General features: G+C 41.2%; 106 protein-coding genes, 1 pseudogene and 1 riboswitch (2 of these 108 running past the window's edge). Of the genes and pseudogenes, 90 read left to right on the top strand and 17 right to left on the bottom strand.

Annotated elements, in window-relative coordinates:
• The 15 genes from FR7_RS05125 to FR7_RS05195 all read left to right on the top strand — a co-directional run.
• A protein-coding gene (locus FR7_RS05125) for a tagaturonate reductase (protein ID WP_007931702.1) crosses the window boundary here: on the top strand, window positions 1-1049 show its 3' portion. It extends 478 nt beyond the left edge of the window; 1049 of the gene's 1527 nt are visible here — the last part of the coding sequence; the start codon falls outside the window, past its left edge; the stop codon is at window positions 1047-1049.
• A gap of 5 nt (window positions 1050-1054) precedes the next feature.
• Window positions 1055-2536 (top strand): UxaA family hydrolase, encoded by a 1482-nt coding sequence (locus tag FR7_RS05130; protein ID WP_007931701.1) that lies wholly within the window; start codon window positions 1055-1057, stop codon window positions 2534-2536.
• Between the two features lie 35 nt (window positions 2537-2571).
• Window positions 2572-3594, top strand: a complete 1023-nt coding sequence (locus FR7_RS05135; RefSeq protein WP_007931698.1) for a zinc-binding alcohol dehydrogenase family protein — start codon at window positions 2572-2574, stop codon at window positions 3592-3594.
• Window positions 3595-3739: 145 nt separating this feature from the next.
• Complete coding sequence (locus FR7_RS05140; protein WP_007931695.1) at window positions 3740-5059, top strand: MFS transporter; 1320 nt, start codon at window positions 3740-3742, stop codon at window positions 5057-5059.
• A 108-nt stretch (window positions 5060-5167) separates the two neighbouring features.
• On the top strand, window positions 5168-6445 hold the full coding sequence (locus tag FR7_RS05145) for a nickel pincer cofactor-dependent isomerase, group 22 (protein WP_007931693.1): 1278 nt from the start codon (window positions 5168-5170) through the stop codon (window positions 6443-6445).
• Window positions 6446-6511: 66 nt separating this feature from the next.
• Window positions 6512-7465, top strand: coding sequence for a sugar kinase (locus tag FR7_RS05150; protein ID WP_007931691.1), 954 nt, complete (start codon window positions 6512-6514; stop codon window positions 7463-7465).
• Window positions 7466-7478: 13 nt separating this feature from the next.
• Window positions 7479-8120, top strand: coding sequence for a bifunctional 4-hydroxy-2-oxoglutarate aldolase/2-dehydro-3-deoxy-phosphogluconate aldolase (locus tag FR7_RS05155; RefSeq protein ID WP_007931689.1), 642 nt, complete (start codon window positions 7479-7481; stop codon window positions 8118-8120).
• A gap of 234 nt (window positions 8121-8354) precedes the next feature.
• Window positions 8355-8864 (top strand): DUF6803 family protein, encoded by a 510-nt coding sequence (locus FR7_RS05160; protein ID WP_007931688.1) that lies wholly within the window; start codon window positions 8355-8357, stop codon window positions 8862-8864.
• A gap of 11 nt (window positions 8865-8875) precedes the next feature.
• On the top strand, window positions 8876-9073 hold the full coding sequence (locus FR7_RS24125; protein WP_139181560.1) for a hypothetical protein: 198 nt from the start codon (window positions 8876-8878) through the stop codon (window positions 9071-9073).
• A 229-nt stretch (window positions 9074-9302) separates the two neighbouring features.
• Window positions 9303-9491 (top strand): hypothetical protein, encoded by a 189-nt coding sequence (locus FR7_RS05170; RefSeq protein ID WP_007931687.1) that lies wholly within the window; start codon window positions 9303-9305, stop codon window positions 9489-9491.
• Between the two features lie 333 nt (window positions 9492-9824).
• A complete protein-coding gene (locus tag FR7_RS05175) occupies window positions 9825-11123 on the top strand; it encodes a TolC family protein (RefSeq protein WP_007931685.1) in 1299 nt (432 codons plus the stop codon).
• A 25-nt stretch (window positions 11124-11148) separates the two neighbouring features.
• Window positions 11149-12423 (top strand): efflux RND transporter periplasmic adaptor subunit, encoded by a 1275-nt coding sequence (locus FR7_RS05180; RefSeq protein WP_007931684.1) that lies wholly within the window; start codon window positions 11149-11151, stop codon window positions 12421-12423.
• Between the two features lie 11 nt (window positions 12424-12434).
• Complete coding sequence (locus FR7_RS05185) at window positions 12435-15617, top strand: efflux RND transporter permease subunit (RefSeq protein WP_007931683.1); 3183 nt, start codon at window positions 12435-12437, stop codon at window positions 15615-15617.
• Window positions 15618-15715: 98 nt separating this feature from the next.
• Window positions 15716-16174, top strand: a complete 459-nt coding sequence (locus tag FR7_RS05190) for a hypothetical protein (protein WP_007931682.1) — start codon at window positions 15716-15718, stop codon at window positions 16172-16174.
• A gap of 29 nt (window positions 16175-16203) precedes the next feature.
• Complete coding sequence (locus FR7_RS05195) at window positions 16204-16767, top strand: C40 family peptidase (RefSeq protein ID WP_007931681.1); 564 nt, start codon at window positions 16204-16206, stop codon at window positions 16765-16767.
• Between the two features lie 65 nt (window positions 16768-16832).
• Here FR7_RS05195 and FR7_RS05200 read toward each other — a convergent pair whose 3' ends face one another.
• Window positions 16833-17459 carry a hypothetical protein gene (locus tag FR7_RS05200; RefSeq protein ID WP_007931680.1) on the bottom strand — a complete coding sequence of 209 codons (627 nt, stop codon included), beginning with the start codon at window positions 17457-17459 and terminating at the stop codon, window positions 16833-16835.
• Window positions 17460-17699: 240 nt separating this feature from the next.
• Here FR7_RS05200 and FR7_RS05205 point away from each other — a divergent pair, with 240 nt between their 5' ends.
• Window positions 17700-17978, top strand: a complete 279-nt coding sequence (locus tag FR7_RS05205) for a hypothetical protein (protein ID WP_007931679.1) — start codon at window positions 17700-17702, stop codon at window positions 17976-17978.
• Between the two features lie 84 nt (window positions 17979-18062).
• On the opposite strand, the gene rnk is transcribed toward FR7_RS05205, so the two are convergent.
• Window positions 18063-18515 (bottom strand): nucleoside diphosphate kinase regulator, encoded by a 453-nt coding sequence (gene rnk / locus FR7_RS05210; protein ID WP_338061467.1) that lies wholly within the window; start codon window positions 18513-18515, stop codon window positions 18063-18065.
• Window positions 18516-18845: 330 nt separating this feature from the next.
• Between rnk and FR7_RS05215 the strand changes: the two genes are divergently transcribed.
• The 5 genes from FR7_RS05215 to FR7_RS05235 all read left to right on the top strand — a co-directional run bounded on the left by FR7_RS05215 (window position 18846) and on the right by FR7_RS05235 (window position 24309).
• On the top strand, window positions 18846-19184 hold the full coding sequence (locus FR7_RS05215; RefSeq protein WP_007931675.1) for a DUF5665 domain-containing protein: 339 nt from the start codon (window positions 18846-18848) through the stop codon (window positions 19182-19184).
• Between the two features lie 70 nt (window positions 19185-19254).
• Entirely contained in the window at window positions 19255-20247 is a 993-nt protein-coding gene (locus FR7_RS05220) for a type II asparaginase (RefSeq protein ID WP_007931673.1), read from the top strand.
• Between the two features lie 561 nt (window positions 20248-20808).
• Window positions 20809-21855: a GGDEF domain-containing protein gene (locus tag FR7_RS05225; protein ID WP_007931671.1), complete on the top strand. Its 1047-nt coding sequence runs from the start codon at window positions 20809-20811 to the stop codon at window positions 21853-21855.
• 287 nt (window positions 21856-22142) lie between these two features.
• On the top strand, window positions 22143-22661 hold the full coding sequence (locus FR7_RS05230) for a V4R domain-containing protein (RefSeq protein WP_007931670.1): 519 nt from the start codon (window positions 22143-22145) through the stop codon (window positions 22659-22661).
• A 46-nt stretch (window positions 22662-22707) separates the two neighbouring features.
• The gene (locus FR7_RS05235) at window positions 22708-24309 is read left to right on the top strand and encodes a PAS domain S-box protein (protein WP_007931668.1); all 1602 of its coding nucleotides are present in this window, start codon (window positions 22708-22710) and stop codon (window positions 24307-24309) included.
• Between the two features lie 41 nt (window positions 24310-24350).
• Here FR7_RS05235 and FR7_RS05240 read toward each other — a convergent pair whose 3' ends face one another.
• A complete protein-coding gene (locus FR7_RS05240; protein ID WP_007931666.1) occupies window positions 24351-25106 on the bottom strand; it encodes a DeoR/GlpR family DNA-binding transcription regulator in 756 nt (251 codons plus the stop codon).
• Between the two features lie 455 nt (window positions 25107-25561).
• Between FR7_RS05240 and rhaB the strand changes: the two genes are divergently transcribed.
• The 15 genes from rhaB (at window position 25562) to FR7_RS05315 (ending at window position 42954) form a co-directional block, all read left to right on the top strand.
• Complete coding sequence (gene rhaB, locus FR7_RS05245; protein WP_007931664.1) at window positions 25562-27025, top strand: rhamnulokinase; 1464 nt, start codon at window positions 25562-25564, stop codon at window positions 27023-27025.
• Window positions 27026-27077: 52 nt separating this feature from the next.
• On the top strand, window positions 27078-28331 hold the full coding sequence (gene rhaA / locus FR7_RS05250) for an L-rhamnose isomerase (RefSeq protein ID WP_007931661.1): 1254 nt from the start codon (window positions 27078-27080) through the stop codon (window positions 28329-28331).
• Between the two features lie 175 nt (window positions 28332-28506).
• Complete coding sequence (rhaD, locus tag FR7_RS05255) at window positions 28507-29337, top strand: rhamnulose-1-phosphate aldolase (RefSeq protein WP_007931659.1); 831 nt, start codon at window positions 28507-28509, stop codon at window positions 29335-29337.
• A 35-nt stretch (window positions 29338-29372) separates the two neighbouring features.
• Window positions 29373-30866, top strand: a complete 1494-nt coding sequence (locus FR7_RS05260; RefSeq protein ID WP_007931658.1) for a sugar ABC transporter ATP-binding protein — start codon at window positions 29373-29375, stop codon at window positions 30864-30866.
• Between the two features lie 35 nt (window positions 30867-30901).
• Window positions 30902-31894: an ABC transporter permease gene (locus FR7_RS05265; protein ID WP_007931656.1), complete on the top strand. Its 993-nt coding sequence runs from the start codon at window positions 30902-30904 to the stop codon at window positions 31892-31894.
• The gene (locus FR7_RS05270) at window positions 31891-32847 is read left to right on the top strand and encodes an ABC transporter permease (protein WP_007931654.1); all 957 of its coding nucleotides are present in this window, start codon (window positions 31891-31893) and stop codon (window positions 32845-32847) included. The genes FR7_RS05265 and FR7_RS05270 overlap by 4 nt, the downstream gene beginning before the upstream one ends.
• A gap of 148 nt (window positions 32848-32995) precedes the next feature.
• On the top strand, window positions 32996-34021 hold the full coding sequence (locus tag FR7_RS05275) for an autoinducer 2 ABC transporter substrate-binding protein (RefSeq protein ID WP_007931652.1): 1026 nt from the start codon (window positions 32996-32998) through the stop codon (window positions 34019-34021).
• Between the two features lie 16 nt (window positions 34022-34037).
• A complete protein-coding gene (rhaM, locus tag FR7_RS05280; RefSeq protein WP_007931650.1) occupies window positions 34038-34352 on the top strand; it encodes an L-rhamnose mutarotase in 315 nt (104 codons plus the stop codon).
• Between the two features lie 625 nt (window positions 34353-34977).
• Window positions 34978-35796 (top strand): IclR family transcriptional regulator, encoded by an 819-nt coding sequence (locus FR7_RS05285; RefSeq protein WP_007931648.1) that lies wholly within the window; start codon window positions 34978-34980, stop codon window positions 35794-35796.
• Between the two features lie 235 nt (window positions 35797-36031).
• Window positions 36032-37693, top strand: a complete 1662-nt coding sequence (gene ilvD, locus FR7_RS05290) for a dihydroxy-acid dehydratase (protein WP_007931645.1) — start codon at window positions 36032-36034, stop codon at window positions 37691-37693.
• A 55-nt stretch (window positions 37694-37748) separates the two neighbouring features.
• Window positions 37749-38666, top strand: coding sequence for a dihydrodipicolinate synthase family protein (locus FR7_RS05295; protein ID WP_026084537.1), 918 nt, complete (start codon window positions 37749-37751; stop codon window positions 38664-38666).
• Between the two features lie 388 nt (window positions 38667-39054).
• Entirely contained in the window at window positions 39055-40410 is a 1356-nt protein-coding gene (locus FR7_RS05300; protein WP_007931641.1) for an MFS transporter, read from the top strand.
• Window positions 40411-40472: 62 nt separating this feature from the next.
• A complete protein-coding gene (fucO, locus tag FR7_RS05305) occupies window positions 40473-41633 on the top strand; it encodes a lactaldehyde reductase (RefSeq protein WP_007931639.1) in 1161 nt (386 codons plus the stop codon).
• 175 nt (window positions 41634-41808) lie between these two features.
• On the top strand, window positions 41809-42258 hold the full coding sequence (locus FR7_RS05310; protein ID WP_007931637.1) for an Lrp/AsnC family transcriptional regulator: 450 nt from the start codon (window positions 41809-41811) through the stop codon (window positions 42256-42258).
• A 60-nt stretch (window positions 42259-42318) separates the two neighbouring features.
• The gene (locus tag FR7_RS05315; RefSeq protein ID WP_007931635.1) at window positions 42319-42954 is read left to right on the top strand and encodes a LysE family translocator; all 636 of its coding nucleotides are present in this window, start codon (window positions 42319-42321) and stop codon (window positions 42952-42954) included.
• A 125-nt stretch (window positions 42955-43079) separates the two neighbouring features.
• On the opposite strand, the gene FR7_RS05320 is transcribed toward FR7_RS05315, so the two are convergent.
• Window positions 43080-43958: a LysR family transcriptional regulator gene (locus tag FR7_RS05320; protein WP_007931634.1), complete on the bottom strand. Its 879-nt coding sequence runs from the start codon at window positions 43956-43958 to the stop codon at window positions 43080-43082.
• A gap of 211 nt (window positions 43959-44169) precedes the next feature.
• Here FR7_RS05320 and FR7_RS05325 point away from each other — a divergent pair, with 211 nt between their 5' ends.
• From FR7_RS05325 to murI, 11 genes are all read left to right on the top strand, one after another.
• A complete protein-coding gene (locus tag FR7_RS05325; protein ID WP_007931633.1) occupies window positions 44170-45054 on the top strand; it encodes a fumarylacetoacetate hydrolase family protein in 885 nt (294 codons plus the stop codon).
• 383 nt (window positions 45055-45437) lie between these two features.
• Window positions 45438-45569, top strand: coding sequence for a hypothetical protein (locus FR7_RS24405; protein WP_255348803.1), 132 nt, complete (start codon window positions 45438-45440; stop codon window positions 45567-45569).
• 121 nt (window positions 45570-45690) lie between these two features.
• The gene (locus tag FR7_RS05330) at window positions 45691-46851 is read left to right on the top strand and encodes an ABC transporter substrate-binding protein (RefSeq protein WP_007931632.1); all 1161 of its coding nucleotides are present in this window, start codon (window positions 45691-45693) and stop codon (window positions 46849-46851) included.
• 33 nt (window positions 46852-46884) lie between these two features.
• Window positions 46885-47766: a branched-chain amino acid ABC transporter permease gene (locus FR7_RS05335; RefSeq protein ID WP_007931631.1), complete on the top strand. Its 882-nt coding sequence runs from the start codon at window positions 46885-46887 to the stop codon at window positions 47764-47766.
• 2 nt (window positions 47767-47768) lie between these two features.
• Window positions 47769-48749 carry a branched-chain amino acid ABC transporter permease gene (locus FR7_RS05340; protein ID WP_007931629.1) on the top strand — a complete coding sequence of 327 codons (981 nt, stop codon included), beginning with the start codon at window positions 47769-47771 and terminating at the stop codon, window positions 48747-48749.
• Entirely contained in the window at window positions 48746-49507 is a 762-nt protein-coding gene (locus tag FR7_RS05345) for an ABC transporter ATP-binding protein (protein ID WP_007931624.1), read from the top strand. The genes FR7_RS05340 and FR7_RS05345 overlap by 4 nt, the downstream gene beginning before the upstream one ends.
• Before the next feature lies 1 nt (window position 49508).
• Window positions 49509-50216, top strand: coding sequence for an ABC transporter ATP-binding protein (locus tag FR7_RS05350; protein ID WP_007931622.1), 708 nt, complete (start codon window positions 49509-49511; stop codon window positions 50214-50216).
• A gap of 168 nt (window positions 50217-50384) precedes the next feature.
• Complete coding sequence (locus FR7_RS05355) at window positions 50385-51299, top strand: branched-chain amino acid transaminase (protein WP_007931620.1); 915 nt, start codon at window positions 50385-50387, stop codon at window positions 51297-51299.
• Window positions 51300-51527: 228 nt separating this feature from the next.
• Window positions 51528-51610: riboswitch (cyclic di-GMP riboswitch) on the top strand.
• A gap of 167 nt (window positions 51611-51777) precedes the next feature.
• Window positions 51778-53517, top strand: coding sequence for an EAL domain-containing protein (locus FR7_RS05360; RefSeq protein WP_237769504.1), 1740 nt, complete (start codon window positions 51778-51780; stop codon window positions 53515-53517).
• Window positions 53518-53947: 430 nt separating this feature from the next.
• Window positions 53948-54289, top strand: a complete 342-nt coding sequence (locus FR7_RS05365; protein WP_007931615.1) for a DUF3870 domain-containing protein — start codon at window positions 53948-53950, stop codon at window positions 54287-54289.
• A gap of 122 nt (window positions 54290-54411) precedes the next feature.
• Window positions 54412-55224 carry a glutamate racemase gene (murI, locus tag FR7_RS05370; RefSeq protein ID WP_007931613.1) on the top strand — a complete coding sequence of 271 codons (813 nt, stop codon included), beginning with the start codon at window positions 54412-54414 and terminating at the stop codon, window positions 55222-55224.
• 59 nt (window positions 55225-55283) lie between these two features.
• Here murI and FR7_RS05375 read toward each other — a convergent pair whose 3' ends face one another.
• Window positions 55284-55703: a Fur family transcriptional regulator gene (locus FR7_RS05375; protein WP_007931611.1), complete on the bottom strand. Its 420-nt coding sequence runs from the start codon at window positions 55701-55703 to the stop codon at window positions 55284-55286.
• Window positions 55704-55957: 254 nt separating this feature from the next.
• Between FR7_RS05375 and FR7_RS05380 the strand changes: the two genes are divergently transcribed.
• The 8 genes from FR7_RS05380 to lpdA (FR7_RS05415) all read left to right on the top strand — a co-directional run bounded on the left by FR7_RS05380 (window position 55958) and on the right by lpdA (FR7_RS05415) (window position 65181).
• On the top strand, window positions 55958-57958 hold the full coding sequence (locus FR7_RS05380) for a sigma-54-dependent Fis family transcriptional regulator (protein ID WP_007931609.1): 2001 nt from the start codon (window positions 55958-55960) through the stop codon (window positions 57956-57958).
• Between the two features lie 422 nt (window positions 57959-58380).
• Entirely contained in the window at window positions 58381-59346 is a 966-nt protein-coding gene (locus FR7_RS05385) for a thiamine pyrophosphate-dependent dehydrogenase E1 component subunit alpha (RefSeq protein WP_007931607.1), read from the top strand.
• Window positions 59347-59459: 113 nt separating this feature from the next.
• The gene (locus FR7_RS05390; protein ID WP_007931606.1) at window positions 59460-60428 is read left to right on the top strand and encodes an alpha-ketoacid dehydrogenase subunit beta; all 969 of its coding nucleotides are present in this window, start codon (window positions 59460-59462) and stop codon (window positions 60426-60428) included.
• 192 nt (window positions 60429-60620) lie between these two features.
• Window positions 60621-61844, top strand: a complete 1224-nt coding sequence (locus FR7_RS05395) for a dihydrolipoamide acetyltransferase family protein (protein WP_007931604.1) — start codon at window positions 60621-60623, stop codon at window positions 61842-61844.
• A gap of 28 nt (window positions 61845-61872) precedes the next feature.
• A complete protein-coding gene (gene lipB / locus FR7_RS05400; protein ID WP_007931602.1) occupies window positions 61873-62601 on the top strand; it encodes a lipoyl(octanoyl) transferase LipB in 729 nt (242 codons plus the stop codon).
• Entirely contained in the window at window positions 62555-63412 is an 858-nt protein-coding gene (gene lipA / locus FR7_RS05405) for a lipoyl synthase (RefSeq protein WP_007931600.1), read from the top strand. Before lipB ends, lipA (FR7_RS05405) begins: the two co-directional genes overlap by 47 nt.
• Window positions 63413-63438: 26 nt before the next feature.
• Window positions 63439-63744 (top strand): DUF6506 family protein, encoded by a 306-nt coding sequence (locus FR7_RS05410; protein ID WP_007931598.1) that lies wholly within the window; start codon window positions 63439-63441, stop codon window positions 63742-63744.
• A gap of 36 nt (window positions 63745-63780) precedes the next feature.
• Entirely contained in the window at window positions 63781-65181 is a 1401-nt protein-coding gene (gene lpdA / locus FR7_RS05415; protein WP_007931596.1) for a dihydrolipoyl dehydrogenase, read from the top strand.
• A gap of 152 nt (window positions 65182-65333) precedes the next feature.
• Here the strand turns inward: lpdA (FR7_RS05415) and FR7_RS05420 are convergent, their stop codons facing one another.
• From FR7_RS05420 to FR7_RS05440, 5 genes are all read right to left on the bottom strand, one after another.
• Window positions 65334-67022 carry a methyl-accepting chemotaxis protein gene (locus FR7_RS05420; protein WP_007931595.1) on the bottom strand — a complete coding sequence of 563 codons (1689 nt, stop codon included), beginning with the start codon at window positions 67020-67022 and terminating at the stop codon, window positions 65334-65336.
• 298 nt (window positions 67023-67320) lie between these two features.
• Window positions 67321-68211: a LysR family transcriptional regulator gene (locus tag FR7_RS05425; protein WP_007931594.1), complete on the bottom strand. Its 891-nt coding sequence runs from the start codon at window positions 68209-68211 to the stop codon at window positions 67321-67323.
• Window positions 68212-68446: 235 nt separating this feature from the next.
• A complete protein-coding gene (locus FR7_RS05430) occupies window positions 68447-68923 on the bottom strand; it encodes a hypothetical protein (protein ID WP_007931593.1) in 477 nt (158 codons plus the stop codon).
• A 73-nt stretch (window positions 68924-68996) separates the two neighbouring features.
• The gene (locus tag FR7_RS05435) at window positions 68997-70541 is read right to left on the bottom strand and encodes a sensor histidine kinase (RefSeq protein ID WP_007931592.1); all 1545 of its coding nucleotides are present in this window, start codon (window positions 70539-70541) and stop codon (window positions 68997-68999) included.
• The gene (locus FR7_RS05440) at window positions 70538-71203 is read right to left on the bottom strand and encodes a response regulator transcription factor (RefSeq protein WP_007931591.1); all 666 of its coding nucleotides are present in this window, start codon (window positions 71201-71203) and stop codon (window positions 70538-70540) included. The genes FR7_RS05435 and FR7_RS05440 overlap by 4 nt, the downstream gene beginning before the upstream one ends.
• Before the next feature lie 197 nt (window positions 71204-71400).
• On the opposite strand from FR7_RS05440, the gene FR7_RS05445 reads away from it, so the two are divergent.
• The 3 genes from FR7_RS05445 to FR7_RS05455 all read left to right on the top strand — a co-directional run bounded on the left by FR7_RS05445 (window position 71401) and on the right by FR7_RS05455 (window position 74484).
• Window positions 71401-72477 carry an efflux RND transporter periplasmic adaptor subunit gene (locus FR7_RS05445; RefSeq protein ID WP_007931590.1) on the top strand — a complete coding sequence of 359 codons (1077 nt, stop codon included), beginning with the start codon at window positions 71401-71403 and terminating at the stop codon, window positions 72475-72477.
• Between the two features lie 100 nt (window positions 72478-72577).
• The gene (locus tag FR7_RS05450; RefSeq protein WP_007931589.1) at window positions 72578-73288 is read left to right on the top strand and encodes an ABC transporter ATP-binding protein; all 711 of its coding nucleotides are present in this window, start codon (window positions 72578-72580) and stop codon (window positions 73286-73288) included.
• Entirely contained in the window at window positions 73267-74484 is a 1218-nt protein-coding gene (locus FR7_RS05455; protein WP_007931588.1) for an ABC transporter permease, read from the top strand. Before FR7_RS05450 ends, FR7_RS05455 begins: the two co-directional genes overlap by 22 nt.
• A gap of 297 nt (window positions 74485-74781) precedes the next feature.
• Here the strand turns inward: FR7_RS05455 and FR7_RS05460 are convergent, their stop codons facing one another.
• Together FR7_RS05460 and FR7_RS05465 are read right to left on the bottom strand one after the other, a co-directional pair.
• Window positions 74782-75228 carry a hypothetical protein gene (locus FR7_RS05460; protein ID WP_007931587.1) on the bottom strand — a complete coding sequence of 149 codons (447 nt, stop codon included), beginning with the start codon at window positions 75226-75228 and terminating at the stop codon, window positions 74782-74784.
• Between the two features lie 177 nt (window positions 75229-75405).
• Complete coding sequence (locus FR7_RS05465) at window positions 75406-76353, bottom strand: sugar-binding transcriptional regulator (protein WP_007931586.1); 948 nt, start codon at window positions 76351-76353, stop codon at window positions 75406-75408.
• A 513-nt stretch (window positions 76354-76866) separates the two neighbouring features.
• Here FR7_RS05465 and FR7_RS05470 point away from each other — a divergent pair.
• The 13 genes from FR7_RS05470 (at window position 76867) to FR7_RS05530 (ending at window position 92440) form a co-directional block, all read left to right on the top strand.
• Entirely contained in the window at window positions 76867-77826 is a 960-nt protein-coding gene (locus FR7_RS05470) for a thiamine pyrophosphate-dependent dehydrogenase E1 component subunit alpha (protein WP_007931584.1), read from the top strand.
• Window positions 77827-77845: 19 nt separating this feature from the next.
• Complete coding sequence (locus FR7_RS05475; RefSeq protein ID WP_007931582.1) at window positions 77846-78826, top strand: alpha-ketoacid dehydrogenase subunit beta; 981 nt, start codon at window positions 77846-77848, stop codon at window positions 78824-78826.
• 16 nt (window positions 78827-78842) lie between these two features.
• Entirely contained in the window at window positions 78843-80132 is a 1290-nt protein-coding gene (locus FR7_RS05480) for a dihydrolipoamide acetyltransferase family protein (protein WP_007931581.1), read from the top strand.
• Window positions 80133-80166: 34 nt separating this feature from the next.
• The gene (lpdA, locus tag FR7_RS05485) at window positions 80167-81549 is read left to right on the top strand and encodes a dihydrolipoyl dehydrogenase (protein WP_007931579.1); all 1383 of its coding nucleotides are present in this window, start codon (window positions 80167-80169) and stop codon (window positions 81547-81549) included.
• Window positions 81550-81667: 118 nt separating this feature from the next.
• A complete protein-coding gene (gene lipA / locus FR7_RS05490; RefSeq protein WP_007931578.1) occupies window positions 81668-83197 on the top strand; it encodes a lipoyl synthase in 1530 nt (509 codons plus the stop codon).
• Between the two features lie 430 nt (window positions 83198-83627).
• Window positions 83628-84101, top strand: coding sequence for a PTS sugar transporter subunit IIA (locus FR7_RS05495; RefSeq protein WP_007931577.1), 474 nt, complete (start codon window positions 83628-83630; stop codon window positions 84099-84101).
• 241 nt (window positions 84102-84342) lie between these two features.
• Window positions 84343-84636, top strand: coding sequence for a PTS sugar transporter subunit IIB (locus FR7_RS05500; RefSeq protein ID WP_007931576.1), 294 nt, complete (start codon window positions 84343-84345; stop codon window positions 84634-84636).
• A 17-nt stretch (window positions 84637-84653) separates the two neighbouring features.
• Window positions 84654-86003 (top strand): PTS galactitol transporter subunit IIC, encoded by a 1350-nt coding sequence (locus FR7_RS05505; RefSeq protein WP_007931575.1) that lies wholly within the window; start codon window positions 84654-84656, stop codon window positions 86001-86003.
• 84 nt (window positions 86004-86087) lie between these two features.
• Complete coding sequence (locus tag FR7_RS05510) at window positions 86088-86735, top strand: class II aldolase/adducin family protein (RefSeq protein WP_007931574.1); 648 nt, start codon at window positions 86088-86090, stop codon at window positions 86733-86735.
• A gap of 95 nt (window positions 86736-86830) precedes the next feature.
• Window positions 86831-89767 (top strand): sigma 54-interacting transcriptional regulator, encoded by a 2937-nt coding sequence (locus FR7_RS05515; RefSeq protein ID WP_007931573.1) that lies wholly within the window; start codon window positions 86831-86833, stop codon window positions 89765-89767.
• Window positions 89768-90621: 854 nt separating this feature from the next.
• Window positions 90622-91056, top strand: a complete 435-nt coding sequence (locus FR7_RS05520) for a DUF488 domain-containing protein (protein WP_007931568.1) — start codon at window positions 90622-90624, stop codon at window positions 91054-91056.
• A gap of 68 nt (window positions 91057-91124) precedes the next feature.
• The gene (locus tag FR7_RS05525; RefSeq protein WP_007931566.1) at window positions 91125-91760 is read left to right on the top strand and encodes a DUF488 domain-containing protein; all 636 of its coding nucleotides are present in this window, start codon (window positions 91125-91127) and stop codon (window positions 91758-91760) included.
• Window positions 91761-91774: 14 nt separating this feature from the next.
• On the top strand, window positions 91775-92440 hold the full coding sequence (locus tag FR7_RS05530) for a dual OB domain-containing protein (RefSeq protein WP_007931565.1): 666 nt from the start codon (window positions 91775-91777) through the stop codon (window positions 92438-92440).
• A gap of 74 nt (window positions 92441-92514) precedes the next feature.
• Here the strand turns inward: FR7_RS05530 and FR7_RS05535 are convergent.
• Window positions 92515-92985 (bottom strand): annotated as a pseudogene (locus FR7_RS05535) (IS1634 family transposase); the annotation flags it as partial.
• Window positions 92986-93247: 262 nt separating this feature from the next.
• Complete coding sequence (locus FR7_RS05540; protein ID WP_007931562.1) at window positions 93248-93628, bottom strand: helix-turn-helix domain-containing protein; 381 nt, start codon at window positions 93626-93628, stop codon at window positions 93248-93250.
• A 149-nt stretch (window positions 93629-93777) separates the two neighbouring features.
• Here FR7_RS05540 and FR7_RS05545 point away from each other — a divergent pair, with 149 nt between their 5' ends.
• The 4 genes from FR7_RS05545 to FR7_RS05560 all read left to right on the top strand — a co-directional run bounded on the left by FR7_RS05545 (window position 93778) and on the right by FR7_RS05560 (window position 97677).
• Window positions 93778-93993 (top strand): helix-turn-helix transcriptional regulator, encoded by a 216-nt coding sequence (locus FR7_RS05545; RefSeq protein WP_007931561.1) that lies wholly within the window; start codon window positions 93778-93780, stop codon window positions 93991-93993.
• 257 nt (window positions 93994-94250) lie between these two features.
• Window positions 94251-95267 carry an alcohol dehydrogenase catalytic domain-containing protein gene (locus tag FR7_RS05550; RefSeq protein ID WP_007931559.1) on the top strand — a complete coding sequence of 339 codons (1017 nt, stop codon included), beginning with the start codon at window positions 94251-94253 and terminating at the stop codon, window positions 95265-95267.
• Window positions 95268-95311: 44 nt separating this feature from the next.
• Window positions 95312-96367 (top strand): 5-dehydro-2-deoxygluconokinase, encoded by a 1056-nt coding sequence (gene iolC, locus FR7_RS05555; RefSeq protein WP_007931557.1) that lies wholly within the window; start codon window positions 95312-95314, stop codon window positions 96365-96367.
• Window positions 96358-97677, top strand: a complete 1320-nt coding sequence (locus tag FR7_RS05560; RefSeq protein ID WP_007931554.1) for a gluconate:H+ symporter — start codon at window positions 96358-96360, stop codon at window positions 97675-97677. The genes iolC and FR7_RS05560 overlap by 10 nt, the downstream gene beginning before the upstream one ends.
• A 229-nt stretch (window positions 97678-97906) precedes the next feature.
• Here the strand turns inward: FR7_RS05560 and FR7_RS05565 are convergent, their stop codons facing one another.
• On the bottom strand, window positions 97907-98968 hold the full coding sequence (locus FR7_RS05565; protein WP_007931551.1) for an NAD(P)H-dependent glycerol-3-phosphate dehydrogenase: 1062 nt from the start codon (window positions 98966-98968) through the stop codon (window positions 97907-97909).
• 313 nt (window positions 98969-99281) lie between these two features.
• Here FR7_RS05565 and FR7_RS05570 point away from each other — a divergent pair, with 313 nt between their 5' ends.
• The 14 genes from FR7_RS05570 (at window position 99282) to FR7_RS05635 (ending at window position 113324) form a co-directional block, all read left to right on the top strand.
• Complete coding sequence (locus tag FR7_RS05570; RefSeq protein WP_007931550.1) at window positions 99282-102242, top strand: sigma 54-interacting transcriptional regulator; 2961 nt, start codon at window positions 99282-99284, stop codon at window positions 102240-102242.
• Window positions 102226-102693, top strand: coding sequence for a PTS sugar transporter subunit IIA (locus FR7_RS05575; RefSeq protein WP_007931548.1), 468 nt, complete (start codon window positions 102226-102228; stop codon window positions 102691-102693). The genes FR7_RS05570 and FR7_RS05575 overlap by 17 nt, the downstream gene beginning before the upstream one ends.
• A 33-nt stretch (window positions 102694-102726) precedes the next feature.
• Complete coding sequence (locus tag FR7_RS05580) at window positions 102727-103029, top strand: PTS sugar transporter subunit IIB (RefSeq protein WP_007931546.1); 303 nt, start codon at window positions 102727-102729, stop codon at window positions 103027-103029.
• Window positions 103030-103114: 85 nt separating this feature from the next.
• The gene (locus tag FR7_RS05585; RefSeq protein WP_007931545.1) at window positions 103115-104365 is read left to right on the top strand and encodes a PTS galactitol transporter subunit IIC; all 1251 of its coding nucleotides are present in this window, start codon (window positions 103115-103117) and stop codon (window positions 104363-104365) included.
• A gap of 121 nt (window positions 104366-104486) precedes the next feature.
• Window positions 104487-104681, top strand: coding sequence for a hypothetical protein (locus FR7_RS05590; protein ID WP_007931544.1), 195 nt, complete (start codon window positions 104487-104489; stop codon window positions 104679-104681).
• Between the two features lie 266 nt (window positions 104682-104947).
• Window positions 104948-106240, top strand: coding sequence for an NAD(P)H-dependent oxidoreductase (locus FR7_RS05595; protein ID WP_007931543.1), 1293 nt, complete (start codon window positions 104948-104950; stop codon window positions 106238-106240).
• Between the two features lie 193 nt (window positions 106241-106433).
• The gene (locus FR7_RS05600) at window positions 106434-107396 is read left to right on the top strand and encodes a sugar-binding transcriptional regulator (protein ID WP_007931542.1); all 963 of its coding nucleotides are present in this window, start codon (window positions 106434-106436) and stop codon (window positions 107394-107396) included.
• 184 nt (window positions 107397-107580) lie between these two features.
• On the top strand, window positions 107581-107955 hold the full coding sequence (locus FR7_RS05605; RefSeq protein WP_007931541.1) for a transcriptional regulator GutM: 375 nt from the start codon (window positions 107581-107583) through the stop codon (window positions 107953-107955).
• Window positions 107956-108056: 101 nt separating this feature from the next.
• Window positions 108057-108593, top strand: coding sequence for a PTS glucitol/sorbitol transporter subunit IIC (gene srlA / locus FR7_RS05610; RefSeq protein WP_007931540.1), 537 nt, complete (start codon window positions 108057-108059; stop codon window positions 108591-108593).
• A 37-nt stretch (window positions 108594-108630) separates the two neighbouring features.
• Complete coding sequence (gene srlE / locus FR7_RS05615) at window positions 108631-109602, top strand: PTS glucitol/sorbitol transporter subunit IIB (RefSeq protein WP_007931538.1); 972 nt, start codon at window positions 108631-108633, stop codon at window positions 109600-109602.
• Window positions 109603-109672: 70 nt separating this feature from the next.
• Entirely contained in the window at window positions 109673-110038 is a 366-nt protein-coding gene (locus FR7_RS05620; protein ID WP_007931535.1) for a PTS glucitol/sorbitol transporter subunit IIA, read from the top strand.
• Between the two features lie 181 nt (window positions 110039-110219).
• Window positions 110220-111584, top strand: a complete 1365-nt coding sequence (locus tag FR7_RS05625) for a sn-glycerol-1-phosphate dehydrogenase (RefSeq protein ID WP_007931533.1) — start codon at window positions 110220-110222, stop codon at window positions 111582-111584.
• Between the two features lie 19 nt (window positions 111585-111603).
• Window positions 111604-112431, top strand: a complete 828-nt coding sequence (locus FR7_RS05630) for an HAD-IIA family hydrolase (protein WP_007931531.1) — start codon at window positions 111604-111606, stop codon at window positions 112429-112431.
• A 212-nt stretch (window positions 112432-112643) separates the two neighbouring features.
• Complete coding sequence (locus FR7_RS05635; RefSeq protein WP_007931528.1) at window positions 112644-113324, top strand: HAD family hydrolase; 681 nt, start codon at window positions 112644-112646, stop codon at window positions 113322-113324.
• A gap of 129 nt (window positions 113325-113453) precedes the next feature.
• On the opposite strand, the gene FR7_RS05640 is transcribed toward FR7_RS05635, so the two are convergent.
• The gene (locus FR7_RS05640; RefSeq protein ID WP_007931526.1) at window positions 113454-114125 is read right to left on the bottom strand and encodes a transaldolase family protein; all 672 of its coding nucleotides are present in this window, start codon (window positions 114123-114125) and stop codon (window positions 113454-113456) included.
• An 86-nt stretch (window positions 114126-114211) separates the two neighbouring features.
• A complete protein-coding gene (locus FR7_RS05645; RefSeq protein WP_007931524.1) occupies window positions 114212-114664 on the bottom strand; it encodes an RpiB/LacA/LacB family sugar-phosphate isomerase in 453 nt (150 codons plus the stop codon).
• A 482-nt stretch (window positions 114665-115146) separates the two neighbouring features.
• On the opposite strand from FR7_RS05645, the gene FR7_RS05650 reads away from it, so the two are divergent.
• On the top strand, window positions 115147-115343 hold the beginning of the coding sequence (locus FR7_RS05650; RefSeq protein ID WP_007931523.1) for a zinc-dependent dehydrogenase. Its footprint extends 844 nt past the window's final position; only the first 197 of its 1041 coding nucleotides appear in the window; its start codon is at window positions 115147-115149; its stop codon lies off the right edge, out of view.

Genomic DNA, 115343 nt, shown 5'->3' on the forward strand with positions numbered 1-115343 from the left:
CTGCCTATTTGTATCACCGCTTTCAGTATTTTCAGGGGAACCCGGATAAAGGCATGGTCATCATTCCTTGCGAACTGATTGATCGTAATGGTGATAATCTAAAAGAAGTTATCCTTACACTTTGTGATGCCTGGAGCTTGCCGAAAGAATTTAAATCATGGGTCTGCAATCATAATTATTTCCTTAATTCGTTAGTGGATCGAGTGGTAACAGGTTATCCAAAAGATGAAATAACAACTCTTGAAACGAAACTGGGTTATAGTGATCAATTAATTAACACAGGTGAGCTCTTTCACCTTTGGGTAATCGAAGGACCACAGGAATTGGCAAAGCGGCTGCCCTTTGCAGAAGTTGGTCTTAATGTCATTTGGACTGAGGATATGACGCCCTATCGTACACGAAAAGTACGCATTTTAAATGGAGCTCATACCGCTTCTGTTCCGGCAGCATTTTTATATGGGCTGGAAGAAGTCGGAGAAATGATGGATCATGAAGTGTTAGGGAAATATGTGAGACAGATTGTTTCTGATGAGATTATTCCCTCCATTCATTTGGATAAAAAAATGCTGACTGAATTTGCAGATTCCGTAATCGAACGTTTTCAGAACCCATACATCAGACATTATCTGATCAGCATTTTACTCAATTCTTCATCGAAATTTAAGGCCAGAGTTTTGCCCTCCATTATAGAATATCAGCATCTCCATGGTGTATTGCCTGAAAAACTGACCTTTTCATTAGCGGCGCTGATTGCTGTGTACAAGGATGGGAAAGTGGCAGACAATGGTATGCAGGCAAAACGGGAAAAAGGCGAATTTGTGATGAAAGACGATGTGCCGGTATTGGAATTCTTTGGGGAGACCTGGAAAGCATTTGATGGCAGCCAGGAAAGTATCATCGCTGTAGTAAAAACTGTTTTAGAAAATGCTGCTATTTGGGGGCAGGATCTGAATCAAGTTAATAATTTGACGGAAAAAACGGCTGACTATCTATATCAAATTGTTAACGATGGTATGCAAGTTACTGTTGCACGGCTGATTAGGAGGTAACGGAGATGTCATTGTTAAAAATCCATGAGGCTGATAATGTAGCTGTTACTCTCGATGATGTAAAAAAAGGAGAGCAGCTTACAGTAGGATCTACTGCAATTACTGCTCTCGATGACATTGATAAAGGGCATAAAATGGCCTTGCGTGACTTAAAAGAAAGCGAGCATATCATAAAATATGGCTTTCCCATTGGACACGTAGTGAGAGATGTTGAGGCTGGCAGCTGGGTGCATGCTCATAATATTAAGACTAACCTTGGAGATATGCTGGAATACACCTATGAGCCGGATCTGCCTCAAGAACAGTTTGTTACTTGTAATCAAACCTTTAAGGGATACAGACGGGAAGACGGACGGGTTGGAGTCCGGAATGAGATCTGGATTATCCCTACGGTAAGCTGTGTGAATCGGGCGGCTCAATTGCTGGCTGAGCAGGGCAATGAAATTGCTGCTGCAAACATTGACGGTGTCTTTGAATTTACTCATCCTTATGGCTGTTCCCAGCTTGGTGAGGATCATCTGACAACCCAGCGTATATTGGCAGCTTTGGTCAATCACCCCAATGCTGGCGGTGTGCTGGTACTTGGACTCGGCTGTGAAAATAATAATATTCCAGAATTTAAAAAGATACTGGGAGATTATGATCCTGGGCGGGTTAAGTTTTTAGCAGCCCAAGAGGTGGAAGACGAACTTGCAGCTGGCAGAGAACTCATAGAAGAGTTAATTGCATATGCCAGCCAATACAAAAGAGAAGAGTGCCCTGTTTCTGAGCTGGTTGTAGGTTTAAAATGCGGCGGTTCTGATGGCTTTTCAGGTATTACCGGCAATCCATTGGTTGGAGCTTTTTCCGATAAGCTGATTGCCTGCGGCGGCAGCACCGTTTTGACGGAAGTGCCGGAGATGTTTGGTGCTGAAACGATTTTGATGAAACGAGCTAAAGATCAAGCAGTATTTGATAAAACGGTGAAGCTGATCAATGATTTTAAGGACTACTTTATGTCATATAATCAGCCCATTTATGAAAATCCATCCCCCGGTAATAAAAAAGGCGGCATTTCCACCCTGGAAGAAAAATCACTAGGCTGCACGCAAAAAGGCGGCCGCAGCATTGTTGTGGATGTACTGGACTATGGTGAATCCGTAACACGCAAGGGACTGAACCTTTTAAATGGACCAGGCAATGATGCTGTAGCGGCAACGGCCCTGGCAGCTGCCGGCTGTCATATCGTTTTGTTTACTACTGGACGTGGTACACCTCTGGGTACGGCAGTACCGACCATAAAAGTAGCTACGAATAGTGAGCTGTTTAGACGCAAAGCCAATTGGATGGATTTTAATGCCGGAAAATTGCTGGAAGGTCAATCGATGCAGGTTGTGACAGATGCGTTTTTCTCCTATATCGTAGAAGTTTCTTCAGGGCGGCTGTCTAAATCAGAAAGTATGGGTTTTAGGGAGATTGCCATCTTTAAAAATGGCGTGACCTTATAACAAGAACCCAAATAAAATCAATGGAAAGAGAGTGTATGAAAAGGATGAAAGCTATTTATTTGCAATCCCCCGGGGATATTAAAGTGGAAGAAGTCGCTTATCCACAGCGTGGAGAAAATGATGTTTTAATTAAGACACGGAGTTTGGGAATATGCGGTTCCGATATCGGTGCCTATATGGGGACCAATCCTCTTGTATCCTATCCTCGGATTATTGGACATGAGGCAGCTGGTGAAGTGGCAGCAGTGCCAGAAGGGGAAACGGAACTGGCGGTTGGTGATCATGTGGTCATTGAACCTTATGTATACTGTGGCAAGTGTTACCCTTGTCAAAACAATCGTACGAATTGCTGCGAAAATTTGACTGTTCGAGGGGTACACATTGACGGAGCCATGTCAGAGTATTTTGTTCATCCCAGGAATTTAGTGCATAAAGTACCCAAAGAAATTCCTTGGAATTTGCTGGCTATGGTTGAACCGTTAACCATTTCCATGCATGCTGTGAAACGTTCCCGGGTAAAAGCAGGAGAACATGTGGCGATTACTGGATCTGGTCCTATCGGCCTGTTAGCTGCGCAGTATGCATTAACCTTGAATGCAATACCGATTGTAGTAGACCCTGTAGAAGAACGATTGGAATTTGCCAAGCAGCTAGGCGTAACATATACTGTTAATCCAGTGAAAGCTGACGCTGTTAATGAAATCAAAGCAATTACAAATGGCAGAATGGCAGAGGTCATTATCGAAGCATCAGGCAATGCTGCAGCTGTTCGCAGCACTATTGATTATGTATCTTATGCTGGAAGAATTTCTCTTGTAGGCTGGCCGAAAAGTGAGATTGCTTTGCCTACCGCTTTATTCACCAAAAAAGAACTGGACATTGTTGGTTCAAGAAACAGCTTCCACGCTTTCCCTGAAAGTGTCAAACTGGTAGGCGGGCACAAAGTGGATGTTGCCGCTGTAATCACAAAAACCATCTCTTTTGAAGAGGTTCCTGCATTAGTCAGCGATATTGCAGCCCATCCTGGAAACTATCTCAAAGTAGTGGCTTTGCTATAGTTTTGAGAAAAAAATGCAGTCTCAATGATTCCTTTCAAGGTTTCGTTGAGATGGAAAATTTCAGAAAACAGTGAATTGCGGTAAATTGATAGAGGTTTCGAATAAGGAGCTGCGAATATAAAAAAAATAGGAGAGTGTTATTAGTATGGCAGGAATCACTAGAACCGAACTTACCAATCACGCAATGGACAAAGCCAAGAACAAACTTGTACCCTTTATCCTGGTCATGTACATTTTTGCTTTTTTGGATCGCGCGAACATTGGTTTTGCAAAGCAGGCTTTTCAGTTGGATACCGGCATCAGCGATGCGGCTTTTGCTCTTGGTGCGGGCATCTTTTTCATCGGCTATGCGGTATTTGAAGTGCCAAGTAATATTATCATGCATCATGTGGGAGCAAGAGCCTGGCTGGCTCGTATTATGGTTACCTGGGGTCTGGTATCTGCCGGATTTGCTTGGGTTTCAACAGAAAATCAATTTTTAGGCTTGCGGGTTTTACTGGGAATTGCAGAAGCGGGCTTTATGCCGGCGATTGTATATTATTTTACTACCTGGTTTACAGAACGTCGTCGTAGTTCGGTAATGGGGCTTTTCTGGCTTGGACCGCCATTGGCATTCATTTTTGGTTCGCCTTTATCCGGAATACTGTTGGATATGAATGGGGTGCTTGGTTTTAAAGGCTGGCAGTGGATGTTCCTGGTAGAAGGAGTCTTGGCTGCTGCTATGGGTGTATGGGCATACTGGTATCTTGTTGATAAGCCTCAAGATGCAAAATGGCTTTCTGATGATGAGAAAAAAGCTTTGCTGAGTGAATTAGAAGAAGAAAATGCGGCAAAACCACAAGTAAAAGTAGGTCCGCTGAAAGTATTGGGTAATCCTAAGGTCTTATTCTTAGCTGCTATTTGCTTTATGATTCAAGTTAGTAATTATGGTTTGAATTTTTATTTGCCTACCCACGTTGCTGGATTATTAGGGAAAAAAGTAGGTCTGGAAGTTGGGCTGATCAGTGCGATTCCTTGGATTTGTGCATTAGCCGCTACCGTTCTTCTTCCTCGTTATTCTGATAAAACAGGCAGTCGTGGTGTTTTAGCTGCTATTATTATTGGTGCAGCAGGTGCAGGGTTCATTGTTTCCGCTACAGGAAGTCCGCTGCTTGGAATTTTATCCCTATGCGTAGTTGCCTGCGGAAACTTGGCTTGTCAGCCTATTTTCTGGACGTTGCCCAGCAGATTTTTAAGTGGTGTAGCTGCAGCAAGCGGGATTGCCTTTATCAATTCCATTGGCAACTTAGGCGGATTCCTTGCTCCCAACCTGCGTGTATGGGCTGAGCAGGCTTTTCACAATCCTTATGCAGGACTATATGCAATTGCAGTATCTGGTTTTATTGGGGCAATTCTGCTCTTGATCTCCGTTCCCCTTGGTATCGGACAGAATATCAAAGAGATATCAAAATCGGCTAATTCATAATCAATTGGAGCCGGATTGCTTTTCTTTATTGCAGTTTATAAAGCAAGAGTGGCTGTAATAAGTCACTCTTGCAATAGTTTAAATAAATGAATGTGGAGATGAATCACGATGCAATCACTCGATTTAAATAAGTTTCCAGAGGTTGAGCTGCCGCGGTTTATAAAAATCAAGCAGCATTTTAACCGACAAAAAGTGGAAGATATTCCTGGTGAGGTTCGTAAGAAAATGGAGCCTTATTTAGAGAATTTAAATGGTAAGCGGATTGCCGTAGGAGTCGGCAGCCGGGGGGTTGCCAATATTGCCTTGGTTACAAAAACGGTAGTGGATACGTTAAAAGAAGCAGGAGCCAAACCCTTCATTATTCCTGTGATGGGGAGCCATGGCGGAGCCACGCCGGAAGGGCAGGCTGATTTATTAGCTTCTTTTGGGATTAGTGAAAGTGCAATGGGAGTTCCGGTTGATGCTTCCATCGATGTGGAAACCATTGGTGAATTTGAACCTGGATCTCCGATTTATGTATGTAAAAGTGCCCTCGAGGCGGATGGGATCGTTATCATTCCAAGAATAAAGCCTCATACTTGTTTTCGAGGCCCCATTGAAAGCGGCATTTGTAAAATGCTTGTGATTGGACTTGGCAAAAGGCTGGGAGCAGATTCAGTTCATAGCCGGGGCTTCGATCGTTTTGCAGAGCTGATTCCGAAAATTGGATGCATAATCGCACAGAAAACCAAAGTACTGTTTGCTGTTGCTCTAGTGGAAAATGCCTATGAAGACACTTATAAAATTGAAGTCGTTCCCAAAGATGATATTTTGTTATTAGAGCGGGAAGCAGCTTTGTTAGAGGAAGCTCGTAGTTTAATGGGGCGTATTATGTTCCCTAAGTTTGATATATTGGTAATTGATGAAATTGGTAAAAATATTAGCGGCGACGGGCAAGATCCTAATGTTACCGGTCTGTATATTACCAAGTGTGTAAGCGGCGGTCCTGAGTTTAAAAAGAGCATTATTTTGGATGTTACGGAAGAATCCCACGGAAATGCCAACGGAGTTGGTATGGTGGATGTTACAACCCGCAAGCTGTTTGATAAAATTGATTATATCAGCATGTACACCAATGCATATACCAGTACTGAGGTAGAAGCCGTCAAGATTCCTATGGTTGCAGCTACTTCTGAAGATGCCTTGCGCATGGCGGTAAAAATGTGTAATGGAATTGATACAGGCCAACATAAAATTGTCTGGATACAAAATACCTTAGAATTAACAACGATGCTGATTAGTGAGCCTTTACTTGCAGAAGCCGAGGCGAATTCAAATATTGAAGTCATTTCCAGTCCCAAACCTTTGACCTTTGTTGAAGGAGAGCCTCAGAAAACCCTGATTTAATATAATATTAGGTTCATCGTATCATAAGAGTAAATCCTATAATCCGATGAACCAGGGAGGTCATTTATGAGTGAAGTGATTACAGTTGGCGAACCCATGGCCCTTTTGGTGGCTGATCACGAAGGTCCCCTTGAAGACATAGAACATTTTACGAAGTATGTTGCAGGTGCTGAAGTCAATTTTTCCATAGGTATGACTCGTTTAGGACACTCTGTAACTTATATTGCAAAGCTTGGTTTAGACCCTTTTGGCAAGTACATTAACAAATTCCTGCAACAGCAGAACATTAAAACTCCATATATAAAATTTGACGCCTCTAACCGCACTGGCATGCAGTTAAAGGCAAAAGTTAGTGTTGGAGATCCGGAAGTTTTTAATTTTCGCAAAGGTTCAGCTGCTTCTCATATGGATCTCCCCGACGTTGAGGACGTTGTATGGGAAAATGTCAGGCATTTGCATTTGACAGGAATACCGCCAGCTCTTTCGGCAACCTGCCGGTCGGTCACCTATAAATTGATTCAGAATGCAAGAGAGAATGGGGTTTCCATTTCCTTTGATCCTAATTTAAGGCTTCAATTGTGGGAGGACAAGGAGGAAATGGTTCAGATTATTAATGAGTTAGCTTCCCAGAGTGATATTGTTTTGCCAGGGGTTAATGAAGGTCTTTTATTAACGGGCAGCGATGATGAAAATGCCATTGCAGATTTTTATTTGAATAAAGGCGTTTCGACAGTGATTGTGAAGTTAGGAGAAAAGGGTGCTTTTGTAAAGACGAAAGTAGATTCTTTTATTGTGCCAGGTTTCAAAGTTAAAAAAGTTGTGGATACAGTTGGAGCTGGTGACGGATTTGCTGTAGGAGTGATTAGCGGACTTCTAGAAGGGCTTTCTCTTAACGATGCTGTACGCAGAGGGAACGCTGTTGGTGCACTTGCAGTCATGTCACCGGGTGACAATGATGGACTTCCTAATCCGGATCAGTTGGAAACCTACATGAATTCACAAAATGGCATAAATCGTTAAGGGGATAGATAAATTGGAAAAAGAAAAAGTAATTACGAAAATATGTGATGGTGGACTAGTAGCCGTCATTAGAGCAGAAACAAGTGAACAGGCAAAAAAAATTACGGAAGCATGTATTGCTGGCGGCGTCACTGCCATTGAGCTTACCTTTACAGTTCCTGGTGCTCACGAGATCATCAGCGACTTGGCGAAACTATATTCGCCGGAGGAAATACTGCTGGGAGCGGGCACTGTACTTGATCCTGAGACTGCTAGAATTGCAATTTTAAGCGGTGCTCAATATGTTGTTTCGCCTTGTTTGAACAGGAATACAGTCAAACTGTGTAATCGCTATCGTATACCGATCATGCCAGGAGCGATGACGATTAAAGAAGTCGTGGAAGGCATGGAGGCTGGTGCCGATATTATTAAAATATTTCCAGGGGAATTATTTGGACCTGCCTTTGTTAAAGCCATTAAAGGACCATTGCCTCAGGCGCGGATTATGCCTACAGGCGGTGTAAGTGTTGATAACGTAGGAGAGTGGATCAAGGCTGGATGCGTTGCTGTCGGCGTTGGCGGCAATATTACCGCAGGTGCAAAAACAGGTGATTACCAGTCGATCACAGACAAGGCAAAACAATTTGTGGAAGCGATACGCTTAGCTCGGTTATAAAAAAACATTTGAACCGCGAAGACCGCGAAGAAATGCAAAGGACATGAAGGAGTAATATGTACATTTGGTAAGTTCAGTAGGTATGTTTACTAGTTGTAACATTGGCAGCTTTAGATTGAAAGGAGCTATGTTAGCAGGATGAATCTCTCATAAATTCTTTATCATATCTTCACAAGATCTTCACATTTTTTTTGTATACTATTACTATACGTTCATGTGAGGAGAGTGTTGATTATGGTTATGACACACTATATGGAATTGCTGGCTGTTAACCAGCCATGGAATTTAATTTGGTATATGGTTATTCCTGTAGCCCTGGCGGAAGCGCTTGTTGCAACTGAATTTTTTACGGTTTTTCTACGTGGCTCCAATGCTGGTGGATGGAAAACAGCCAATAAGGCAATTGGTATTTTCCTAGGGTTTTACTTCCTGGGAGTCTTTCTTAATTTAATAACCACTGTTATTCCTACGATTCAATGGCGCGGTATTGCTGATATACTTGCAGTAGGCTCTTACCTCAGTGGTGTAATTCCGCTGTTTAGTATTGCTTTATTGGAACTTGGTGTAATCGGCAAGGGTAAATCGGATGATGAAAAGATGAAACTTCATTTTATACTGTTGACCGTGTTTCTCGTTGTTGCTCATGTGGCTATGATTTTCGGGATGGTTGATCCGACGATTATGGGATGGGATCCTAATGCTGCTGGCGGGAACATGCCACCTATGCAGCATCAGCATCCATAAAAATTTGAAATATGAATAGCAAAGCAGCTCTTCCTGCAGGAAAGGCTGCTTTGCTGTTTTTCTTTGAGGGTGTCATTGCTGGCAAAGGGGTCTGTAAGGAGAACGCTAAACACAAAGAAATGTCTATTTCCCCTTTGTGTCCTTTGCGTTTTTGTGGTTCAAAAAAATGCAAAATCGATCTTTTCTCCGTGTTCTCTGTGGTTTGGTAATGGTGTATCTGTTTTCATTGAAAATACAGCAGTTTTTCAATGCATCTTCATCAGTTATTCATATTGTTATTGTATGATAAGAGCAAAGATGCATTTTTTATAAAATAGGTTATTACATATTGAATCGATTCATGATACAGTTATTGGGTTTAGTGAATAAGCAGATAGAGTTTTATATGAGTATGAGAAGCTGTGAATCAGACAATAAAAGAATGGGGGAACAAAACAAATGAGTAGGAAGAAAAAAGTAATGAGAGCAATCTTTGCTGCTTTGGCAGCGGTATTTATATCCGGTACCGTTTTGCTGCCGACTGCGACCAAAGCATTTGCCGCCGAACCAACAAACCAAGAACAGTCAGCACCGCCGGAGGATGCCCCGAAGGATAACGGCAATGAGCATTCAGGCCACCATATGTAATAGCAAAGCAGCCCTTTATTAAAAGGGCTGCTTTTATCAATGAGTAAGAAAAGAGTACTGATTCATTATGAAATACAAATAATATGAGTTATTCAAACTTTCTTCATAAAATCTTCACATTAGTTGGATATGATAGACATCAATATAAAGATGTAATCGAGGTGAAATATAATGTGGGATTTACTTATGATCGAATTGGCAGTGATAGGGTATTTATGGTGCTATCTTACAAATCGGGCTGAGGGGCTGGTTGGTAAAGAAGAATAAGGATAAACCCAAATATCTAAGGTCAGTTTTTATGATTGTCTTCAATAAGGGGACGAAGGGGGATATATGAACGTAGGAAAATGGTTTCGATGCAAAGTATTATCATTGACTGCTATGCTCGTATTGGGAATTATAATACCAGTTATGGCGGAACAAGCCCAGGATACTCTGTCTTTAAAAGAGATAGTGGATACTGCCGTCAAGAATAATCCAGCCGTCATTGAGAGTCAAAAGCGCTGGGAAGAAAAAGAGGCCCGCATTCCCCTGGCGAAAGCCTGGACGAATCCTCAGTTTGGGATTATGAAAGATGATATACCTAAAAGCAGCTTAAATCCTTTTGATGCAATGATGACGGAATACACTTTTACCCAGGACATTATGAATCCGTCTAAATTAAAAGCCATGGGTAAAATGGCCGGCAGTGATGCTGCAATGACGAAAGCGAATTACCAAGATAAGCAGATGGAAGCCTATGCTGCGGCGAAAACTGCCTATTATGATCTGTTATATGCTGATAAAGCTTTAGAAATCGGCAAGGAAAATCAGCAGCTCATGGGCCAGCTGGTACAGATTGCTCAGGTTAACTATTCTACTGGAATGGTACCTCTGCAAGATACCTTGCGGGCTCAAACTGAATTTTCTAAGATGACTACTGACCTTTTGAGCATGACATCTATGGCGGCAGTAGCAAAAGCGAAAGTCAATACTGTTATCGGCCGTAAAGCCGACACCCCCTTCACAGTGAAAGAAGAGTTCAGTGCTCCGCCTCCTGACTTTGACTTGACCACCCTGCAGACAGAAGCCCAGGCTGAAAAACCAGCTGTTGTTGGCATGGAACAGCAAGTGGAGATGGCAAAGAATGGTGTGGAATTGGCAAAAAAGCAGCAGCTGCCAGATTATCAATTCAGCATTGGCTACAAAGATAGAAAACAAACGATGATGAGTGCGACACCTGATACCTGGAAAATGGAAGTTATGGTCATGCTGCCTATTTGGCAGGGGAAAAATAAAGCAGAAATTAAATCTGCTGCAGCTAGTTTGGAAGCAGCTCAGGCTTCATTGGCTACTATGCAGAGTATGACAGAGCTGGATTTGCAGATGGCACTGACTGAAGCGCAGTCTGCCTGGCGCCAGATCGACCTGTATAAGAATACCGTAATTCCCCAAGCGGAGCAAACCTATCAAGCCGGAGTTGTGAGCTATACCAATGGTAAAGTGGATTTTATGGCTGTCCTGGATAGTCTAAATGCTCTTCGCAATGTGCGATTGGATTACTATAAAGCTCGCGTGAATTATGAGAAAGCAGTGGCAGATCTGGAAAAAGCGGTAGGAAGACCTTTATTTACGAGCGGAACCCAGCCATAATGTGCAAGCAAAAGGAGAGGACAGCATGATTGAAAAACTACAGGCTAAGAAGAAGATGATCATAGGTGTGACAGCGGGTGTTCTAGTATTTGGCGGTGGCGGTTACTATTATGCTGCGCAGCACGCAAAGCCGACTGTAGATCATACCGGTCATCAGACAACGACTCCGGTTATGGCTATGGGTGATACCGTTACCTTAGATGCCAAGGCTAGGCAATTGTCCGGAGTGCAAACGGCCCAGGCAGTCGTAAAAGATATTATGAAGGAAATTAAGACCACGGGCAAACTTGCTATGAATGAAAGTGGACGCACGTATCTTACCTCCCGGGTGGAAGGGCGGGTTGATGAACTATATGTGACTGCTGACGGCGAATATATTGCCCCGGGGCAGGCCATCGCCGCTGTATACAGTCCAACCTATATTGCGACCCAGGAAGAATATTTACTAACGCTGGAAAATGTGCAGAAGCTGCAAAACGCTGGCAAAGATGTAGTTCAGATCAATAATCGTCTGCGGGATGCGGCAAAGCGCAAACTACAGCTGTTAAATGTGCCAGACAGTGAGATTGCTCATCTGGAACATACCCGAACACCCAAGGATCATATGATCATCTATGCCCAGTTTGGCGGCACGGTTTTGGAAAAACAGCTGCTGCCAGGAGCATTCATTATGCCGGGGGATAAAATGTACAGTTTATCGGATTTATCCACTCTTTGGCTGTATATCGATATTTATGAAAAGGATATAGCAGGCATTAAACTAGGTCAAAGAGTTGCAGTGACCAGTGGTGCCTATCCGGGAGAAGCTTTTAGCGGACAAGTGACCTTTATTAATCCGGTGCTGGATGATGCCACCAGAACAGTGAAAGTTCGGGTGGAGATGAGTAATCCTGGGGGCAGGCTGAAGCCCAATATGTTTGTTAATGCCAATGTTCAACTGCCTTTAGGGGACAGCGTGGTGATACCGGAATCCAGCATATTAGACTCCGGCAGCCGTAAGATTGTTTTTGTCGCTCAAAGTGAAGATACATTTGTTAAACGGGATGTAGTCACGGGGCAATATGCTGATGGCTATGTTCAAATTTTCTCTGGACTGCAGGCAGGTGAAACAGTAGTCACAGCCGCCACTTTCCTCATTGATTCCCAAACGAAATTAGGCAGCTTTGGCTCTCATGCCGGTCACGGTGGCGGGGCCGCTAAAGAGACGAGCGCACCAGCACCTGTGAATGGTACAAATAGCGGCGCGGCTGCTCCGGCACCTGCTTCCGGGAGTGAACACAGCGGCCATGGTGGTCAGTAAGGAGGGGCAACATGCTGAATCAATTAATCGAATTTTCCTTGAAAAACCGCGTGATTATTCTGGTATTATCTGCACTAGTCATTGTCTGGGGAATCTTCGTTGTACGGGATACCCCCATCGATGCTTTTCCTGATCTGAGTGAAAATCAGGTGCTTGTCTCGGCAGACTGGATGGGGCGTGGACCTCAGGAAATCCAGGACCAAGTCACGTATCCATTAGAGACTGCCTTGCGTGGGCTGCCTAAGGTGAAAGAAGTGCGCTCGGCTTCCTCATTCGGGATGTCGCTTATAACCGTCATCTTTGAAGACGGTGTAGAGCCTTACTTTGCCCGTCAAGTCGTAAATGAAAAAGTCCAGCAAGCCATTCCTCAATTGCCCCGGGGTGTGCAGCCAGCCTTAGGACCAGTCAGCACGCCGATGGGGCAGGTATTCATGTATACCATAGAAAGCGATCGTCATAATCTGGCAGATCTGCGTACGGTTGAGGATTTTACCATCAAGCAGCAGCTCAGTGCGGTGCCGGGAGTTGCGGAAGTGGCCAGCATCGGCGGTTATGTGATGCAGTATCAAATCAATCTTGATCCTCATCTTCTGCAAAACTACCGGATTACTTTCAACCAGGTATTTGGTGCTCTTGGTGCCAACAACGCTAATATTGGTGCGAAGGTTGTCGAGCAAAACGGTCAGGAATTTATTATTCGCGGGTTGGGATTAATCCAATCTCCAGATGATATTAAGAATATTGTGATCTCGCAAAATAACAATGTACCCATTTACATCAAGGATGTAGCCAACGTAACTGCTGGACCGGATTTTCGCCGGGGCGTGCTAACCAAATCTGGTTATGAAGCGGCTGGAGGGATTGTGATTCAGCGCATGGGCGAAAACACCCTGGACGTGATTGATCAGGTGAAATCCAAGATTGCTGAAATCGAGCCGTCATTACCGGAAGGTATGCGGATTGTACCATTTTATGACCAGACGGATCTGGTAAAAAAAGCAGTCAATACGCTGACCCGGGCATTAATTGAAGAATTTATTTTAGTCTCTATCATTGTCATTCTCTTTTTAGGGAATGTCCGGTCCAGCCTGATCGTGACCAGTGCCATTCCCATTGGTATTTTGATTGCGCTGATTGCCATGAAACAAATTCATCTGTCGGCTAACCTAATGTCTCTTGGCGGCATTGCCATTGGAATTGGTGTCATGACAGATGCTGCGATTGTTATGGTGGAAAATATTTATCGCCATTTGGCGGAGGACGGCGGGCGGCGCAGCATTGTGGATGTGACCCTGGAAGCGGCAAAGGAAGTAGCCGCACCTATCTTCTTTTCCATTACGATTATCATTGTTACCTTCCTGCCCGTATTTACGATGACTGGGACAGAGGGCAAGATGTATACCCCAATGGCCTGGGCGAAATCCTTTGCCATGAGCGGGTCACTGCTGCTGGCTTTCACTTTGGTGCCTGTGTTGTGCACTTTGCTGCTCAAAGGGAAAATTCAGGAAAAGGATACCTGGATTGTTGCCAAACTGCATCGATGGTATGTACCGACTTTGAAATCAGTACTAAAACACAGTAAAATCACGATTAGTATCGCCGTCGTCGTAATGCTGGCCGGATTTTCTCTGCTGCCTTTCATTGGCACTACCTTCATGCCGGAATTGGATGAAGGAACGTTTCTGGTCATGCCGACCATGCTGCCCAGCGTGTCCTTAACTGAGGCGCTTGAAGCGGCTAAAACCATGGATAAAGTCATCATGGATATCCCGGAAATCGACATGTCTGTAGGGAAGGTTGGTCGTGCTGAGTCGGCTATGGACCCGGCACCGATTAGTATGATTGAAACGATTGTCACACTAAAACCGAAAGAGCAATGGCGGGACGGCATGACAAAACAAAAAATTGAACAAGAAATGATGGTTAAACTTGCCAATATGCCTGGGCTTAATTTTGCCTTTACCCAGCCTATTGCCGGACGGTTGTCCATGCTGACAACGGGAGTTCGTACGGAACTAGGTATTAAACTTTATGGAGAAGACCTGCAGGTACTGCAGCAAAAAGCCTTCGATATTGAAAAGGCACTGGCTGCTGTGCCAGGAGTCAGTGATCTGCTGGCGGAACGAGTTTTTGGCGCTTCCTATCTAGAGATTCAAGTTAACCGGGAAAAAGCGGCCCGATATGGTCTTAACATTGCTGATGTGGAGGATGCCATTGAATTGGCAGTAGGAGGTAAAAATGCCACTACTACCATTGAAGGACGCAAGCGCTTTAACGTCCTGGTGCGTTACAATCGGGAAAATCGGGAATCCATTGATGCAATGGAGAATATTCTCATTCCAGTAACGACTGGCGGTGCGTCGGCAAAAAGCAGCGGCGGAATGGACCCGGGTATGGGTGGCGGCGCAACTGCTGCAGCGGCACCGGCTAGCGGTGCTTATGTACAGCTTGGTGAAGTAGCCCAGTTCCAGGTCGTGGACGGTCCATCGATGATCAGCAGTGAAAATGGGGTCTATCGAATGATTGTTCAGATGAATACCCGGGGACGGGATGTGGTAAGTTTTGTGAATGAGGCCAACCAAGTCATTAAGGAAAAAGTCGACTTGCCTCCGGGTTATTCTTTAAAGTGGACTGGTCAGTATGAAAATCAGCAGCGGGCGAAAGATCGACTTTCTTTAGTAGTGCCGGCGGTTATCGTACTCACATTCTTCTTGCTTTATATGACCTTTAAGTCTGCCAGCGATGCTTTCCTCATTTTGATGAACATTCCCTTCTCTTTAGTGGGTGGTATTGTAGCTATGTATGTTACTGGCACCTACATGACAGTAGCTGCAGCTGTCGGTTTTATTGCTCTCTTTGGAATTGCTGTGCAAAATGGGGTCATCATGGTTACCTATATTAAACATCTGCGGGATCACCGAACCTTGGAAGAAGCTATCACCGAGGGTGCATTTACCCGCTTGCGCCCGGTTATGATTACCGCATTGGTTGCGAGTTTAGGATTATTTCCATTACTCTTTGCCACAGGGACTGGTGCCGAGGTACAGCGGCCAATGGCTACCGTTGTTGTTGGGGGATTGGTTACTTCCACCATATTGACATTGATCGTGCTGCCTTGCATCTATCTGGTGTGGAACCAATGGCAAGAGCGCAGGAATTCAGCTATTTCTAGCAAATCCCATACTACTGAGTAGAGGCCATTAATGACAAGAGCAAAGCTGTGGTGGGGTAAATGCTTCACCACAGCAAACAGGAAATATAAAAACAATGACAATATTGGAGGTTTTAGATTATGAAAAAAAGTAAAGTACTCTTTGCCATGCTGGCTATTATTGCAGTTATTTCTCTAGTGGCGGGGTGTGGATCGAGTGAAAAAACAACTCAGCCGACAACTGCCAGTCAAGAGCAGGCAGCTGGTCATGAAGGGCACAGCGCAGCAATGCCAAAGGAAGATCCTATGCCGATGATGAAGGATTTGGATAAATCCTTACAGGATGTGGTCAAACAAGCCAAGGCTGGACAGACGATGGATGCGCAAAAGAGTGCAGCACAACTCGTCAGTACTGTGGAAAAAATTGTGCCTCATATGATGGATGCCAATTTAAAAGACAGTTTGCGCAAAGCGGCAGGTGACATCAAAAATACTGTTAACGCCGGAAAAATGGACCCGAGTGCCATTGAAGGTAAAGTAAAGACCATGCAGGAGATTATGAAATCAACGACATCCCACTTACAGACCATGCAGCACTAAAAAAGTTGTCTGGGGAGGAGAAGTCGAGCATGAAAAAATGGATAGCTTTACTATGTATCGGAATTGTTTTTAATAGCACAGGAGTGGTTCAGGCTTCTCCAATCTCTGGCTATAGCCAGTTTATGCAGTCACTGGATTCCATAGTAGCAGGTGCTGTTATGCCGATAGCGGATGAGCAGCACCTGGCAGCTCGATCTTCGATTTCACCTATGGTGCTGCCGGGTCAAGCAGCACGACTATTGGCTGTTGCCAGTGGCATGCTTGGCCAGTCGGTAGTGTGGGGAGGAGCTTCACCAGCCCAGGGGTTTGACTGCTCCGGATTGGTGCAATATGTGTACCGGCAAGGGGGAATCAATTTGCCTCGTACTGCCGATCTACAGTTTTTAGTTGGCAGAAGCGTGCCGCCAGCTTCCCTGCAGCCAGGAGATTTAGTGTATTTTACTACCTATGAACCAGGCGCATCTCATGTAGGAATTTTTATCGGCAGGGACAAATTTATTCATACCTCTTTTTCAAAAGGTGTCGTCGCCATTGGTGACATGAATGATTCTTATTTTGTGCAGCGCTATTATGGTGCAAAGCGTGTGCTCTAAAGAAGATATAAAGAAACCACTCTATCGATTATGATAGAGTGGTTTTTATGTATAGAAATTTATGTTTATTGCTTAGAAACACCATCAATTCTAGTGTGAACTACATCATCCTCAATCCAGCCTTCCACCGTATGACCGCCGATGATCTTTTTACTATAGTGTGTAGGATTGTGATCAATCACTGTATATTGCCGGCTGTTGCTGCTTCCGCTTGCAATTGTTTCAAGATCTTTATTGATGGTATAGGAATTGGTGATAACTCCGTCAACTTTGGTACTGACAACGCTATCGTTAGCCCATGATTCCACGGTATGATTGCCCACAGCTTTTTTATTATAATGGGTAGGATTGTGGTCGATTACCGTATAGCTTCGGCTGTTTTTGCTTCCGCTTATGATTGTTTTAAGATCTTTATTGATAGTATAAGATTTAGTGACACCGTCAATTCTGGTACTGACGATATCATTTTTAACCCAGCTCTCCATTGTACGACCGCCGACTATCTGTTTATTATAAAGAGTTGGATTATGATCAATTGTGGCATATTGCCGACTGTTCTCACTGCCGCTGATGATCGTTTCAATGCCCGGCTTAATTGGGTTTATTTCCGGAAGAATTTCATTAGCGGAAACCATATTCACCCCCATTGTATTTAGTAGCAATAAGGATGCAGTTATAAAAGTTTTTTTCATTTTAATTTCCCTCCTAAATCGTATTACCAATATAATACACAAGTTAAATGAATATCTAGTGAAGGATTTGTGAAGAACTTGTGTTATTCTTAAAAACCATAGAATCTTCATAAGAAATCCACAATCTTTGTTTATAATAAGGATGTAGGATATAAATAAAAGTAGTCTCTTGGAATGTTTCATTTGGGACGCAAAGGATAGATTTGTTTTTCCGAGAGTACACTTAACAGGAGGTTGACAATGAAAAAGAAAATGTTAATTATAACAGCACTAGCAGCATTGATTGCGGTGCCAGTTTTCGCGGCTGCCAATGATCAGGCTAAGGAGCAGTGCGGGCCGGCAAATGGCAATCATCAGCAGATGATACAGCAAGCTGTGACAGACGGTACTATTTCCAGCAACGAGGCTGCGACCTTAAATGAAAGCATGGAAAAAGTGGCTCCTATTATGGAGAAAATCAGGAAAAATCGTGGAATGATGCAAAGCGCCGGCAATGACGCAGCGGAAAGCTGCAAATAGAGGAATAGAAAAATCCCTGCCAAATTCTAAGATGAATATGGCAGGGATTTTTCTATTTCTATAACAAATAAGTCCTTATATCTGTTATAGTTCAAAATTACCGCTAGACTCAGGTTGGAAAAGAATTTTATCCACTTTCAACCTTAAGATGCCGTTGGGAATTTTCCAATCCAGTGTATCCCCGACCCGGTATCCTAAGATCGCTGTCCCGATAGGTGCCAATACTGAAATTTTATCTTCGGCTATATTAGCTTCATCCGGGTACACCAAGGTATAGATCAATTCTTCATCATTATCCAAATCTTTTAATACTACCTGAGAATGCATTGTGATGACATCGGCAGGAATCTCTTCCGGCTGTGTGACAACTGCTCGTTCCAGCTCATAGGTCAGATCGTCCAGGTAGTCTTTATTACCTGGCTGAAATTCCTCTTCCAATACAATTAGCCTTTGCAGTTTCTTCTTGTCCAAATTAGTAATAAAAATTTCTTTTGAAATGGTTAGCAGCTCCTTTATAATAAAATTTGCAGAATTAATTGATAACTTTGCATAAAGAAGATATGATTCAAAGGGAGTGTTAACTCACACTTACATAAGGTGGAGTCTTAGATCGGTTTAGTCATCGCATAAACATACAGCGACTACCGTTAATATGATAGCCGCTAATCAGATGAATTTATAAAAAGGTTAAAAACCTCTACTTCATTGTGACATATTTTGTACAATAAGTAAAGTGGTGGTCGATAGAACGGGTACCTAACTATTAAAGTATGAGAAGCAAAGAGAAATCAGTATGAATCTTCTAGGATTGAATTTATAATAAATGTAATATAAATAGAACGATGGGTGGTAAGAGGGGGGAAAGACATGGAATTGAAGAAAGGGAATGTGCCTTTAGTAGGTCCGGAGATCGAAAAGCTAGATCTTGTGAATCGGGCAGAATCTTGTGCTATTACATTACAAAAATTGGTACATCATTTAGAAGCCATACGCATTACTGAGTATTTAGAAATGTTAGAAAAACCCAAGAAAATCATTATAAATAATTTTCTGGCGGGGATTGCGCGAGGGTTGGGGATGGCTGTAGGAGCCAGTGTAATCTTTGCTATCACAATTGAAATGCTGCGAAGGTTTGTATTGTTTAATATGTTTGGACTGGGAAGCTTCATGGCAGAATTTATGAAAATAATTGATGCACAAAAGTGAAATCATTGCAAGACCTTGGCTTGGATGAGCAGGAAAAGGTTTTGTAAATGATTTGCAAGGGAGAAGAACCATGAAAAAAAATATTGTAATCATCGGTACAGGAGGTACTATTGCTGGCAAAGCTTCTTCTGCAACGGAGACATTGCATTATACTTCGGCGATTCTATCTGTGAATAGTCTGATTCACGAAATTCCAGAAATCCATAAGATTGTCCATGTTACAGGAGAGCAGCTTTCGCAAATTGACAGCTGTGATATGACCTGTGGTATATGGCTGCAATTAGCAGCACGTGTGAATGAACTGTTAGCGTCTAATAAAGTGGATGGAATCGTTATTACTCATGGCACTGATACGTTAGAGGAAACCGCATATTTTTTGAATTTGGTAATCCAAAGCCAGAAACCAGTAGTACTGGTTGGTGCTATGCGGCCTGTTACTGCCATGAGTGCTGATGGTCCGATGAATCTTTATAATGCAGTTACTCTTGCAGCCAATGATAAATCCATTGGTAAAGGCGTGCTGGTTGCTCTAAATGATACCGTGAATTGCAGCCGCGAAGTTACCAAAACAAATACGATGCTGCAGGATAGTTTTCAAGCTCCAGATTTGGGATATCTGGGGTATATACAGGGCGGAATTCCTTATTTTTATCGACTTCCAGCACGGAGGCATACACTATGCTCAGAATTTGATTGTAGAGGAATCACTGATCTGCCTAAAGTTGAAATTATTTACGGCTATGTTGACAGCAGTCCGATCATAGCAGAAGCCGCAGTAAAAGCTGGGGCAAAAGGGCTTATTTATGCCGGATTAGGCAATGGAAATATGTCTCAAGATATAAGAAAAGGACTCATCAATATTGAAAAACAAGGTGTTGTTATTGTTAGGAGTACCCGTGTAAGCAGCGGCATCGTGACCCGCAATGGAGCGGTGCATGATGATGAATATCATTTTGTCGTATCCGATACCTTAAGTCCGCAAAAAGCAAGGATACTTCTTATGCTGGCTTTGCTTACCACCAATGATCCCGTGGAAATACAAAGAATGTTTTGGGAGTATTAAGAAATTGAAATTATAAGTTTTAGTGGGAATCTGGAACCGCAGAGAACACAGAGTACGCAGAGAACAGAGAGAGCATTTTTATCCTCTCCATCTTTTCTCTGTGTTCTCTGCGCCTCTGTGGTTCAATTCGTTTTATAGGAAACTGGTCGTTGTAAAAAGATGTTTTGTGTCGAGGAATGTCTAAAGGGGATAGTTAAAACGCTTTTTATTAGATCATTATTATCCATGTGGATAATGGATAATAATTACATAGTGTTATATTGTTATAGAGAGAAGACTATATTTAAGTATGGGCTTTAGACAAGAGGAAATAGTATTCTTTAGATTGCCTTTTACTGCTGTCTTATGAAAAAGGAGAATGGAGCGATGTTTCCTTTTATGCAGACAGATGTAATATTCAGGAAGAGGAAGTTCCTGAGTTGTATCTAGAATCTCTTCAATGGATACGTGTTTTTCTAAAGGAAACTGGCAGCTAGTAAGAAGTGGTATTTGATGCGAAGTAATCAAGCAGCTATACAATATCATAAATGAATATTTGCAAAGTAGGTGAAGGAGGAGAAAATGAAAGACTTTTATTATGATACGACAACTCCTTTACGCAGAAATTATATATTGTCCAGTCCCCTAGTCATCGCGGTCATAGTCTTTTTTCTGGCCGCTGCTTTTGCAACCGGGATCATTTGGCAGCTGGAACAAGATCGTATTAAATTTGCCAGAGTGCGTGCCTATGAGATAGTAAGTGGCTATGCAGATTCAATTAGACACACCAACGAAAGTAGCTTCGCCATCACTCTTTCGCAGCTGGAAAAACAAGGATTTTCCTATGAACTTTGGCGCATCCATTCAGACACAAAGCAAAAAGAGATTATTGTTGCATCTACACCTATTTTAATGGGGGACCCCGTAGAAAGAACTGTGCAAGTATCTAACATAACATGGATACTTAGCGTAACTCCCATCAATGGTTGGGATGATCCTTATGGACTGTCTTTAAAGATGCTGACGGGGCTGATTTTTAGCATATTAGTGGCATGGTTAGCTAAGTTGATCATTGATTTGAAAAGATACAAGGCAGAGCTGGAGTGTCTTGCCTTTTTTGATACGTTAACAGGTCTTCCCAATCGACGTTTATTATATGACCGTCTTAACCAGGCTATCGCCCAGAGTAAGCGAGATAAGAGAATCTTGGCTGTCCGTTATTTAGATCTGGATAATTTTAAATTGGTCAATGATACCTTAGGCCATGAGAGTGGTGATTGTTTGCTAATCGAGGTAACAAAGCGTTTTAGATCCTGCCTGCGAGAGCAGGATACATTAGCACGGATCGGTGGCGATGAATTTGTGCTCCTTTTGCAGAATCTAGAAGAAGCAAATCAGTATAAAGCGGTATTGGAACGTATCTTGAGATCTGCTGCTGACCCGATTATCTTAGGTGATCAACATGTGATGGCATCCATCAGCATCGGTGTTACTTTATATCCCCAGGATGCCGGTGATCCTGCAACCTTATTACAGCACGCCGATGAAGCGATGTATCAGGCAAAACGAGACGGCAAGGGAAAAATCTGCTTGTTTGACAAAGAAAATTCTACATTCAAGAAGTGCTAGTACCTCATCTGCGTTAAAACTATAGATAATTTAGCGAGGATTTTTTGACCTGCAAGGCGGAGGAGCTGCGCAGACCGGGAATCTGTAAGGCAGGTACTAGCCAAGGTCAGCGGTGTATTCGGATAAAAATTGTTACGCATCGGACTTTCGATGACGTAGCGATTTTTTTATGGTGTAAGAAGGTAAATACTTTAAAATGACGAAACTTTATCAATAAAAGTAAGATTGTGTATAATCCTTGAAATAATTACTATTTTTATATAGATAATAGGAAGGACTGTTTAAAGATGACACGTAAATATGAATTTAAATGGGATCTTTTGGGAGATGTTGTTGAGGGACGGCCCAATCTTGGCCCTATGGTGCACATAGAAGCGTATCGGTTGATGCAATATTGCTTCCGGGACATTTTAGAAAAAAACTTTGGTACCGAAAGAGCAGATCAGCTTTTTTTTGAGTCGGGACAATTGGCTGGAGTACAGTTTTATAAGAATTTAATAAAAGAAGCCTCTAGTTTTAATGATTTTATAAAGACATTACAAGCCACCTTAGTTGAGAAGGGAATTGGAATACTAAGGATGGAGGAAGTCGATTTAGATAAAGGAAAATTCGTCATTAGCATATTTGAGGATCTGGATTGCTCTGGATTGCCAGAACTAGATTATGAATTTTGCAGATATGATGAGGGCTTTATTGCGGGTTTATTAGAAGCTTTTACAGGACATCGGTTTAATGTTAAAGAAATTGATTGCTGGTGCACAGGAGATCGTACCTGTCGTTTTGTTGCAGAAATTATTAACGATTAATATTGTTTTGTGCAGTTAGTAGTTAACGGCGTCAGGGGGATTGAAGGTGAAACATACAGAAACCATTGAATTGCTGTTACATGATCTATTAAGAAAGCGTGGCAAACCAGCATTTTTAATTGATGAACTTAATGATCATCCGGCTATTTTACAATTAATTGAAGAACTTATGACTATTCGAGAATTCACTTATGGCATATCCAATGGTGATTTATCCCAGAATTTAAGCATGAAGGGATATTGGGCTGGAGCATTAAAGGCATTACAGTCTAATTTGCGGCATTTAACCTGGCAGACGAGTATGATTGCTTCAGGCGATTTTAATCAGCGTATTGATTTTATGGGTGATTTTTCTGCATCCTTTAACATCATGATACAAAGGTTAAAGCAAGCAGAAGAAAATGAAAAAAAATATATGTCGGAATTAAAGAAGCGTGAGGTTCAGCTTAAGGAAAGTGAGCAAAAGTATCGACTCATTGCTGAGAATATGGATGACATGATCGTACTTATGGATGATGATAGGAAGGTTATCTACTGCAGTCCATCCATTGAGAGACTACTCGGCTATTCGGCAGCGGATTTTATTGAATTATCTTTAACGGAGCAAGTGCTGCCTTTTATTGGTATACAATTAGGCAAGATGGCTGGACAAGAAGGGGGAGACCCTCCTGTGCTTATGGAAGTAGAGCAGCAGCGTAAAGATGGAGAAATCATTTGGCTGGAATCATTAATAAGTACCGCTAAGGATGAAGAGGGACAGAATATGGGATTTCTTTGTGTAATCCGAAATATTACACAAAGAAAATTGGCGGAAAATGATTTGCAGCAATCCTATGAGCGAAGGTTAAAAAATGATTTCTTTACGAAACTTTTAAATGGTGATATCGGAATCGAGTCAGATGCTTACAATCATGCTTATCGATTAGGAATTCAACTTCCTAATCATTTTTCGTTATATTTTCTGAGTATTGATGATAGTGGTAGTTTTCTTAGTGAAGTCAATGCATTAGAGCAGAGGCAGAAAAATATGGATATACTGATTGATCAGCTTACGAATCAAGAGACTACGATTGCCTGGGAAGTTTCTGAAGGTATTGGCATATTGAGTGCTATGTGTGATTCTTCTTACCATAAATCCAAAGAGATACAAATAGCAGAATCTTATATTGACCTTGTAGCATTATCCTTTCCCGGCTTACAAGCTCACATTGGTATCGCCGACTATTTTGAGTCGTTAACACACGTCGCCCTTCGATTTAAGCATGCCCAATCAGCAGTACGCATTGGCAAAAGGATTTGGAAGCAGCAGAAGGTGTATCATTTTGACGATTGTGGTGTATATCAAGTTTTAATTCCCTTTGCTGACTCAGATGAATCCGAGGTATTTGTTAAGAAAACATTAGGACCTTTACTTGAATATGATCAGAAAAATCAAACTGAATTAGTTGATACACTGGAGAAGATTTTATCGGGGCTTAGCTTGAAGGAAGTTGGAAAACAGACGTTCTTTCATTATAAAACCATTCAAAATAGGAAACAAAGGATAGAAAGCATATTGAAGGTATCACTTGATTCAGCAGAAGTACGTATGATGCTTGGTACAGCGATACATCTTCTGAAAATTGTTCAGGTCAAGGCCGATCTTTAAATTATAAAGACCAGCACCGATAGGGTGCTGGTCTTTATAATTTAATAAATGACCTTGACATTATGTGTATTAAAAAGTTCCAGCCAATTAGGATCTGGTTCTTGGTCAGTAACAATATAGTCAATATCACTAAAATCGAATAACTTTATGAAAGCTGTTTTGTCAAATTTCGTATGATCGACAAGTAAAATGACGATTTCGGCTTGCTTGATCATTCTTCTTTTAAATTCGCTTTCTGGTTCATTGGATTCCATAATTCCATTATCGAAGGATAAACCTTTGCAGCTCATTACAGCCATGTTCACATAGTAATTTTGCAATGCATTTTGTGCGACGGATCCGACTAAGGCAAGGGAATGAGCCCGAAGGGTTCCACCGGTAGAAATAATATTAAAATTAGAGCTGATGAAATCATAAGGAATTTTTACAGAATTGGTAATGATGGTAATTCCCTTCTTTTTTTGAAGAGCGTGTAGTAATTCCAAGCATGTTGTACTGGCATCAATCATAATGGTGTCATTATCATGAATTAAAGTGGCTGCTTTCAAAGAAATATTTTGTTTCATTTCATGGTTCATAGACGTTCTTGTCTGAAAGGGCAGATCTTCGAGTGTATATTGATTTAGAACGGCGCCTCCGTAAGTACGGGTTAATATCCCTTCATTCTCTAACTTTTCTAGATCCCGGCGGATGGTTTCTTCTGTAACTTTGAATAATTGACTTAAGTTGGATACATACACTTTTTTGTCGTCTTGAATTAATTTAATAATTCTTTGCCGACGTTCAATTCCAAGCATCAAGCTTCCTCCTTTGGATTTGCTGAAATGACAGTTTTCAAGATAATTTTAGTATAATGGCATTTGAGATAAAAAACAAACAAAAATCTGTTTTCTAGTGGGAATAAAGAATTGAAATAGGAAAAAGAAGAAAAAAGAAGAGGGAGAAATATAGAATAAAGTTTCTTGAAATCAGGTATATATGGAAGAAGATTGGTTTTAATTCTCAATTTAAAAATCAAAAATAGCAGAAACAGTTCAGCAAATAAAGAATCTGGATTATGATTTAAATGTATGAATAAAAGAAAAAAGAAGAAAAAACAATAAAAAATATTGACAATACAGAAAATCGTGATAGAATAAAAACAAAAATATGAGGAAAATAATGGGAGGAATAAGAAAGCTAATTCATAAAATAAAAGAATGAAAAGTAAGAGATAGTAGGTGGGAGATGTGCAAATTAAAGGATGGTGTTGATGAAAAAGCATATTGCAGTGGACATCGGAGCCTCAAGTGGGCGCTTAGTAGTGGGAACCTATGAGAATGGAAAGATTCTTTTAAAGGAATTTTACCGTTTTCCTAATGGAATTGAAGAGCAAAATGGCAATTATTTTTGGAATATTGAAAAAATAATAAATGAAATTGTCAATGGCCTAAAAGCGGCAAAAAAAGAGGGCATTGATGAATGTACCTTAGGTATTGATACCTGGGGTGTGGATTATGCATTGATCGACGTGGATGGCAATCGGATTCAGGAAATCTATGCGTATCGTGATGAACGGACTAAAACTGCTATTGAAAAGATAAAAAAACAAAAGTCCTTGAAAGACATTTACAAAAAGATTGGAATTCAATTTTTAAGTTTTAATACTTTATTTCAGCTGTATGCCCATGATCAGGAAGAATTGATGAAGGCACATAAAATATTACTGGTACCAGATTATTTATATTATCGTTTATCAGGAAGGCTGATTAGCGAGAAAACGAATGCTTCTACCACCCAATTGTTAAATCTGGAGACAAAAGAGTATGATGAAGAGCTGCTGCAGCTGATTGGCGTGAAACGCGAGCAGTTTGAAACTCTGACCGAACCTGGAGAATTCTTAGGACCCGTTAGGGAATCCATCATAAAAGAGCATGATATACCTCAATGCGAATTAATCTGTGTAGCAACTCATGATACGGCTTCTGCAGTTCTTGGGGTTCCAGGAGCAGAGAAACATTTTGCATATCTTTGCAGCGGGACTTGGTCATTGATGGGGGTAGAAAATAGGTATCCCATAGCAAATGAACAATCCTATAGTATGAATTATACAAATGAGTGGGGTGCCTATGGTACCTATCGCTTTTTGAAAAATATTATGGGACTTTGGCTCATTCAAGAAGTCCGTCGTCAGCTTGAAAAGGAGTATTCTTTTGCAGATCTAGTTATGGAAGCGAAGAAAATAAAACCCTTTCAATTTCTAATTGACTGTAATGATGAATGTTTTCTAAAACCGGAAAATATGGTGCTTGAAGTGCAGCATTATTGTCAAAAATCTGGACAATCGGTACCACAAACAGCAGGAGAATTAGCACGATGTATTTTTGACAGTCTTGCATTGATGTATCGCAAGACATTAAAAGAACTTGCTTTGCTGAATGAATATCCGATTCATTCGCTGCATGTAGTTGGTGGTGGGGTGCAAAATGAAATGCTTTGTCAGCTCACGGCTGATGTTGCAGAACTTCCCGTTATTGCAGGTCCCATTGAATCCACTGCCCTTGGCAATATTATCGTGCAGATGATTAGTTGTGGTGAAATCGCAGATGCAGCAGAAGCACGAAAGGTGACTCGGGAGTCTTTTCCGATTACAATCTATCAGCCTGCTCCGGTACATCAGCTTGAGAGAATCGTTAAGCAGTTTATACAGCTGACCTCTGGCGGATTAGAGAGATAAACAGCCAGAGGAAAGAGGCTGTCATTATGCAAGAAACAAGGAGGGAATCAAAATGAGTACTGCAATACAAAACCAGTATCAAGCTGCAAAAGTCCTTTATAGTGGCTTTGGAATTGATGTGGACAGAGTGCTGGAAACATTAAGCCGAGTGAAAATCTCCATACATTGCTGGCAGGGAGACGATGTACACGGATTCTTAAGAAATGAAGCATTATCCGGAGGCATTTCTGTGACGGGCAACTATCCAGGAGCAGCTCGAACGCCTCAAGAGCTTCGCTGCGATTTAGAAAAAGCGCTTTCTATGATTCCAGGAAAGCATAAAGTTAATTTACATGCTATTTATGCAGATACAAAAGAACAAGTAGATTTGGATCAATTGGAGCCCAGACATTTCGAGACCTGGGTAGAATGGGCAAAAAAGCAGGGACTCGGTCTGGATTTTAATCCAACTTGTTTTTCTCATCCTAAATTTCAAGATGGATTTAGTATCAGCCATCCCAATCCTGAGATTCAGGAATTCTGGATCAAACATTGTAAAGTTTCTCGAAAAATAGCAGAATATTTTGGCAGGGAACTACAGCAGACCTGTGTTACTAATTTTTGGTTTCCCGATGGTTTTAAGGATGTGCCTATTGATCGTATGGCACCTAGAAAACGGATGAAAGAAGCTCTTGATAAAGTGTTTGCGGAAAAAATAGATCCCCAGTTTAATGTGGATGCAGTAGAAAGTAAGCTTTTCGGTATCGGATCAGAAAGCTACGTAGTAGGCTCCCATGAGTTCTGCATGAGTTATGCTCTTAAAAATAATAAAGTCATTTGTCTGGATGCAGGACATTTTCATCCGACGGAAACCATTTCTAATAAACTCTCAGCGTTAGCACTATTTGATACACAGATTTTATTGCATGTCAGTCGCCCTGTACGCTGGGATAGCGATCATGTTGTCATTATGGATGATGAACTGCAAGAAATCGCTAAAGAATTAGTCCGTAATCAATTATTAGATAAAGTGCATATTGGGTTAGATTACTTCGATGCCAGTATCAATCGCATTGCTGCATGGATCATTGGCTCGCGCAACATGATTAAAGCACTGCTTCGTGCCATGTTAGAGCCGACAGATATGCTGAGAAAGGCAGAACTAGGGGCTGATTTTACGACTCGCCTGGCCATTTTAGAAGAACTAAAATCCTATCCTTTTGGTGCGGTTTGGGATTACTATTGTCAGCAAAATCAGGTTCCTGTGCGAGAAGCCTGGCTTACAGAAGTAAAACAATATGAGGCAGAGGTATTGCAGAAACGCTAATTACATAAAGAGTAGTCTATCGGAAAATCTCATTTAGGACGGCAAAGGATGAGCATAGCTAACGCTTCGCCGTTGTACTTAACCTACGCTTATAGTTATGCTCATCCTTTGCCTGTCTGTGGCTATAGATAGTTGCTTTCGAAAGAAACTGCAAAGAGTAATGGGAGGAATGGATATGAGTTTTATGATTGAGCATGAAATCCCTTTTGTGAGAGAGATGATGGAAGTTACCCGCAACCTGTGGGAAATGGGCTGGGGAGAACGTAATGGGGGGAATATTAGCTATCTGCTTAGGGAGGACATTGTAAAACAACACATGAATGTGCTGGATATAAAACGCAGTGTGGCTTTGCCCTTTCCTGTTCCGGAATTGGCAGGCAAATACTTTATTGTGACGGGGACGGGAAAATATTTTAAAAATGTAGTCATGAACCCAGAGGAAAATTTGGGCGTGCTTCGGGTTAATCGTGATGGAAATGGAATTGAAATCTTATGGGGCTATAAAGACGGTGGTTTGCCAACCAGTGAATTAGCGGCACATTTTATGAGTCATATCGAGCGTTTGAAAAAAGATGAAAATCACCGTGTTATTATGCATACTCATGCAACGAATGTACTGGCGATGACCTTTGTACATGATCTTGATGAAAAAAAAATCACGAAAACCTTGTGGCAGATGTGTACAGAATGTTTGATTGTTTTTCCCGATGGTATTGGAGTCATCCCATGGATTGTTCCAGGGACTAACGAAATTGGAAAAAGTACAGCTCAAAAAATGCAGGATTTTCGTTTAGTCATCTGGCCTCAGCATGGAATTTTCGGTGCAGGCAGAACCATGGATGAAACTTTTGGTTTGATTGAAACAGTTGAAAAAGCAGCGCAAATTTATATGTTAATCAGCTCTCATCAAGGCGGAGTGCAGCAAAGTCTTACCGATCAGGAATTAATTGATTTGGCAAAAGAATTTGGCGTGAAACCGGCAGCTGGAGTATTAGATATTCGGTAAGTACTCTTAATCAATTGAGATTGGAGGAGAGCAGGTTGACCTCAGATTATATTGTTCAATTAAAGCATGTCAGCAAAACATTTGGCGGCATTAAGGCGTTAGATGATGTTTCTTTAGATATTAAGCGTGGTGAAGTTCATGCCCTGGTAGGTGAGAATGGAGCAGGAAAATCCACCTTAATTAAGGTGTTGTCTGGTGTTCATTTTCCAGATGATGGTGCCGAAATCTATATTAATAATGAAAAAGTTATCATACGAAATCCAATGGATGCTATTCGCAAGGGAATTTCGGTTATTTACCAAGATATTAGTTTGTTTCCCAATTTAACGGTTGCCGAAAACATCTGCATTGGCAATGATGAAGTGTGGAAAAGGAAGCTGAATTGGTCTCAGATTCAGCAATTGGCTGAATCTGCCATTGCAAAAGTAGGGGCAGCGATTGATCCTGGCATGATGTTAAAAGATTTGAATTTGGCTTCCCAGCAAATTGTTGCTATTGCCAGAGCGATTAGTTTTAATGCCAGCTTAATTATTATGGATGAACCTACATCTGCCTTATCATCAGGAGAAGTGGAGAATTTGTATCAGATTGTTGATAATTTGCACAAAAACAACATAGCTGTTTTATTTATCAGTCACAAATTTGATGAAATCTATCATGTTGCTGCCCGCGTAACCATATTAAGAGATGGTAAATTTATCGCTGCTCATGATATACAGGATGTGGATCGTCCAGAATTAATACGGTTAATGGTTGGCAGGGATGTAGAATATATCTCCATGAATTCTGAAAAAATCTGGGATGAAGAAGTTTTAAAGGTGAATCATCTAAGTAAAAAAGGGAATTTTCGTGATATTTCTTTTTCTTTAAAAAAAGGTGAAATTATTGGGATTACAGGTTTAGTTGGTTCAGGGCGCAGCGAATTGGCAAAGGCAATCTTTGGTCTCAATAAGCCGGATTCTGGTGAGATCATCTTGAATGGCAGCGCTGTTACTATTGCTTCCTCCAATGATGCTGTTCAGCACGGCATTGGCTATGTGCCGGAAAATAGACAACTGGAAGGACTTATTGGTAAAAGCAGTGTCTGCCAGAATATTACCTTGCCCATTTTAAACAGTCTTTGCAATTCCTATAACTGTGTAGATGTAGCAAAAGAGAGGCTGCTTGCTCAGGAATATATTGAAAAATTAGATGTCAGGCCTAAAGATATGGACAAATTGGTTGGGCAGTTAAGCGGCGGCAATCAGCAAAAAGTAGTTCTGGCAAAATGGCTGGTTACAAAGCCCAAGATTTTAATTACAGATGAGCCTACAAGCGGCGTGGATATAGGAGCAAAAATTGAAATCCATAAAGTTCTGCGGCAATTGGCCAATAGCGGTATCGGTATAATCGTCATTTCCTCAGAACTGCCTGAAATAGTAGCAGTCAGTGACAAAATACTCGTTATGCGGCAAGGCAGCATTGTTAGTGTTATCGATAAAAATCATGCAACTCAGGAAGCCATTTTAGCAAAAGCCTTAGGTGCATAAATGGTAACTCTATTATGAGAAAAGGAGGATGCACGATGAGTTATTTGCTCAAAAAACGTGAGTTTGCCATGTTTATGATGCTTATGGTTATTAGTTTCTGTATATCACTCATAACTCCCGCATTTCTGACGCCGTCAAATTTGCTCAGTATCGTTATGAATAATATTATTTTAGCAATTATGGCTATGGGCATGACATTAGTCATTGTTACCTCAGGTATTGATGTATCCGTCGGCTCCCAATTGGGTTTTGCCGCTATATTCGTTGGTTTGGCAGCTTTAATTCCTGGTTCTAACATTGTTACCGTTCTGACTGTGGGAATTATCTGTGGAATTGTATTAGGGCTTTTAAATGGTATATTGATTGCCGGTGCTGAGATACCTGCCATCGTCGTTTCCTTGGGTACCATGAATATTTTTCGGGGAAGTTTGCTGCTGTATACAAATGGAAAATGGGTTACTTCATTGCCTGCCTGGTACACAAGCTTGTATAACACCACCGTAATGGGAATTCCCATTCCTATTATCATTTTGCTATTGGTCATTGGGGCAACGTATTTTATTGCCCAGTATACTCGGTTAGGACGCAGTATCTATGCCTTAGGCGGCAATCCTGCCATTGCATCACGGGTGGGTATCAATACAGGAATGGTAACCATGTTTGTTTTTGCCTATATGGGTGCATTAACGGGAATTGCCAGTATTTTATATGGGGCACAATTAGCAACCATTGATCCGAATGCAGGGACATCTTTTGAATTAATGGTTATTTCCGCTGTCGTTATCGGTGGTGCAAATGTTTTAGGGGGGAGCGGCAGTTTGCTGGGCAGTCTGATTGGTGTGCTGATTCTTGGTGTATTGCAAAACGGTATTATTTTGATGCGTATAGAGCCTTACTGGCAGAATGTAGTTGTCGGATTGATTTTAATTACGGCTGTAACGTTAGATGTTGTGAATAACCGTAAGAAGGAAGAACGTAAAAAAGTAATCTATGTAGCCGAAGAAGTAAAGGCAGGTGGCAGCATGTGATTGGAGTAAAGCGGTCTCACGAATGGATTCTACTGCTGTTTTTCATAGGCTTGATTATCATTATGAGCTTATTGGCGCCTTCCTTCTTAACCGTTAACAACCTCTTATCTGTTACTCAGCAGATGTCAGAATTCGGGATCTTAGCCTTAGGTGTTACTGTTGTTATTATTACTTCTGGCATTGACCTTTCTGTCGGGTCCATTGCTGGCTTGACTACCATTGTGATTGCCATGACCTATGGCTGGTCTGGCAGCCTTGTTGCAGCGATTCTGCTAGGAATCTTGACAGGAGCATTATGCGGCGCATTTAATGGGGTATTGATCGCGAAAATTGGCGTACCGCCGATTCTGGTAACCTTGGGAACGATGACATTCTTCAATGGCATCGCATTGGTACTAAGTAAAGGCAATGCGATTTCTGACCTGCCGGAGGAGTTTTACTTTGTAGGACAGGGTTACTTGTTTGGCAATATACCCGTGCAAACTGTAATTTTTCTTGTACTGGCAATTTTGACCTCTCTTTTATTATCCAGGACACCGTGGGGACGAAGGGTATATGCAGTGGGCAATAATTCTGTTGCTGCAGTTTTTTCTGGGGTGCGAGTCGATAAAGTACTGCTGTATGTATATATTTTTGCCGGTATTATGGCTGCTGTTTCTGGCTGGATTATATCCTCCAGGGTTTCTACTGCCAGAGCGGATCTGGGTGCCGTATATGTAATGCAAAGCATTGCAGCTACTGTTCTCGGAGGAACAAATATTGCCGGAGGCTCTGGCACCATTTTTGGTACGGTAATTGGTGTCAGTGTATTTGCAGTGCTTGCTAATGGGCTAAATCTGATAGGGGTCAGCCCTTTTGCTCAAAACTTATTGATGGGATTGGCTTTGATTTTGGTGCTGCTCATTAATAATATGTCGATTATCAAAAGGAAATTTACAATATTTATCCGATGACGAAACTGCGATAAGTGCGACTATGCCGGTGGTGGAAGTACCCGGTTTTTAAGGAGAACAAGGCTTCATAGTAAAAGAAAGGAGGAGCTGTGGTAGAGCCGATTAGGAACTAGGTATTTCAAAAATATAATAATGAGGTGACCTCTAGATGAAAGCTAAAAAGATAGTTACAATGATATTGGTTTTTATGTGTACTGCATTGTTGTTAACTGGATGTGGCAGCAGCAGCAGTAATGCTCCTAAAGCAGACAACGGAGGGAAGGCGGATAAAAAAGTAGTTGCAATGGTTCCTAAAGTAATCGGCAGTCCTTATTTTGACACTTGTGCAGAAGGTGCGAAAAAAGTAGCTGCTGAATTTGGTTTTGAATTTCTCTATACAGGTCCAACCTCTGCAGATGCTGCACAGCAAGTTAATATTATTCAAGACTTAATCAATAAAAAAGTGGATGTATTGATCGTTGCTGCTAATGATGCTCAATCTGTTGCTCCAGCTCTCAAGAAGGCAAAAGCAGCCGGAATTAAAGTAATGACCTATGATGCTGATTCTACACCTGACGCTCGCGACTTATTTATTAATCAAACCACTCCTGAAATACTTGGCCGTCATATTATGGACAATGTAGCGAAAGAAATCGGCGGCAGTGGTGAATATGCAATCTTAACAGCCTCATTAACAGCCTCAAATCAAAATGTCTGGATTAAATGGATGAAAGAGCAGCAGGCTGATAAATATCCCAATATTACTCTTGTAACCATTGCACCAAGTGAAGAAGATCAGCAAAAAGCATTTGCACAAACTCAGAATTTAGTGAAAGCCTATCCGAATTTAAAGGGGATTGCTGCTTTATCTACCGTTGCTGAGCCAGGAGCTGCCCAGGCAATTGAACAATTAAACGTAATTGGGAAAATCAAGCTGGTTGGTTTGGCTACCCCCAATGGAATGAGACAATATCTAAAGAGCGGCGCGGCCCAAAGTGCTACCTTATGGGATGTTGGTAAGCTTGGTTATTTGAGTATGTATATGGCAAAACAACTTCTTGACGGGAAAACTCCCACTGATGGCATGGAGGTTCCTACTGTAGGTAAAGTTGCTTATAAAGCCGATAATAAAGAAATTATTATGGGAGAGCCTTTAGATTTTACTAAGGAGAATGTAGATACTTTTAATTTCTAAAAGGGATGGGGTATAAATGATTCGTAAAGCATGCCTTATGAAGGTGTTTGCTAATTGTCACGCAGAGTATAAAAAAAGGCATGATGAAATATGGCCGGAAATGGTGCAGATGCTTAAAGAACATGGTGCACATCATTATTCTATCTATCTTGATCCTACCAGCAATACCCTGTTTGCCTATTTGGAGATTGAAGATGAAGAAAGATGGAATAGAAGTGCCCAGACCCAGATCTGTCAAAAATGGTGGGACTATATGAAAGATGTGATGGAGACCAATCCGGGTAATTCTCCAATCGTCATGAATTTACAAGAGGTATTTTATCAAGAATAAGCTGCAAAAAGGAGCAATTCTGATGGAAAATCGTATTTATTGAATGAAACTTCCTATTTTGGTGCTGGGTTCATCCATGCCATTCATGAGGAAGTGAAAAGTAGGCAGTTTAAAAAAGCATTAGTCGTAACAGATAAAGATTTATTGAGTTTAATGTTGCACAAAAAGTAACTGCAGTCTTGGAAGAAGCCCAGATACCCTATGAAATTTATAACAATGTAAAACAAAATCCTACGATTGAGAATGTGCAAAGTGGCGTTAAGAAATTTGCGGTAAGAAGAAGACCTGCTGTGATTAGCAAAGATAGCTTATCAAGATGTATGTACTTCGGGAAAGTCGAAAGATACAAATGAAGTAGAAATATTAGAAATTTACAAAAAAGCTTTTCAATGATGAAATAAGATAAAAGGGAGCTGCATCGTAGTTAAACGTAGCTCCTTTTTTTGTGAGTATAGAGCGTATATGTTTTCAGATGGGAAAACATAAAAATTTTTATGAACTACAAAGACACAATGCTGCTGATGCAGCACATTAAGGAGAACATATAAAAACAAAATCATTCTTGACGAATTAATTAAAGCATGATATATTTGACTCGAAATACAGATGCAAACTTAATTCGCATATGCATAACGAGGAGGGGCTTCTTATTTTAAAAATAAATAAATCGGCATCTAGAACGATTGAATTATTGAATTTACTCGCAATCAGTTCAAAGCCATTGACGCAGCTAGAGATTAGCCAATCTCTGGGTATGCCTAAAAGCAGCACTTATGAGCTTATATATACATTATTGGAAAAGGGAATCGTGGAATTTGATAATGAGGACTTAAGAACTTTCCGCTTGAGTCTCAAAATCTTTGAAATGGGAATGACTGTTTTAGATAAGACTGATTTTCATAAAATATCCCGACCTTTGCTAGAAGAATTAAGTTTCAAAACAGGTGAGACAGTATTTATGGCGGTGGAGGATAAGGGGGCCATCGTATATGTAGATAGAGTTGAGAAAAACACTTCCATAACTACTTCCGCAGGGTTAGGAACAAGAAGACCGATGAATTGTACCGGTCTAGGAAAAGCCTTATTAGCCACTTATTCAATGGAACGAGTTAAAGAAATCTGGGAAATGCGAGATCAAAAAGCTATTTATACCAACTATACCATTCGAGAATATAATGACCTAATTGATGATCTTCAGCAGACTCGTGAACGCGGTTATGCTATTGATAATCGGGAAATAGAAGATGAAATATTTTGCGTTGCAGCACCTATCTATGACCGTACAGACAAAGCCATTGGTGCTATTAGTATAGCGTCAATTTATTTAAAAATGGATCAGAAAAAGACAGAAACATTTGGGAAAATGATAATGGAGACTGCATTAGCTATTTCAAAAAGATTAGGGTTTCGTAGAAATCAAACTTATGAAAAATTAATACATTAAATTGTATTAATTTTTCAACAGGGTAATTTTTATTAACATGAATATCGAATTTGATTCGCATGTATGAATCGAATTATAATTGAATGTAATAGGAATATAGAGTTATTTTAGATTAAGTCTGACTTGAACTAAGATAGCTGTTATAGAAATAGTTTTAAAGAAAGGAGTGTTATTCGATAGTTAGGAAAAATTAACTGTTTATTCAATTAATACTAAGAAAATGGAGGGGAAAATAATGCGTCAGAATAGTTCAAAAGTGGTAGACGGTATTGATCGGAGTCCACAAAGGTCATTATTTAAGGCAGCAGGATTAACAGATGGTGATTTAAAGCGGCCATTGATAGGTGTAGCAAATTCATGGGCTGAATTTATTCCAGGACATATGCCGTTAAGGGATTTGGCTGCTTATGTCAAAAAAGGCATTAGCAAAGCTGGTGGAACTCCCTTAGAATTTAATACGATAGCTCTTTGTGATGGTATTGCAATGGAACACCAAGGAATGAAATGTGTACTTCCTAGTCGTGATCTCATTGCTGATTCGGTGGAAATGATGGTTCGAGGTCATGGCTTTGATGCAATTGTAATGTTGGCATCCTGTGACAAAATTATACCAGGAATGTTGATTGCTGCTGCTAGGCTGGATATTCCTGCTATTATTGTTACCGGGGGGCACATGAAACCAGGTGTCTATAAAGAGCAAACAAAGTTACATAGTGGTGATGGTTTTGAAATGGTTAGTAAATATTATAATGGTGAAATTACTGAGGCTGAATTATCGGAGTTTGAAAACGTTGTTTGCCCTGGTGTAGGATCGTGTTCTCATATGGCAACGGCTAATACAATGAGTTGTGTAGCTGAAGCGCTAGGTATGTCTCTTCCAGGATGCGGAGCATCGCCTGCGTCAAGTGGAGAAAAAAATCGTATTGCCGAACTTACTGGGGAACAAATCATGAGCTTACTAGAAAAAGGCATTACGGCTCGTAAGATCATTACAAGAGAAAATGTAGAAAATGCGATTAAAATGGTATTAGCTGTTGGTGGATCTAGCAATGCCACCATCCATTTGCCAGCGATTGCTCAAGAAGCGGGTGTGGATATAGTATTAGATGATTTTGATAAGCTGAGCAAGGAAACTCCATATATCTGCTCGCTGACTCCAGGTGGAAAACATACCATACAGGAATTATATCATGTTGGCGGTATTCCGGTTGTTCTTAAGCAATTGGAATCTTTACTACATCTTGATGCGTTAACTTGTACTGGTAAGACCTATCGGGAAAACTTAGCGTCAATTCACTATGTAGATACTGAAGTTGTCAAAGACGTGAGAAATCCTTATCGCTTTGAAGGCGGAATTGCAGTATTAAAGGGGAATCTGGCAGAAAACGGTGCGGTTATTAAACAGTCTGCTGTTGCGGCGGAAATGATGGTATGTCAAGGTAGTGCCAAAGTATTTGATTGTGAAGAGGATGCTATGGAAGCCATTCATAGTAAAAAAATTGCAAAGGGCGATATCGTGGTCATCCGCTATGAAGGACCTAAAGGTGGACCAGGAATGCGAGAAATGCTGGGTGCTACTTCTGCAATTTGTGGCATGGGGCTAGACAAGGAAGTGGCATTAGTAACGGATGGACGCTTTTCTGGTGCTACGAGAGGCCCTGCTATTGGGCATGTTTCACCTGAAGCAGCAGATGGGGGGCTAATTGCAATCGTAAAAGATGGTGACAAGATCATAATTGATATCCCGAATCGAATCCTTAGAGTGGAGTTGGATCAAACTGAAATTGCAGCTAGATACGCTAATTTTATACCTAAGCAGCATACTGAAACAGGATATTTAGCCAGATATGCCAAAAATGTTCAGTCTATTCACAAGGGCGGACTTCTTAAGGCATAATGTTTTATGATACTGAACTAGATATAAAATTAGTAGGTACAAATAACCAGGAGGAATGACAGTGGATAAGAAACAAACATTTAGGGGAATTATCCCACCAGTACCGAGTATTTTTACGAAAGAGGGAAAGTTGGATTTTGGTGGAATGGGACGCTTGATTGATCACGTAATTCACGGCGGCGTTCATGGACTATTTTTTCTTGGTAGTGGCGGAGAATTCATTAGTATGTCCGAAGCACTGAGAAAACAAACTGCTGAGTTTTGCGTTAAGCATACAGCTAGGCGTGTGCCAGTATTGATTGGGATTGCAGCACCAGGGACTGATGAGACTATTATGTTTGGAAAACATGCAGAATCCATAGGTGCTGATGGAGTCGTAGTTATTAATCCGTATTATGGATTGTTAGGCGAAGAGAATCTATACAATCACTATAAACAAATTTCTAAAGAGCTGAAACTACCAATTCTTATATATAATTATCCAGGGGTCAGTGGGCAAAATTTCCCTATTCACATATTAAAAAGATTAGCTTTAGAATGCCCTAATATTATAGGTTTAAAAGATACTGTAGATACAATGAATCATATCAGGGCTGCAATTTTAGAAGTTAAATCGATTCGTCCAGATTTTCTGGTTTTTTCAGGCTTTGATGAATATTTGCTAAGCACACTAATTATCGGTGGTGATGGTTGCGTGCCTGCTAGTGCCATTTTTGCTCCACATTTAACTGTAGGGATATATGAAGCTTTTCAGAAAAAGGATTATGAAAGTGCTTTTGAGCTTCAAAGGCTTTTATCCTATGTGCCACAGGAAATTTATCCATTAGAATCTCCTTTTTATGCTGTAATAAAAGAAAGTGCTCGTATGGTGGGTGTAGATATTTCTGCTCACGTGTTGGCACCTGCCGCAGCTTTGTCAGAAGAAAAAAAACAATTACTAAAGGCATCCTTAAAAAAAATTGGAGCCATTTAGTGAGATACCTTAAGTGCTTTATCGCTGTTGTAAAGTAGATTTCTTTATTGTATGTTGTCAAGGATTGACTATATTTCCGTACGTGTTCCTTGACAACTATACATTTCAAGTGAGAAAGGGATAGAAAAAGAGGAGCTTTAATATGTTATGGTTTATGAATTTAATTCGCATATGTGAATTATGACTGCATATTGTGAAGCTGCTTTATAAAAATTGGTGGGAGAGAGGAGGGTTTATCATAATTAGAGGATTATTTAAAAGGTAAGTCAATAGTTGTTGATTTTTTGTCCATAATAGTCTAAATATTCTGTTGGTACTTTCTGACAGAGTAGCAATAGGACGTAAATAACTGGAGAATGCTAGTAATCTAAAAGTCGAGGAGTGTGTTATGAGTATGGAATCTGTTCAAAATAAGAGACTTGCAGATCAAGCTATGGATAAAGCCCAAAGAAAAATGGTGCCGTTTATTCTACTCATGTACGTAGTTGCATTTTTGGATCGCGCCAATATTGGATTTGCCAAACAAGTTTTACAGGTTGACACGGGTCTAAGTGATGCGGCTTTTGCTATGGGCGCTGGCATCTTTTTCTTGGGCTATGCGATTTTTGAAGTGCCAAGTAACATTATGATGCATCGATTTGGAGCAAGGGCTTGGCTAGCTCGGATCATGATCACTTGGGGAGTTGTGGCTGCTGGGTTTGCTTATGTAGAAACGGAAGCATCATTTTTAATGCTTCGCTTTTTGTTAGGCTTGTGTGAGGCAGGATTTTTTCCTGGTATAATCTATTACTTAACTTTTTGGTTTAGCTCAAGTCGCCGTAGTACGGTCATGGGATTATTCTATATGGGTGCACCTCTATCCTTGATTTTTGGTTCGCCAATTTCAGGTTTACTCTTAGATATGGATGGGATACTTAACTTTCATGGTTGGCAGTGGATGTTCTTAGTAGAAGGATTATTGGCAGTGGCTGTTGGAATATGGTCCATATGGTATCTTGTTGACAGACCTCAAGATGCTAGTTGGATTCCAGATAATGAGAAGCAGGCTCTCATTGCTGAAATTCAAGACGAAGATAATAACAAACCCAAAGGAAACGTTAGTCCACTCAAGGTTTTGGGGAATCCTAAGGTTTTATTTCTATGTGCTATTTATTTCACAGTTCAACTAAGTGTATATGGCGTCACTTTTTATTTGCCTACTCAGGTAGCCGCGTTATTAGGGAAAAAAGTGGGGACTATGGTTGGTATAGTTAGTGCTATTCCCTGGATTTGTGCCCTAATCGCTACCGTTATCATTCCCAGATACTCTGACCAGTCTGGAAAAAGAGGTATTCTTGCAGCTTTACTCATGGGTTGTGGAGGTGTGGGGCTCTTTATTTCGAACACAAGTTCACCAGTGCTTGGGATTTTTGCACTTAGCATAGCATTGGCAGGATATGTGTCTGTCCAGCCAATTTTTTGGACTATGCCTACACGATTTCTATCTGGTATAGCGGCAGCCAGTGCAATTGCTCTTATCAATTCCGTCGGTAATTTAGGAGGCTTTATTGCCCCTAACTTACGCGTATGGGCTGAACAGACCTTTCATAATTCTTATGCAGGGCTATATGCTATTGCTACATTAGCCTTGGTAGGAGCATTGCTCTTGCTGATTTCTATTCCTCTAGGTATTGGGCAAAATACAACATGTATGCGAAGCCCTATTCATAGTTCCCATGAACCGCAGAACAAGAAGATCGACTAGTGTATATAAATCATCGAATGAATAACGTTAAGATATGAAAATTATAAAAAGAGGTGCTTGTCATGGCAAATCGTATTGTATTGAATGAAACTTCCTATTTTGGTGCTGGGTCCATCCATGCCATTCCTGAGGAAGTGAAAAGAAGGCAGTTTAAAAAAGCATTAGTCGTAACGGATAAAGATTTATTAAAGTTTAATGTTGCGCAAAAAGTAACTGCAGTTTTGGAAGAAGCCCAGATACCCTATGAAATTTATGACAATGTAAAACAAAATCCTACGATTGAGAATGTGCAAAGTGGCGTTAAGAAATTTGCAGAGGAAAAAGCAGACTTTTTGATTGCTATTGGCGGTGGTTCCTCTATCGATACAGCCAAAGGAATCGGCATTGTTACTAATAATCCTGAATTTTCCGATGTGAAGTCTCTAGAAGGGGTTGCAGATACCAAAAATAAAAGTGTGCCAATTATTGCTGTGGCTACGACAGCAGGCACGGCAGCAGAAGTAACGATTAACTATGTAATTACGGATGAAATAGCGGTAAAGAAGATGGTCTGTGTAGATCCCAATGATATTCCGATAGTGGCGATTATAGATCCGGAATTAATGACTTCCATGCCAAAAAGCCTTACTGCTGCTACTGGTATGGATGCTCTTACTCATGCGATTGAAGGCTACATCACAAAAGGAGCATGGGTATTGACGGACATGTTTGAATTAAAAGCCATTGAGCTCATCACAAAACATCTGGAAAAAGCAGTTTTTGAACCTGCCAATATTGAAGCTAGAGATGGTATGGGTACCGCACAGTACATAGCTGGTATGGGGTTCTCAAATGTAGGGCTTGGTATTGTCCATTCCATGGCTCATTCGTTAGGAGCGGTTTATGACACGCCGCATGGTGTGGCTAATGCACTATTGCTGCCTTATGTTATGGAGTATAATGCATCTGCTACGGGAGAAAAGTATAGAGAAATTGCCCGCAATATGAACGTTGAAGGCGTGGATACTATGAGTCCCGAAGAATATAGAAAGGCGGCTGTTAATGCTGTAGTTACCTTGTCTAAAAAGATAGGAATTCCGCAAAAGCTAGTGGAAATTGGCGGTAAAGAAGAAGACTTGCCGCGATTAGCAAAGATGGCTTATCAAGATGTATGTACTCCGGGAAATCCGAAAGATACAAATGAAGCAGAAATATTAGAAATTTACAAAAAAGCTTTTCAATGATGCTTTTGTAGCGAAAGCTTCTTTGAGGCAGTGAATTGAGGTGAAACGAGCTGTGTAGGATTATCTACGTAGCTCGTTTTTGTTTGTTTAAATTTAGATAAACATCCAAGAAAGATTGCGTTTGTTATTAATGTTAACTATAATTACTATAAAAGATACTAAACGGAGGTATGATATGGTTGATTCAATTGATTCGAAAGTGTTAAAGCAACTAATGGAAAAAGCCCGCACCACTTGGGCGGAATTGGGAGCTCTCTTAGGTTTATCAGCGCCAGCGGCAGCTGAGCGCGTACATAAGTTAGAGGAGCGTGGTATTATCAAAGGATATTATGCGCTAATAGACCCTGAAGCAGTTGGCTATGGCTTAGCTGCGTATATTGCTATCTATCTTGACAAGCCTGAACATCGAAAAGGATTTCTGGAATTTGTGCAAGATACGAAGGAAATACAAGAATGTCACCATATTGCTGGAGACGAGGATTATGTGTTGAAAGTACGGTGTAAAGGGACACGCGATTTAGAACGGATAGTGAGTGAAAATATCAAATCCATTCCAGGTGTTGCTAAAACACGTACTACGGTCATTTTATCTACAGTGAAAGAAAATCCTATATTGCCTATATAGAGAAGATTGGAGTTAGGTAGAAATTCACTCCAATAAAATCAGAGAGGAAGTTGTTTGCAGATGCTGGATTCGATGTGGCTGATCAAGGGCCTATTACTGGGATTTTCTATCGCCGCTCCGGTGGGGCCTATTGGAATTTTGTGTATTCGTCGAACATTAACCCAAGGGATGCGTAATGGGTTGGCTGCAGGTTTAGGAGCGGCAACTGCAGATGCTTTTTATGGAAGTATAGCAGCCTTTGGACTTACCATAATTACGAATTTATTTGTAGATAATAGCCTATATTTTCGTATTGTAGGCAGTGGTTTTTTATTTTATCTTGGGTATGGTACTTTTATTGCCAAACCTGCTCCAATAAATGAAGAGGTTTATCAAGACGGATGGATAAGAGCCTATCTTACCACGTTTTTCCTGACCATAACGAATCCGATGACCATATTGTCTTTTAGTGCTGTTTTTGCAGGTTTTGGGATTGTTGATGCAAAAGACGATTTCTTTTCCTCTTGTTTATTGGTAACAGGAGTATTCTTAGGATCTTGCTTATGGTGGTTTATGTTAAGTGGAACGGTTCAGTTGCTGCGACATAGATTCAATTACCAGAGATTGATATGGGTTAATCGCATATCAGGCACTCTTATCGTTGGATTTGCGATTGTTTCCTTGTTAGGCTGTATAAGTTTTAAGTTAAACAATTAAAAAGAAACCACAAAGGCGCAATGCCGCTGATGCGGCACCCAAAGGAGTACACAAAATAAGTTATAAATAGAACTCTTTGTGTCCTTTGCGTCTTTGTGGTTCGATTTTATATATGTTTTATTATGCTATTTCACATATTCGAATTCATTTACAAAATCGATAAAGGCTTTGCAAGCCAGAGGTAAAATTTTATTTGGTTTCCAAATGAGACCCATTTCAAGGAACAGGTGGGGGTGAAGAGGGATCTTTGTGACGTGGTTTACGACCTTTATTGAATTCTTTGGTAAAAAGGAGATTCCCACTCCTTTTGCTACTAATGCTTTTATGGTCTGAAATTGGTTTGTTGAGAGTGCGACCCTGGGAACTAAACCGTATTTTGCATATTCATCCAAAATGATTCTTCGCAGGACAAAACCTTCATTGTAGAGTATGATGGGTTCATCTTTTAGTTGTTCAAAGGTCAAAAAGGGCTGGCTGCTTAAGGGATGGTCAGTAGGAAGGCAAACGACGATTTCTTGTGAAGTAATTAAGTGGGAATGAAGGTCGGTTAATGTGGGCGGTAAGATGACAAGACCTACATGTACGTCTTCCTGTTGTACCAAATCAACAGCTGTTGAAGATCCGTCTTCGATAACGGACATCTCAAGAGAGGGATAGCTTTTCTTAAAATCTGCAAATAACTGAGGGAACACATACGCTCCCAATAATGGCGGAACGGCAATCCGAAAAGTACCTCGCGTCAAATTCTTATATTCAATCATGGTGTTCTGGGCAGCAGCCATTCTTGCCAAGATATCTTCTGCCAAACTAAGGAATACGACCCCTTCTTCCGTTAGTAGTACTTTTTTCTGGGTTCGGTCCAGCAGCTGAAATCCTAGTTCTTCCTCTAACTTATGAATGGCTTTCGAAATAGCTGGCTGAGATATGTGCAATTTATGAGCAGCTGCCGTGAAATTCTTTAGTTCAGAAACAGTAACAAAATATTCTAATTCTCTTATATCCATTTTTTATTCCACCCCGTCAATAACTTATAGTTATCATACCATGATTAATTGATATTTTCATTATATTTAGGATCGTACTATACTAAAAGTGCAGAAACTAGTACCTTGTCAGCTTTAAAACTGTAGGAAAATAGACCGTCAGTATTCACTGATTTAGGGCTGATAAGGTACTATATAAAGTGTTCTTGCGCAGAGTGAGGAGAGATTTATAATGGAAAAAGAATATCATGAAGGAATGTTAGCAGGAGAGCTTTTAGCTGCTTCTTGCGTTGGCACAGCAGAAGGAACGATTCCTGAAGATACCATAGTAACAAAGTCAAAGAGAATTGTTCGCTATCAAGATAGCGATGGAAACATACATTATGGCGTTATTGAGGGAGAAACTATCTTTCAATTAGCCAATGAATTTGCAGAAATCGCTGCTGGTACATGTTCCTATGAGGGGACGGAAGTCGCTCTTGGAGATGCAAAAATTCTAATTCCTGTAGAGCCATCAAAGGTAGTCAATTTTGGCTGGACATTTGCCGGACATGCTAAAGAAACGGGTGGTACGGCAAATTTAAAAGAACCTTTTCTTTTCTTAAAACCGCAATCTGCGCTAATTGCAGACAAAGAAACCATATGCTTGCCGCCAATTGATTTAACGAACAAGGTTGAGCTTGAAGGCGAAGTTGCCTTAGTAATTGGTAAGAGCGGCAGAAACATTCCGGAAGAAGAGGCGTTAAGCTACGTTTTTGGTTATACCGTGTTTAATGATGTAACGGCAAGAGATTTGACTAAAACAGACCCGCAGTTTACACGGGGAAAAGGTTTTGATACTTTTGGACCTATTGGGCCATGGGTGGTAACTGGTATTGATCCGACCCATTTGAGAATTGTTACAACCTTAAACGGAAAAGTGGTACAGGATGGAAACACAAGTGAAATGTCCTTGAGTATTCCATTTTTGATCAGCTGGGTTTCAAAGATCATGACCCTGGAAACTGGTGATGTTTTGGCATTGGGATCTCCTTCTGGCACTTGCCCGATGAAATCCGGTGACGTGGTAACGGTAGAAGTGGAGAACATTGGTAAGCTAACGAATTATGTGAAATAATTTGAAAAAATATATAACGTTATAAAACAGAAATGAACCGCGAAGATCGCGAAGAAAATACGAAAGACACGAAGGATATTATGACTATTTCATATCCTTCGTGTTCTTTATAATCTTCGCGTCTTCGCGGTTTAAAATGTTTTATTATTAAATACAGTCTATATTTTATATTATAAAACTTCTTGACAAAAGATCAATGTCCTGTGATAATGAATACACCATTACAAAAAAGAATTATGGTGTGGGATTTGAAATGTGGAATGCTACTTTGAAAAGGCAGCGCAGGATGTACATCATTGATCTTTTAGGAAAAACTTTATAACAAAAAGTAATGACTAGGAGCGACGCAGCAGATAAAACGCTACAGAGAGCTGGCGGTTGGTGTGAGCCAGAGCGAAATTGTGAGTGTCATCTCGCCTAGGAACTCTTTTGCCGAAATCAATACTGTTGCAGCTGCATTCCGTATTGTTAAGCAAAAGCGCCGCCGAGCGTTAATCGGAAGTCTGATTACATAATCAGATGCAATGAGTCCAATGTAGGGTGGTACCGCGTATCGTCGCCCCTATCAACGCCAATAAAAGCGTTGATAGGGGCTTTTTGATTTGGCAAAAAGAAATAAAAAAGGTGGAGAGTCGTATGGTAACAAGGAGTATAAAAAAGAAGAGTATAGTAAGTCTTTTCCTGATGGTTTTAGCGGTTATGGTTCTAGGATGCGGCAGTGAAAAGTCTGAGAATAAAGGGGGGGCAGGCTCAGATGGCAGTACTGCTAAAATTGGAGTGGTTTCCTATCTGACTGGAGCTGGTGCGGCTTATGGTGAGTCAATCCGTCAAGGATTAGAACTGGCTAGAGATGAGGTCAATGCCCAGGGAAAAGTAAAGCTTGAACTTATTTTTGAAGATTCTAAAGGTGAGAAGAATGAAGCGATTAATGCTGTTAACAAACTGATTCACAAGGACAATGTATTATCCCTCATTGGTCCCACATTAAGTGGTGAAATGTTTGCTGTTGGACCAATTGTCAATCAAGAAGGAGTACCCATTATGGGAACGTCATTGACAGTAGAAGGAATTACGGAGATCGGCGATTATGTCTTCCGCAATTCTTTGCCTGATTCGGCTGCTATACCACAGTCTGTAAAAAAGGCTAAAGAAAAATTCAATTTGAAAAAAGTAGCGATTATGTATTCCGATAATAATGATCTGGCGGTATCAGGGTTTAAGATATTTGAAAAGACTTTAAAGGAAATTGGCGTAGAAGTAATTGCAGTGGAAACGTTTGCTGACAAAAATACTGATTTTTCCGCTCAGTTAACCAAGATTGCCACACTGAATCCTGATGCCATTATGGTTGCTGGATTGTATCAGGAGGCTGCGTTGATTCTTAAAAAAGCACGGGAAATTGGAATTGTTGTTCCCGTTGTTGGTAATAACGGCTTTAACTCGCCGCAGCTGATTAAATCAGCTGGTAATGCAGCCGAGGGAGCCATCGTAGCGAGTCCTTGGTTTCCGGGAAAAGATGATGCTAAGGTTAAAAGCTTTATAGCTGCTTACAAGGCAAAATACAATAAAGAACCTGACCAATTCGCAGCTCAGGCTTATGATGCACTGCAAATTATGGCAATTGCAATCGAAAAAACAGGCTCAGTTACGGATCGGCAAAAACTTCGTGATACATTGGCTACGGTCAAAGATTATTCGGGTGTAACTGGTACGTTTGCCTTTGATGAGAAACGTAATCCGGCGATGGATGTTACGGTTCTCGTTGTAAAAGACGGTCAGTTCACAGAACTAAAATAAGGTCGAGTAAGGTTAAGACTGGGGGAGTTATACTTGTTTTTGCAGCAGATGGTTAACAGCATCACCTTAGGCAGTACCTATGCATTGATTGCTTTAGGCTACACCCTGATTTTTGGTGTATTAAATATTGTTAATATGGCTCATGGTGAAATATTCATGTTTGGTGCCTTCATTGGTTTGATTTTGGCTACTAAATTCAAGATGAGTATCTTTAGTGCCTTGTTCGGGGCTATGATTGCAGGAGCAGTGCTGGGCTATCTTATGGAGCGTGTGGCACTGAGACCGCTGCGCCGTCGTAAGGTTTCTGAATTAGCGCCGCTGATTAGTACGATTGGGGTATCCATTTTTCTTGAGAGCTTGGCACTTCGACTATTTGGACCACAAGCGCAATCTTTTCCATCCATTTATGCTGCACAACTATTTGAGGTGGGCGGACTTAAAATTTCAGCGGTGCAGATTATTATTTTGGCCATTTCATTTGGGCTAATGGTTGCTTTGCGTTTCTGGCTGGCAAAAACACGATTGGGCAAATCCATTCGTGCTACGGCTGAAAATATTGAAACGGCTAATCTGTTAGGTGTGGATACACAAAAAGTAATCGTGCTGACGGTTATGCTGGCATCGGCTCTGGGAGGAGGAGCTGGGGTACTTGTTGGGCTGGCCTTTAATGCAATCGAGCCAACCATGGGAATTACTATGGGATTCAAAGGGTTAGCAGTACTTATTTTGGGTGGTTTAGGCAATATTACCGGAGCAATGGTTGGCGGATTGCTCTTAGGCATCGCTGAAATATTCAGTGTAGCCTATGGGGTATCGTCGTACCGGGATGCTGTAGCTTTTGGTTTCATTATTTTACTGTTATTTTTGCGTCCTCAGGGGATTTTTGGCAGCAAAGAGCAGCAAGGAGGACGGTAGGCATGGAGTTTTTATTAAATCCGTATTATATGCAGCTCATAACTTTTATCATCATAAATGCCATTTTAGGCATTAGTATTTATCTAACGTTGTCTACTGGACAATTATCCTTGGGCAATGCCGGTTTTATGAGCGTAGGAGCTTATACTTCAGCTCTTCTTACTTTAAAAACTGGAGTTCCTTTATATGCAGCGGTTCCTTTAGGCGGCGCCGCGGCTTGTCTATTGGCAGCAATCATCGGTATTCCCACCACTCGATTGCGGGGCATCTATCTGGCAATTGCGACTCTCGGGTTTGGCGAAGTAGTTAGGGTGATTATTCTCAATCTTAAGATTACCAATGGTGCTTTAGGGCTTTCGTCAATTCCTTCTATGGGTGTAATGCTCAGTAAAGGGATTGCTGCTTTTGGGCTAGCAGGTGGTATTGGCGGAATCGGTGTACGGCAATTAGGCAGTATTGCTGTGATTCTCATTCTGGCTCTGATTTTAGGGTTCTTGATTTTTTTTGCCTTGCGTCTTAGCACTTCCCGTTTAGGCAGAGCATTTGCTGCAATTAAAGCGGATGAACATGCCGCAGAAGTTTCTGGTATTGATACCCGCTACTATAAATTATTAGCCTTTTTTATGGGGGCTTTTGTAGCTGGTATTGCTGGTGGTCTGGCAGCCCATATCACTTTTTATATTGGCCCGAAAGATTTTGCGTATCATCGGGCAGTAGAAATATTATTGTTTGCTGTTCTCGGTGGCAGTGATGTGGTATGGGGACCAATTTTAGGAGCAGTACTTCTGACCGTATTGCCGGAAGTACTGCGGTTTGCCACTGAGTATCGGGAGATGATCTATGGGGGAATACTAGTTTTGATGATGGCTTTTCGTCCCCAGGGACTTATTAGTGAAAGTACTCTTGCATTATGGCGGGCAAAGCTGACTCGTGGGTCTAAGGTTGCGGGCCAAGATGAGGTAACAAGGAGGACGACGCCATGACCTTACTACTTGAACAAGTCACGAAACAATTCGGTGGTTTGGCGGCTCTGACGGATGTGGGTTTTACGGTTAATCCAGGAGAAATAGTAGGAGTTATTGGACCGAATGGAGCAGGTAAAACCACATTGTTTAATCTCATTACGGGTGTACTGGCACCTAGCTCTGGCAGGATTATTTATCAAGAACAATCATTAGTCGATTTTAAACCACATAAGATTACAGAACTGGGGATTGCCAGAACCTTTCAAAATATTCGTCTGTTCGAGCATCTTACAGCCTTAGAAAATGTTGTAATTGGCGCACATTGCCGAATGAAGGCCGGATTGTGGCAGGGCATATGGCGTACAGTTGCTCAGCGGCAAGAAGAAAAAAATATCCGCGAAAAGGCAAGAGAATTATTGAATTTAGTAGGAATTGGTGAAGATGAATTGTCTTTGGCAGGAGCCCTGCCCTATGGCAAACAGCGGCGTTTGGAGATTGCCAGGGCGTTAGCGTCCCAGCCGGATTTATTGTTACTTGATGAACCGGCTGCTGGAATGAATGAGAGTGAAACCGATGATCTTCAGATATTGATAAAGAAAATTCAAGCATTGGGTAAAGCCGTTATTCTGATTGAGCATGATATGGGCTTGGTAATGAATATTTGTGACAGACTGGTAGTATTGAATTTTGGCAAAAAAATTGCCGAGGGTATTCCAAAGATCATTCAGGATCATCCGGCAGTAATTGAGGCCTATCTTGGCAAGGAGGAAGACTAATATGTTACGGCTGCAACAGCTTGCCGCAGGATATGGCAATATTAAGGCATTGAAAAATATTGATCTTACTGTCCCTGCAGGGTCGATTGTTTCTTTAATTGGCGCGAATGGTGCCGGCAAGACGACGGTTATGAAGGTTATTATGGGATTGATTAAGCCAGAGTCGGGTCAGATTTTGTTCAAAGGTCAGAATATTAGTGGGGCAGCAACCCATAAAATCGTGAGTTTAGGACTTTCTCTAGTACCGGAAGGACGCAGCATACTGTCCCGAATGACGGTATTGGAAAATTTGGAGATGGGAGCTTGCCAGCGCAATGATAATGAAGTGCAGGCAGATTTACAGCGGATCTTTCAACGATTTCCCATACTGGAAGAGCGAAAATCCCAATTGGGAGGGACGCTTTCGGGTGGTCAGCAGCAAATGCTGGCGATTGGCAGAGCGTTGATGTCCAGACCCGAATTATTGCTGCTTGATGAACCTTCAATGGGATTAGCACCGCTGGTAGTGGCGGACATTTTTAAGGTAATTCAGGAAATTAACCAAGAAGGAACTACGGTATTGCTTGTGGAACAAAATGTAAGGCAGGCATTAAAGATTGCCAAGTACGCCTATGTATTAGAAACGGGACGCATAAGTCTTCATGGCCAGGCGGTTGATATTGCTAAAGATTCACGGGTTATGGAAGCCTATTTAGGCGGCAAAAAATAAATGATTAGCAGTCTCTGGGGAAGTCTCATTTAGGACGGCAAAGGATGAGCATAACTAACGCTTCAACTTTCTACTACCTACGCTTATAGTTATGCTCATCCTTGGCCCGTTTGTGGCTATAGATAGTTTTCGAAAGAGACTGCATTAGAATGAGGAGGAACTGTAGGGATGGAAAATATGTATGTTTTTTATGAGGGAAAGATTGTTTTGGAGAGGGAAGTACATATCAGTGTACGCTGTAAAGGATTTAACTATGGGCTCGGTTGTTTTGAAGGAATACGGGCTTATTGGGATGAGACTGAAAAACAGCTGTATGTATTTCGGCTGAGAGAGCATTATGAACGTCTTCTGCAATCTTGCAAAGTGTTGTATATTAATATTCCTTATACGGTAGATGAGCTATGCCAAGCTACGATTGAATTGCTTAAGAAAAATAATCTTCAGACGACAACCTATATCAGGCCAGTTGCATTTAAAGGCTCCAATCATGTTGCTCCTAGCTTATTAGATGATGATAACCGAATTGTGATCTATTGTCAGCCGATGGGTAACTTTACGGGCAAAGATGAGCTTCGGGCCGCATTTACTTCCTGGGAACGCTTAGGGGATAACATGCTGCCGCCTCGCACTAAGCCTACAGCCGCTTATCTTAATTCGGCTCTGGCTTCTTTAGAAGTAGTGAGCAAAGGGTATGATGAGGCTTTATTTTTAACACGCAATGGTCATGTTTGTGAAGGTCCGGGGGAAAATGTATTTATGGTTCGCAATGGGAAAATAATTACTCCACCTCCATCTGACAATATTCTTGAAGGTATTACCAGAGATACAGTCATGCGTTTGGCACGCCAGGAGCTTGGCATTGAAGTGATTGAGCGCAGTATTACCAGAACGGAATTATATGCAGCGGATGAAGTTTTCTTCAGCGGTACAGCGATGGAAGTGGTGGCTGTTGTTGAAGTGGATGACCGAAAAATTGGCAATGGTCATCAAGGCCCTGTGTGCCGTAAACTCAAGGAATTATTTTTTCAGGTTGCTACGTCCAAAATAAAGACATATTCGGATTTTTGCACACCTGTATATTAAAAGTTTTGTAAAATATGGATTACAGAGGCACAACGCTGTATTGACGGCGTTGTGTCTATTCTTTGTAATCTTTACGTTTTCACAGTTCAATTTTTTTGTTTTTTTAAGGGATACATAGAGGGTTTCTAAAAAAGATCCTTGCTTGGAGGACTTTAGTCCTTAAGTTTTACTTGACTTAATAATAATAAGGCAATACAATTATATGTATAATTTGACAAAAATTTCAAAGTTAATATTGGGCAAACTTACTGAAAGGTAAGGACGCAAAGCCGTGGGTCTAAGGAATTGTCTATGACTGCCAGGTTGCGAATATAATTACAATGTAATTATTAAATTGGCACCCGCTTTCTGTAGCTGGTGCTTTATTTCGTATTCTTTATTCTCTGTGTCCTTTGTGGTTCTCATCGTAGAGCCAAAAGAATTACTAATTACCGGGAAATAGGAGATGATATAGTTGACCCTGCGATCCAAAATAACAATGCTAGTGATCGTAACCTTTGGTCTATTTATTTTTTGTGTATATGCTTCCTTACATTATTCATTGGATCAGCAATTTGAGGAAAAACAAATCTTTATTAAAAATTCAGCTACTGGTAGGTATGAAAATCTTGCTCTTACTATGCCTTTCTTAGAGGAGCAGCATTTACACCTAGTAGGTCGAAAAAGTATTTATTATGGAGCTATTTTGATATTGTGCAGTGGTTTGATTTTTAGTTTTCTGTTACCGATGATATTAGAAAAAATATTATTTCGTCGTTTGTATTCATTAATTAGGAGTATCGTCTATATAACCAAGACCCAGGATCTGTCATCAACTCTATGTGTATCAGGAACGGATGAGATTGCTATTTTGGCAGGAGAAATGAATGAGATGCTGCTCGCTCTGTCCAATGAAAAAATGTTGAGGCAGCAAGCCTTGCAAGAAGTGCAGGAGCTTAATAGAAATCTGGAAGAGCGGGTACAAGAAAAGGCAGTACAGCTGCAAAAACAGATGTATACGGATCAACTTACGACAACTCCCAACCGGCTGCAGCTGAATGAAGATATGAAAGATGCAAGAGAGCCTCATTTAGCAATTATTAATGTAGAACAATTTCGCACGATCAATGAGTTTTACGGCTATCAGGCAGGAGATGATTTATTGCTGGAACTGGCAGAACGTCTGATAAAGCTGATAGAACCATATCACTATAAATTATACCGTTTAGCAGGTGATGAATATGCCATCCTGGCTAATGAGGGAAATGAGAAGGACTTTAGTGATTGGATGCTGAATATTCATAATGTAATTGAAAAGGTGCCTTTTAAAATTCATGGTCATAGTTCATATCTTTTTGTTACTATCGGTATTGCAATTACGAAAGATAAACCTTTAGAAAAAGCACAAATGGCTTTGGAATACGCCAGGCAATACTGTCTGCCGCTAAAAGTGTATCATGATGATTTGCCTATGAAGGAGACTCATCGCAATAATCTTCATTGGATACATGAAGTGCAAGATGCAATACAGGAAGATCGGGTCATGGTATATTATCAGCCGATCATGAATACTCTTACTTTTGAAATTAGTAAATATGAAGTATTGGTTCGTCTGCTTGGCCGAGATGGGCAGGTGATTTCACCTGGAACATTCTTGCCTATTATTAAGAAAACTAAGCTGTATCCACGTCTGACAGAAGTGGTTTTAGAAAAATCTTTTACTCACTTCGCAGACAAAGATGTTGATTTTTCCATCAATCTAAGTGCAGCGGATATATTAGACCATGGAGTACAAGAGTTAATTGGAGAATTATTGGAAGACTCTTGCATCGCGAAAAGAGTCACTTTTGAATTTGTTGAATCAGAAGAATTTAAGAACCCAGAGGATTTATCTTTTTTTATCAAAAAAATAAAAGCATTTGGTGCCAAAATAGCAATTGACGATTTTGGCAGCGGTTACTCAAATTTTGCTTATATTCTTAATATGGGAGCTCATTATATTAAAATTGATGGCTCATTAATTAGTGAAATTGGAACAAATCCTGCAATGGTCGCCATTGTTGAAAGCATCGTGTATTTTGCCAAGCAGCTTGGTATTCGAACCATTGCTGAATACGTTAGTTCCGAGTCTGTTTTTCTAGAAGCCAAAAGAATTGGTTTGGATTATGTACAAGGTTACTATATAGGAAAACCAAGCCCTATTTTAGTAGAGGAAAACAAGTTCTGCTGTATTCATTAGGAGTCAGTTAAGTAATTTGCTAAAAATGATAAAGGATAATGGATTTCTCATATAATCACGTTCTCTAATCGGCAGAGGTGATTATATAAGAAATCCATTTTTGTTTTTTTATAGCCTGTAAACTAGTTTTAGTGATTTGTAATATTTATCCTATGTGGTGGCAATAATAAAGACAGAACGCTAAGGATAAATAAGGATGTGATGATAACAATGAATGAAACAGAGGAAAGCTGGAAAGAAAGTCCAATCGTGATTTTTGCAGGTGTGTTAGTAGTATATACAGTTAGCCACTCCATCATGGTATTATTTAGTTAATAAGAGAATTTGATATGGATTGGGTTTTTCGTATTTGCTGCACGATTTGTGATGGTATTGACAATTTATTATCTGCGATGTTATCCTTAAAGCATGAGAATTGTAGGTGAATTCTATGTTTGGATCTAATACCATTTGCATTGTGGGTGATGCCAAGTCACCGCAGAATGACGCAGTAACTCATCAATATGGACGTTTTTCCATTTGTTTCGTAGTAGATAAAGACTCTGGAAACATTATTACGTGCAGCAGTACATTTGCAATCAGTCTAACGAACGATTTTATTACCACCATTTTTAATAATAAGAGTTTAACAACGGATAGTGAGATCATTCGCACAGAAGTGGAAAATCGCTATTTTGGGGCTTCTCAGAAAGCGATTATTGTAGCATTTAAAGATGCTCAAAAAAAATATAACAGTATAAAAAAAGGCATTCATGTACAAATGACAGAGTAGTGATACTCTCAAAAAAATATGTGGCTGTTTCATTTATTACTAACGTAAATGAAATCCAGCAAAGCAATCCTTTTATCAGGATTGCTTTGCTGGATTTTTTTATTTAATAAGGAGGAGATATCATGAAAAGAAGTTTGCCAATTGGAATATTTGATTCAGGTATTGGTGGTCTTAGTGTTTACAAGCAAATAAAGAAGGTATTGCCAAATGAGGATATCATCTACTTTGGCGATACGGCGCGTGCTCCGTACGGCCCTCGAAATCCATGGCAAATACGAGAATTCGTGAATCAAATGCTGTCTTTTTTTGATCGCTGTAATATAAAAATAGCTGTAAGTGCCTGTAATACCATTACTGTACTGGGATTGGAGGATTTTCAGAAGAATCATGACTTTAAAATAATAGGAATGAGCACAGGAGCACAGCAAGCGATAGCTGCCAGCGTCAATAAACGTATCGGCGTTATTGGAACAGAGGTGACAATTCGTAGTGGGATGCACCACAAAAACTTGTTAGCATTAAGACCGGAGAGTAAGGTGTACGCTCAGACTTGCCCTAAATTTGCACCTCTCATTGAACAAGGAAAGTTAACTGGTATAGAAATACAAGATGCAATTGATGAATACTTAACTCCCTTAAAAAAAGAGAAAATAGATACGTTATTATTAGCTTGCACTCATTATCCGTATATAAGCGGGTTCATAAAAGAATTCATGGGAGATCAAGTGAAGGTAATTGATCCAGCAGAAGAAACGGCTAATCAAATTAGGAATGCCCTTAGCAATGCTGGGATTTTAAATGACAATGGCAAATTAGGAATAGGGAGGTTATATTTTTCAGGGCAGGCGCAGCAGATACGCAGGATTGCCGGGAATATTATGGACACTTCAAAATGCTTGTTTTTAGAAAGAAATTTGGAAGGAATAGTTTCATAAAAAGGATATTAGATAATAAAAGATAAGAACCTGTAATTTTCGCGGGTTCTTATCTTTTATCATTGAGTATGACAACTTGCACAATAACCATAGAATTCAAGGGAATGGGAAATGATCTTAAAGTGTTTCTTACCAATTAAATCAAAACTTTCTTTAGTGACAGGGCAGAAATCTAAACATTCTGTCTTACCGCATTCCAGGCAGACTAAATGATGGTGATGCGCTGTAGTAATAAGCTCATATATATTGCTATCCTTACCGGGGGTATGAATTTCACAAATGATTCCAAGGTTCACTAACAATGTTAAATTGCGATATACCGTATCTAAGCTGACATCAGGATATAACTGCTTTACATGGTCTAGGATCTGCTGTGCAGTGGCAAATCTGTCGCAGTTCATGAATGCAGTGATTACAGCTCGTCGCTGCGGTGTTATTTTATATCCCTTTTCGCGCAGGAGCGTAATAAACTTTTCCATTATAGATCTCTCCTAAATAATAATGTTACTGTATTTTACAGTATTGATGGATAAATTGCAATTCATAGAAGAAATTTTAAAAATTGCAGGAATATAGGTGAGAAGTAATGAAGTAATGCAGTATTTCATAGAATTTTTAATAATGGTGTTGTTTACACGTTGTATCACCTTAGGATATTGTGGTTTTCTAAGACTGAAAATTCGAAACAAGGGATTAGTAAGAGGCTTTGCGTAGTGATTGGAGGGAAGAGTTCATGGATATGAATGTTCTCGGTGAGCCCGTTGGTCATAATATGGTGGTAGCTTGGAATCAATTTATTCGTTCAGGAAAAATCGCAGCAGGAATTGTTTCGCCTTTGGTTGCTAAATCATGGGAAAAATGTGCCAATCGAAATATGAACCCTACAGAAGGTCGGGGGCAAATTGAATTAGGGCGTAATGAGCTTAAAGAGCTGCTAGATAAGAACGAAAGAACAATTCGTATTGCCAATCCTTTTATGAAAAATCTTTATAAAATGTTTTCCAATACGGGATTCATTATCGTATTGGCGGATATTAAAGGATATATATTAGAATCTTTTGGTGATAAGGAACGTTTAAAGAATGCACAATATCTTAACTTTGTTCTTGGAGCCAATTGGTCAGAGGCAAGCGTAGGGACAAATGCAATTGGACTTGCGCTGGCTACGGGAAAGCCGGCTCAAGTCTCAGGCTGGGAGCATTTTTCACAACCGCATCACTGCTGGACTTGTTCGGCAGCACCCATTTTTAATAAACAAGGAGAAATGGTTGCCGTACTAGATATTTCCGGTCCTGTACATGAGAAAAATTCTCATACCCTGGGCATGGTGGCTGCGGCTTCAGAGGCAATTTCCATGCAGCTGAAGATGCAGCAGAAACAAAATGAAATGATTCTAGTGAATAAACATCTGGAAAGTATTTTTAATGCCATGTCAGACGGTGTGATCCTCATTGATAAATGTGGCATTATTAAAGACGTAAATACGATTACGAAACAAATGCTCAATCGCAATGACCAAAATATGATCGGCTGCTCGATTGATACTATTTTTAAAGAAATATCACCTGTTACAAAAGAGATGCTGCATCATAAGAAATCGTATTCTGGTATTAAGCTGTCAGTGCCTGGCTCTAAGGGAATAAATCATTGTTTGGCGTCAGGTGAAATTGTTGCTGATGATCAGGGAGGAGTGAGCGGTGGTGTAGTGATCCTGCGTCCGATTCAACAAGGCAAGAGTTCAGCAAATTGCTATAGTGCCCATAATGCGGATTTCACATTTAATGATATTATTGGTAATAGTTCTTCTATGCGTGAAGTGATGGGAGTGGCAGTATTAGCGGCTGAAAGCAGTTCAAATATACTCTTGCAAGGGGAGAGCGGCACCGGAAAGGAATTATTTGCTCAGGCGATTCATAACCAAAGCGCTAGACGTAAGGGACCATTTATTGCTGTGAATTGTGGTGCAATCCCCCGGGAATTGATTGGCAGTGAACTTTTCGGCTATGAAGAAGGGGCTTTTACAGGAGCCAAGCGAGGGGGGCGTCCAGGAAAGTTTGAGTTGGCGGCAGGTGGAACGCTATTCTTGGATGAAATTGGTGACATGCCTTTAGAACAGCAAGTATCCTTACTGCGGGTACTGCAGGAAAAAAAGATAAATCGCATTGGCAGCGATAAAATAATTGCTACAGATGTACGAATCATTTGTGCTACAAATAAAAATCTGTTGAAAGAAGTGAGAATGGGGAGCTTTAGGCAAGATCTTTATTATCGTCTCAATGTAATCTCTGTTACCATACCTCCTTTACGTGAACGGGGGGAAGATATCATCTTACTGCTTACTTCCTTTTTGCAAAATTTGAGCAAAGGCCGAAAATGCGAATTTGACCTAGATCCGGAAGTATTGCATTGCTTAAAAAAATATAGCTGGCCAGGGAATGTGCGTGAACTTCATAATGTAGCAGAACGAATTATCCATTTGGTTAAGGGAAGGACAGTATCCTTAGTACATTTGCCTGCCGATGTATATCATTGCTGCGAAGAGTTGACAGAACTGCCAACCCAAAGAAGCTCTTTTAAGGAACAGCGCAGGCGGGAGAATGAAAAAACAGAACGAGAAGAAATCATTACACTGCTTCATGAGTGCAACGGAAATATTAGTCATATTGCCAAACGAATGGGCGTAGCTCGTACCACGGTTTATCGAAAGATGCAATTGTATGCAATACAATATTAAAACAAATAAGTGTAGCGAGGTGTAGCACCGTAATACACCGTTACGACATTCACGCTACAGTTCATTTATACAAAACCCACCTAAACCAGGTGGGTTTTTCTATTTTAGAAGCTATATGTTGGATTGATAAATCGAATGTACAGAGGTACAAAAGGAGTTTTGAACCACAGAGAGCACAGAGGACGCAGAGAACAGGGAGAGAATTGCCTTATCTATTCCTTCTCTGTGTTCTCTGCGCCTCTGTGGTTCGATAGCGTTTTTATTATCTGTAAAGAGTTGGTATGAAAATTGCAACATAATAGTATGTGAAGAATTAAAAGCAGCTTACGAGCGAATTACTTACAAGGGAGGAGAGGATTGGAGCATTCATAAAAAATGTCTGAGTAATAAGAAAAGTCAAAATAGTTTAGGAGGGTTATGATATGGGCGATGTTACGAAAGAACAATTATTGGATTTTTATAAAACAATGCTGACAATCCGTAAATTTGAAGATAAGGCAGCCGAATTATTTGCAGCAGGCAGGCTTCCTGGCTTTGTTCATCTGTATAGCGGGGAAGAGGCTGTGGCTGCAGGCGTATGTGCCAGCCTGACAAATAAAGATTATATCACCAGTACTCATCGAGGTCATGGTCATTTAATTGCCAAAGGCGGGCAAGTGGATAAGATGATGGCCGAACTGTTTGCTAAAGTGACAGGCTATTGTAAAGGCAGAGGCGGGTCCATGCATATTGCGGATGTGGAGCTGGGTATTTTGGGGGCCAATGGTATTGTTGGCGCAGGACAGCCCATTGCTGTTGGTGCAGCATTTGCGAATCAGTATCTAAAGAATGATGCAGTTTCCGTATGTTTTTTTGGTGATGCTGCTTCCAATCGAGGTACCTTTCATGAAGCATTAAATCTGGCATCCGTTTGGAAGCTGCCAGTGATTTTCGTCTGTGAAAATAATCGTTTTGGTATTTCTATGAATCAGAAAGATCATATGAATATTGTGGATGTTTCTCAGCGGGCCATATCCTATGGTATTCCGGGAGTTACAATTGATGGTAATGATGTTGCTGCTGTTTATGAAACGGCAAAGGATGCAATCAGCCGCGCAAGAAAGGGTGAAGGCCCAAGCTTAATTGAATGCAAAACATGGAGACATTATGGGCATTTCCAAGGAGATGCCGGTTTATATAAAGATGCCCAAGAACAAGAAGAGTGGTTGAAAAAAGACCCCATACTAAAATTAGAAGAAAAATTAAAGGTCCTGAAATTTGCCAAGGATACGGAACTCAAGGAAATACAACAACAGATACAAGGGCAAATTGATGCGGCGGTTGAATTTGCCGAAAGTAGTCCCGAGCCAAGTCCAGAAGATGTTCTGGCCGATGTGTATGCTCCCTGATTGCCGCTGCATTGCTGGTCTGCGAGGAAAGGGATATAGGCTATGACTTTCCTAAGGATTGCTATTTAGAATCGGTAGTTTGATTGATATAGAACAAAGAAAGGATGAAGAAAATGAAAAAAATGACATATGCCGAAGCCATTCGGGATGGTATGAGAGTAGAAATGCAAAGGGACGCCAACGTATATATTGCAGGTGAAGATGTAGGAAAATTTGGGGGCTGCTTTGGAGTTACGGCAGGATTATTTGATGAATTTCCTGGTCGGGTACTTGATACACCGATTAGCGAAACAGCGATTGTCGGTCATGCTGTTGGTGCGGCGGCAGCCGGACTGCGTCCAGTTGTTGAAATTATGTTCATTGACTTTATGGGTGTATGCATGGATGAATTGTTCAATCAGGCTGCAAAGATGCGATATATGTTTGGCGGCAAAGCAAAAGTCCCTATGGTGGTACGGACTCCTTGCGGCGGCGGTATGACGGCATCGGCTCAGCATTCTCAATGTATAGAAGCATGGTTCACTCATATACCCGGGATAAAAACAATTATGCCTTCAACCCCAGCCGATGCAAAAGGCTTAATGGCGGCAGCCATTCGCGATGATAACCCTGTCATGTATATTGAGCATAAGCAGCTGCTGGCCATGAGCGGTGAGGTACCGGAAGGTGAATATGTCATTCCTCTGGGCAAAGCAGATATAAAAAGAGCAGGATCGGATGTAACGATCGTAGCTTGGTCATGGATGGTTCACAAGGCATTAGCAGCGGCTGAACAATTAGCAAAGGAAGGAATTAGTGCAGAAGTCGTTGATTTGCGTACGCTGGTTCCTTTAGATAAGGAATGTATTTTGCAGTCTGTTGCGAAGACAAACAGACTCGTGGTGGTAAACGAAGCGGTTCGTACCAGCGGCTTTGCTGGTGAGATCGCAGCCATTGTTGTGGAAGAAGGTTTTGATTTGCTCGATGCTCCCATCGTGCGGGTCACTGCTCTTGACATCCCCGTTCCCTTTAATGCGAAACTAGAAGCCGTTTACTTACCCAACGAAACCAAAATCATAGCAGCAGTAAAGAGCTTATTTTAGCTTTGTAAAAAACGATATATCACGAAGGTCGCGAAGAAGTACAAGAACACGAAGAGCTTATATTTTTATGAATTTTATTCCTAATCTTCAAATCTTCGCGTCTTCGCGTTTCAACGTATTTTTTTTCTAATGTGGTAAGGGTGAGAAGAATCGTTGAGACTGAAACTTTTAATGATAAAGGAGTGCGAACATATGGCAGTAGAAATTACTATGCCGAAAATGGGTCTGTCTATGGTAACAGGGACCATCGTGAAATGGCTAAAGAATGAAGGGGATGCAGTCAGTAAGGGAGATATTATTCTGGAGGTTATGACTGATAAACTGACCAATACCATTGATGCTCCAGCGGATGGCGTGCTGCTCAGGATTGTTGCCCAAGAGGAAGAAGAACTTCCCATTGGTGCTTTACTGGGTGTGATTGGTATGGAAGGTGAAGTAGTTCAAGGTGCAAAAACTGCCGGCAAAGCAGCACCTGCTGCAGAGCCAGTGATTTCCGAAACGAAGCAGGCAGATAGTGGCAGCCAGGAAGTTACGGGAAATAGAGTGAAGGCTTCTCCTTTAGCCCGCAAGTTAGCCAAGAAAAACAATGTGGATTTTACGCAGATTACTGGTACCGGTCCATCAGGGCGCATTGTCCGAGATGACGTTCTTGCATTTATTGCCCAAGGTGGCAATTCCCAGCAGGCAAGCACACCAAAGAGCATTGGCAGCCCTGCTCCCATCGAAGAGCAAGAGAACTTTACTCTGACTCCTTATGCCGGCATGCGAAAAGCCGTCGGTGATAATATGTCCCTTAGTTGGTCCGTTGCACCAAAAGTCAATTACCATGTCAGCACGGATCTTTCTGCATTGCTAGCCTTACGAAAAACCATTAATGAAGAAGCGGAAGTTAAGATCACCATTACAGATATGCTGGTGAAAATTGTTGCTGTGGCACTTAAAATGTCGCCACATATTAATATCGCATTGGTTGACAAAAATATTAGAAATTATAAAGAAGTCCATGTAGGGGTGGCTGTTGCCATTAATCAAGGGTTAGTTGTACCGGTAGTGAAAAATGCAGATATCAAAACCATCTCTCAAATTAGCCGGGAAATTAAAGACTTATCCTTGCGGGCAAGAGATAATCAGTTAGGTATGCAGGAAATGCGGGGAGGAACCTTTACGGTTACGAATATCGGCGCTTATCAATCCGTTGATTGGTTTACCCCTATCATCAATCAGCCGGAAGCAGCGATTTTAGGAGTAGGCAGAACGGTAGACACACCTGTAGTAGAAAATGGAGAAATTGTAATTAAACCAATGATCGGACTTTCTTTATCCTTTGATCATCGCGTCATTGATGGGGCGCCTGCCGCTGAATTTTTAGGATTACTCTTAAAACTGATTAAAAAACCATATCAAGCTTTGATTTAGCCATGGATCTAGAATAGGAGGATGCAGAATGGGACGCAAGGGATACTGTATAGAACTTGAAGTTTGCAGTTATGATGAAATTCTTCATTTACAGGAGACTCTAAATCGGGCCAGGCAGCTGGGCGCTATCCCGGATACGCTGCTTCTCCTTGAGCATCAGCCTTGCTTTACCATAGGAAGAAAAAAAGGCAGTTCCAATCATCTATTAGTCAGTCAACAGGTATTAGATGAGCAGCACATCAAAGTGTTTGAGTCAAACCGGGGCGGGGATATTACCTATCATGGCCCGGGACAACTGATCTGTTATCCTATCATTGGTTTAACAGGAGTGCAGAAGGATGTTCATGCTTACGCCAACAAAATGGAAGAATTATTGATTAGAACACTGGCGTGTTTTGGGATTGCAGCGACGCGCAAAAAAGAATATCCGGGAGTATGGGTTGAGGATCAAAAAATTGGGGCAATTGGCATTGCGATCCGAAAATGGGTTACGATGCATGGCGTTTCTTTAAATGTTTGCCCCAATCTAACACATTTTTCCTTTATTGTGCCTTGCGGTATTACTTCTTTAGGAGTCACCTCTATGTCCCGGATATTGGAGACGGTAGATTCTAGAGCGGTACGGAGGCAATTGCGAAAACAATTTGAAGAATTATTTGAAATACAAACAGAGCTAGTGAGTGTAGAGCGGATAAAGGAGATGGTCCACTATGCTGAGACCGGCATGGTTAGTTGTTCCGGCACCCAATCAGGATGATCTTGCCCAGATGCAGTCTATGCTGAATGCAGGCAATTTGCATACGGTATGTGAAAGTGCAAATTGCCCCAACATCGGAGAATGTTTTTCCCAGAAGACTTGTACATTTATGATTTTGGGAAACATATGCACTCGCAATTGCCGATTTTGTGCCGTAGAGCATGGGCAGTTACCCTTGCCTGTGGACAGGGAAGAACCTAAGGCCGTGGCATTGTCTGCCAAGCAGCTGAACCTTGCCTATGTGGTGGTAACCTCTGTCACAAGAGATGATTTGCCTGATGGTGGTGCAGGACATTTTGCTAAAACCATACAGGAGATTCGTCAGGCATTGCCGACAGCGAAAGTCGAAGTGCTGATTCCTGATCTTTTGGGACAGTTTGCATCACTAAGGCAGATTATTGATGCGGGGCCAGAGGTAATTAGTCATAATATCGAAACCGTGCCACGCTTATATAAAGATGTGCGGCCACAGGCGATTTATGAACGGTCTCTTCAACTACTCAAACGGGTTAGTACTAGTGGTAAAAATATTGCCAAAGCGGGTATTATGCTTGGGTTGGGAGAAGGACATGACGAGGTGCTGCAAACCATGGTTGATATAAAAGCAGTGGGCTGCCAAATCCTGACTATTGGACAGTATCTTCGCCCGTCTGCCCAGCATCACCCGATTATGGAATATATCCATCCCACTGCTTTTAAAATGTGGGAAGAGAAGGCATATGAGATTGGCTTTAGCCAAGTTGTTTCCGGTCCAATGGTGCGGAGTTCCTATCATGCCGGACAATGTTATGCAAAAACCTTTCGTAGTTAATCAAAAAAGAGTAGGAGGTAGATAGTATGGCTCTTCAAGCTGCCTTTATATTTATAGCCCCAGAGGCTGATCCTATCCACCATCGATCGATTGTGAAAACACCCGAGGTTCACTTAACGGTAGTGGGAGTCAAAGACTATCAAGAAGCTGAACACGTTGCCAAAGAGCTGGTAGATCAGGGAATTACATCTCTTGAATTATGTGGTGGTTTTGGCAGTATTGGAACGGCTGCGGTTACCAAGGCTGCCCAGAACAAAGCAAATGTGGGAGCGGTTCGTTTTGATATCCATCCCGGTCTTGGCTTTAAAAGCGGTGATGATCTTTTCAGCTAATTCTAAGTAATAGAAAAAAACAAATGGAGAGAAAACATGAAAAAAAAAGTAATTATTGTTGGAGGCGGTCCCGGGGGATATGTGGCAGCCATTCGCGCGGCACAACTGGGGGCTGAGGTTCATATTGTTGAAAAGGAAAAAATGGGTGGGACATGTTTAAATGTGGGCTGCATTCCCACCAAAGCCCTTCTCCATACTGCCAAGCTGTACCACAATGTGCAGGAAGAAGCAAATAATGGACTGCGCGTCGAAGGAATATCCTTGGATTGGCCAGCTCTTATGGCTCGTAAGGATACGATTGTAAATCGCCTGGTTCAAGGAGTAAAGGGACTCTTAAAAGCCCATGGAGTGAAGACTCATAGTGGGCAGGCAGTATTGAAAGATGCCCACAAAGTTCAGGTGGTAGGGGAGACTACAGTAACTCTTGATGCAGATATTATTGTGCTGGCTTCCGGTTCTGTTCCCAGTAAAATCCCTGTACCCGGTGCAAATAGTGCTGGAGTCATTGACAGTACGGCAGCGCTGAGTTTACCTAAAGTGCCAAAGTCCTTGGTTATCATTGGCGGTGGTGTTATTGGTACAGAGTTTGCATCATTATATAGCTCTTTTGGTACAAAGGTCACAATTGTCGAGATGCTGCCGGAAATATTACCGATGGTAGATCGTCAAATTGCCAAGAGAGTAAAGGAAAAGTTAACAGAGTGCAACATCGATTTTATGCTGGAAGCAGGATTAAAAGAAATACTGCCAGCCTCTAACGGATTAAGTGCCGTAGTGCAAACTGCTGGTAAAAACCATGAAGTGGCAGGAGAATATATTTTGATGGCCACAGGGCGTAAGGCCAATATTCATAATATGGGGCTTGAAGAAGTGGGAATCCAGACGGAGCGGGGGAAAATTGTTGTAAATGAATATTTTGCAACGAATATACCTCATATTTATGCAATCGGCGACTGCAATGCGCAGATGATGCTGGCACATGCAGCATCTGCCCAAGGCGTTGCAGCCGTTGAATATGCGTTAGGTCATCGTCCTTTCTACAATCCTAAAGTCATCCCTTCTTGCATTTATACCATTCCAGAAGCTGCAGGTGTGGGACTTACGGAAGATGAAGCAGCGGCTCAAGGGATATCCTATAAAGTTGGTTTATTTCCTTTATTGGCAAATGGAAAGTCCCTCATTGAAGGATGTGAGTCTGGTCTGATTAAATTAATTGTCGCTGAAAAAAGCGGAGAAATTCTAGGCGGACATATTTTTGGACCAAGAGCCACTGATTTGATTGGGGAAATAGCACTGGCAATGAATCTGGAAGCAACGGTGGATGAAGTCATTGCAACAATCCATGCCCATCCTACAATGAGTGAAGGAATCGCCGAGGCAGCGCTCAGCGTGAGCGGCAATGCAATCCATTGGCCCCCAGGAGCAAAAATACTTTAATCAAAAATATAAAGAATTAATGAACCGCGAAGATCGCGAAGAGCTGCAAAGGACACGAAGGAGTATAGATATTTTACCTTCGTGTTCTTCAGAGTCTTCGTATTTTCGCGGTTCAAAACGTTTTTATTTTTTGAATTTGTGAAGTGCTTTTCCTAGAGTTTGAACGTAGCGATTGTTACTTGCAGTTCTTCAGCTAGATGGGCCAGTGCTTCACTGGAGGAGGCGATTTCTTCCATGGAAGCCGATTGTTCTTCCGTGGCCGCGGAAACGGTTTGTGTTTGCCCGCTTGTTTCCTTGCTAATGGTTTCAATCTCACGGATTGAGACAACCATTTCTTCACTGCCTGCAGCTACGCGCTCAATGGCAGAGGCAATATCTTTCACTTGGCTGGAGACTTGACTGGCTAAACTGGAAATTTCCGTAAAAGCCCCGCCGGCAGTATTTACTACATCGGTACCCAGTTTCACCTCACGGGTTCCGTCATTCATAGCAGTAACTGCATTGTCTGTTTCATTTTGTATCTCTTGAATGAGTGATGCAATTTGTTTCGTTGCTGCTTGGGATTGTTCTGCCAGTTTGCGAACTTCCTCTGCTACAACGGCGAAACCTCTGCCTTGTTCTCCTGCCCGTGCTGCCTCAATAGCTGCATTTAAAGCCAGCAGATTTGTTTGATTGGCAATATTGGAAATGGTATCAACGATTTGACCAATTTCTCGGGAACGTTCACCTAGTTTTGTGACAACTTTAGCAGATTCTGTAACGGTTTGATTAATCGTATTCATTTGTTGGATGGCCGCTTCGATGGAGTTTCCACCATTTTGTGCAGCAGCAGCAGCCCGGTCGCTAATTCCAGTGGCAATGCCGGCATTGCTGGCGATTTCTTGAATCGCTGTTGTTATATTTCCAACTGTTGCTGCCGCAGAATTAATGTTTCGCCCTTGCGCTTCCGTACCCGTAGCTACTTCCATAATGGATATAGCTACTTGCGTAGATGCCTGAGCTGATTGTTCTGCACTTGCCGTTAATTCTTCTGATGAAGCGGCAAGTTGTTCTGCAGAGACGGATACTTGGGATATGACAGTTCGCAAATTCGTACGCATTTTATTAAAAGCATCGGCAAGCTGTCCAATTTCGTCTTCTGATTGGTAGGTTATTGTGTCGGCGGCTAAGTTTCCAGCGGCGATTTGGCTGGCAACTTCAGCAACAGTATGTACGGGGCGCGAAATATTACGAGAAATGAAAAATGCAATGATACTAGATACAATAATGACAATGATATTGATAACAATTAAAAAGACTTGAGAAGATCTAGCATCTTTCGCGTATTGTTCTTGCTCTTGGGCGACATAGGTTCTTGTCTCGAGGGTTAATTTTTCTGTAGCAGTCATAGTAGCTTTATAGGGACTTCCTGCTTCAGCCATATAATGAGCGACCTCATCAGACTTACCAGCTTGTTTGGCGGCCATCGATAGTTCAGCGATTCTTTCATATTCTTCTTTTGCTTGCTTTATAGAAGTAATGTATTCTTTTCCTGTTCCTGTATTAAGATTTTTTTCTAACCATTTCAAGCGGTCATTTGATTTCGTTTTATAGTCATTGTAGACTGGAATATCATTTGGATCGCCAACAAAGTTGAAGCGACGCATGGTCACGGCCTCATTGGCAATATCAGCGGCTGCGCCTTGGACCATTTCCATTTTTTCGATATTTAGTTTACTAAATGTGTGATAATTTGCAGTTATTTCACCTATTTTCCAAATGGTAAAACCGCTCATCAGAATAACAAGAGCTAGGACAAGGGAAAATCCTCCGCCTATTTTTTTGCCTACAGTCCATTTCATAAAATATCCTCCTTCAATTTAGTGGTAAGTAATTGCTATATTTCACTATTATAAAGAATAGTTTGATTTTCTTGAATTCTAAAAAACAAAAAACTACCAGGTATCATCATGTCATTTACAGATGGAACCTAGCAGTCACTTTAGACTTAGCTAATGGATGATTGCTGTTAATAGATTCTTACATGATTATATTGTATATTTTATACGGATAAAATATACTTGTCAATAATTATTAGTATTTAATAATTATTTAAAATACTAAATATAAGGATTAATAAGGAGAATGCAGGTAATTTGATTATTCAAAATCAAGGAAATTATGCTCTCGCAGCCAGGAACGGGTACAAGCAATAAACTTCTTTCCAGCAGGAGATATATTCTTCATAGAAAGGGAAGCTAATCCTAAGATGCGGTAATCCGTTTTTTCTAATTCAACGATATGAATGTCTCCAGGTATATTAATTAAAATTAGTTCAGGAAGAATACTGATTCCTAATCCCATTTGCACCATTGCAAAAATAGTACGTTCTTCCATTAGTTCATATTTGACCTGCAGTTTCACTTTGTTCTCATGTAAAAGCCGCTTAATATTGTCATCACTACCCCATTGAGGCATAATAAAATGTTCACCTCTTAGTTGATTGAAAGATATGAATTTTTGATGCTGCAAAGGGTGGTCAGGTGGCAGGAGAACGACCAGCTTATCCTTTTTTAAAGGCATCACTTCAAATGGTTTAGACGTGGGCAATGAAACAAATCCAAAATCAATGGTGCTGTTTGAAATCCAATCGCTCATTTCATCATAGCATCCTAAATAGGTTTTCACTTCGATAAGAGGATACGCTTCATGAAACTGAGATAAAATTCCAGGAAGCCATTGCATGGAGACACTGGATAATGTTCCTAAACGAACAGTGCCTGTATTTAAGCTTTTAATTGAGATTACTTCTTGCTGTAGAAGTTCCTCTTGCTGCAAAATTTTCTGAATAAATATAAGAATACGTTCCCCATTGCTGGTCAGACTTACACCGGAACGATTCCTTTTAAGCAAAGAAAACCCCAGTTCGGATTCAAGAGTAGAGATTGCATAGCTTACACCTGATTGTGTCAGATGAAGTTTTTCAGCGGCTTTGGTCAAGCTGCCAAGTTCAACAATTGTGTTGAAAATCTCATATTTTGAAATAGTCAATTGAACCACTTCCTATAATTATTCGATACATAGCATTGTACGTTAAGCGGGTGATATCCACTTAAATATACTATACGTGATGCATATCTGCCAGAGAAAATTTATCCGATAGTCAATTTAGTTTAACGTTCTTATATTCTGCAGGTATGAGCTTAGAGTGAGGTAGTCATGAAAAATAGCCTGCACTCTTAGAAAATAAGAGCGCAGGCTATTTGAATATCTTTGATTGTACTGGTTAGGGAGTAGGCAGCTTAGGGCAGCATGGACCGCCCTCAGGACCTGGTCTATGAGGAGGACGCAGTGCATCGTCTACGGCTTTGGCTTGCTCATCAGATAAGCCTGCAGCGTCCTTTAATTCTTTGGTCATGTCTGGAGGTTGATTAAACTTTTCCTTGAAGAATGTATCTCTTTCCTCAGGAGTCATGGATCTCGTTTTTTCCATTTCTGATTTGCGCTGTGTATCTTTTTCTTTGAAAAATTTAATCAGATTATCTTCTTGCTCTTGCGTGATGGTACCGTCATTTACTAATTTATCCATAGAAATTTTCATATGTTTTTCTCTGTCTTCAGGATTAGGCATTCGGTGATTCATACCTGGTCCAGGCATGAATTCTTGTTGTCTATCATGAGCAAAGGCGACTGCTCCAACTGATAATGCAAGGCATCCCAGAATCAGTCCGCTAACCAATTTTTTTGTGAAATATTGCTTCATTTGAATCTCTCCTTTATATAAGTGGCTTCCTTGAGATTAGTATGAAGGAAAAATGTTACAATTTAGTTACGGACTAGTATAGATTTCCTATATTTTTTGCTTTGGTAAGATCAAACCAAAAAACAACACCATCTTCCACATTATTTACACCATAATGATTGCCGTGTAATTCCTGGATTGCGCGGACAATGGATAGGCCTAGACCATAACCGCCGTACTCTCTGGTTCGAGCTTTGTCTACTTTATAAAAGCTCGTCCATATTTTTTCGAGGCTTTCTTCTGGAATGGGGCGTCCTGAATTATAAATAAAAACTCTGATGTGATTGTCTGCTTCTTTTACCCAGATTTTAATGGTCTTCTTAAATTCGGCATGATCAATGGCGTTAGTAAAGAGGTTGAGCAATACCTGCTCAATGCGGAGTTCATCCCCGTTTACTGCATAGGGATGGATGCTGTCCATTTCCAAAAGAATGTTTCTTTCTGCCAAAATGGTAGAGTATTTAAGGAGAATATCGTGCAGAAGCAGGGAAAGATCGAAGGTGGTTCTGCTTAATTGAAAGAACCCGGATTCAATTTGGGATAGATTTAGCAGATCTTTTACTAATTTATCCATTTTTTCTGCTTCGTCAATGATGACAGAGCAGTAATAGTTTTTACTGTCCTCATCCCGTGCCACATCTTCTCTTAAGCCTTCTGCATATCCTAAAATGAGGGAAAGGGGAGTTTTTAGTTCATGGGAGACACTGGATACAAAGTTTTTACGCATTGTATCCAGTTTTCTTTCCTTTTCTACATCTGCCATGAGCTGCTGATTTTTTTGGTTGAGCTCTGAGATGGCTGTATCCAATTGATAGGATAAGTGGTTAATGCTTTTACCTAGTTCGCCAATCTCATCGTTGTGGTTGATCGTACATTTCTGAGAAAAATCAAGCTGTGACATGCTTTGTGCAATGCGATTCAGTTCTATGATGGGCAGGGTAAATCGTTTCGCAAAGAAAAAGGCCCAAATACAGCCTGCTGCAACAGAGAGTATGCCCGTAAAAATAATAAATTGGGCTGCGACACTCACGCTTTCAGATATTAATGCCAGGGGCTGCTTTATAACCAGAATGTCATCGTTTGTCATTTTATGGCGAATTACCATAAAATCAATCCTTAAATCTTGGTCATGCTCCATTTCCAAAATGGTGCGGTTATCAATGATTTCTCTGCTTTTGATGATAGGTGGAGGACCGGGAGGAAAGCGGGGAGGTGTGGTACGAGAAAGGGCAGGATTATTAAGAGCATTGGAGATAAAGGGAGGAGGAGGGGATGGGTTAGACAGATCTTGATCCACAAGGGGACCAAAGGAACTATATTTGACCTGTCCTTCTTTGGTGAAAATAATAATGGCTGCCCCTAATGTATTGGTAATCCGCTCCAGCTCCAAAGACATTTCCTTTGGATTGCCCTGATATAAAAGGTCGAAGTTGGTACTGTTAATAATAAGAGCTTCTTTTTTTTGTGAAATATAAAATCTTTCTAAGCCAGCATGGGTAAGCCCTAAGAACATAAGTACAAAAAATAACACCAAGCCGCTTAAGATAATAAAGAGTTTTGCACGCAGTGAAACCGTCATTTTTCGGCCTCGAATCGATAACCATATCCTCTGATAGTTTGGACAAGTGCGCTTTTATCTCCTAGCTTGGTTCTCAGCCGATTGATATGAGTATCTACAGTTCGCAGATCACCAAAGTAATCATAACTCCACACTTGATTTAAGATTTGCTGTCGACTTAATGCCTTACCGCTATTCTCGGTCAAATAGGTAAGGAGTTCATATTCTTTAGGGCTTAAATCCAGGAATTGATCATTTATAGATACTTGTCTTGCTGTTGTATTAATTTCTAAGCCATCATATACGATGGCTTTTTCTCTTTCTATGCGGCGAAATAATGCGTTTACACGAGCTGTTAACACTTTAGGGCTAAAGGGCTTAGTGACATATTCATCGGCACCGATTTCAAAAGCAAAAAGCTGGTCTACTTCTTCTCCTTTAGCTGTAAGCATAATGACAGGAATATTGCTTTTCTTTCTAAGCTCTCTGCATACGGTCCAACCATCATGTTCTGGCATCATAACATCCAGAATGATCAGGTCCACCTGTTCTGCTGCCAGGAGCTCCAAGGCGACGCGTCCATTGTCAGCTTCTAGGGTGCTATAACCTTCCCGGACTAGAAAATCAGCAATCAGTTTCCTGATACGCAGTTCATCGTCAACAATTAAGATTGTTTTATTCATGAGTGTTACCTCCTTATGACTCTACGGCATTCATAGTTTTATTTTTAGCATAAAGAGTATGACGGAAGATGTCAATGAATTGCTATATTTGTATAAATTTCTGTAACAAAACTGTAACAAAATTCCTTCATAATTAAAAGAAGACTCATTTTAGCAAGTAGAAGAAGATAATGAAACTAAGAAAGTGGTGGTACGTTATGATTTGGAATAGAATAAATCACTATAAAAAATGGGTCATACTCCTGATTGTTGCAGCAGCCTTGGGCGGAGGAGGAGCCTATTACCTTAAGAAAAACAGCACTCCTGTAGTTGCAGGGACAACAGCTGTCATTGGCAGAGGTGACGTTATTGAAGCAATCTCCGCGACCGGCACTATTTCTGCAGTCAATTCGGTTGATATTAGTTCGCGAGTGACAGGGCTCATTAGCGAGTTGCGGGTACAAGAAAATGATATGGTAAAAAAAGGACAGGTGTTGGTTGTGCTGGATGATACAACGATTAAAGCACAAATTGCCCAATATCAGGCTCAGATGGAAAATTATGCGGTCATTTATGAACGCAGTCAAAAATTAGCTGCTATTGGTGCTGAACCGCAGCAGCAGCTAGATACAGACCGGACTAATTATCTTGTAGCCCAATCGACTTACAACAGTAATGCATCCCAGGTGGGATATTATGTAATAACAGCACCGATTGATGGCATGGTAATTGGTACACCAACTCCTGCAGGGCAGACCGTGGCCCAAGGGATTTCCACTCCTCAAGTTATCATGACTATCGCCGATATGTCGAAAATGCAAATCAAAGTTTTGGTAGATGAATCAGATATTGGCAGAGTGAAGATGGGGCAAGAGGTTACTTTCACTGTAGATTCTTATACAACCCAGACTTTTGCCGGAAAAGTGACACGGATTTCCCGAAGTGCGACCACTTCCTCTAATGTTGTATATTATCCCGTATATGTAGATGTGGATTCAACTGAGAGCCTCCTATATCCTACGATGACTGCTAGAGTAACGATCAAAGCCAGCGAAAGCAAAAATGTATTGGTTGCCCCCTTGGCAGCTGTTAAGGAAGATAAGGGACAAAAATATGTACAATTGATGGTAAATGGTAAAGAACAGAATGTGCCAGTCAGTATCGGACTAAGTGATGATGAAAAAGTGGAAATACGCAGTGGTTTAAATGAGGGGGATACGATCCTAGTGCCAGCAACGAAGGCGCGTACAGCTGCAACAACCACGCAAAATCAGGGGCCGCCGCCTCCCATGTAAGGAAGTCAAGGTGCTAGGCAACGTTTAACTCCATCTACAATACCTGGAAGATGGTAGTCTTAAAACGACTGATTCATTGGGTTAGAGTGAGGAGAAAATCATGACAATTACTTTAAGAAACGTAACAAAAGAATATCACATGGGTGACATTATTGTGCGTGCGTTGGCAGGGGTGAATTTGGAGATTACAGCTGGTGAATTAACTGCTATTATGGGGCCTTCGGGATCAGGGAAATCCACATTGATGAACATACTAGGATGTCTTGATATTCCCACCAGCGGATCGTATACCATAGATGGACAGGAAGTTGGAACATTAAATGATGATGAACTGGCAATTACACGCAATAAAAAGATTGGTTTTGTATTTCAAAATTTTAATCTGCTGCCTCGTATGTCTGCCTTACAAAATGTGGCTTTACCCATGGTATATGCGGGTGTAAACAAGAAAGACCGCATGGAAACTGCCGCCCGGGCTTTGTCTATGGTTGGTTTAGAGGATCGGCGGGATCATCGTCCCAATGAATTGTCAGGAGGGCAGCGGCAGCGTGTAGCCATTGCCCGGTCACTGGTGAATAATCCGGCAATTATTATGGCGGATGAGCCTACAGGTAATCTGGACACGAAGTCCGGCAATGAGATTATGGAAATCTTCTGTAACCTAAATAATCAAGGGAGAACCATCATCTTGGTTACTCATGAACCTGAAATTGCAGATTTCACCAGAAGGATACTCCATGTTCGTGATGGTGAAATTGTTCGTGATGAAACACGAGGGGAGGCAAAACAATGTTCTGGGAAAGTGTTTTAATTGCTTTTGAGGGACTAAAAGCCAATAAGCTTCGTGCAATCCTTACGATGCTGGGGATCATCATTGGTGTAGGCGCCGTTGTTGCTATGATATCCCTCGGATTAGGAGTGCAGCAAAAAGTCCAAAACTCCATTGCAGGTTTAGGCAGCAATCTTCTGATCGTTATGCCGGGAGCTAATTCACCTTCAGGAGGTGTGCGTCTGGCAGCGGGATCGAACATTACGTTAACTAAGCAAGATGCGAAAGCCATTGGTCAGCAAATTAGCGGGATCAATGCAGTAGCACCTGCTGTCAGCCAGCAGTTTCAAATTATTTATGGGAATCAAAACTGGAATACCAGTGTTCAAGGGACTACCCCCGAATTTTTGGAAATACGCAATTTTGAAGTTGCTTCGGGAACTTTTTTTAGTACAAGTGACGAAGATACTCGGGCGCGAGTTGCTGTAATTGGTGAAACGGTAGCTGCTAATTTGTTCGGGGAAATTAGTCCGGTAGGACAGACTATGCGAATTGGTCAGGCTCCCTTTCGTGTAATCGGAGTTCTGGGCAGTAAAGGGCAGTCATCCATGGGGTCTGACCAGGACGATGTGATTATTGTACCTTTAACTACCGCACAAGAACGTCTTATGGGCATATCCTATGTACATAACATTAGTATTCAGGTAGAAAGTGATGACATCATGGATAAAGTCCAGGAGGATGTTACGACCCTATTGCGGTCACGCCATCACTTGGCACAAAATACGACGGATGATTTTACCGTTCGTAATTTAACAGCACTTATGACCACGATGAAAGAGACTACAGCAACTCTTACCTTATTTCTCGGAAGTGTTGCTGCGATTTCATTGCTGGTAGGCGGCATTGGTATTATGAATATCATGCTGGTATCTGTAACGGAACGGACTCGAGAAATCGGCATACGTAAAGCATTAGGTGCAACCTATAACAATATTTTGCTGCAGTTTATTATAGAAGCCGTTGTGATTGGTGTTACAGGCGGAATATTGGGAATTCTTCTTGGCATAGCAGGGGCTCGGATAGTTTCTATGGTAGCAGGCTGGAGTACGGTGATTTCCATTGCTGCCATCATTGGGGCATTTAGTGTTTCTGTAATGATTGGTTTATTCTTTGGCATCTATCCTGCCCGCAAAGCAGCATTACTTGACCCCATAGATGCTTTGCGCTATGAGTAAGAAACAGGCAATAGAAAATGATCATAAAGACTTTTAAAGGAAGTAAGGAGAATGTTGTTATGCATATTTGGACAGGAAATCTATGGCTATATTCATTGATGATTCTTGTATCCCTGCTGGGATATTATGTTTTTCGCATTTCCCGATATATTGTACAAATTCTACTTTAAAACCAATATATTTTGATTACAAAAAAGCACTCATGCAGTATGAATAGCTGCATGAGTGTTCTTTTTTGAGGTAAAATTCCTCAGCGCTCTCTGCGCCTCTGCGGTTCAAAAAAGTAAGTTATACATATTATCTATGCAAAGTATCCTTTAATGTGCGGTATTCTTTAGCAATACGCACAGGTTTCGTCATAAAGCGAACAGGAATAGAACAAAGGAATGTTGTCAAGTCTTTATGAATTTCTTGGTTTAAACGAGAGGGTTTTGTTATAATACGCGATAATAGCAACTCACCATAGCTCTGGTAAGACGAACTTTTGAACGATTTTTCAAACCTGGTATTTTCATTTGCTAAGGCTGTATTACCAATTGGAGCGGGAGAAGAGGTGATGGTGGTTTTATGGGTCAGATTGCTTGGCAGAGGAGTTGCGGTAATCTGTTTATAAGGACCGATGGTTTTTCCACACTCTTCACAAGAGATTTGTACAATTAGTTTGTTATTGTATTCAATATCATGAACAGTCTCTTGATTACAGCGCATGCAGACTAAAACCGCTTTAAAAGACTCTTTGCACATAGTGGGACCCTCCTTATTTTCTGGGGAATTTTACTATTGAATATGTAACGAAAGATCTTTATATAAAATATGGTTTCTATGGTAGCAAGCATATGGAGTTAGTAAACAATAGTTCGATATCGTAAACAATTGTTTACGATTGAATAATAAAAAAGAAATATCGAATACAAAGATATTCTACGTTATTTTTAGTATTTCCTGTGCAGTTTCTTCATCAGTGATCAGCACATTGATAAAACCTCCGTTGAGAGCTCCTAAAATGGCCCTCACTTTATAGTGACCGCCGCTGCCTACACCAATGCGGATCGGAATAGACTGCAGCGTATTCAAAGGAGCAGCAATGAGGCGATCTTCCAAGAAAGAATGAATAAGCTTACCAGTTTTATCAAAAAACTGACCTAAGATGTTGCCTACGGCGCCCAATTCATGGAGTTGTTCCATCTCTGCATTAGTAATGCCATTGCTGACGATTAAAGAGGAGTCAAGGCTGACTTCTCCTAAGCCAAAGAGGCTTTTGGTACAACTTTGGGCTTTCGCCAAAACACTGCTGACACCTGGGTCGCTGAGCAGCGCTTTCTTGATTTTAGCAGAGCTGACAATCGCTGGTGTATTAAGCCATATCCCTGAAGCGCGCAGCTGCGTTGCAATCAGCTTGACAATTTCTTCCGGGTTTATTTTTTCACTGCTGTTTAGTCCGCCCATGAGTTGAATCACTGTTAGGTCTAAGTCTTTTTTCAGTTGTAGAGCCTTACCTACTTCATAAATCGAAGATCCCCAGGCTATGCCTAAAATATCCTGATCCTGCAGTGTTCGCTGCAGGTAATCAGCACAAGCTTTTCCAACACCTTTTAGATTTTCACTTAATGTGTTTCCAGATGGAATCACAATAACCTCTTCTAGCCCAAAACGAGCTTTTAAAGCATATTCCGTATCAAAGCAGGTACGAAAATGGTCTGCTATTTTTATTTCTACAATTCCAAGTTCTTTGGCTTTTGCTAAATGACGTGTGATGGTAGGTCGTGAGCAGCCTAATTTACTGGCAATATTGTCTTGGGTTAGGCCTTGGACATAGTATAGCCATGCAATTTTGGCTATAAATGTGGTTTCGTTATCGTAAATAGACATTATTCACCTCAAAAAATTGACAAAAAGTGAAATCACTTTTTTCATATAGATGGTACAAGGAAATCGTTACATTAAGACTATTCGAATAACCAACCGCCTTATAGTGTCTAAATTATACTATGTTCCATTTCTACTGTAAAGTAGGCTGGAAGGGATTCTAGTGCAGTAAAGAAGTAAGGCAGATCGATAGTAATGCAGCAAATAAAGCTATTTTTATTATTGACAGAATGAAAAAATTGAATTACTATAAAATTAAGAAAAATTACAAAAGTTAAAACGCTGAACAGATGTTTGGAAAGTTTCATTGCTGCAATTTTTAGGTCAGCAATCGGTGGTGAATAATTCTTTATAAGTTATATTCATCTATTTTTTTAGCCATGCATGAACATTCGTTCTTTAATATGAACGAATGTTCATGCATCATAATCATTTAGAATAGCAGTAAAGGAGTGGTTGATATAGAAGGATTCTTTCAATCTATCGTAATGACTAAGTATATAGGAGGAATTGACAATGACATTAAGTAAAGAAACGTTAATAAGCTGGTATAAGAAAATGCTGCATACTCGGTTTTTTGAAGCCCAGGTTGATGCATTTTTTGCAAAAGGTATGATTCATGGTACGACTCATCTGTCAATTGGTCAGGAAGCTTTCGCTATTGGTTCTACTGCTGCGCTGCATGCAGATGATTTAATTACCAGTACCCATCGGGGACATGGGGAATGCATCGGTAAAGATGCAGACTTAAATCGTATGATGGCTGAATTGATGGGAAAATCCAACGGTTATTGCAAAGGGAAGGGTGGCTCTATGCATATTGCCGATTTAGAAAAAGGTAATTTAGGTGCCAATGGCGTAGTTGGCGGCGGCTTTGCCATTGCTGTAGGCGCTGCTCTTACACAGCAGATGAAAAAAACTGGAAAAGTAGTTCTGTGCTTCTTTGGTGATGGAGCCAGCAATGAAGGCTCTTTTCATGAAGCCTTGAATTTAGCGTCTATTTGGAAGCTGCCTGTGGTATTTATGTGTACTAACAATCATTATGGTATGTCTATGTCGGTTGCAAGAAGTACAGCAGTTGCCAATATAGCGGATCGGGCTGCTTCTTATGAGATGCCTGGTATTACTGTAGACGGTAATGATCCTATAAAAGTATACGAAGCAACCTTGGCAGCAGTAGAACGTGCCAGAAGTGGTGAAGGTCCCTCTATTGTAGAAGGAATCACGTATCGATGGCTGGGGCATTCCAAGAGTGATGCCAATCGGTATCGGACAAAAGAAGAAATTGAAGCCTGGAAAGATCGATGCCCCATTAAAGCCTTTGAAAAATATCTGATTAAAAACAATGTAATCTCGCAGCAAGAATCAGATGAAATTACGGCTGGTGCGAAAGACGATATCGCCCGTGCGGTAGAATTTGCTCAACAGGGATCTTACCCTGGTATTGAAACCTTAGAGGAAGATGTATACGCATAATGTTGTAAAGGAGTAGTGAATGACTATGGCATTGATAACCTATAAAGAGGCTGTAAGGCAAGCCATGCAAGAAGAAATGCGCCGGGATGAAAATGTATTTTTACTAGGTGAAGATGTAGGGGTATATGGCGGCGCTTTTGGCGTATCCTTGGGTATGCTTGAGGAATTTGGCGAAGAAAGAGTACGGGACACACCCATTTCTGAAGGCGTTATTGCAGGTGCTGCGGCAGGTGCTGCTGTGACAGGTCTGCGTCCCATCGCGGAAATTATGTTTAGTGATTTTATTACAATTGCTATGGATTCCTTAGTCAATCAGGCTGCTAAAATGCGCTATATGTTTGGCGGCAAAGCAAAGGTTCCTATGGTGCTAAGAATGCCGGGCGGTTCGGGAACAGGTGCGGCAGCTCAGCATTCTCAGAGCTTAGAGGCCTGGCTTGTTCATGTACCGGGTTTAAAGGTAGTTATGCCTTCCACTCCTTATGATGTGAAAGGTTTATTAAAAACAGCGATTCGTGATGACAATCCTGTTGTATTTATTGAGACAAAAACGGTTTACAACAAAAAAGGAGAAGTACCGGAAGAGGATTATGTCATTCCCTTTGGAGTAGCAGATGTAAAACGAGTCGGCAGGGATGTTACTGTACTTGCTACAGGCGTAATGGTTCACCGATCATTAGAAGCTGCAGAAATCTTAGCGAAAGAGGGCATTGATGTAGAAGTAATCGATCCTCGTACTCTGGTGCCATTTGACAAAGAAACACTGGTAAAATCAGTAATTAAGACCGGTAAGCTGATCATTGTGCATGAAGCCTGCAAACGAGGCGGTTTCGGCGGTGAAGTGGCAGCTGAAGTGATGGAAAGTGAAGCTTTTGATTATTTGGATGCACCGATAAAACGTGTTGCAGGAAAAAACATTCCGATCCCTTATTGTATGGAACTGGAGAAGAGTGCTGTGCCTCAGGTCGATGACATCGTAAACGCAGTCAGGGAAATTGTATAAGCAGGAGGAATATAGGATGGCAACAGAACTGTTAATGCCAAAGCTCGGGATGACCATGGAAGAAGGTACCATTGTTACCTGGTTCAAAAAGGTCGGAGAGTCGGTTGCGGAAGGCGAAATATTGCTGGAGATATTGACTGATAAGGTAAATATGGAGGTCGAGGCTCCTGCTGCAGGGCAAGTGCTGGCTATAATCGCAGCAGAGGGTGATATTGTTGAGGTTAATAAACCTATTGCTTATATTGGTCAGCCGGGAGAAAAGGTAGAGAGCCATGCTGCTGAGGCTCGAAAGACTGAAGAACAGCATACAGCGCAAGTGGCAGCAACAACTCCTGCTCCTGTGCAAAGCGCAGAAGGAATTGGCGGTAAAGTCAAAGCCAGCCCGGCAGCAAAGCGTATAGCCCGTGAAGAAGAGATTGATTTACGGGCCGTTCCCCCAAGCGGTCCTGGCGGGAGAATTATTGCAGTAGACGTTACGAATTATAAAGCCAGTCCCCTGGCGCAAAAAATTGCCCAGGATAAAGGTGTGGATCTGGCGGAAGTTACAGGTACTGGCATTGGCGGCAAGATCGTGAAAGCAGATGTTGAGAATGCTGTGACAAAACTAGGGTCAAAAACCAAAGGAGTTCGCAAGCCGTTAGCAGGAATGCGTAAAGTCATCGCCGATCATATGGCAGATGCATGGGCAGCGCCTCATGTTACTCATAATATGGAAGTGGATATGTCAGGTATGGTAGAACTGCGTAAAAAGCTTATACCAGGTATTGAAAAACGCATCGGTGTAAAGCCTTCTTATAATGATCTTATTATTAAAGTCGTCGCCAAAGCATTACGGGAATACCAGCAAGTGATTAATGCCAGGCTGCATTCGGATGGTTTGGAAATTTGTGATGAAGTGAATGTAGGTATGGCAGTGGCCTTGCCAAATGGTTTAGTAGTGCCAGTCATAAAAAATGCAGACACTCTCAGTATTGAGGAAATTACAAAGCGGGCAAAAGAATTGGCGACGCAGGCAAAAGAGGGAAAATTACTGCCGGACGAAATGTCAGGGGGGACTTTTACCGTAACCAACCTAGGCATGTATGGCATCGATACATTTTCGCCCATTGTAAATGCTCCGGAAGTTTGTATTCTTGGGGTTGGACAATTGCAGGATAAAGTAGTTGCCAAGGCTGGAGAAATGATCATTCAGCCGCGAATGTCCCTATCTCTTTCTTTTGATCATCGGGCAGTAGATGGAGCCCAAGCGGCAGAATTTTTAAGAAGAATAAAAGAACTGCTAGAGGATTATTTACAACTTATCTAAGATAGATATGAGTCTCTTTTAAGGAGGAAAACCGATGAACTATCAGGTTGTAGTACTAGGGGGAGGTCCAGGCGGTTATGTAGCCGCCATTAAAGCTGCTCAATGCGGACTAAAAGTGGCATTGGTGGAAAAAGATTCTCTAGGGGGAACATGTCTGAATCGGGGATGCATTCCTACCAAGGCTTTGCTTAGAAGTGCAGAAGTCTATGAAACCATGAATAAGGCAAAAGAATTTGGTATTGAAGCTTCCCCTGTCAGCGTGGATGCAAAGAGAATTTTTGCTCGCAAGGATGGTATTGTAAAACAGCTGGTTAATGGCGTAAGGGGTTTAATTCAAGCAAATAAAATCGATTTATATAGAGGAAGCGGTAAGGTGATTACCCCTCACCAAGTGGAAGTTAATGAAAAATCAGGAACTACAACGATTACAACCGAGAAACTAATCTTGGCTACGGGATCAAAGCCTTTTGTTCCAGCGATTCCCGGATTTGATCTTCCGGGGGTCATAACCAGTGATGAGGCTTTAGATTTAGGAGCTATTCCAAAATCCATGGTGATTATTGGCGGCGGCGTTATTGGCTTGGAATTTGCTTATTTAATGCAGACCTTTGGCTGCAAGGTGACCATCATTGAGATGATGCCTGCTCTTTTACCAATGGCAGACAAAGAAGCAGTAGAAGTGCTCGTAAGCTCTTTGGAAAAATTGGGAGTGACCTTCTTTACCAATGCCAAAGTGAGCAAGATCGCAAAGGCAGAAGCTGCTTTAGCCGTTGAGTACCAGATTGATACTATAACGTATAGGGTAGAAGGGGAAAAAGTGCTGGTTTCAACTGGGCGGGCAGCCAGCGTTGCAGGAATTGAAAGTCTGCATTTGCACGAGAAAAAGGGTATCCCGGTGAATGCACAAATGGAAACCAGTATTCCAGACGTTTTTGCGATCGGAGATGTAGTAGGGGGTATTCAACTGGCACATGTGGCTTCTGCTCAAGGGATTGTTGCAGCGCAAAACGCAGCGGGAATAAATTCTTCCTATCATGATGATGCCATTCCTTCTTGCATTTATACGAATCCGGAAGTTGCTTGGGTTGGTATGAATGAACAGGCAGCCAAAGAAAAATATGGCAGGATAAAAGTGGGAAAATTTCCATTTCAAGCGAGTGGCAAGGCCATGGCTTACGGAGAAACAAATGGCTTTGTAAAAATAATTTGTGAGGAACAATATGGTGAAATCCTGGGAGTGCATATTGTTGGACCTCATGCAACCGATCTGATTTCGGAAGGCGTATTGGCAAAATCCATGGAAGCTACCCTGGAAGAACTGGCCCATGTGATTCATCCTCACCCTACCCTGTCAGAAGCCATTATGGAGGCCGCTCACGTGACAATGGGCCAAGGCATACACTTTATGGCAAAGTAGCTGTAACTAACCCTTTGTGTACTTTGCGTCTTTGTGGTTCGATTCGTTTTATATGTTTTAAAGGATATATCAATTTTTCTTAAATGCTAGAATTTGATGTGGTCTAGGAGGTGGAGTTGTGATTGTATTAAATTGGGGACTTACTCCCTATCAGCATGGCTGGGAATTTCAGAAATCATTTGTCAAAGGGCGGCGCCAGGGGCAGATCAATGAAGATGCATTGCTATTGCTGGAGCATCCCCCCGTAATCACTCTAGGGCGCAAAGGAGAAAGGGCCAATATTCTCGCAAGTGATGCTGTACTTGCAGCCAAAGACTGCGAAGTCTGCCAGGTGGATCGGGGCGGGGATGTTACTTTTCATGGTCCGGGTCAGTTAGTAGGCTATCCCCTGCTGGACCTGCGTCATTATGGTCAGGATGTTCATGATTATGTGGAAAAGCTGGAAGAAGTCGTAATTCGCACCTTGAGAGATTATGGAATTGAAGCGGTCAGAGATAAGGAATATACAGGTGTGTGGGTAGGCAGGGAAAAGATCTGCGCCATTGGCATTGGTATGAAAAGCTGGCTGAGCTATCATGGTTTTGCTCTTAATATTGACGTTGACTTATCTTATTTCCAATTGATTACACCTTGCGGGATTACAGGGCGAGGCGTAACCAGCATGGCGAAGATATTGGGAAAAGCACCCCAAATGCAGACCGTACGAGAAACAGTAACCACCCACTTTATGGCCGTATTTGGTATTAAACATTGGGAGCTGGCAGAAGGACACTGGTTAGGAGAAACAGTAAAACCAGCTTGGCTGAAGGGGCATGTGTCAGGAAATAGCAGTGTCCAGGAGATGCATGGAATGTTGGATGAATTCTCTTTGACCACGGTATGTTCTGGGGCTCATTGTCCTAATATTGGTGAGTGTTATGCGTCGAGGACAGCTACATTTATGATATTAGGGAGTCAATGCACAAGGCGTTGCCGGTTTTGCGCTGTTCCTAAAGGTGTTGTGCAGCCTGTAGATCAGGATGAACCCCAGCGTGTCGCTCAGATGGTGAAGAAGTTGGGGCTTAACTATGTAGTGATTACCTCCGTTACACGTGATGATCTTGCTGATGGAGGAGCTGTCCATTTTTCACATACCATACAAAGAATCCGTGAGCTTTCCCCAGAAACCTTAATTGAAGTTTTGATTCCGGATTTCCAAGGTGAAGAAAGTGCCTTAGACATCATTATTGCTGCTCAGCCGGAAGTAATCAATCACAACGTGGAAACCACCCCCGCCCTATACTCTCGTGTACGTCCTCAAGCCAATTATCAGCGGTCTTTAGATGTGCTGCAATACGTCAAGAAAAGTGCTCCTCAGATCGTAACCAAGTCAGGAATTATGGTTGGTCTGGGAGAATCACCAGCTCAGGTTGCAGCTACGTTGGCTGACTTGCGCAGTGTAGGTTGTGATAGCTTGACAGTAGGACAATATCTGGCTCCTTCCCCAGAGCATATTCCCGTTGCAGAATATATAGTACCGGAACAGTTTCAATCATACCGGCAATTAGCAAAAAAGCTTGGTTTTTCTCATGCTGCCTGTGGCCCGTTGGTACGTTCTTCCTACCATGCCGCAGAAGGATTTTCTCCGAAAATAAGTCTTTCCTCTTAATACAATTGAGTGGATCATTTACTAGAGAAACAGTTTTAAAACTCATATGTAATGTCGCTATCAAAATCCTATTGCCGGAAAAACACTGTAAAGTTGTTAATCCGGCATTTTTGTATATCATACAATAGAATTTATACGTTTGGATTATCCAGTGTAACTGAAACTGCCAATTAGCGAGAATGTCGGCAGATAATGTTATTTACAAGATGTATCGGTATAAATTGTAAAAAAATAATCTAAAAATGTAAGTATGCAAGATACAACCATAGAAAAATTCAGACTATTTATCACGTGTATATGTGATTTTCAATGGTATATTTTGTTTGGCACGTTATTTGCATTATATAGTATCAGAATCGCTTACGGGCAATGTGGTTCTATTGTAATGAAGCATGTACAAGAAAACAAGATTGAGTCAAAGGAGGGTTTGATGATAGTGGATTTTACGCTGCTACTAAAGGAAGAGCTGATGATGGTGCCCCTTGTGGCAAGCAGCCGGGAGGATGCATTTGAGAAGCTGGCACTTGGTTTGGAACAATACGGTTTTGTAAAGGATACCTATTTAGAGGCAGTTAAAAAACGGGAGAGAGTTTTCCCCACGGGATTATGCACGGGAGAAATTAATGTGGCTATTCCCCATACAGATGTAGAACATGTCGTCCAAGGTGCTATGGCAGTAGGCGTGCTGGAAAAGCCGGTTCGCTTTGCCAATATGGAGAATCCCAAAGTGGAGATTGAGGTTTCGATTATATTTATGCTGGCATTAAAGGACGCTCATGAGCAGCCTGCATTCCTGCAAAAATTGGCAGGTTTGTTCCAGGATAAGGAGCTTCTGCATAACCTGGCATCTAAAACGAGTACAAGTGCTACGTATCAGTTATTGCTTTCTGCCCTTGCTTGCTAAGAGGAAAAAAAGAGAGGAGGGATGGAATTTATATCAAACGGAGACTGTGACTGGAAATAAGGTAAGAGCATAGTACAAGCAGTCTATCGGAAAATCTTATTTAGGACGGCAAAGGATGAGCATAGCTAACGCTTCGCCGTTGTACTTAACCTACGCTTATAGCTATGTTCATCCTTTGCCTGTCTGTGGCTCATAGTTAGTTGTTTTTGAAAGAGACTATAAATTTGAGGAGGAAAAGGATATGGCTGGAGAAAAGAGAATTTTGGTTGCTTGTGGAACCGGGGTATGTACCTCTACGATGGCAGTTAATAAATTAAAAGATGCGCTAGAAAAAAGAGGCAAATTGAAACTAGTAAAGATTAATCAATGTAAAATTGCGGAAATCGCGTCTATGGCATCGGACAATGACTTAGTAGTGGCGACAACTCAGGTATCGGCAAAAATTAATATTCCGGTAGTAACAGGAACTGCTTTTTTAACTGGAATTGGGGTGGATAAAGTAGTAGAGCAAATTATTGATCATCTCAAAATTTAATTGAGGGGGAATCATACATGGAAATAATAAGTTACATTGTCGGCTTAGGTGCCAGTGTTATGATGCCAATTATTATCACCATATTAGGGGTATGTTTAGGTACTAAATTAAGCAAGGCGATCCGTTCAGGTTTAATGGTTGGTGTAGGGTTCATTGGTTTAAACTTAGTTATCGGTTTATTAACCAGTACGCTAGGCCCGGCTTCACACGCTATGGTAGAAAAGCTTGGGCTGCAATTAACCGTGATTGATGTGGGATGGCCTGCCGCTGCTGCCATTGCTTTTGCATCAACTGTGGGAGCGATCATCATACCCATCGGATTGGTAGTCAATATTATACTTTTGATTACGAAGCAGACAAGAACGGTTGATGTGGATATTTGGGATTATTGGCACTTTGCTTTTACTGGTGCCTTGGTTACAGCGGCTACCGATAGTATATTATGGGGTGGTTTTGCTGCTATTGTGAATATGATCATTGTGTTTTATCTGGCAGATTGGACAGCCCCTGGAGTCGAAGAATACAACAAACTGCCTGGAGTTTCCCTGCCCCATGGTTTTTCGGCAGCCTATGTTCCGATTGCTATTGTAATTAACAAAATCATTGATATGATTCCTGGCATCCGGGATGTCAAAGCTGATCCGGAAACATTACAAGAAAAGTTTGGTATATTTGGTGAACCTCTCATTATTGGCAGTATATTAGGTTTGATTATTGGTGCTCTTGCGGGATATGATGTGAAGACTATTTTAACGGTAGGTATTACAATGGGAGGATGTTTGGTTCTGATTCCCAAAATGGCTTCTATGCTTATGGAGGGGCTTTTACCCATATCCGATTCAGCACAGGAATTTATTCAGAAGCGGTTTAAGAATGCCGGGAAAATCTATATTGGCTTAGACTCGGCTGTGGCTATCGGACATCCTGCCTGCATGGCAGCTGCCTTAGTGCTTGTGCCGATTACGATCATCTTGGCCGCTGTGCTTCCCGGAAATCGAGTGCTTCCCTTTGCTGATTTAGCAGTACTTCCCTTCATGCTGGCTATGGTGGTTCCGGTAACCAAAGGCAATGTGTTTAGAACCTTTATTGTGGGGCTGGTCATGGTGACGATCGGATTACTAATTGCTACGGATATGGCACCATTACATACACAGCTTGCCATAAATGCTAATTTCAAAATGCCGAGTGGCGCTACGCAGATTGCTTCTATTTGTGATGGAGCCAATCCCCTCACCTGGATTATTTTGCAGCTGACTGGTTTAAAGGTTGTTGGTGTGGCTGTTTTGGTAGCGGTCGTTGGAGCTATGGCCGTTATCAATAGTAAAATTACGAAACGCAGAGATGCCCAAGAGGATATACAAGCTTAATATCGCTATATTGCTTGCCGGTATTCTTTTTTCATATATCGGCAAGCAATGTATTGAAGTAAAGTATAAGGAGGAGAAAGTATAATGCTGGAGGAGCTTAGAAAAGAGGTTTTGGAGGCAGCTTTGCAATTAGTTCGCTATGGCTTAGTAACACTTACAGGAGGTAATGTAAGCGGCAGAGATAAAGAAAGCGGATATATAGCGATTACTCCAAGTGGCATGGATTATGAGAAACTAAATCCAGAGGATATTGTGATCGTAGACAGCAAAGGAAGTATGGTAGAGGGAAAATGGAAGGCTTCTGTGGATTTGAAAGACCATTTATACATATATAGGAATAAACCCAATTTGTATGGTATTATACATACCCATTCGCCTTATGCCTGCAGTTTTGCCATGCTGCATCAAGAAATTCCCTGCTGCAGTACTACTCTGGCAAATGAAGTCGGCGGCAGTGTTCCTATTTCGAAATATAGCCCCGTTGGCGAGGGGGGAATTGGGTCTGCTGTGATAGAAGCAATCGGCGATAAAAATGCCTGCTTATTAGCGAATCATGGAGTGATAGCTGTGGGGATATCGGTTAGGCATGCATTAGTGGCCGCAGTAATGCTGGAAGATGGAGCAAAAGTCTATCATTTAGCTAAATGCAAAGGAGATCCCATACCCTTGGATCCATCTGAAATCGAAAAAGCAAGAAATGTATTTTTATATGAATATGGACAAAATCACTAGGCATATCTGACTTCTGCATGCTACATTTAAATGGTAGCATTTAGAAAGGGAGGATCTTCCGCTTTCAAATATAATGCTGCAAAGGGGAGATTATGATGGGGATGAAGAAAGAACGATTACAAGTATTAATTGATACTGAGGATAGAAAAAATCCTTATACGGATGAAGCATTAGCGAAGAAATTGTCTATTTCCCGCGGTGAAACTACCCTTTTGCGGCAAAAGTTGAAGATCCCTGATTCTAGAGAGCGGAGAAAACCCATTTTATGTGAAACCATTCGGCAAATCCTAGAAAGCAATCCGGGTATATCCAAACGAGGGGTAACGGGACAATTGCAGCAAATGGGTTTTTCTGTATCCCGTTTTACAATAGAACAGTTGTTAAGCAATGCATTATATAGTATGGAGGAAATAAAAAGTGCGGTCTCGTCTCCCAATATAGGTACAGACGTTGAAAGCGGAGGTAAAGAATTTATCAGTACTGCATTTGATAACTTGATTGGGCAGAAGGGAAGTCTATTTCCTATTATCGAGCAGGCAAAAGCAGCTATTTTGTATCCTCCTAAAGGACTTCATACGTTGCTGCTAGGTGCAACTGGAGTTGGGAAAAGCGATCTGGCAGAAGCGATGTATCGTTTTGCTGTGGACTCAGGAAGACTAAATATAAAGGCTCCCTTTGTAGTTTTTAATTGTGCGGATTATGCTGATAATCCGCAATTACTGCTCTCCCAGTTGTGTGGTCATATGAAAGGCGCCTTTACTGGTGCTGAACGCTCTAAGGAAGGGCTCATTGAAAAAGCTGATGGTGGGATTCTATTCTTAGATGAAGTACACCGGCTGCCGCCAGAAGGACAGGAAATTTTATTTTATCTTATTGATAAAGGAAAGTTTCGACGGATGGGGGAAACGGAAAGTCTGCGTCAAGTAGCGGTTATGTTAATTATGGCTACGACAGAGGTGCAGTCAGCTGCCTTGCTGGCTACATTCCGCCGCCGGGTTCCTATGGTTATAGAGCTGCCCAGCCTTCAGGAGAGGCCCTTACAGGAAAGACTGGCATTAATTCACTATTTTTTAAAACATGAAGCACAGCGTACCGGGAATTCTTTAAATATTGATGCTGATGCGCTAAAGTCACTTTTGCTCTATGATTGTTCCAGCAACATTGGGCAGTTATCTGCAGATATACAGGTAGCGTGTGCCAGAGGATTTCTGAATCTCATTACCAGCGGCAGCAAAACACTCTATATTACAGTTTCCAATCTGCCTGCACATGCACGGCGCGGACTGCTTAAACTTCAGCATCAGCGCGATAAAATTGAGAAACTGCGAATTACCAGTTGTGAAATTTTGCCGGGAAAAGAAAATATGGTATATGTGGATGAGCTGTACTCGGTGCCACGGGAAATCTACTCTTATATTGAGGAACAATATGGAAAGCTTTCTATGCAGGGTGTTTCTCAAGAAGAAATCAACCGGATCATTGGATCGGAGTTGGAAGCGAAGCTATGGAAGTGGATTAAAAGGGCCAATGATTCGCCGGAGCCCATTGTAAAGGCTGATTTATATAAAGTGGTTGATAAGGCGATTGTAGATATCGTCGAAGCTATGATCGAGAAAGCTGCTGATATTTTAATTCGGCCAAGTGAACAGATCGTTGTAGGATTATCCATTCATTTAACAGAAACACTGAAACGAATCAAGCAAAATAAACGAATTATTAATCCGCATTTGGAAAAAACAAAATATGAATATGCCCGCGAATTTGCCATAGCCCGGGAAATGGCAGAATGTTTTCTAGGGCAAACCGGAGTGAGACTGCCAGAAGAGGAAATTGGTTTCATCACATTATATTTGACAATGTATTGCCGGCAAGATGCAGATGGGCGGGTAGGAATTCTAGTATTATCTCACGGCCATGTGGCAGCAGGAATGGCGGAAGTTGCTAACAGACTGTTAGGAGCTAACCATGCTAAAGCGGTTGAAATGTCGTTGGATGAAAGTTCAGAGACAGCGTTAGAACGCACCATTGAGATTGTTATGCAAATTAATGAGGGCAAGGGTGTACTCTTACTTGTTGATATGGGATCACTAGCCAATTTTGGCAGCCAGATCACTGCCATAACCGGTATCCCCATTCGGTCGGTAGGACCGGTATATACGATGATGGTTATTGAAGCGGTTAGGCGGGCACTACTTCCAGATACAGAGCTGGATGAATTGGCGGAAATGTTAGGGCAGCCTTATTTGAGTGCCGAAAACCTAAGTACAGAATTGTTGCAAAATGATGTATCCTTCAATAAGAGTAAGTCTGCTATTTTAACGATCTGCATTACGGGAAAGGGAGCAGCTATGCAATTGCAGAAGGAAGTAGAACGGCAGATCGGCAGGCAGCAGGGCCAAATAGAAATAATCTGCATGGGATTAGCAGATAGGCAAACCTTTGCAAATGAAGTTCGGAAAATTATGAAAACTCATTCGATTAAAGCTGTAGTTGGAACGTTAGATCCTGGTTTGCCTGGAGTTCCGTTTATCACAGTTGATCAAATCGTAAAGGGAAAAATAGCATCCATCCTGCAGTGTGCACCAAGTCGAAGAACAACAGTAGCAGAAGTTATCCAAGAGGAGTTAATATTTTATCCTAATCCGGAATGGAGCAAACCGCAAGTAATTGACTTACTCACACAAAGTCTGCTTTCTAGAGATTTGGTTAAGCCTGAATTTGCAACGGATGTGGTTAAGAGGGAATTAATCGGAGTACCGATTTTAAGTCTGAGAGTAGCCATTCCTCATGGGGAAGACCCACGATATGTAAATCAAACATCAGTTGCATTGGCGATCTTTCCTGAAGCCATACCCTGGGGTGAGAATTACCGGGTAAATGTTGTCTGTTTGTTTGCCGCGGCTACCGATGGCAGGGAACTTGTTCAAGAGCTGGGAGGCAAATTGACAAACGATGAAATTGTTGATTGCTTGATTGAAGCTCGCACGCCAGCTGAAGCAAAACGAATCCTGGTACAAGGAGAGAACAAATAAAAAAGGTACTTTACGTAAAGCGAAAGTACGGATGCAGGGTATAGGGACGGAATGGCCTGTAGTAGTGAGGAAGCTTTGTAATGAAAGCGGAGCGAAGGGGCTATGTTATCTAGTTTTGAAGATTGGTCAACCAATAAGGAAGGAACTAATGGACAAAATAAAATCGTTTGGGTAATCATTCAAACAATTAGATAATGAGAGCCGGATGAACCGAGAAGTTCAAGTCCGGCTCTAAGAGAGCCTGGGGGTGAGATTCCTCCAGGGTACTTACCTTCGTGTCCCGTTTTACTTAATCCCCGCTACTGAGTGGGGAAAAGAAATTTATCCGTTTAAGGGTAAAGAATATGATAAGCTGGAGCAGGTTTCATCGCCTGAATGAGGGATTAATTTTTCCGATAAAGCCAAAAATGCCATGGAGCCATATCTATTTCTTGAAATGATTATGAAAATCTTCTGAGAAATCAATGAGAAATAAAGTTGAATTTCTAGGGAAGAATTCGAAGGCTATTTTTAAATTTCAATGTTAATTTTGTTGCTATCAAATAATATGTTATGATATTGTTAAATCAACGATTAGAAAATTACTTTAGATATTCAAGTCAAGAGCCGTCCCGAATACAACCGCGAATACAATCGAGCATGGAATTAAGTCCCGTAGGATTTGGTAGAAAAGATTGCATTGCAATCTGATTTTATTGAGCAGGTTTGCGGCCTAGAGCCGGGTTTATTAAGCCATGAGGACAACCTTGTGAAAATCAATTTTTCTAAGGGCCATCATCTCGATGTGAATAATACATAAGATGACGGTTTGAGGAAATAGTATTGACTATGTCGGGTGTAAAGGCAGGGGTAATATGATTCTCTACACAATTGGGTTTGGGAAAAAAACGGCGCAGGAATTCTTTACGCTCCTACAAAAGAATGGAGTTAAGCGTGTAATTGATATCAGACTGAATAATGTCTCTCAACTTGCGGGATACACCAAGAAGGCAGATTTAGCGTATTTTCTTAGAGCAATAGCGGATATTGATTATATTCATTTGCCGGAATTTGCTCCGACCAAGCAACTGTTGGATGGGTATAAAGGTAAAGAAATAAGTTGGCGGGAATACGAAACGGAATACGCTCGTATTCTGGAAGAACGTGCTTCTCTCAATCACTTAGATAATAGCTTATTTGATGGAGCCTGTTTACTTTGTAGCGAACCAACACCTAAACAATGTCATCGCAGGTTACTTGCTGAATATTTGGCAGAAAAGGTTAATGGATTGAGAGTAATTCATCTTTGATCGGTACTATGTAGTGAATTTGATGAGATAATGAACGTAGGATCAAAAAAAGGGGGGGCGCGGAAGCAGTGAAGAATGTTAAAAAGATTTATACCCTGGGACATTCAACTGTCTCCAGCTCATTTTTTTTAAGTATTATCCAAAAATTTGGCATCTCTTGTATTGTAGATGTACGGAGTGTTCCTTATAGCCGGCATGCTCCACAATATAATAAAGAGGATTTAAGTCGTTTTTTGAAACGAAATTCTATTCAGTATGTTTTCATGGGCGATGAATTTGGCGCTAGGCGCGAGGAGCAGAGCTTATATTCGCCTTCAGGCTATCTTGATTTTGAGCGCACACGTAAATCTGAGCTGTTTATGCGTGGCATTGAGCGTATTAATAAAGGCTTGCAGGCAGGCTTTACAATTGCGCTTATGTGTACAGAAAAATGGGCAATAGAGTGTCATAGGAGTATTTTAGTAGGCAAGGGATTAGCAGATGTCGGTTTTGAAGTCGTACACATCGACCATGATAGTAATACTATGACGCAACCTGAAATGGAGCAGGTTTTGTTAAAAATGTATTTCCCAGAAGTTAATATGTTTGCGGATCAATTGGGTGAGCCACTAAATGAAGCAGCAATGATTGAAGAAGCTTATCGACGCAAAAATAAGGAAATTGGTTTTATCGGGTATGAAGACAAAGAGGCCGCCCACAATTAAGTGGAGGCGATTTTATGGAAAAAGAAATTATACTCATGGCTAAATCCTGGAAGGGCGGCGGTTACTGTATTGCTGGCATTGACACTACTACGAGAGATTGGGTCCGAATAGTATCAGATGATGCAGCTAGGCAGCATGCGGTTACGGATGAGGACATGAAGTATCAAGATGGGACAAGCCCCCAGATATTGGATAGGGTGAGGATTAAATGTACAGCTCATACACCTAATGATTATCAGCCAGAGAATTACACTATGGATAGTTCTCGTCGTTGGAGAAAATCTGGACAAGCAGATATTAATGCGGTTATAAATCTTCATCCTGCTGAATTTCATGGAATCTTATTTTATAATAACGATAAGAAGGTTACTCCAGGAGAAATACAAGCCATTAGCGATGGCAATAAATACTCATTAGCATTTATTAGACCTTCAAATACTAAAATTAATGTTAAACGGTGGGATGGAAGCACACGACCAAAGATTACAGCATGCTTTACACATGGAGAGCGAAGTTATCGATATATAAAAGTTACCGACCCTACCTTTGTAATACAGTATCAAGATATAGAAGACGGAGATTATCCGCTTGATAATGTATATTTTGTTGCTAGCTTAGCTGATCCCAATCCGAGCGATGGTGATCATTGGAAGCTGATTGCTACCGTTTTAAAGGAATAATTTATTTTAATAATTATAAAGTAAAGCCCTTACCCATTGAATAATTGGGTAAGGGCTTTTTACAGGTTTTTAAAATCCTTGTAGAAGGAGGAGTTCTGATAGCTTTCTTTGGCCTGTTCGGATAGGGCTAGTTGGGAAATATCAAACGTTCCCTTTACCTGTGGCAGAGACCAGCCCTCTGTAGCTAAAGCCCACTGCTTCAGATGATTTTTCAGCTTTTTCACAGACTGAGTGGTAATGAAGGCACGATCTTTCCTATCATTGAATTTGCGGTTATCGGTGGACGAGAGACCGGCATCCGTACAAACAATAAATTTAGCCAGAGAGAAATCCGTAAGGATCTTTTTTTCTAACGGCTGTAGAGTAAGCTGCTCGTTCGTGTTGCCGCTATGAATACTAAAGGCAAGGGGAATGCCGTCCCCATCCATAAACAGTCCCATTTCAACAATTGGATTGGGCCTGTTTTCTTTGGAAGGGCCATACTGTTTATCGCTGCTTTCCTGTTCAATCTCAAAAAAATAATTGGTACAATCGTAGTAAAGAATTTTATAATGGATTATTAACAAATATTGAAGTTTAGCAATTCTTGCCGCCACAAGCGGCTTTTTCTGTTTTTATACATATAAGGACAATTGTTTTTTGCGGATAATACGGATAAGATTGACAAATAAAAAAACGTGATGCAACAGTTAATATTTCTGTAAATTGGTTGTCTCAAGCTGTGGGTCAAGAGTTAGAATAATTCGTTAATCGTTCTATGAATATAGTATTCAAATATCAAAGATAAAATAAGCAGGAGAAATCGTTTTATGATTTCTTCTGCTTATTTTTCTGTTTTGCATCCCAGAATATAATATCAAGTGATGCTTTAATTTTGGATTTATCTTCTTTAGTTAATGGTATGCCATCAAAAAGAACTTCTGGTTGCTCTAGGAATTTAATGAGGTCATTAGAGTTGTCCTCTTCCGCAGCAGGGGAAAGAGATTCGATATTATCGCGACCTACTAAATAGTCTATGGTCACATTGAAGAAATCTGCAAGCTGCTTTGTTGTTGCCAGATCTGGTTCACGTTGACCTATTTCATATAAGGATAAGCGGGAGCGAGATATATTAGTTAGTTTTGCAACCTCATTTTGTGTTAATGATCTGCGTCCACGCAAATCTGCAAGACGTTCGCCAAATGTCATATAATCAACTCCTGCATATAATTATATGCTACGGATAGAAGCAATTAAATAATTTGCTTCTAAAAGTTGCAAAGAATATTGACAGCTTCATTGTGAAGCATTATAATAAAGATATAAATGCTTCATAATGAAGCTGGAAGGAGGATTATATGAGAAAAGAGTTAGCTATTGCGCGTGAAAATATTGGACTGACACAAGCAAGGATGGCTGAATTGCTAGGAATATCTCGTAGTTATTACAGCTTAATTGAAAATGGAATGAGGAATCCTGACTATGGATTAGCAAAGCGGATAGCTAAAATTCTTAAAGTGTCGCCCAATAATATTTTTTTTGACCTCGATGGCTTCAATTTGAAGCAAAAATAATGGAGTTATCGTTCTGGAATCTAAAGCTAGTAAAGGAGGTGATAATTTGTTCTCTACCAATCGATCGTTTCAGGAAAGAAGAGTAACAATTAGAAGCCCTTCCATCAACAAGTAGCAAAAGAGTAGTCTTTTAAATCTCACTACCTAGATTATACCAGTAATATTTGTAAAATTCTGCATCTTATTCTCAAAAAGAAGTTTCGTATTTCACTCCCGTTACATATCATCGAAATCTTACAGCAAAAGGAGACAAAACCATGAAAGTCATAACCCTAGATTCACCCCTCAAAATCGGTATCAAAGACATCTCCATGCCAGAGCGGAAGAATGACAACGAAGTTCTCATCAAAGTCCGTGCCCTTGGCATCTGCGGATCCGATATTGGTGCTTACCGAGGCGTCAATCCTACTGTAAGCTATCCCCGTATCATCGGTCATGAGATCGGCGGGGAAGTGGTGTCTATTTCAGATAATAGCAAGGGCATTATCCCAGGAGATCGAGTCGTTCTAGAACCCTATCTGCCTTGCTATCAGTGCTATCCTTGCAGCATGGGCAGAACCAACTGCTGCGAGGAGTTAAAAGTCTTAGGGGTGCAGACGGATGGAGGCATGGCGGAGTATGTGACCCATCCTCTCAACTTGGTGCATCTGGTGCCTCGTGAAATGGAGTGGCAGGAGGTTGCCATGCTTGAGCCCTTGACCATTGCCCTCCATGCCAATCATCGCTCCAGAGTCAAGGAAGGGGAGCATGTTCTCATTATTGGGGCGGGAGCCATTGGATTATTAGCTGCCCAAGTCGCCATGGTCTACGGAGCGGTTCCCATTCTAGTGGATGTGGTAGAAAAACGGTTAGCGTTGGCAAAAGAGATGGACATACTCCATACCTTGCATCCCTCACAGGGAAATGTCATCCAAGAACTCTCTGCCATTACCAAGGGACGCATGGCAGAAGTGGTCATTGAAGCCTCGGGTTCCCAAGGAGCCATTCATAGCATGTTTGACTATGTATCCGCTGCCGGACGCATTGCCTTAGTGGGCTGGCCCAATGGGGAAACGCCTTTGCCTACGGCCGTAATTACCAAGAAAGAACTGGATATTGTCGGTTCCCGCACCAGTGCCAATGAATTTCCCGAAGCCATTGCCTTACTGCAGAACAAGCAGGTACAGGTGCGTGAGATCATCAGCCGTGTAGTGACCTTTGACGAGATTCCCGATGCCGTCATGAACATGGCTGCCTTTCCTGACAAGTTTGTCAAAGTGATAGCGGTGCTGTAACGAAAGAAAAAGAAAGGACCAAAGAAAAACAGGAGGTTGTAATCATGAAAAAGTTTACCTTTGCCCCTGAGAAAGACATCGATGTCATTGCCGTAGGACGCATAGCCATTGATTTAAACCCCAATGAAATTCATCGCACCTTGGACAAGGTCAACACCTTTACCAAATATGTAGGGGGTTCTCCTGCCAATATTGCTGTAGGCTTAGCCCGTCTTGGCAAGAAGGTCGGATTCATCGGCAAAGTGTCCGATGATGCCTTTGGCAAGTACGTTACCGATTACTTCATCGAAAAAGGCATTGATGTATCCCATGTTACCCCGTCATCAGACGGAGAAGTCTTAGGTCTGACCTTTACGGAAATCTCCAGTCCCACCGAAAGTCAGATTCTCATGTACCGGGAAGGCGTTGCTGACCTTGCCTTAGCCCCAGCAGATATTTCCGAAGACTATATCAAGCGCGCCAAATTCCTCTTAATCTCTGGAACTGCCTTGGCGGCGAGCCCTTCCAGGGAAGCCTGCTTTTTAGCCATGACCTATGCCAAGAAGCATGATACCAAGATTATCTTTGATATTGACTACCGCAGCTACACCTGGAAATCCAACGTAGAAATCGCCGTATATTACTCCTTGGCAGGACAACGAAGTGATATCCTCATGGGTTCCCGGGAAGAATTTGAACTCATGGAAATGCTGGATAAGGGCAATGACATACCTGACTACTGCCTGGCAGACAACTATCTCTTCCATGGGAATCAGATTGTCATTATCAAACACGGGAAGAAAGGTTCCCTTGCCTATAGCAGTGATCGCAAAGCCTATAAAGTGGGCTCCTTTTCCGTAAAGCTCTTAAAATCCTTTGGCGGTGGAGATGCCTATGCTTCTGCCTTTCTCTATGGCATCTTAGAAGGCTGGCAAATGCCCACTTCTCTGGAATTTGCTACAGCCTCAGCAGCACGAGTGGTATCCAGTCATAGCTGCTCGGATGCCATGTCTACCGCCGAAGAAATCATACGCTTTATTGCCGATAGTCAGGAAAAAGGGACGGTCATCGAGGAAATTCCCTGGAACCAGTCTATCGAAGGAGGGAGATCATGCCGTTAGTCATCTTAGCCTTAGGCATTGTCGTCCTATTTATCCTCATTATCGGTGTGAAGCTCAACAGCTTCCTATCCCTAATCCTAGTTTCCTTAGGTGTAGGCTTAGCAGAAGGACTGCCACTCTTAAAAGTAGTAGACTCCATTGAAAGCGGTGTGGGAGGAACCTTAGGGCATTTAGCCTTAGTCATCAGTTTCGGTTCCATGCTGGGAAAACTCATGGTAGACAGCGGGGGAGCCCAGCGCATTGCCATGCACCTCATTGATCGGTTTGGCAGGAAATATGTGAAATGGGCAGTCTGCTTAACCGGCTTCATTGTGGGAATTGCCTTATTCTATGAAGTAGGCTTTGTCCTTCTCATACCCTTAGTCTTTACCATTGCCCTATCCGCAGGAGTGCCCTTACTGGAAGTAGGCGTACCCATGGCAGCCGCTTTATCCGTAACCCATTGCTTCCTGCCGCCCCATCCGGGGCCTACGGCCATTGCCGTTATCTTTAATGCTGATATTGGGCTCACCTTAGTGTATGGCTTTCTCATTGCCATCCCGACCATCATTGTAGCAGGACCCTTCTTCTATGAAACCATGAAAGATCTCAATCCTGCTGTACCGCAAGGATTGCACAGCCATCAGTCCTTTAAGGAAGAGGACATGCCCAGTTTCGCCTCCAGTCTGTTTACCACCTTGATTCCCGTATTCTTAATGGCAGCCGCTTCTCTTACTAAGTTAACTCTTCCCAAGGAATCGTATATTACCCAGTTCTTTGCCTTTGTGGGTAATGCGGATATGGCCTTACTCATTGCCGTTCTCGTTGCCTTCTATACCTTTGGCATTAAACGGGGGAAGACCATGGCCGACATCATGGAGTCCGTGCAGCAGTCCGCCATGACCATTGCCATGATCCTCTTAGTCGTGGGGGGCGGCGGTGCCTTTAAGCAGGTGCTCATTGACAGCGGCGTGGGAAAATACATTGCCTCCTTCATGGCAGGTTCCCAGCTGTCTCCCTTAGTACTGGCCTGGATGATTGCCGCTGTACTGCGCCTCGCTGTCGGTTCCGCAACGGTAGCCGCCTTAACCACAGGGGGCATGGTACTGCCTCTCATTGCCGCAACCGGTGTCAGTCCCGAGCTCATGGTTCTTGCAACGGGGGCAGGCAGTGTCATGGCAGGACCGCCCAATGACCCGGGATTTTGGATGTTTAAGGAATTCTTTAATCTTTCCGTAAAAGAGACCATACGATCCTGGTGCGTCATGGAAACCGCTATTTCTTTTATGGGTTTAGGAGGTGTGCTGCTTTTAAATGCGTTGATTTCGTAACGGGAGAGCATATATGCAATTAGACTGAAGAGTATCGGTGATCCTGAGCTTAGAACTTCAAAGCCTATTGGCTACCATACCCGTGAGTATCTGTTGAAATATGGATATTCTGAGGCTGATGTTGTCAGATTGGAAGCCGCTGGTGCTGTTAAGTGTTTTCACGGTGAGCTGTAATGGTACATAAAATAAATGAATAATAGAGCCGGCGGATTTCCGCCGGCTCTATTATTCATTTATAAGCACCGGTGCATTGCTGCAGGAGCGTTGTGATTGTTTCATAGCCCGGTGCATCTTCATAGAGAATCTTATACAAGCCGGTCAGTAATGGTAGATCGCTGACCGCCAGCTTGGCTTCCCTTTCCAGCTGTTTTGCCAGCAAGTAGCCAAAACGAATAGCGGGATAGCCTTCGACAGTGATTCCTTCTTCTTTCATCTTTGCGATAGCTTGACTGGCGGTCAGTCCCTCGCCAATCACTTCGCCCAGTGTTCGGTTGCGTCCGGCTTCCCCGGTTACCTCCAGGTCACCTACCCCGGGAAGTCCATAGACGGAGAGCAGAGTACCTCCTAAAGCCTGAGATAGAATGCCCATCTCTGCTATGGCAAAAGTGAACAAGGCAGATTTCGTGTTGTTATGCAAAAAGCCTTTGCGTTTTTTAAAGCCTTCCGCCATGCCTAATCCAACGGCATAGGCGTTTTTCATAGCGGCACAAATTTCGGTTCCGGTTACATCGGTATTGACTTCAACGCGATAGACATCGGTCATCAATGTTTTTTGGAGATGTTTGGCGGAGAATAAGTTTGTACTGGAATACGTAACCGAAGTAGGCGATTCCCAGACGACTTCGACAGCCTTGCAAGGACCGCCGATAAAGACAAAAGAAAGGGTATCTGTAAGATGTTTCGGCAGACGTTCCTTTAGAATTTCCGGCAGCAGGACAACGTTGCCGTCCCCATCGTATTCAAAGCCTTTCGATACACTGCCGATCATCATGCCGGGATGCAAATAAGGCACAACTCGTTCAAATATCATTCCCAAAGCATCCGACGTAATCGCCATAATGACAATATCAGTATCCTGCATGGCCGCAGCTAGAGATTCTTCCTTGAAAGGTCTAATTGCTGATGGCAACGAACATTTATGCTTGGGATGAGGTTCTCCGGCCAGCAAGGCATTGATGATCTCATGATCCAGCTCGGTTCCCCACAGACGAACTTCATGATTGTTTTTTATAAGAGGTACAGTCAGGGCACTGCCCATAGCACCTGCACCTATAATTGTTATTTTCGACATAGCTGTCACGCTCCTTAACTTTTTACTAGGTGGAGTAAAAAGCGACAGCTTGACAGGATGCGATCCATCGGGTTTATTATAGCAGATCTTATGAAAAAATCAATTGTCTAAATGCTGGCGTTGGCAATAGAGCCTGGTACAATGTGTGCATGATTGGACCAGGCATTTGGGAATTTGGTTGGATTTGTTCTGCTGGAAAATATTTTCGATCGATAAAAGTGGAGAAGAATCAACTCTTCCAGGGAACAGAGCACAAAACGTGGCAGTAATTGGTACATAACTTGCATCTTATAGGCGAAGGTGGGGTAAATAAATGCGACAGTTATTAAAGATTATTAATCAGGAAAACAAAAAGAATCCTCTGACAGATGAAGAAATTGCTGCACAATTAGGGATGGGAAGGAGTGATGTAGCCAAGCTCAGGCGATCACTGGGCATCGGAAACTCAAGACAGAGAATGAGAGAACTACTGGAAAAAGAGATTCATGTTTTATTAAACAAGTATCCTAATTTGTCGGAAAGGGCATTGACCCAAAAGTTAAATGAAAACGGTTTTGGTGTCTCCAGGCATATGGTTAGTGACTTATATCAGCAGATGAAAATACAAGGTGCCTTTTCCGCAGCAAAACCAGAATCGCCTAACAGTAGTGAGGTCAATGATCCGCCGGTGATACAAACGCAAACTGCTTTTGACGCTTTAATCGGGGCGCAAGGCAGTTTGCGGACGCAAGTAGAGCTGGCTAAGGCGGCCGTTTTTTATCCACATAAGGGGCTGCATACCTTAATTGCTGGGGCAACTGGTGTTGGAAAAAGTGAATTGGCTTATTGTATGCACCGTTTTGCTTTGGAGTCTGGTACGAAACCAAGTGATACTCCTTTTGTGGTTTTTAACTGCGCTGATTATGCAGAGACGCCCCAGTTATTACTGGCTCAATTATTTGGTTATGTTAAAGGTGCTTTCACCGGTGCGGAAGTGGATAAAGAAGGATTAGTGGAAAAAGCCAATCAAGGGATTTTATTTTTAGATGAAATTCACAGGCTGCCGCCGGAAGGACAAGAAATTCTTTATTACCTAATTGATAAAGGAAAGTTCCGGCGGCTGGGGGAAAGTGATACCTTCCGTAATGTAAGTTTGATGCTGATTGCTGCGACGACAGAAAATATCGAGTCCTTTCTGCTGCTGCCTTTCCGCCGTCGCATTCCAATGGTGATTGAGCTGCCAACCATTGCCCAGCGTCCTTTGGAAGAACGGTTTCAAATCATTGTAAGTTTTATTCGGGAGGAAGTCAGCCGTATTAAATTGACAATGAGGGTTTCGTATAACGCAGTGGTTGCCTTACTTATGTATGAATGTCATGGCAATATTGGTCAGTTGCGGTCAGATATACAGGTTGCCTGTGCCCGGGCTTTTCTGAAGAATATGGCACAAAAAGAAAAAATATTAAAGATCGAAATTAATGATTTAACCCATCAGGTTGTTAAAGGTTTGCTGCTTTTAAATGAGCAGCGTCCTATCATAGAAAAAATTCTGCAGGGGGATCTGGAGATCTCCCCGACTGATGAACAAAGGGCACCATTAGTGGAACCCACGTATTTATTGCCGAATGAAGTATATCAGGAAATTGAAGACAATTATATTAAAATGGAGAATCAGGGAATCGACCTTGCGATTATCAATCGTGTCATCAGTGATGAACTTGAGGCTAAGGTACGGCAGCTGATTAAGCAGGCGCAAGGCAATAAGCAAAACCTGATTCGGCAGGATTTAGAAAAAATTGTGGGCGAAAAACTCGTCAATGCCGTTGATCGAATGATAAAGCTGGCTAGAACTCGGCTGCCAGATATTGATGATAGTTTGTTATATTGTTTGGCTACCCATTTAGCGGCCTCTTATGAACGCATCCGGATGAATAACAAGCTGATTGTCAATCCTCAATTTCAGAAGATGCAGACCGAATATCCGGCAGAGTACGAACTGGCAGGGAGAATGGCACAAATAGCCTCTTATTATCTTGGAACAGACTTGCCGGAAGATGAGATTGCTTTTATTGCTATGTACTTAAAATCTTATGCTAAAAAAGATCATCTAAATGAAGTCCATGTGGGAGTTGTGGTACTCACTCACGGACGGGTGGCCGAAGGAATGGTACAGGTCGCCAATCGACTGCTCGGCGTTGATTATGCTAAAGCCTTGGAAATGCCATTAGAGGAGAGATCCGAAGATGCACTGCAGCGGGCTATGCATATCGTGCGGCAGGCGGACAACGGCAAAGGGGTTCTAATGTTAGTGGATATGGGGTCTTTGGTGGGTTTCGGTAAGCTGATTACCGATAGCACCGGTATAGTAACCCGCATGGTAACTAGGGTCAATACACCGATGGTGATTGAAGCGGTACGCAAGGCATTGGCTCCGGATGCGGATATTGAGGAAATTGCTAACGCGCTGCACTGGGACAATTCGAACTATGAAACGGATGTATGCCATTTAAGCACGGTTCATAATTTGACGGATGCAATTGTAACCATTTGCCTTACTGGTCAGGGAGCGGCAGAGTGGATGGCAAAAATGATTGCCGAATACATGCCGCAATGTTTGAAACAGATAGAGATCATTCCTATGGGGGCTTTAGTGGAAGAAGACCTTCAGACTCGTTTAAGGCAAATCGGGCAGAATTATAATCTTCTTGCTGTGATAGGAACCTTGGGGACGGTGATACCCGGCATTCCGTTTATTACCGCCAAAGAGATGGTAAAAGGGAACGGTTTGGAAAAATTAAAGAGAATTATACAATTGCGCGGCAGCTTAAATAAAGCAGGATCGATTCATTCTGCGGCTGGAGGGTACTCTCAAAATGGATTAATCCGACCGGAACTCGTATTGCTGAACTGCTCCCATAAAAACAAAAATGAAGTTTTGAATACATTGGCTCAGACATTAGTTAGTCAGGGGCATGTACGGGAACAGTACATCGTATCCATTTATGAGCGTGAAGCATTGGCTCAAACCTTATTTCAGGATGTGGCATTGCCCCACGGCAGTCCGGAATACATCCTGAGGCCAGCTATTGCAGTGATGACGCTTCAAGAGCCGATAGAGTGGGTTGATGGGTATCAAGTAGAGATTGTATTTATGCTGGCTCTCAACAATTATCAAAAAAATGAATTTAAAAAATTATATTCTTTGTTGAATGACCGCGAGCAGCTGATGAAAATGAAGCAATCGAAAAATATAGAACAATTTATGAGGGTGATTACAGATGGACAAATGTTTTGAATTTGACGAGAAAGTGATAGCCGTTGGCTTGGAAGTCAGTGACAGAGAGGATGCATTGCGGCACATGGCACAAATGCTGCACGACGCGGGATATGTCCGCGATACCTACAGCGAGGCTATTATCCGGCGTGAGCGCACTTTTCCTACCGGTTTGCCAACAGGAGAGAATGGAGTGGCAATTCCACATACTGACATATGTCATGTCATCGCTCCGATGATTGCCGTCGGAATTCTTAAAACACCTGTCGAGTTTCAAAACATGGGTGACATTGAGGATGCAATACATGTAAAAATTATGTTTATGCTGGCGATGAATAATTGTGACAATCAAGTGAAATTATTGTCTGAATTGATGCAGATCATTCAGGATCAGTACTTGTTGAAGAAACTGTGCATAGCACAATCGGTAACAGATATTGGCCGGCTGCTGAAGGATAAAATTCACTTTTAGATTGTTTGAAAATGGGTGGAGGAGGTGGAAAACATGAAAACATTTCGCATACTTACCATTTGTGGTACAGGGATTGCTACTTCAACCGTTGCTGCAGAAAAATGCAAACAATATTTGACTAAACGTGGTTTGAAGGTAGAAGTAGTTGAATGCAAAGCGGTAGAAGCGTCTGGGAAAATCCCGGTATATTCTCCCCATGTGGTAGTCGCAACGACCCTGGTTAACGATAGCGCATTGCATGGCACCAAGAAATTTAGCGGATTACCGTTTTTGACGGGCGTGGGTATGGATAAGTTAGCTGATGAGATTGCTGCTTATTTGCAGAGTTTAGAGTAGTATCTCACTACTCTAAACTCTTAGGATGTGATTTTTGCAGAACCTTATAGATTATAAAACAAAAAAATATGGGGAGGAAAGTTTTGTGCAAATAATAAATTTTATTCTTGATCTGGGACCTACTGTCATGATGCCGATCATTATCATGCTTTTAGGATTGCTTTTTCGGCAGGGATTTCCTAGGGCTTTTCGTTCCGGTTTAACGATCGGAATGGGGTTTGCCGGAATATTCCTGGTTATAAGTATGCTGACCAGCAATTTATCGCCAGCAACCCAGGCTATGGTTACAAACTGGGGGTTGCACCTTGATGTAATGGATGTCGGCTGGCCGATCGCGGCGGCGATCAGCTTTGGCACACCCATTGTTCCAGCCGTTTTTATTATGGGTCTGTTCATTAATGTTTTGATGTTGTCTATGAACTGGACCAAAACGATGGATATTGATTTATGGAATTACTGGCATTTTATCTTTTCTGGTGCGTTGATTATGTATCTGACCAACAGTGCTATTTTGGGCATTATTGCATCCGGCATTACCATTGTCATTGTCCTTAAACTGGCTGACTGGACGCAGCCGTATGTGGCAAAAGTCTTTGATATGCCCGGCATATCATTACCACATACTGAGTCCATATCCTGGGCTCCTCTTGGAATATTGTTAAATAAAGTAATCGATAAAATTCCCGGTATCAATAAGATTGATATTAATCCGGAAAAGATTCAAGAACGGTTTGGCGTTTTTGGAGAGCCTATGTTAATTGGTTTGGTTCTTGGTGCATTTATTGGCGTCTTGGCAGGATATACTGTCGAAGGTGTTGTTAAGTTAAGCGTGAATATGGCAGCTGTACTTTTCCTGATGCCGCGAATGGTTCGTATTTTAATGGAAGGTCTATTACCTTTGTCTGAAAGCGGGCGTGAATATCTCAGTAATCGGTTTCCTGGCAAAGAAGTATTTATCGGCTTGGATGCTGCTGTTGTTATTGGTCACCCTTCGGTAATGGCTGTTTGCATTTTGATGATTCCGATTACCCTGCTGTTGGCTGCTGTTCTCCCAGGTAACAGAATCTTACCATTTACCGACTTGGCTGGGTTACCCTTCTGCTTGCTTTGGGCTGTAGCCCCTTCAAAAGGAAATGTATTTAGGGGCCTCATTATTAGTACAATTTTTATGGTTGGTATATTATACATAGCAACCGATTTGGCACTAGTAACTACCTTAATGGCAAAACAAGTAAACTTCCCATTCCCTGAAGGTACCGCTGCCATTTCTTCTCTCGATGGGGGGGCCCATCTGATTCCTTATATTATATTTAAAATCGTTGAAATTTTCCATTAATTTTAAATTGCCTATATATCGTAAGGCTATACTCGTCGGCGTTACAGTCCAATCGTTTTGGTTGGATGCTGCAAGAATCTTGATAAACTTTCCGGGCAGCATTGAATGAAGGAGGTAACTTATGGTTTATGAAATGATGAGAGCCATGGCTGGACCTTATATCTGCAGCGTGGTAGATTCATATATTGCCCACCAGGATGTCCTTAATAGTGTCGTTGTTGCCGGAGGACTTACCTGGCGGGTGTATAAGCAGAAATACTGGAAACGTATCAGGCCGAAAGAGAAGCAAAAAGAGACATTCTTCAGTCGAATTTAATCCATAAAAGACTCGTTATTCTGCTAAATGAAAATATTGTAGACCAATCAAATTTTTTAGAATTTGATTGGTTTTTTCTTTACAATAGAGATATTATTGTTATTTTGATAAAAAAAACAATAAATAAAAAACAATAAAAAAGAAATAAAAAATAATTGACTATTCTAAAAAATGAAAGTATACTAAGTGTAAACATAGGTAAAGGCACTGAACAAATGTAAAAGTGAGAAGATTATTGTGAATAAATAAATCAGGAGGACGAGTGAATGCTGGGATTAAATTACAAATTAGAAGAACTAGAAAAGAACGGTAAGAATATATTGACAGGTATCATTGGAGCCGGTCAGATGGGAAAAGGTATGATCAGCCAGATGACATTGATGAAGGGCATGACGCCGGCAGTCGTTGTGGATATTAATATAGAGAATGCAAAAAAAGCATTTTTGCATGCAGGAATTGATGAAGGAAATATTAAATATGCTAAGACCGCTGCCGAAGCAGATGCGTTTATTAAAGATGGTAAGTCTGTTATTGCGGATCATAGTGATGCTGCCACCAAATCGGAATTGATTCAAGTTGTTATTGATGCAACAGGAGTGACAGAAGTAGGAGCAAAAATTGCTTTAGATACGATACTTGGCAAGAAGCATATTGTAATGCTGAATGCAGAAGCAGATGTTGTGATTGGACCCATCCTAAAGAAGTTCGCTGATGCGGCGGGTGTTATTTATACAGGGGCTGCTGGAGATGAGCCAGGGGCAGTGAAAGAATTATATGACTTTGCCGTAGCGTCAGGTTTTGAGGTTAGAGTGATCGGAAAAGGTAAAAATAACGTGCTGGATTTTGATTGTAACCCAGATACTGTTTTGGAAGAAGCTACTAGAAGGGGTGTTAGTCCTCACATGCTGGCATCATTTAAAGAAGGAACGAAAACAATGGTTGAGCTGGCATGTATGTCTAATGCTACGGGTTACATTTGTGATGTAAGAGGGGGGCATGGCATCAGTGGTGAGGTAAAAGATCTGCCGCAATTGCTTAGCTTAAAAGAAGAAAATGGAGTATTAAATCAATATGGCGTTGTAGATTTCGTGAATGGCATTGCTCCTGGAGTATTTGTAATTGTGACAAGTAAACTGCCTGAAGTAAGAGCAGAAATGGAATATGTAAGTATGGGGAAAGGACCTAACTATATATTGTATCGTCCCTATCATTTGTGCAGCTTAGAAACTCCTTTGTCAGCAGCCAAAGCTGTATTGGATCATCAAGCCACAATTGCGCCAATGGGAGGTTTGGTATCAGAAGTGATAACCGTTGCTAAAAAGGATCTAAAGGCAGGTGATCACTTAGATGGTATTGGTGGATATACAGTCTATGGAACGATTGAAAGATATGAAATAGCCAAAGAAATGAACGCTCTGCCTGTCGGTCTAGTCAACAAAGATACAATCTTAAAACAAGATGTTAAGAAAGGCGATCTTATTACCTATGACATGGTGCAGCTGCGCGAGGATTCTTTCATTCTCCAAATGAGAAGGCTTCAAGATAAATTATTTGCGTAAGAAATTCATCCATTGTTGATTTATTTTTAATATATACGGTAATGCTCTCCTGAAAAAAATATTCGTTAGTATCAATTATCATTAGCTTATCCAAGGATTGAAGAAGTTTTTATTGTCAATTTGTGGCTAATACTATATTATTTTTGTGAACTGGATAAACAGTATACTAACAACATCGTTGGGGGGAGCAAATATGCAAAAGATAGTAGATGATAGTCGCTTAATTGTAAAATGTTGTAAATTGTATTATGAAGAGTACCATACGCAAAATGAAATTAGTAAGATCTTGGGAGTTTCAAGGCCTACTATTTCAAGATTATTAAAAGAGGGGCGAGATTTAGGTATTGTAAAGATTGAGATCATTAACCCTTTTGAACGTGATTTTGAGGAACTAGAGAGACGAACTGAAAAGAGGTTTCAGATTAGAGAAGTGCTCATCATTGAAGATGAGGCTGATGAAGTAATGCAAAAAAGACAGCTGGCAAAAGCTGCTGCCAAATATTTGCGAAGGATTGTAAAAGATGGCGATACCCTTGGAATTTCAATGGGAACCACTCTTAAGGCAATTGCAGAACATATCAATAATAACGAAAAACGCAAATTAACCTTCATTCCTTTGATTGGAGGGTTAGGGCAGTCTGAAATTGATATTCATCCCAATGATATTGTTATGGGATTTGCACAAGCTTTTGGTGGAAATTTTAAATTGCTGCATGCACCTGCTGTAGTCAGTAACGAGAATATAAAAAAAGAAATGCTGAAGGAGCAGAGCATTAAAGAGGTTATTGATCATTCTAAATTATGTAATATCGGCATTGTAGGAATTGGTTCGCCCACAGACATGGGTTCAACTATGATGACTTCAGGATATTTTAATGAAGATGATACGAAAGAATTCGCCAAGTTAGGTGTAGTAGGAGATATTTGCCTGCAATTTTATGATATAAATGGCAATGCAGATCAATTTGACTTTAACAAGCGGGTGGTAGGAATTAATTTAACGGATTTGAAAGAAATTGATACAGTGATTGGTGTAGCTTGTGGCGAGAAAAAAGTGAATGCGATTGTTGGTGCTTTAAATAGTAAAATTATCGATGTTTTAATTACGAACTATAGTAATGCAGTGGCTATTAATAATTATAAAAATAATAAATAAGAAGGACAAAACGGGGGAGAATTTTCATCATTTTTCAAGTGGACTAACAGAAGAATTTAAGTTAATAAAGAAATCATTTTGATGATGAAATTCTATTTTCCCTTGAATTATTATTTGAAAAGTTCGAATTATCCAACAAGTAAAACCAGACTACAATCGTTTAATGAGTAAGAGGAGGAAAAGCATGGAGAAATTACTACTGGTTGCCTTCTTGTTTTATGTCCTGCAAATGATTTTAACGTATTTTCAAGTAAAAGATTTTCGAAGTAATGTTGATGAACTAAGAAAGAAAGGCGTTATTGGCATCGGGTCTAAAAAAAGGAAGCTGTCTGCCGGGACAATTGTTATTCTTGTCAGCAATGAATTCGGAGACATTATAGAAGGCCGAATGATGCAAGGGTTTAGTATCTTAGCCAGATTCAAGAATCTTAAAGATCTTAATGGATTCAATGTCGGGGAATTAAAAGAAAGAATGCAAAGAGAAAGTAGTAAAGATACAGCAACGCTGGATGCACTAAAGCAGATTGAAAATCAATTAGTAAAGCTTGAGGCTATGTAATTGATTTGCCTATATGAAGCCATAGAAAGGAAGGGGGCGTTAGATTAATCGTTTAGATGGGGAAAATTGTACGAGGAAAAAGTAAAGGGAGGTAAAAATTCATGCTGGTATTAGCTCACTTAGCTCAAAGTTTCATTGCACTATTTCAAAAAGGTGGAGAAGTCTTTGTAGGCTTAGTTACGGGGATTCTTCCGACACTGATTGTCCTGATTACAGCGGTAAATTCATTGATTGGTTTAATTGGTGAAGAACGAGTCAATAAGATTGCCAAGGCTGCCACGAAAAATATTATTTTACGTTACACAATATTTCCCATTATGGCTGTATTTTTTCTAACGAATCCAATTTGCTACAGTTTTGGTAGGTTTTTGCCAGAAAAGTATAAACCTGCTTTCATGGATGCGTCCATATCTTTTGTACATCCGATTACTGGTTTGTTCCCCCATGCTAATGCTGCTGAATTATTTGTATGGGTAGGTATTTCCAGCGGTATCACAGCTTTGGGTCTTCCATTAGGTGAGTTGGCAGTCCGCTATTTTATTACCGGTGTGATTGTAATCTTAATTAGAGGTATTTTAACGGAAAGAATGACCATTTATATGATGAATCGCAAAAATAATCAGTCATTAGGGGCATAAGTGGACGAAGAGTAATGATATAGGAGGCGGGATTGTTATGAGTAATGCTGTTCGAATTGAGAAAGGTCCAGGTGGCTTTGGTGGTCCTTTGATTATAAGAACCACAGAAACAAGAAATAAAGTAGTATGTATTACCGGTGGTGATATACATCCTGTTGCAGTTAAACTTGCAGAGATGCTGGGCGCAGAGCTGGTAAACGGTTTCAAAACAGGGGTTCCTGATGATCAAATTGCTGTAGCTGTTGTCGATTGCGGCGGTACTGCGCGCTGCGGTGTGTATCCGAAGAAAAGAATTTACACTGTGAATGTATTGCCTGTAGGAAAGTCCGGACCCCTGGCTCAATTTATTACAGAAGACATTTATGTATCTGGTGTCAAGGAATCAAGCCTAACTTTATTTGAAGGGGAATATACTCCTCCTGAACCTTCAATCGCGCCAGCAGCTACGCAGCAAAGAGCGCAGGCAGCTCCGGCAGAAAAGGGAAATATCCTGGCTCGATTTGGTAAAGCTGTTGGTGGCGTAGTGGGGATTTTCTTTCAATCCGGGCGTCATACAATTAATACAGTTATGACCAGCATACTGCCCTTTATGGCTTTCGTAAGTATGATTATTGGTATCATTTTGCAGTCTGGTCTGGGAAATATTGTTGCAAATGTCGTTTCTCCTTACGCTGGGAGCCTTCCTGGATTATTGATTATATCCGTAATATGTTCCCTGCCAGTGCTGTCGCCAATGTTAGGACCAGGTGCAGTTATTGCTCAGGTAGTGGGTGTTTTGATTGGTGTTGAAATTGGTGCAGGTCATATTCCTCCGCAGTTTGCTCTTCCAGCCTTATTTGCGATCAATCCCCAGGTTGGCTGCGACTTCTTGCCAGTGGGCTTGAGCTTGGGTGAGGCAGAACCAGAAACCATTGAACTTGGCGTGCCTGTTATCCTCATGTCAAGATTGGTGACAGGTCCTTTATCAGTAGTGATTGCTTATTTCATGGGCGTAGGATTATTTAGCTAAACGCAGAGAAATATAGCTTCTCTTATGGTTGTTTCCCGAGGATACACATTATGAAATGAGAGGGAAGTGAATGATGAAATATGAAGTTGTAGTGACGAGCATAGGAGATATGGCTACCGAATTAATGGAATCTACTGGAGATCTTATTATTTTCGATACATGTCCTTTAGATGGTTTAGAAGAAATTTCGATTATGCATACAACGGGAGAAATTAAAAGACCAATTCAAGTTGGCGATAGAGTAACCTTTGGAAAAGCACAGTATACGATTACGGCTATCGGGGATGAGGCACTTAAAACGCTAGAGGAATTGGGACACTGCACATTTAAATTCACTGGCAGCAATACAGTCGAACTGCCAGGGCAGATTGAATTAAGGGGCGAAGGTCATCCAGAGATCTCTCTGAATGATATTATTCGAATCGAAGGCAATTAAAAAGGTAAGAAAATTGCTATTTGTCTCCTTAAAGAACAAATAGCAATTTTTTTAACACGATGTGCTAGTCCGTAGCAAGATTCGTAAAATACGGTTTATAACCTTAAGAAATAAATAGGAATTAGAAAAATCAAAAAAAATAAGTCTTCTTTATAAAAATATGAAATAGGATGTGATGGCAATGAAATTGACATTAGATACGATCGGCAGATTAGAAAGTAATGATTTTTTAAACGCCAAATTGGAATGCCAATGTGGAAAACCACATAGTATCAATATTGATAAAGTGATTATTGGAAAGGACGCTCTTAATCAAGTGCCTGATGTAGTAAGAACGTTAGGTGCGAAAAAAGTGTTGCTTGTTGCAGATACAAATACTTACGAAGTAGCTGGCAAGAAAGTAGCTTCATTGCTGGCAGAACATCATTTGGCTTATAAGTCGTATGTGTATAAAGTGACTCGAGATTTAGTGCCAGATGAAGAGGCTGTTGGAAAATTGCTGCTGCAAGTCGAAAAAAATACAGATCTTATTGTTACGGTGGGAGCGGGAACGTTGAATGATATTGTAAAATTCATCAGCCGCAGAACCAATATCCCATCTATCGTGGTAGCGACTGCACCTTCTATGGATGGATATGCTTCTGACAGCTCCGCGTTAATTATTGATAATCTAAAAACGAGCGTGGAATCTTCCTATCCTAAAGTTATTATTGGTGATACTGAGATTTTAAAGAAAGCACCCATGCGGATGATCTTAGCAGGTCTTGGGGATATGATCGGAAAATATTCTGCACTAAGCGATTGGCAGGTAAGCCGCATCGTAAATAAAGAGTATTATTGTGATGTCACTTCTAGAATTTCAAGGGATGCTATTCAAAAATGTGTTGATAATATTGATGGTGTTAAGAATCGAGAGGATATTGCAATTGAAAATGTTATGGATGGTTTAGTTCGCACGGGAATTGCGATGAGTTTTGTAGGAAATTCTCGTCCGGCATCGGGGGCGGAACATCATATTTCTCACTTTTGGGAAATGAAGTTCTTATTTGAAGGTAAAGAAGCTTTGCTGCATGGTACGAAGGTAGGCTTAACTAGTATTATTGTAGCCAGATTGTATGAAATGTTAATAGAAAAGCAAGTCGATTTTGAAGAAGCTGTGGCCAAGGCTCGTATTTTTGATGAAAAAGCGTGGAGAAAATCGATAAGTGAACTTTATGGAAAGGCTGCACCTGGCATTTTGTCTATGAGCGAAAAGGATGGCAGAAATTCCATAGAAGCTAGAATTTCTAGAATTGAAGTAATTAAGGAAAATTTCCCGCAGATTATTGAAATTGCCAAGGCGGCAGAAAGAGCAAACCGAGTTGAAAGCTTAATGAAGAGTGCTGGAGCACCCATTAAGCCGGAGGAAGTTGGTGTTGACCAAAGAACGGTGCTGGACAGCGTTTTGGTAGCAAAAGAAGTACGTCCTCGTTATACCATTCTTAACTTATTATCGGACTTGGGACTATTAGAAGAGTTCACCAGCGATATTAAAAAATATATCTGAATAGGAAGGAGTCATGTTTATGGAGCCAGTAATAAATACGACACAGCAGCAAGAGATATTAAGAAAAATCAAATGTTTCGTTATGGATTTAGATGGTACTGTATATTTGGGGAAACGAATTTTAGACGGCGCTATAGACTTTTTGCACACGCTGGAAAAGAATAAAATTAAATTTAAATTTTTTACGAACAACTCTTCCAAGAATACCAAAGTATATGTGGACCGTATTCGTAATATGGGGTACCACGTAGAAGAAGATATGATGCTTATTTCCAATCATGTTATTATCAATTATCTGAAAAAACATGCGGCAGATCAAACTGTCTTTGTGCTGGGCAATGAATATCTGCAAAATGATTTTAAGGAAGCTGGGATCGTTTTAGTAGATGAGAATCCGGATATTGTGGTGGTCGGCTTTGATACTTCTCTGGCGTATGATAATCTAACGAAAGCATGTACCTTTATTCGAAATGGGGCGAGGTTCTTAGCTGTTAATCCTGATTTTAATTGTCCGATAGAAGGCGGATATATTCCAGACTGCGGAGCAATATGCGCATTGATTACGGCATCTACTGGTGTCAAACCTGAGTATTTTGGTAAGCCTACAGCTCATACGCTGCAGTATATATTAGAGAATACTGGCTGCAAAGAAGAGGAGATTGCGATTGTTGGAGATCGACTATATACAGATATTGCTCTTGGAAAAGGAAATAATGTGACAACGATTCTAGTACTGTCTGGTGAAAGTCAATTAGTGGACATTCCAGGGAGTGAGGTAAAGCCTACTCTTGTATTCCCTTCATTAAAGCAAGTGAAGGAAGCATTAGAAGAAACTGCTAACGTATAAAATATGAATATACGTTTCTTTACGGAGCGTTGAAATACAGAGTACGCAAAGAACACAAAGATAAGTTGAAAATAGACTCCTTTGTGTCCTTTGCGTCTTTGCTATTGTTGTTTTATGAATGTTCATGTGTTAATAATCCATAATATTTAATGTATCAGGAAATTTGTCTCTATTGAAAACCATGGCAGAATTCAGGGGAAAGGTGATTATCAATGAGCAGATATAAAGGGATTATCTTTGATTTGGACGGCACTTTACTGGATACTCTGAGTGATATTGCCAATAGTGTGAACGAAGTTCTTGCCAGCTATGGGTATCCGGCGCATTCAAAAGAAGAATATCGAATCAAAATTGGTAAGGGTTTTCGCAACCTGCTTGAACAAAGTATGCCAGAGGATACAGAACCGGCAGTCATTGAGGAAGGGGTAGAAAAATTTATCAAAGCGTATCATGAAAACTACAAGAAGGAAACAAAGCCATATGGCGGAATTGTTTCTTTGCTGAAAGCGCTCAATAATAAGGGGATGCCAATAGCCGTAAATTCTAACAAGCGTAATGATTATACCAATAATCTACTGCGGTATCTGTTTCCTGGTATTGTTTTCAGCGCTATTTATGGCGAGCGTCCCGGTTTTGCTAAAAAACCCGATCCGCAAGCTGCCTTAGAAATTGCCAAGCAAATGCAGCTTGATCCCAAAGAAGTATTATATGTCGGTGATTCTAAGACAGATATGATTACGGCGCAAAATGCCGGTATGGATAGTATCGGCGTGTTGTGGGGGTTTCGCGATGAGAGAGAGTTAAGAAATCATAATGCCACTTATGTCGTAAAACGACCGCAGGGTATTTATAATATTGCATTTTGGGGATCGGCCGCGAATTCTATGGAATAGGAACTTCCTCATGGTACAAAGTAAGTAACTTGATGATAGAACTTTTTAATATCCCTAGAAAGATAGGAGGTATACACGCTAATGCATGTATACCTCCTATCTTTCTGGAGAAATCAGTTAGATGTTTTGTTAATCACTCATAATTTTTTGACCATAAGTTTTTTGCCAGTCTTCCGTGAACGTATTAACACTCCAATCTGTCAGCGGGTGGGAGAATAATTTGCTAAATACATCTTCATTGACCGTTACTGCCTGGGCTCCAGCTAAGCAGATTTTTTGAATTTGCTCCGTATTTTTAAAGCTTGCTGCCAGAACTTGGGTCTGGAAATGATACGTTTGAAAGATGGTAACAATATCGGCTACTACGTTTACTCCGTTGCCAGAAATGTTATCAATTCGATTTACATAAGGAGCAACATAACTGGCTCCTGCTTTAGCCGCCATTAATGCCTGCTGGGGGGTGAACACTGCTGTAGCGGTGACTTTAATGTTTCGTTCCGTAAGGTATTTTATTGCTTTGTAGCCTTCAGGAATAACGGGAATTTTTACATAAATATTTCCTTGAAAAGTATTATGTAAGAACTCTGCCTCTTCGATAATTTTTTCGGCATCTTGATTGACCACTTGTGCATGCAATGTTTTTTCATCACTTAAAATACAACGAATTTCTTGTAAAACATCTACATAGTCTATCTTTTGTTTCGCTAAAATACTGGGGTTAGTTGTAACACCGTCAATGACATAGGTGTCATTGGTCTTTCTTATAAAATCAATATCGGCAGTATCCAGTAAGATTTTCATTAGCTATACCTCCTGAAATATAATATAAAATACTAACGAGGAGCTTTTGATGCTCCTCGCTAGAAACGTTATAACACTAAAAAATACTAGCCTCTATATTTCTTGTCAATATCAGCTACCAAATTAATTTTGGGCGTTGAAGATCCAGGCGTGAATTCAGAAGCAAGCCAGGTTTTGGCGATCACTTTAGCTAATTCGGGACCGATGACCCTGGCGCCCATTGTAATGATTTGAGCATTGTTGCTCTTAATGGATCTTTCAGCAGAAAAAGTATCATGACATAAGGCTGCAAAAATACCAGGGACTTTATTAGCAGTAATGCACATACCGATACCGGTTCCACATAGCAGCATGCCTCTAGCAGATTCACCCTTTTTAACGCTCTCAGCAACTGTTTCAGCAATATTAGGATAAAAGGTTGCATCATCGGCAGAAGGAATTCCGAAATCTCTTACTTCATGTCCTAGCTCTTCCATATATTTTTTAAGGATATTTTTTAATTCAAAAGCGGCGTTATCACAGCCAATTGCAATTTTCATTTGTTTTTCACCTCATAAATTATTTCTTATTATTCAAACTGTTGTTAAGAAAGCTGCCTCCTTTCATTAAAATTCTTGACTTTATTTATGAAAGTGATCTAAATCATTAGCGTATATCACTTTGTTTTTTCCTTTTGGAAAAGGTATTCAGTTCTTTTTGAAAAGAGGAAGGTATTTAGCGGAATATTTTACTCTAATGGATTATAATATTTTCTTTTTCTTTCTATTACTTATTATTTGTTTGCTTTTGAGTTCATTATATGAAAAAAAGAAACAATCGTCAATAGGTATTGATTATATTTTATATTGAAAAATAAGATACTTTTTATTAAACATAGTAAAAATGAGTAAAAAATAGAAAAAAAGAAACAAAAAGAAAATTAAAAGTGGTATAATTAAAGCAAATATAGAATCGTTACAATGAAAAAATGCAATGAGCTGAAAGTGGTGAAAACAAAAATAAAGGATGGGAGATGTCTAGTATGATGAAAGCAGCAGTATTTTATGGTCCACAAAATGTAAAATTTGAGAATCGAGAAGTACCTAATATCAACAAAGGCGATATTCTTATCCGAGTAAAATATTGTGCAATTTGTGGTACTGATGTAAGGATTTATAACTTTGGTCAGGCAAATGTAACTCCTCCAAGGATTACAGGTCACGAGCTGACGGGGATCAT

The organism is Pelosinus fermentans DSM 17108 (assembly GCF_000271485.2).
GTDB classification, from domain to species: Bacteria; Bacillota; Negativicutes; order DSM-13327; family DSM-13327; genus Pelosinus; species Pelosinus fermentans.

What these genes read in the sequence shown, in the direction of transcription:
- murI (WP_007931613.1), top strand. Translation starts at nt 54,412, where the DNA reads ATGAAAAGAAGTTTGCCAATTGGAATATTTGATTCAGGTATTGGTGGT.
- FR7_RS05450 (WP_007931589.1), top strand. Translation starts at nt 72,578, where the DNA reads ATGACAATTACTTTAAGAAACGTAACAAAAGAATATCACATGGGTGAC.
- lipA (WP_007931600.1), top strand. Translation starts at nt 62,555, where the DNA reads ATGCTGAGACCGGCATGGTTAGTTGTTCCGGCACCCAATCAGGATGAT.
- FR7_RS05550 (WP_007931559.1), top strand. Translation starts at nt 94,251, where the DNA reads ATGAAAGTCATAACCCTAGATTCACCCCTCAAAATCGGTATCAAAGAC.
- srlE (WP_007931538.1), top strand. Translation starts at nt 108,631, where the DNA reads ATGAGTAATGCTGTTCGAATTGAGAAAGGTCCAGGTGGCTTTGGTGGT.
- FR7_RS05520 (WP_007931568.1), top strand. Translation starts at nt 90,622, where the DNA reads ATGATTCTCTACACAATTGGGTTTGGGAAAAAAACGGCGCAGGAATTC.
- FR7_RS05510 (WP_007931574.1), top strand. Translation starts at nt 86,088, where the DNA reads ATGCTGGAGGAGCTTAGAAAAGAGGTTTTGGAGGCAGCTTTGCAATTA.
- FR7_RS05160 (WP_007931688.1), top strand. Translation starts at nt 8,355, where the DNA reads ATGGTTATGACACACTATATGGAATTGCTGGCTGTTAACCAGCCATGG.
- FR7_RS05560 (WP_007931554.1), top strand. Translation starts at nt 96,358, where the DNA reads ATGCCGTTAGTCATCTTAGCCTTAGGCATTGTCGTCCTATTTATCCTC.
- FR7_RS05500 (WP_007931576.1), top strand. Translation starts at nt 84,343, where the DNA reads ATGGCTGGAGAAAAGAGAATTTTGGTTGCTTGTGGAACCGGGGTATGT.
- fucO (WP_007931639.1), top strand. Translation starts at nt 40,473, where the DNA reads ATGGCAAATCGTATTGTATTGAATGAAACTTCCTATTTTGGTGCTGGG.
- FR7_RS05345 (WP_007931624.1), top strand. Translation starts at nt 48,746, where the DNA reads ATGACCTTACTACTTGAACAAGTCACGAAACAATTCGGTGGTTTGGCG.
- FR7_RS05480 (WP_007931581.1), top strand. Translation starts at nt 78,843, where the DNA reads ATGGCAACAGAACTGTTAATGCCAAAGCTCGGGATGACCATGGAAGAA.
- FR7_RS05430 (WP_007931593.1), bottom strand. Translation starts at nt 68,923, where the DNA reads ATGAAGCAATATTTCACAAAAAAATTGGTTAGCGGACTGATTCTGGGA.
- FR7_RS05465 (WP_007931586.1), bottom strand. Translation starts at nt 76,353, where the DNA reads ATGTCTATTTACGATAACGAAACCACATTTATAGCCAAAATTGCATGG.
- FR7_RS05640 (WP_007931526.1), bottom strand. Translation starts at nt 114,125, where the DNA reads ATGAAAATCTTACTGGATACTGCCGATATTGATTTTATAAGAAAGACC.
- FR7_RS05365 (WP_007931615.1), top strand. Translation starts at nt 53,948, where the DNA reads ATGTTTGGATCTAATACCATTTGCATTGTGGGTGATGCCAAGTCACCG.
- FR7_RS05515 (WP_007931573.1), top strand. Translation starts at nt 86,831, where the DNA reads ATGGGGATGAAGAAAGAACGATTACAAGTATTAATTGATACTGAGGAT.
- FR7_RS05185 (WP_007931683.1), top strand. Translation starts at nt 12,435, where the DNA reads ATGCTGAATCAATTAATCGAATTTTCCTTGAAAAACCGCGTGATTATT.
- FR7_RS05380 (WP_007931609.1), top strand. Translation starts at nt 55,958, where the DNA reads ATGGATATGAATGTTCTCGGTGAGCCCGTTGGTCATAATATGGTGGTA.
- FR7_RS05580 (WP_007931546.1), top strand. Translation starts at nt 102,727, where the DNA reads ATGAAAACATTTCGCATACTTACCATTTGTGGTACAGGGATTGCTACT.
- FR7_RS05340 (WP_007931629.1), top strand. Translation starts at nt 47,769, where the DNA reads ATGGAGTTTTTATTAAATCCGTATTATATGCAGCTCATAACTTTTATC.
- FR7_RS05300 (WP_007931641.1), top strand. Translation starts at nt 39,055, where the DNA reads ATGAGTATGGAATCTGTTCAAAATAAGAGACTTGCAGATCAAGCTATG.
- FR7_RS05215 (WP_007931675.1), top strand. Translation starts at nt 18,846, where the DNA reads ATGGAATTGAAGAAAGGGAATGTGCCTTTAGTAGGTCCGGAGATCGAA.
- FR7_RS05135 (WP_007931698.1), top strand. Translation starts at nt 2,572, where the DNA reads ATGAAAAGGATGAAAGCTATTTATTTGCAATCCCCCGGGGATATTAAA.
- FR7_RS05325 (WP_007931633.1), top strand. Translation starts at nt 44,170, where the DNA reads ATGGAAAAAGAATATCATGAAGGAATGTTAGCAGGAGAGCTTTTAGCT.
- FR7_RS05505 (WP_007931575.1), top strand. Translation starts at nt 84,654, where the DNA reads ATGGAAATAATAAGTTACATTGTCGGCTTAGGTGCCAGTGTTATGATG.
- rhaB (WP_007931664.1), top strand. Translation starts at nt 25,562, where the DNA reads ATGAAAAAGCATATTGCAGTGGACATCGGAGCCTCAAGTGGGCGCTTA.
- FR7_RS05320 (WP_007931634.1), bottom strand. Translation starts at nt 43,958, where the DNA reads ATGGATATAAGAGAATTAGAATATTTTGTTACTGTTTCTGAACTAAAG.
- FR7_RS05445 (WP_007931590.1), top strand. Translation starts at nt 71,401, where the DNA reads ATGATTTGGAATAGAATAAATCACTATAAAAAATGGGTCATACTCCTG.
- FR7_RS05595 (WP_007931543.1), top strand. Translation starts at nt 104,948, where the DNA reads ATGCTGGGATTAAATTACAAATTAGAAGAACTAGAAAAGAACGGTAAG.
- FR7_RS05310 (WP_007931637.1), top strand. Translation starts at nt 41,809, where the DNA reads ATGGTTGATTCAATTGATTCGAAAGTGTTAAAGCAACTAATGGAAAAA.
- FR7_RS05570 (WP_007931550.1), top strand. Translation starts at nt 99,282, where the DNA reads ATGCGACAGTTATTAAAGATTATTAATCAGGAAAACAAAAAGAATCCT.
- FR7_RS05495 (WP_007931577.1), top strand. Translation starts at nt 83,628, where the DNA reads ATGATAGTGGATTTTACGCTGCTACTAAAGGAAGAGCTGATGATGGTG.
- FR7_RS05295 (WP_026084537.1), top strand. Translation starts at nt 37,749, where the DNA reads ATGACAGTGGATAAGAAACAAACATTTAGGGGAATTATCCCACCAGTA.
- FR7_RS05315 (WP_007931635.1), top strand. Translation starts at nt 42,319, where the DNA reads ATGCTGGATTCGATGTGGCTGATCAAGGGCCTATTACTGGGATTTTCT.
- FR7_RS05565 (WP_007931551.1), bottom strand. Translation starts at nt 98,968, where the DNA reads ATGTCGAAAATAACAATTATAGGTGCAGGTGCTATGGGCAGTGCCCTG.
- ilvD (WP_007931645.1), top strand. Translation starts at nt 36,032, where the DNA reads ATGCGTCAGAATAGTTCAAAAGTGGTAGACGGTATTGATCGGAGTCCA.
- FR7_RS05140 (WP_007931695.1), top strand. Translation starts at nt 3,740, where the DNA reads ATGGCAGGAATCACTAGAACCGAACTTACCAATCACGCAATGGACAAA.
- FR7_RS05350 (WP_007931622.1), top strand. Translation starts at nt 49,509, where the DNA reads ATGTTACGGCTGCAACAGCTTGCCGCAGGATATGGCAATATTAAGGCA.
- FR7_RS05205 (WP_007931679.1), top strand. Translation starts at nt 17,700, where the DNA reads ATGAAAAAGAAAATGTTAATTATAACAGCACTAGCAGCATTGATTGCG.
- FR7_RS05130 (WP_007931701.1), top strand. Translation starts at nt 1,055, where the DNA reads ATGTCATTGTTAAAAATCCATGAGGCTGATAATGTAGCTGTTACTCTC.
- FR7_RS05455 (WP_007931588.1), top strand. Translation starts at nt 73,267, where the DNA reads ATGTTCTGGGAAAGTGTTTTAATTGCTTTTGAGGGACTAAAAGCCAAT.
- iolC (WP_007931557.1), top strand. Translation starts at nt 95,312, where the DNA reads ATGAAAAAGTTTACCTTTGCCCCTGAGAAAGACATCGATGTCATTGCC.
- FR7_RS05620 (WP_007931535.1), top strand. Translation starts at nt 109,673, where the DNA reads ATGATGAAATATGAAGTTGTAGTGACGAGCATAGGAGATATGGCTACC.
- lpdA (WP_007931596.1), top strand. Translation starts at nt 63,781, where the DNA reads ATGAAAAAAAAAGTAATTATTGTTGGAGGCGGTCCCGGGGGATATGTG.
- FR7_RS05475 (WP_007931582.1), top strand. Translation starts at nt 77,846, where the DNA reads ATGACTATGGCATTGATAACCTATAAAGAGGCTGTAAGGCAAGCCATG.
- FR7_RS05385 (WP_007931607.1), top strand. Translation starts at nt 58,381, where the DNA reads ATGGGCGATGTTACGAAAGAACAATTATTGGATTTTTATAAAACAATG.
- FR7_RS05435 (WP_007931592.1), bottom strand. Translation starts at nt 70,541, where the DNA reads ATGACGGTTTCACTGCGTGCAAAACTCTTTATTATCTTAAGCGGCTTG.
- FR7_RS05230 (WP_007931670.1), top strand. Translation starts at nt 22,143, where the DNA reads ATGACACGTAAATATGAATTTAAATGGGATCTTTTGGGAGATGTTGTT.
- FR7_RS05360 (WP_237769504.1), top strand. Translation starts at nt 51,778, where the DNA reads ATGCTAGTGATCGTAACCTTTGGTCTATTTATTTTTTGTGTATATGCT.
- FR7_RS05530 (WP_007931565.1), top strand. Translation starts at nt 91,775, where the DNA reads ATGGAAAAAGAAATTATACTCATGGCTAAATCCTGGAAGGGCGGCGGT.
- FR7_RS05600 (WP_007931542.1), top strand. Translation starts at nt 106,434, where the DNA reads ATGCAAAAGATAGTAGATGATAGTCGCTTAATTGTAAAATGTTGTAAA.
- FR7_RS05645 (WP_007931524.1), bottom strand. Translation starts at nt 114,664, where the DNA reads ATGAAAATTGCAATTGGCTGTGATAACGCCGCTTTTGAATTAAAAAAT.
- FR7_RS05395 (WP_007931604.1), top strand. Translation starts at nt 60,621, where the DNA reads ATGGCAGTAGAAATTACTATGCCGAAAATGGGTCTGTCTATGGTAACA.
- FR7_RS05440 (WP_007931591.1), bottom strand. Translation starts at nt 71,203, where the DNA reads ATGAATAAAACAATCTTAATTGTTGACGATGAACTGCGTATCAGGAAA.
- FR7_RS24125 (WP_139181560.1), top strand. Translation starts at nt 8,876, where the DNA reads ATGAATAGCAAAGCAGCTCTTCCTGCAGGAAAGGCTGCTTTGCTGTTT.
- FR7_RS05200 (WP_007931680.1), bottom strand. Translation starts at nt 17,459, where the DNA reads ATGAAAAAAACTTTTATAACTGCATCCTTATTGCTACTAAATACAATG.
- FR7_RS05605 (WP_007931541.1), top strand. Translation starts at nt 107,581, where the DNA reads ATGGAGAAATTACTACTGGTTGCCTTCTTGTTTTATGTCCTGCAAATG.
- FR7_RS05460 (WP_007931587.1), bottom strand. Translation starts at nt 75,228, where the DNA reads ATGTGCAAAGAGTCTTTTAAAGCGGTTTTAGTCTGCATGCGCTGTAAT.
- rhaA (WP_007931661.1), top strand. Translation starts at nt 27,078, where the DNA reads ATGAGTACTGCAATACAAAACCAGTATCAAGCTGCAAAAGTCCTTTAT.
- srlA (WP_007931540.1), top strand. Translation starts at nt 108,057, where the DNA reads ATGCTGGTATTAGCTCACTTAGCTCAAAGTTTCATTGCACTATTTCAA.
- rhaM (WP_007931650.1), top strand. Translation starts at nt 34,038, where the DNA reads ATGATTCGTAAAGCATGCCTTATGAAGGTGTTTGCTAATTGTCACGCA.
- FR7_RS05575 (WP_007931548.1), top strand. Translation starts at nt 102,226, where the DNA reads ATGGACAAATGTTTTGAATTTGACGAGAAAGTGATAGCCGTTGGCTTG.
- FR7_RS05225 (WP_007931671.1), top strand. Translation starts at nt 20,809, where the DNA reads ATGAAAGACTTTTATTATGATACGACAACTCCTTTACGCAGAAATTAT.
- FR7_RS05625 (WP_007931533.1), top strand. Translation starts at nt 110,220, where the DNA reads ATGAAATTGACATTAGATACGATCGGCAGATTAGAAAGTAATGATTTT.
- FR7_RS05180 (WP_007931684.1), top strand. Translation starts at nt 11,149, where the DNA reads ATGATTGAAAAACTACAGGCTAAGAAGAAGATGATCATAGGTGTGACA.
- lipB (WP_007931602.1), top strand. Translation starts at nt 61,873, where the DNA reads ATGGGACGCAAGGGATACTGTATAGAACTTGAAGTTTGCAGTTATGAT.
- lpdA (WP_007931579.1), top strand. Translation starts at nt 80,167, where the DNA reads ATGAACTATCAGGTTGTAGTACTAGGGGGAGGTCCAGGCGGTTATGTA.
- FR7_RS05545 (WP_007931561.1), top strand. Translation starts at nt 93,778, where the DNA reads ATGAGAAAAGAGTTAGCTATTGCGCGTGAAAATATTGGACTGACACAA.
- FR7_RS05635 (WP_007931528.1), top strand. Translation starts at nt 112,644, where the DNA reads ATGAGCAGATATAAAGGGATTATCTTTGATTTGGACGGCACTTTACTG.
- FR7_RS05590 (WP_007931544.1), top strand. Translation starts at nt 104,487, where the DNA reads ATGGTTTATGAAATGATGAGAGCCATGGCTGGACCTTATATCTGCAGC.
- FR7_RS05190 (WP_007931682.1), top strand. Translation starts at nt 15,716, where the DNA reads ATGAAAAAAAGTAAAGTACTCTTTGCCATGCTGGCTATTATTGCAGTT.
- FR7_RS05420 (WP_007931595.1), bottom strand. Translation starts at nt 67,022, where the DNA reads ATGAAATGGACTGTAGGCAAAAAAATAGGCGGAGGATTTTCCCTTGTC.
- FR7_RS05330 (WP_007931632.1), top strand. Translation starts at nt 45,691, where the DNA reads ATGGTAACAAGGAGTATAAAAAAGAAGAGTATAGTAAGTCTTTTCCTG.
- FR7_RS05150 (WP_007931691.1), top strand. Translation starts at nt 6,512, where the DNA reads ATGAGTGAAGTGATTACAGTTGGCGAACCCATGGCCCTTTTGGTGGCT.
- FR7_RS05175 (WP_007931685.1), top strand. Translation starts at nt 9,825, where the DNA reads ATGAACGTAGGAAAATGGTTTCGATGCAAAGTATTATCATTGACTGCT.
- FR7_RS05195 (WP_007931681.1), top strand. Translation starts at nt 16,204, where the DNA reads ATGAAAAAATGGATAGCTTTACTATGTATCGGAATTGTTTTTAATAGC.
- FR7_RS05240 (WP_007931666.1), bottom strand. Translation starts at nt 25,106, where the DNA reads ATGCTTGGAATTGAACGTCGGCAAAGAATTATTAAATTAATTCAAGAC.
- FR7_RS05540 (WP_007931562.1), bottom strand. Translation starts at nt 93,628, where the DNA reads ATGACATTTGGCGAACGTCTTGCAGATTTGCGTGGACGCAGATCATTA.
- FR7_RS05275 (WP_007931652.1), top strand. Translation starts at nt 32,996, where the DNA reads ATGAAAGCTAAAAAGATAGTTACAATGATATTGGTTTTTATGTGTACT.
- FR7_RS05265 (WP_007931656.1), top strand. Translation starts at nt 30,902, where the DNA reads ATGAGTTATTTGCTCAAAAAACGTGAGTTTGCCATGTTTATGATGCTT.
- FR7_RS05390 (WP_007931606.1), top strand. Translation starts at nt 59,460, where the DNA reads ATGAAAAAAATGACATATGCCGAAGCCATTCGGGATGGTATGAGAGTA.
- rhaD (WP_007931659.1), top strand. Translation starts at nt 28,507, where the DNA reads ATGAGTTTTATGATTGAGCATGAAATCCCTTTTGTGAGAGAGATGATG.
- FR7_RS05375 (WP_007931611.1), bottom strand. Translation starts at nt 55,703, where the DNA reads ATGGAAAAGTTTATTACGCTCCTGCGCGAAAAGGGATATAAAATAACA.
- FR7_RS05145 (WP_007931693.1), top strand. Translation starts at nt 5,168, where the DNA reads ATGCAATCACTCGATTTAAATAAGTTTCCAGAGGTTGAGCTGCCGCGG.
- FR7_RS05470 (WP_007931584.1), top strand. Translation starts at nt 76,867, where the DNA reads ATGACATTAAGTAAAGAAACGTTAATAAGCTGGTATAAGAAAATGCTG.
- FR7_RS05410 (WP_007931598.1), top strand. Translation starts at nt 63,439, where the DNA reads ATGGCTCTTCAAGCTGCCTTTATATTTATAGCCCCAGAGGCTGATCCT.
- FR7_RS05170 (WP_007931687.1), top strand. Translation starts at nt 9,303, where the DNA reads ATGAGTAGGAAGAAAAAAGTAATGAGAGCAATCTTTGCTGCTTTGGCA.
- FR7_RS05285 (WP_007931648.1), top strand. Translation starts at nt 34,978, where the DNA reads ATGCATAACGAGGAGGGGCTTCTTATTTTAAAAATAAATAAATCGGCA.
- FR7_RS05630 (WP_007931531.1), top strand. Translation starts at nt 111,604, where the DNA reads ATGGAGCCAGTAATAAATACGACACAGCAGCAAGAGATATTAAGAAAA.
- FR7_RS05355 (WP_007931620.1), top strand. Translation starts at nt 50,385, where the DNA reads ATGGAAAATATGTATGTTTTTTATGAGGGAAAGATTGTTTTGGAGAGG.
- FR7_RS05220 (WP_007931673.1), top strand. Translation starts at nt 19,255, where the DNA reads ATGAAAAAAAATATTGTAATCATCGGTACAGGAGGTACTATTGCTGGC.